This is a genomic window from Gordonia phthalatica, from assembly GCF_001305675.1.
Classification (GTDB): Bacteria; Actinomycetota; Actinomycetes; order Mycobacteriales; family Mycobacteriaceae; genus Gordonia; species Gordonia phthalatica.
In genome coordinates, this window is the sequence record NZ_CP011853.1 from 2,629,906 (window position 1) to 2,745,248 (window position 115,343).

104 protein-coding genes and 1 riboswitch (2 of these 105 only partly in view) are annotated in these 115,343 nt (G+C 68.8%); of the genes, 38 read left to right on the plus strand and 66 right to left on the minus strand.

Going from position 1 to position 115,343, the window contains the following annotated elements; all coding sequences use genetic code 11:
- The 10 genes from ACH46_RS12340 to lspA all read right to left on the minus strand — a co-directional run.
- Window positions 1-866, minus strand: the 5' portion of a protein-coding gene (locus ACH46_RS12340) for an MCE family protein (protein ID WP_062395360.1). 127 nt of this gene lie to the left of the window's left edge; the window shows 866 of its 993 coding nt (coding positions 1-866); the start codon lies at window positions 864-866; the stop codon falls past the left edge of the window.
- Complete coding sequence (locus ACH46_RS12345; protein WP_062393193.1) at window positions 863-1,900, minus strand: MCE family protein; 1,038 nt, start codon at window positions 1,898-1,900, stop codon at window positions 863-865. The genes ACH46_RS12340 and ACH46_RS12345 overlap by 4 nt, the downstream gene beginning before the upstream one ends.
- Window positions 1,897-3,192, minus strand: coding sequence for an MlaD family protein (locus ACH46_RS12350; RefSeq protein WP_062393194.1), 1,296 nt, complete (start codon window positions 3,190-3,192; stop codon window positions 1,897-1,899). Before ACH46_RS12350 ends, ACH46_RS12345 begins: the two co-directional genes overlap by 4 nt.
- 3 nt (window positions 3,193-3,195) lie before the next feature.
- Entirely contained in the window at window positions 3,196-4,062 is an 867-nt protein-coding gene (locus ACH46_RS12355; RefSeq protein ID WP_062393195.1) for an ABC transporter permease, read from the minus strand.
- Between the two features lies 1 nt (window position 4,063).
- Entirely contained in the window at window positions 4,064-4,924 is an 861-nt protein-coding gene (locus ACH46_RS12360) for an MlaE family ABC transporter permease (RefSeq protein ID WP_082399645.1), read from the minus strand.
- A 410-nt stretch (window positions 4,925-5,334) separates the two neighbouring features.
- Window positions 5,335-6,717 (minus strand): threonine ammonia-lyase IlvA, encoded by a 1,383-nt coding sequence (ilvA, locus tag ACH46_RS12365; protein WP_062393196.1) that lies wholly within the window; start codon window positions 6,715-6,717, stop codon window positions 5,335-5,337.
- Window positions 6,674-6,916: a hypothetical protein gene (locus ACH46_RS12370; RefSeq protein ID WP_226995607.1), complete on the minus strand. Its 243-nt coding sequence runs from the start codon at window positions 6,914-6,916 to the stop codon at window positions 6,674-6,676. The genes ilvA and ACH46_RS12370 overlap by 44 nt, the downstream gene beginning before the upstream one ends.
- Before the next feature lie 198 nt (window positions 6,917-7,114).
- Window positions 7,115-10,654, minus strand: a complete 3,540-nt coding sequence (dnaE, locus tag ACH46_RS12375) for a DNA polymerase III subunit alpha (RefSeq protein WP_062393198.1) — start codon at window positions 10,652-10,654, stop codon at window positions 7,115-7,117.
- A 137-nt stretch (window positions 10,655-10,791) separates the two neighbouring features.
- Window positions 10,792-11,718, minus strand: coding sequence for an RluA family pseudouridine synthase (locus tag ACH46_RS12380; protein ID WP_062393199.1), 927 nt, complete (start codon window positions 11,716-11,718; stop codon window positions 10,792-10,794).
- Window positions 11,711-12,343, minus strand: coding sequence for a signal peptidase II (gene lspA / locus ACH46_RS12385; protein WP_062393200.1), 633 nt, complete (start codon window positions 12,341-12,343; stop codon window positions 11,711-11,713). The genes ACH46_RS12380 and lspA overlap by 8 nt, the downstream gene beginning before the upstream one ends.
- An 83-nt stretch (window positions 12,344-12,426) precedes the next feature.
- On the opposite strand from lspA, the gene ACH46_RS12390 reads away from it, so the two are divergent.
- On the plus strand, window positions 12,427-13,410 hold the full coding sequence (locus ACH46_RS12390; protein ID WP_062393201.1) for a hypothetical protein: 984 nt from the start codon (window positions 12,427-12,429) through the stop codon (window positions 13,408-13,410).
- Window positions 13,411-13,478: 68 nt separating this feature from the next.
- Here the strand turns inward: ACH46_RS12390 and ACH46_RS12395 are convergent, their stop codons facing one another.
- Window positions 13,479-14,057, minus strand: a complete 579-nt coding sequence (locus ACH46_RS12395; RefSeq protein WP_062393202.1) for a WKL family lipoprotein — start codon at window positions 14,055-14,057, stop codon at window positions 13,479-13,481.
- Between the two features lie 190 nt (window positions 14,058-14,247).
- Between ACH46_RS12395 and ACH46_RS12400 the strand changes: the two genes are divergently transcribed.
- Window positions 14,248-15,189 (plus strand): asparaginase, encoded by a 942-nt coding sequence (locus ACH46_RS12400; protein ID WP_062393203.1) that lies wholly within the window; start codon window positions 14,248-14,250, stop codon window positions 15,187-15,189.
- Between the two features lie 7 nt (window positions 15,190-15,196).
- On the opposite strand, the gene ACH46_RS12405 is transcribed toward ACH46_RS12400, so the two are convergent.
- Window positions 15,197-16,534, minus strand: coding sequence for a DNA polymerase IV (locus ACH46_RS12405; protein ID WP_236995135.1), 1,338 nt, complete (start codon window positions 16,532-16,534; stop codon window positions 15,197-15,199).
- Window positions 16,535-16,577: 43 nt separating this feature from the next.
- A complete protein-coding gene (locus ACH46_RS12410) occupies window positions 16,578-16,763 on the minus strand; it encodes a hypothetical protein (RefSeq protein ID WP_062393204.1) in 186 nt (61 codons plus the stop codon).
- A gap of 51 nt (window positions 16,764-16,814) precedes the next feature.
- Here ACH46_RS12410 and ACH46_RS12415 point away from each other — a divergent pair, with 51 nt between their 5' ends.
- Window positions 16,815-17,591, plus strand: coding sequence for an SGNH/GDSL hydrolase family protein (locus ACH46_RS12415; RefSeq protein WP_062393205.1), 777 nt, complete (start codon window positions 16,815-16,817; stop codon window positions 17,589-17,591).
- Window positions 17,592-17,674: 83 nt separating this feature from the next.
- On the opposite strand, the gene ileS is transcribed toward ACH46_RS12415, so the two are convergent.
- The 21 genes from ileS to ACH46_RS12520 form a co-directional block, all read right to left on the minus strand.
- Window positions 17,675-20,914 (minus strand): isoleucine--tRNA ligase, encoded by a 3,240-nt coding sequence (gene ileS, locus ACH46_RS12420; protein ID WP_062393206.1) that lies wholly within the window; start codon window positions 20,912-20,914, stop codon window positions 17,675-17,677.
- 255 nt (window positions 20,915-21,169) lie between these two features.
- A complete protein-coding gene (locus ACH46_RS12425) occupies window positions 21,170-22,108 on the minus strand; it encodes a hypothetical protein (protein WP_062393207.1) in 939 nt (312 codons plus the stop codon).
- A gap of 55 nt (window positions 22,109-22,163) precedes the next feature.
- Window positions 22,164-22,958 carry a DivIVA-like cell division protein Wag31 gene (gene wag31 / locus ACH46_RS12430; protein WP_062393208.1) on the minus strand — a complete coding sequence of 265 codons (795 nt, stop codon included), beginning with the start codon at window positions 22,956-22,958 and terminating at the stop codon, window positions 22,164-22,166.
- 333 nt (window positions 22,959-23,291) lie between these two features.
- Window positions 23,292-23,588 carry a YggT family protein gene (locus ACH46_RS12435; RefSeq protein ID WP_062393209.1) on the minus strand — a complete coding sequence of 99 codons (297 nt, stop codon included), beginning with the start codon at window positions 23,586-23,588 and terminating at the stop codon, window positions 23,292-23,294.
- 104 nt (window positions 23,589-23,692) lie between these two features.
- The gene (locus tag ACH46_RS12440) at window positions 23,693-24,457 is read right to left on the minus strand and encodes a cell division protein SepF (RefSeq protein ID WP_062393210.1); all 765 of its coding nucleotides are present in this window, start codon (window positions 24,455-24,457) and stop codon (window positions 23,693-23,695) included.
- A gap of 83 nt (window positions 24,458-24,540) precedes the next feature.
- On the minus strand, window positions 24,541-25,299 hold the full coding sequence (locus ACH46_RS12445; RefSeq protein WP_062393211.1) for a YggS family pyridoxal phosphate-dependent enzyme: 759 nt from the start codon (window positions 25,297-25,299) through the stop codon (window positions 24,541-24,543).
- Entirely contained in the window at window positions 25,296-26,024 is a 729-nt protein-coding gene (gene pgeF, locus ACH46_RS12450) for a peptidoglycan editing factor PgeF (RefSeq protein ID WP_062393212.1), read from the minus strand. Before pgeF ends, ACH46_RS12445 begins: the two co-directional genes overlap by 4 nt.
- Before the next feature lie 33 nt (window positions 26,025-26,057).
- Window positions 26,058-27,230, minus strand: a complete 1,173-nt coding sequence (ftsZ, locus tag ACH46_RS12455) for a cell division protein FtsZ (protein WP_062393213.1) — start codon at window positions 27,228-27,230, stop codon at window positions 26,058-26,060.
- A gap of 206 nt (window positions 27,231-27,436) precedes the next feature.
- Complete coding sequence (locus tag ACH46_RS12460) at window positions 27,437-28,156, minus strand: cell division protein FtsQ/DivIB (protein WP_062393214.1); 720 nt, start codon at window positions 28,154-28,156, stop codon at window positions 27,437-27,439.
- Window positions 28,153-29,625, minus strand: coding sequence for a UDP-N-acetylmuramate--L-alanine ligase (murC, locus tag ACH46_RS12465; protein ID WP_062393215.1), 1,473 nt, complete (start codon window positions 29,623-29,625; stop codon window positions 28,153-28,155). Before murC ends, ACH46_RS12460 begins: the two co-directional genes overlap by 4 nt.
- Window positions 29,622-30,791, minus strand: a complete 1,170-nt coding sequence (gene murG / locus ACH46_RS12470; RefSeq protein ID WP_062393216.1) for an undecaprenyldiphospho-muramoylpentapeptide beta-N-acetylglucosaminyltransferase — start codon at window positions 30,789-30,791, stop codon at window positions 29,622-29,624. Before murG ends, murC begins: the two co-directional genes overlap by 4 nt.
- Complete coding sequence (gene ftsW, locus ACH46_RS12475; RefSeq protein ID WP_082399646.1) at window positions 30,770-32,560, minus strand: putative lipid II flippase FtsW; 1,791 nt, start codon at window positions 32,558-32,560, stop codon at window positions 30,770-30,772. Before ftsW ends, murG begins: the two co-directional genes overlap by 22 nt.
- Entirely contained in the window at window positions 32,557-34,077 is a 1,521-nt protein-coding gene (gene murD / locus ACH46_RS12480; protein ID WP_062393217.1) for a UDP-N-acetylmuramoyl-L-alanine--D-glutamate ligase, read from the minus strand. The genes ftsW and murD overlap by 4 nt, the downstream gene beginning before the upstream one ends.
- A gap of 1 nt (window position 34,078) precedes the next feature.
- Complete coding sequence (gene mraY, locus ACH46_RS12485; protein WP_062393218.1) at window positions 34,079-35,170, minus strand: phospho-N-acetylmuramoyl-pentapeptide-transferase; 1,092 nt, start codon at window positions 35,168-35,170, stop codon at window positions 34,079-34,081.
- Between the two features lie 65 nt (window positions 35,171-35,235).
- The gene (locus tag ACH46_RS12490) at window positions 35,236-37,281 is read right to left on the minus strand and encodes a UDP-N-acetylmuramoyl-L-alanyl-D-glutamate--2,6-diaminopimelate ligase (RefSeq protein WP_417935301.1); all 2,046 of its coding nucleotides are present in this window, start codon (window positions 37,279-37,281) and stop codon (window positions 35,236-35,238) included.
- A gap of 154 nt (window positions 37,282-37,435) precedes the next feature.
- On the minus strand, window positions 37,436-39,352 hold the full coding sequence (locus ACH46_RS12495) for a peptidoglycan D,D-transpeptidase FtsI family protein (protein ID WP_157851049.1): 1,917 nt from the start codon (window positions 39,350-39,352) through the stop codon (window positions 37,436-37,438).
- Between the two features lie 21 nt (window positions 39,353-39,373).
- Window positions 39,374-40,168, minus strand: a complete 795-nt coding sequence (ftsL, locus tag ACH46_RS12500; RefSeq protein ID WP_226995899.1) for a cell division protein FtsL — start codon at window positions 40,166-40,168, stop codon at window positions 39,374-39,376.
- Window positions 40,169-40,179: 11 nt separating this feature from the next.
- Complete coding sequence (rsmH, locus tag ACH46_RS12505) at window positions 40,180-41,127, minus strand: 16S rRNA (cytosine(1402)-N(4))-methyltransferase RsmH (protein WP_120298727.1); 948 nt, start codon at window positions 41,125-41,127, stop codon at window positions 40,180-40,182.
- A 303-nt stretch (window positions 41,128-41,430) separates the two neighbouring features.
- Complete coding sequence (mraZ, locus tag ACH46_RS12510; RefSeq protein WP_062395371.1) at window positions 41,431-41,868, minus strand: division/cell wall cluster transcriptional repressor MraZ; 438 nt, start codon at window positions 41,866-41,868, stop codon at window positions 41,431-41,433.
- A 470-nt stretch (window positions 41,869-42,338) separates the two neighbouring features.
- Complete coding sequence (locus ACH46_RS12515; protein ID WP_062393221.1) at window positions 42,339-42,755, minus strand: DUF3040 domain-containing protein; 417 nt, start codon at window positions 42,753-42,755, stop codon at window positions 42,339-42,341.
- 109 nt (window positions 42,756-42,864) lie between these two features.
- Window positions 42,865-43,386 (minus strand): SAV_6107 family HEPN domain-containing protein, encoded by a 522-nt coding sequence (locus tag ACH46_RS12520; protein WP_062393222.1) that lies wholly within the window; start codon window positions 43,384-43,386, stop codon window positions 42,865-42,867.
- A 309-nt stretch (window positions 43,387-43,695) separates the two neighbouring features.
- Here ACH46_RS12520 and ACH46_RS12525 point away from each other — a divergent pair, with 309 nt between their 5' ends.
- The 3 genes from ACH46_RS12525 (at window position 43,696) to ACH46_RS12535 (ending at window position 46,934) form a co-directional block, all read left to right on the plus strand.
- Window positions 43,696-44,382, plus strand: a complete 687-nt coding sequence (locus ACH46_RS12525; RefSeq protein ID WP_062395373.1) for a GNAT family N-acetyltransferase — start codon at window positions 43,696-43,698, stop codon at window positions 44,380-44,382.
- A gap of 78 nt (window positions 44,383-44,460) precedes the next feature.
- The gene (locus ACH46_RS12530) at window positions 44,461-45,324 is read left to right on the plus strand and encodes an LppM family (lipo)protein (RefSeq protein ID WP_062393223.1); all 864 of its coding nucleotides are present in this window, start codon (window positions 44,461-44,463) and stop codon (window positions 45,322-45,324) included.
- A 374-nt stretch (window positions 45,325-45,698) separates the two neighbouring features.
- Window positions 45,699-46,934, plus strand: a complete 1,236-nt coding sequence (locus tag ACH46_RS12535) for an IS110 family RNA-guided transposase (protein ID WP_236995100.1) — start codon at window positions 45,699-45,701, stop codon at window positions 46,932-46,934.
- Window positions 46,935-46,976: 42 nt separating this feature from the next.
- Here the strand turns inward: ACH46_RS12535 and ACH46_RS12540 are convergent, their stop codons facing one another.
- Entirely contained in the window at window positions 46,977-47,951 is a 975-nt protein-coding gene (locus ACH46_RS12540; RefSeq protein WP_062393225.1) for a methylenetetrahydrofolate reductase, read from the minus strand.
- Window positions 47,952-47,994: 43 nt separating this feature from the next.
- Here ACH46_RS12540 and ACH46_RS12545 point away from each other — a divergent pair, with 43 nt between their 5' ends.
- From ACH46_RS12545 to ACH46_RS12560, 4 genes are read left to right on the plus strand one after another with little or no spacing between them, the layout of a single operon-like run.
- Window positions 47,995-49,077 carry a polyprenyl synthetase family protein gene (locus ACH46_RS12545; RefSeq protein WP_062393226.1) on the plus strand — a complete coding sequence of 361 codons (1,083 nt, stop codon included), beginning with the start codon at window positions 47,995-47,997 and terminating at the stop codon, window positions 49,075-49,077.
- Window positions 49,078-49,081: 4 nt separating this feature from the next.
- The gene (gene crtI / locus ACH46_RS12550; protein ID WP_062393227.1) at window positions 49,082-50,605 is read left to right on the plus strand and encodes a phytoene desaturase family protein; all 1,524 of its coding nucleotides are present in this window, start codon (window positions 49,082-49,084) and stop codon (window positions 50,603-50,605) included.
- Complete coding sequence (gene mptB / locus ACH46_RS12555; protein ID WP_062393228.1) at window positions 50,602-52,125, plus strand: polyprenol phosphomannose-dependent alpha 1,6 mannosyltransferase MptB; 1,524 nt, start codon at window positions 50,602-50,604, stop codon at window positions 52,123-52,125. The genes crtI and mptB overlap by 4 nt, the downstream gene beginning before the upstream one ends.
- Entirely contained in the window at window positions 52,118-53,026 is a 909-nt protein-coding gene (locus tag ACH46_RS12560) for a phytoene/squalene synthase family protein (RefSeq protein WP_062393229.1), read from the plus strand. The genes mptB and ACH46_RS12560 overlap by 8 nt, the downstream gene beginning before the upstream one ends.
- A gap of 12 nt (window positions 53,027-53,038) precedes the next feature.
- Here the strand turns inward: ACH46_RS12560 and ACH46_RS12565 are convergent, their stop codons facing one another.
- A complete protein-coding gene (locus ACH46_RS12565) occupies window positions 53,039-53,404 on the minus strand; it encodes an Rv2175c family DNA-binding protein (protein WP_062393230.1) in 366 nt (121 codons plus the stop codon).
- Window positions 53,405-53,475: 71 nt separating this feature from the next.
- Between ACH46_RS12565 and ACH46_RS12570 the strand changes: the two genes are divergently transcribed.
- On the plus strand, window positions 53,476-54,687 hold the full coding sequence (locus ACH46_RS12570) for a protein kinase domain-containing protein (protein ID WP_062393231.1): 1,212 nt from the start codon (window positions 53,476-53,478) through the stop codon (window positions 54,685-54,687).
- 101 nt (window positions 54,688-54,788) lie between these two features.
- Here ACH46_RS12570 and ACH46_RS12575 read toward each other — a convergent pair whose 3' ends face one another.
- Entirely contained in the window at window positions 54,789-56,183 is a 1,395-nt protein-coding gene (locus ACH46_RS12575; RefSeq protein ID WP_062393232.1) for a class II 3-deoxy-7-phosphoheptulonate synthase, read from the minus strand.
- Between the two features lie 76 nt (window positions 56,184-56,259).
- Window positions 56,260-56,748: a polyadenylate-specific 3'-exoribonuclease AS gene (locus tag ACH46_RS12580; RefSeq protein WP_062393233.1), complete on the minus strand. Its 489-nt coding sequence runs from the start codon at window positions 56,746-56,748 to the stop codon at window positions 56,260-56,262.
- Between the two features lie 67 nt (window positions 56,749-56,815).
- On the opposite strand from ACH46_RS12580, the gene ACH46_RS12585 reads away from it, so the two are divergent.
- A complete protein-coding gene (locus ACH46_RS12585) occupies window positions 56,816-58,129 on the plus strand; it encodes a glycosyltransferase 87 family protein (RefSeq protein WP_062393234.1) in 1,314 nt (437 codons plus the stop codon).
- 3 nt (window positions 58,130-58,132) lie between these two features.
- Here ACH46_RS12585 and ACH46_RS12590 read toward each other — a convergent pair whose 3' ends face one another.
- From ACH46_RS12590 to ACH46_RS12615, 6 genes are all read right to left on the minus strand, one after another.
- Entirely contained in the window at window positions 58,133-58,858 is a 726-nt protein-coding gene (locus tag ACH46_RS12590; protein WP_062393235.1) for a lysophospholipid acyltransferase family protein, read from the minus strand.
- A gap of 75 nt (window positions 58,859-58,933) precedes the next feature.
- On the minus strand, window positions 58,934-59,920 hold the full coding sequence (locus ACH46_RS12595) for an ROK family protein (protein ID WP_062393236.1): 987 nt from the start codon (window positions 59,918-59,920) through the stop codon (window positions 58,934-58,936).
- A 1-nt stretch (window position 59,921) separates the two neighbouring features.
- The gene (locus ACH46_RS12600) at window positions 59,922-60,257 is read right to left on the minus strand and encodes a hypothetical protein (protein ID WP_062393237.1); all 336 of its coding nucleotides are present in this window, start codon (window positions 60,255-60,257) and stop codon (window positions 59,922-59,924) included.
- A gap of 163 nt (window positions 60,258-60,420) precedes the next feature.
- A complete protein-coding gene (locus ACH46_RS12605; RefSeq protein WP_062393238.1) occupies window positions 60,421-61,617 on the minus strand; it encodes an ArsA family ATPase in 1,197 nt (398 codons plus the stop codon).
- A 20-nt stretch (window positions 61,618-61,637) separates the two neighbouring features.
- On the minus strand, window positions 61,638-62,075 hold the full coding sequence (locus ACH46_RS12610) for an SRPBCC family protein (protein ID WP_062393239.1): 438 nt from the start codon (window positions 62,073-62,075) through the stop codon (window positions 61,638-61,640).
- A 3-nt stretch (window positions 62,076-62,078) separates the two neighbouring features.
- Entirely contained in the window at window positions 62,079-62,486 is a 408-nt protein-coding gene (locus ACH46_RS12615) for a hypothetical protein (protein WP_062395374.1), read from the minus strand.
- 128 nt (window positions 62,487-62,614) lie between these two features.
- Here ACH46_RS12615 and ACH46_RS12620 point away from each other — a divergent pair, with 128 nt between their 5' ends.
- The gene (locus ACH46_RS12620) at window positions 62,615-64,417 is read left to right on the plus strand and encodes an AMP-dependent synthetase/ligase (protein ID WP_062393240.1); all 1,803 of its coding nucleotides are present in this window, start codon (window positions 62,615-62,617) and stop codon (window positions 64,415-64,417) included.
- Window positions 64,418-64,454: 37 nt separating this feature from the next.
- On the opposite strand, the gene ACH46_RS12625 is transcribed toward ACH46_RS12620, so the two are convergent.
- The 5 genes from ACH46_RS12625 to ACH46_RS12645 form a co-directional block, all read right to left on the minus strand.
- The gene (locus ACH46_RS12625; RefSeq protein WP_062395376.1) at window positions 64,455-65,573 is read right to left on the minus strand and encodes a glycosyltransferase family 4 protein; all 1,119 of its coding nucleotides are present in this window, start codon (window positions 65,571-65,573) and stop codon (window positions 64,455-64,457) included.
- Complete coding sequence (locus ACH46_RS12630; RefSeq protein ID WP_062393241.1) at window positions 65,570-67,117, minus strand: peptidase MA family metallohydrolase; 1,548 nt, start codon at window positions 67,115-67,117, stop codon at window positions 65,570-65,572. Before ACH46_RS12630 ends, ACH46_RS12625 begins: the two co-directional genes overlap by 4 nt.
- Window positions 67,118-68,122, minus strand: coding sequence for a C40 family peptidase (locus tag ACH46_RS12635; protein WP_062395378.1), 1,005 nt, complete (start codon window positions 68,120-68,122; stop codon window positions 67,118-67,120).
- Window positions 68,123-68,250: 128 nt separating this feature from the next.
- Complete coding sequence (locus ACH46_RS12640; protein ID WP_062393242.1) at window positions 68,251-68,826, minus strand: C40 family peptidase; 576 nt, start codon at window positions 68,824-68,826, stop codon at window positions 68,251-68,253.
- A 16-nt stretch (window positions 68,827-68,842) separates the two neighbouring features.
- A riboswitch (cyclic di-AMP (ydaO/yuaA leader) is annotated at window positions 68,843-69,046 on the minus strand.
- Window positions 69,047-69,157: 111 nt separating this feature from the next.
- Window positions 69,158-69,367 (minus strand): hypothetical protein, encoded by a 210-nt coding sequence (locus ACH46_RS12645; protein ID WP_226995611.1) that lies wholly within the window; start codon window positions 69,365-69,367, stop codon window positions 69,158-69,160.
- A 225-nt stretch (window positions 69,368-69,592) separates the two neighbouring features.
- Between ACH46_RS12645 and ACH46_RS12650 the strand changes: the two genes are divergently transcribed.
- Both ACH46_RS12650 and ACH46_RS12655 read left to right on the plus strand, forming a co-directional pair.
- Entirely contained in the window at window positions 69,593-71,356 is a 1,764-nt protein-coding gene (locus ACH46_RS12650; RefSeq protein WP_062393244.1) for a DEDD exonuclease domain-containing protein, read from the plus strand.
- A gap of 10 nt (window positions 71,357-71,366) precedes the next feature.
- Window positions 71,367-71,645, plus strand: coding sequence for an Lrp/AsnC family transcriptional regulator (locus ACH46_RS12655; protein WP_062393245.1), 279 nt, complete (start codon window positions 71,367-71,369; stop codon window positions 71,643-71,645).
- Window positions 71,646-71,726: 81 nt separating this feature from the next.
- Here ACH46_RS12655 and trpD read toward each other — a convergent pair whose 3' ends face one another.
- Both trpD and ACH46_RS12665 read right to left on the minus strand, forming a co-directional pair.
- Window positions 71,727-72,812, minus strand: a complete 1,086-nt coding sequence (gene trpD, locus ACH46_RS12660) for an anthranilate phosphoribosyltransferase (protein WP_062393246.1) — start codon at window positions 72,810-72,812, stop codon at window positions 71,727-71,729.
- 16 nt (window positions 72,813-72,828) lie between these two features.
- Window positions 72,829-73,266, minus strand: coding sequence for a hypothetical protein (locus ACH46_RS12665; RefSeq protein WP_062393247.1), 438 nt, complete (start codon window positions 73,264-73,266; stop codon window positions 72,829-72,831).
- 170 nt (window positions 73,267-73,436) lie between these two features.
- Between ACH46_RS12665 and ctaE the strand changes: the two genes are divergently transcribed.
- From ctaE to qcrB, 4 genes are all read left to right on the plus strand, one after another.
- Window positions 73,437-74,048 carry an aa3-type cytochrome oxidase subunit III gene (ctaE, locus tag ACH46_RS12670; protein WP_082399648.1) on the plus strand — a complete coding sequence of 204 codons (612 nt, stop codon included), beginning with the start codon at window positions 73,437-73,439 and terminating at the stop codon, window positions 74,046-74,048.
- Between the two features lie 75 nt (window positions 74,049-74,123).
- A complete protein-coding gene (gene qcrC, locus ACH46_RS12675) occupies window positions 74,124-75,026 on the plus strand; it encodes a cytochrome bc1 complex diheme cytochrome c subunit (protein WP_062393249.1) in 903 nt (300 codons plus the stop codon).
- Window positions 75,023-76,189 carry a cytochrome bc1 complex Rieske iron-sulfur subunit gene (gene qcrA / locus ACH46_RS12680; RefSeq protein ID WP_062393250.1) on the plus strand — a complete coding sequence of 389 codons (1,167 nt, stop codon included), beginning with the start codon at window positions 75,023-75,025 and terminating at the stop codon, window positions 76,187-76,189. The genes qcrC and qcrA overlap by 4 nt, the downstream gene beginning before the upstream one ends.
- Window positions 76,186-77,805 carry a cytochrome bc1 complex cytochrome b subunit gene (gene qcrB, locus ACH46_RS12685; protein WP_062393251.1) on the plus strand — a complete coding sequence of 540 codons (1,620 nt, stop codon included), beginning with the start codon at window positions 76,186-76,188 and terminating at the stop codon, window positions 77,803-77,805. The genes qcrA and qcrB overlap by 4 nt, the downstream gene beginning before the upstream one ends.
- A gap of 614 nt (window positions 77,806-78,419) precedes the next feature.
- On the opposite strand, the gene ACH46_RS12690 is transcribed toward qcrB, so the two are convergent.
- From ACH46_RS12690 to ctaC, 3 genes are read right to left on the minus strand one after another with little or no spacing between them, the layout of a single operon-like run.
- A complete protein-coding gene (locus tag ACH46_RS12690) occupies window positions 78,420-78,968 on the minus strand; it encodes a GNAT family N-acetyltransferase (protein ID WP_062393252.1) in 549 nt (182 codons plus the stop codon).
- A 40-nt stretch (window positions 78,969-79,008) separates the two neighbouring features.
- Window positions 79,009-79,425 (minus strand): cytochrome c oxidase subunit 4, encoded by a 417-nt coding sequence (locus ACH46_RS12695; protein WP_062393253.1) that lies wholly within the window; start codon window positions 79,423-79,425, stop codon window positions 79,009-79,011.
- A gap of 6 nt (window positions 79,426-79,431) precedes the next feature.
- Entirely contained in the window at window positions 79,432-80,517 is a 1,086-nt protein-coding gene (gene ctaC / locus ACH46_RS12700; RefSeq protein ID WP_062393254.1) for an aa3-type cytochrome oxidase subunit II, read from the minus strand.
- Window positions 80,518-80,886: 369 nt separating this feature from the next.
- Between ctaC and asnB the strand changes: the two genes are divergently transcribed.
- Entirely contained in the window at window positions 80,887-82,812 is a 1,926-nt protein-coding gene (gene asnB / locus ACH46_RS12705) for an asparagine synthase (glutamine-hydrolyzing) (protein ID WP_062393255.1), read from the plus strand.
- Between the two features lie 67 nt (window positions 82,813-82,879).
- Here the strand turns inward: asnB and ACH46_RS12710 are convergent, their stop codons facing one another.
- The 3 genes from ACH46_RS12710 to ACH46_RS12720 form a co-directional block, all read right to left on the minus strand.
- Window positions 82,880-83,851 (minus strand): carbohydrate kinase family protein, encoded by a 972-nt coding sequence (locus ACH46_RS12710; RefSeq protein ID WP_062393256.1) that lies wholly within the window; start codon window positions 83,849-83,851, stop codon window positions 82,880-82,882.
- A 103-nt stretch (window positions 83,852-83,954) separates the two neighbouring features.
- Window positions 83,955-84,302 (minus strand): HesB/IscA family protein, encoded by a 348-nt coding sequence (locus ACH46_RS12715; protein ID WP_062393257.1) that lies wholly within the window; start codon window positions 84,300-84,302, stop codon window positions 83,955-83,957.
- A gap of 124 nt (window positions 84,303-84,426) precedes the next feature.
- Window positions 84,427-85,530 (minus strand): glycerate kinase family protein, encoded by a 1,104-nt coding sequence (locus ACH46_RS12720; RefSeq protein WP_062393258.1) that lies wholly within the window; start codon window positions 85,528-85,530, stop codon window positions 84,427-84,429.
- Window positions 85,531-85,601: 71 nt separating this feature from the next.
- Here ACH46_RS12720 and ACH46_RS12725 point away from each other — a divergent pair, with 71 nt between their 5' ends.
- Genes ACH46_RS12725 through ACH46_RS12735 form a run of 3 tightly spaced genes read left to right on the plus strand, consistent with a single transcriptional unit; the run spans window position 85,602 to window position 88,746 of the window.
- Window positions 85,602-86,267, plus strand: coding sequence for a DUF3043 domain-containing protein (locus tag ACH46_RS12725; protein ID WP_062393259.1), 666 nt, complete (start codon window positions 85,602-85,604; stop codon window positions 86,265-86,267).
- Between the two features lie 3 nt (window positions 86,268-86,270).
- Window positions 86,271-87,974, plus strand: a complete 1,704-nt coding sequence (gene cobT, locus ACH46_RS12730) for a nicotinate-nucleotide--dimethylbenzimidazole phosphoribosyltransferase (RefSeq protein ID WP_062393260.1) — start codon at window positions 86,271-86,273, stop codon at window positions 87,972-87,974.
- Window positions 87,975-87,981: 7 nt separating this feature from the next.
- Window positions 87,982-88,746 (plus strand): adenosylcobinamide-GDP ribazoletransferase, encoded by a 765-nt coding sequence (locus ACH46_RS12735; RefSeq protein ID WP_062393261.1) that lies wholly within the window; start codon window positions 87,982-87,984, stop codon window positions 88,744-88,746.
- A gap of 82 nt (window positions 88,747-88,828) precedes the next feature.
- On the opposite strand, the gene ACH46_RS12740 is transcribed toward ACH46_RS12735, so the two are convergent.
- Window positions 88,829-89,935, minus strand: coding sequence for a branched-chain amino acid aminotransferase (locus tag ACH46_RS12740; protein ID WP_062393262.1), 1,107 nt, complete (start codon window positions 89,933-89,935; stop codon window positions 88,829-88,831).
- Window positions 89,936-89,991: 56 nt separating this feature from the next.
- Window positions 89,992-91,101 carry a glycine cleavage system aminomethyltransferase GcvT gene (gene gcvT / locus ACH46_RS12745; RefSeq protein WP_062393263.1) on the minus strand — a complete coding sequence of 370 codons (1,110 nt, stop codon included), beginning with the start codon at window positions 91,099-91,101 and terminating at the stop codon, window positions 89,992-89,994.
- 106 nt (window positions 91,102-91,207) lie between these two features.
- On the opposite strand from gcvT, the gene ACH46_RS12750 reads away from it, so the two are divergent.
- From ACH46_RS12750 to ACH46_RS12790, 9 genes are all read left to right on the plus strand, one after another.
- Window positions 91,208-92,731, plus strand: coding sequence for a leucyl aminopeptidase (locus tag ACH46_RS12750; RefSeq protein WP_062395380.1), 1,524 nt, complete (start codon window positions 91,208-91,210; stop codon window positions 92,729-92,731).
- A 223-nt stretch (window positions 92,732-92,954) separates the two neighbouring features.
- Window positions 92,955-94,733: a 2-oxoglutarate dehydrogenase, E2 component, dihydrolipoamide succinyltransferase gene (sucB, locus tag ACH46_RS12755; protein ID WP_062393264.1), complete on the plus strand. Its 1,779-nt coding sequence runs from the start codon at window positions 92,955-92,957 to the stop codon at window positions 94,731-94,733.
- Between the two features lie 10 nt (window positions 94,734-94,743).
- Window positions 94,744-95,628 carry a TIGR01777 family oxidoreductase gene (locus ACH46_RS12760; RefSeq protein ID WP_062393265.1) on the plus strand — a complete coding sequence of 295 codons (885 nt, stop codon included), beginning with the start codon at window positions 94,744-94,746 and terminating at the stop codon, window positions 95,626-95,628.
- Window positions 95,621-96,358, plus strand: coding sequence for a lipoyl(octanoyl) transferase LipB (gene lipB, locus ACH46_RS12765; RefSeq protein ID WP_062393266.1), 738 nt, complete (start codon window positions 95,621-95,623; stop codon window positions 96,356-96,358). The genes ACH46_RS12760 and lipB overlap by 8 nt, the downstream gene beginning before the upstream one ends.
- Entirely contained in the window at window positions 96,355-97,413 is a 1,059-nt protein-coding gene (lipA, locus tag ACH46_RS12770) for a lipoyl synthase (protein WP_062393267.1), read from the plus strand. The genes lipB and lipA overlap by 4 nt, the downstream gene beginning before the upstream one ends.
- A 351-nt stretch (window positions 97,414-97,764) precedes the next feature.
- Window positions 97,765-98,526, plus strand: coding sequence for a DUF4191 domain-containing protein (locus ACH46_RS12775; RefSeq protein ID WP_062393268.1), 762 nt, complete (start codon window positions 97,765-97,767; stop codon window positions 98,524-98,526).
- 176 nt (window positions 98,527-98,702) lie between these two features.
- Entirely contained in the window at window positions 98,703-99,497 is a 795-nt protein-coding gene (locus ACH46_RS12780) for an SDR family NAD(P)-dependent oxidoreductase (RefSeq protein ID WP_062393269.1), read from the plus strand.
- Window positions 99,497-100,384 carry an LLM class F420-dependent oxidoreductase gene (locus ACH46_RS12785; RefSeq protein WP_062393270.1) on the plus strand — a complete coding sequence of 296 codons (888 nt, stop codon included), beginning with the start codon at window positions 99,497-99,499 and terminating at the stop codon, window positions 100,382-100,384. Before ACH46_RS12780 ends, ACH46_RS12785 begins: the two co-directional genes overlap by 1 nt.
- On the plus strand, window positions 100,381-100,884 hold the full coding sequence (locus ACH46_RS12790; RefSeq protein ID WP_226995612.1) for a nuclear transport factor 2 family protein: 504 nt from the start codon (window positions 100,381-100,383) through the stop codon (window positions 100,882-100,884). The genes ACH46_RS12785 and ACH46_RS12790 overlap by 4 nt, the downstream gene beginning before the upstream one ends.
- On the opposite strand, the gene ACH46_RS12795 is transcribed toward ACH46_RS12790, so the two are convergent.
- From ACH46_RS12795 to ACH46_RS12805, 3 genes are read right to left on the minus strand one after another with little or no spacing between them, the layout of a single operon-like run.
- Window positions 100,855-102,378: a flavin-containing monooxygenase gene (locus tag ACH46_RS12795; RefSeq protein ID WP_062395383.1), complete on the minus strand. Its 1,524-nt coding sequence runs from the start codon at window positions 102,376-102,378 to the stop codon at window positions 100,855-100,857. The genes ACH46_RS12790 and ACH46_RS12795 overlap by 30 nt on opposite strands.
- 11 nt (window positions 102,379-102,389) lie before the next feature.
- Complete coding sequence (locus ACH46_RS12800; protein ID WP_062393271.1) at window positions 102,390-103,316, minus strand: patatin-like phospholipase family protein; 927 nt, start codon at window positions 103,314-103,316, stop codon at window positions 102,390-102,392.
- Window positions 103,309-104,220 (minus strand): SDR family oxidoreductase, encoded by a 912-nt coding sequence (locus ACH46_RS12805; RefSeq protein ID WP_082399911.1) that lies wholly within the window; start codon window positions 104,218-104,220, stop codon window positions 103,309-103,311. Before ACH46_RS12805 ends, ACH46_RS12800 begins: the two co-directional genes overlap by 8 nt.
- Window positions 104,221-104,343: 123 nt before the next feature.
- Here ACH46_RS12805 and ACH46_RS12810 point away from each other — a divergent pair, with 123 nt between their 5' ends.
- The gene (locus ACH46_RS12810; RefSeq protein WP_062395387.1) at window positions 104,344-105,003 is read left to right on the plus strand and encodes a TetR/AcrR family transcriptional regulator; all 660 of its coding nucleotides are present in this window, start codon (window positions 104,344-104,346) and stop codon (window positions 105,001-105,003) included.
- Here ACH46_RS12810 and ACH46_RS12815 read toward each other — a convergent pair.
- Window positions 104,987-105,520 carry an RDD family protein gene (locus ACH46_RS12815; RefSeq protein ID WP_062393272.1) on the minus strand — a complete coding sequence of 178 codons (534 nt, stop codon included), beginning with the start codon at window positions 105,518-105,520 and terminating at the stop codon, window positions 104,987-104,989. The two genes, ACH46_RS12810 and ACH46_RS12815, sit on opposite strands and share 17 nt — an antisense overlap.
- A 276-nt stretch (window positions 105,521-105,796) precedes the next feature.
- On the opposite strand from ACH46_RS12815, the gene glnA (ACH46_RS12820) reads away from it, so the two are divergent.
- The 4 genes from glnA (ACH46_RS12820) to ACH46_RS12835 all read left to right on the plus strand — a co-directional run bounded on the left by glnA (ACH46_RS12820) (window position 105,797) and on the right by ACH46_RS12835 (window position 109,481).
- The gene (gene glnA / locus ACH46_RS12820; RefSeq protein ID WP_062393273.1) at window positions 105,797-107,230 is read left to right on the plus strand and encodes a type I glutamate--ammonia ligase; all 1,434 of its coding nucleotides are present in this window, start codon (window positions 105,797-105,799) and stop codon (window positions 107,228-107,230) included.
- Between the two features lie 164 nt (window positions 107,231-107,394).
- Window positions 107,395-108,264, plus strand: a complete 870-nt coding sequence (locus ACH46_RS12825; protein ID WP_062393274.1) for a serine hydrolase — start codon at window positions 107,395-107,397, stop codon at window positions 108,262-108,264.
- 9 nt (window positions 108,265-108,273) lie between these two features.
- Window positions 108,274-108,888 (plus strand): FKBP-type peptidyl-prolyl cis-trans isomerase, encoded by a 615-nt coding sequence (locus ACH46_RS12830; protein WP_226995613.1) that lies wholly within the window; start codon window positions 108,274-108,276, stop codon window positions 108,886-108,888.
- An 11-nt stretch (window positions 108,889-108,899) separates the two neighbouring features.
- Window positions 108,900-109,481: an FKBP-type peptidyl-prolyl cis-trans isomerase gene (locus tag ACH46_RS12835; RefSeq protein ID WP_226995614.1), complete on the plus strand. Its 582-nt coding sequence runs from the start codon at window positions 108,900-108,902 to the stop codon at window positions 109,479-109,481.
- A gap of 45 nt (window positions 109,482-109,526) precedes the next feature.
- Here ACH46_RS12835 and ACH46_RS12840 read toward each other — a convergent pair whose 3' ends face one another.
- The 3 genes from ACH46_RS12840 to glnA (ACH46_RS12850) are packed head-to-tail and all read right to left on the minus strand — an operon-like array spanning window position 109,527 to window position 115,034.
- Window positions 109,527-110,630 (minus strand): esterase/lipase family protein, encoded by a 1,104-nt coding sequence (locus tag ACH46_RS12840; protein WP_062393275.1) that lies wholly within the window; start codon window positions 110,628-110,630, stop codon window positions 109,527-109,529.
- A 31-nt stretch (window positions 110,631-110,661) separates the two neighbouring features.
- Window positions 110,662-113,688, minus strand: coding sequence for a bifunctional [glutamine synthetase] adenylyltransferase/[glutamine synthetase]-adenylyl-L-tyrosine phosphorylase (locus ACH46_RS12845; protein WP_062393276.1), 3,027 nt, complete (start codon window positions 113,686-113,688; stop codon window positions 110,662-110,664).
- 8 nt (window positions 113,689-113,696) lie between these two features.
- Window positions 113,697-115,034 (minus strand): type I glutamate--ammonia ligase, encoded by a 1,338-nt coding sequence (gene glnA / locus ACH46_RS12850; RefSeq protein ID WP_062393277.1) that lies wholly within the window; start codon window positions 115,032-115,034, stop codon window positions 113,697-113,699.
- Window positions 115,035-115,281: 247 nt separating this feature from the next.
- Here glnA (ACH46_RS12850) and panB point away from each other — a divergent pair, with 247 nt between their 5' ends.
- On the plus strand, window positions 115,282-115,343 hold the 5' end (the start) of the coding sequence (gene panB, locus ACH46_RS12855) for a 3-methyl-2-oxobutanoate hydroxymethyltransferase (protein ID WP_062393278.1). Its footprint extends 787 nt past the window's final position; only the first 62 of its 849 coding nucleotides appear in the window; the start codon lies at window positions 115,282-115,284; its stop codon lies off the right edge, out of view.

The window sequence follows — 115,343 nt, forward strand, 5'->3', positions numbered from 1 at the left end:
ACCTCGAGGAGCTTGCGGAGGTTCTCGCGGTTCTTCTCCAGACCGTTGGAGATGGTGTTCAAGTTCGCCATGACCGGCGCGAACTGGCCCTGGTTCTCAGCGGCGACGGCCCGCGCCTGGTCGGTGAGGGCCGCGACTCCGTCGAGCATGCGCGTGACGAGTTGCTGGCGGGCAACGATCTTGTTGGCGAGCTGTGCGCCCTGGCCGACGATGATCGAGAGCTGGAACTTGCTGTCGAGCACCTGGTCGGTCACCGCGTTCGTGTCCTTGAGCAGCTGATTGATCTGGTCGTGCCGGTTGTTCAGGACGTCGGACATCCGCGTCAGGGACTCCAGGGCCGGGCCCATGACGGCCGGCGCTCCGGCCAGCTGCCGGTTGAGACTGCGGATGCTGTTGGTCAGTTCGTCCGGTTCGACGCCCGCGAGGATCGGGGTGCCCTTCGCGAGGGTCTGCTGCAGGTCGTACGGCACGTACGTCTGCTTGATCCGATCGCCGGGGGCGTCCTTGCTGCTCTGGCCGAGGACGATGTCGACGTAACGCTGCCCGAGGAGGGTCGACATCTTGATCTCGGCCGAGCCGTCCTCCTTGACCTGGACGTCGTTGTTGACCTTCATCTTCACCGTGACGTGGTCGCCGGCGAGTTCCGTGCTCGACACCTTGCCGACATCGATGCCCGCGACGCGGACCTTGTCGCCGGGGCGGATGCCGCCGGCCTGGGCGAAGTCGGCGGTGTACGTCCGCTGCCCGATGCCCGCCGTGCTCAGCCCCACCACCGCCACGATGATGACGACGAGACCGACGGATCCGAAGATGCCGTACCAGAGGCGGCGGTTGCCGTTGAAGGCCCGCCCGAAGCGCTTCTTCATCGGCACACCACCGAATGCTGGGTGCCGCCGATCTTGTTGATCAGGCCGGGCGGGAACAGGACGTCGCCGATGGCGATGTCGAGGTCGCAGACATAGATGTTCAAGTACGTACCCTGCATCATCACGTTGGGGAAGTGACCGAGAAAGACCGGGAGATCACGCGCGAGTTGGTCGAGCTTGGCACCGCTGGCGATCAGCGTGTTGGTGGCCTGCCGTGCCGCGGTGCCCGCGGACTGCAGACTCGACCGGTTGCGGGCGAAGACGTCGGCGAATCCCTGTGCGGTGCGCCCGATCTGGTCGAGCGACTTGCCGAACGCGGCGGAGTTCCCGTTGAGGCCTTCGACGAGCTTGCCCGCACTGTCGATCAGTGTCTCGACCTGCTTGCCCTGCGAGGCCAGTTCTCGCATCACGGTGCCGACGTTGGTGATGATGGCGCCGAGGACCTGATCTCGGTTGGCCATGTCGTCGGCGACCTGCCCGATCTCGGCGATCGTGCGGGTCAGCGACACCGTGTTGCCTTGGAAGGTCTGGATCAGGCTCTCCGACAGCGAGTTCACCTGCTCGGGGGTCAGGGTGTCGAAGACCGGCTGGAAGCCTGCGAGGAGCTTGGTGACGTCGAAGGAGTCCTCGCCGGGCAGGTGCAGTCGGGCACCCTCGTCGAGTCGCTTGCCGGGCGTCTCGCCGTCGATCGACAGCGCGAGATAGCGCTGGCCGATGAGGTTCTGGTAGCGGATGGCGGCGCGGGTGTTCGCATACACGCTCTGGTCGTCCTGGACCTTGAAGCTCACCAGGGCGTGGCCCTCGTCGAGTTCGATCTTCTCGACGCGGCCGACGCGGACGCCCGCCATGCGGACGTCGTCGCCCTCGGCGAGCCCGGACACGTCGTTGAAGGTGGTGCTGAAGTCGGTGGTGGAGCCGCTCACCGAACGTTCGAGGGTCGACCAGATCAGGTAGGTCATGAGCAGCGCGAGGATCGCGAAGAGGCTGAACCCGATCAGCGGTTTGCGAATGCTGGATTTCGCGTTGCGAGTCACTTGTCTCCTCCCTTGGGTGTCACGCCTGCGACCAGCGGGCCGAGCATCAGGGTGTCGGCCGCGGTCGGCTTCCGGCCGAGGGCCTTCTTCAACGTCGTACCGTCCTTGGCCGTCGTGACACCGCTGACGCGCTTCTTGACGGTGCGACGCTGCATGGACGGCGGGTAGATGCTGAGCGGTCCGGACATCGTGGGCCCGGTCCCGGTGCCGGGGCCCACGCAGCCGGGGCCGCGCAGCTGACCGTACGGTCCGCCGTCGTACACCGGGCAGTTCTGCCGGGAGTACTGCTGGTAGGCACTGAAGTTGATGCCGAGGTTCAGTTGGACGTGGCCGTTGGTGCCGGTGAACACGCCGAGCACTCGGCCGGCGAGAACGTAGATCTCGTGGAGCGCCTGCGGCATCGCGTCGGGATCGAGCATCACGGCGCCGAGCATCGTGTTCAGGTCGCGCACGATGCGCTTACCGCCGTCGCCGTTCTTCGCGAAGAGCGTCTGCGTCTGGTCGAGCATCCCCTGCCCCGCCGACAGGAGCGCGGTGAGCTGTTCGGAGTTCTGCGCGACGGTCATCGCGGGCACCACGGACTTCCCGAGTGCGTCCAGGAGGTCGGGCGTGGACTGCGCCAGTCCTCGGACGGCCCGGTTGAAGTTGTCGAAGCCCGACGGCGCTCCGGGCGGGAACTGCGCGTTGATGGTCTTCCAGTACGTGTCGAGCACGCCGACGAACGTCGAGAACGTGGCGCCGCCGCCCTGGAGGGCGTCGGCGATGGTCCCGAGGACCATGCCGAGGTCCTCGGGCGGAACGCTGCGGAGGAGGGTGCGGAGTTCGTTCTGCGCATCCTGCAGGCGGATGGTCGGCTCCGAGGTGTCGGCGGGCACCACGTCGCCCGAGGCCAACCGATCCGACGACGGATTGCCGGGAGCGATCAGCTCGACGGCGTTGACGCCGAACAGGTTCGACGGGACGGTGCGCGCAGTGGTGTTGGCGGGGATGCCCTCGGCCTGCGTCTTGTCGAGCACCAGTTCCACGGACTTGGTCGGGTTGTCGCCCGATCCGGTGAGGTCGATGCTCCCGACGGATCCGACGATGAAGCCGTTGAACCGGACGTCGGCGCCGGAGACGAGACCGTCGCCGATGTCGGTGAGGTCGGCGGTGACCTCGGTGCGGCTGTCGAACTTGCCCTCGTAGCGGGCGATGAGCAGCGCGAAGACGACGGCGGCCACCGCGAGGAAGATCACGCCTCGGATGAAGTAGGCCTTGAGTGACGGGTCGCGCCCACCAGTATCGATTCTCATCTGCTATCCCGATATCTTGATGCCGGCGGAGGTGCCCCAGAAGACCAGGGTCAGGATCAGGTTCGCGAAGACGATCGTGATGATCGACAGTCGGATCGCGTGCCCGGCCGCGACGCCCACGCCCTCCGGACCGCCCGACGCGAAGTATCCGTAGTAGCACTGGATGAACGTCGTCAGCAGGACGAAGACGATCACCTTCAGGAACGAGAAGACCACGTCCCGCGACAGCATGAACTGGTCGAAGTAGTGCAGGTAGGTGCCCGCGCCCTCCCCCGACTGGACCTGGAACATGAGCTGGCAGGCGACGTAGTTGGCGGCGAGCGAGACCGCGTACAGCGGAATGATCGACAGGACCGCGGCCGCCATGCGGGTGGTCACCAGGTACGGCAGCGGGCGGATGGCGATCGACTCCAGGGCGTCGATCTCCTCGCTGATGCGCATGGAGCCGAGCTGGGCGGTGAATCGGCATCCGGACTGTGCGGTGAACGCGGTCGCCGCCAACAGCGGCGCGATCTCGCGCGTGGTCGCGAACGCCGACAAGCCGCCGGTCAGCGGTGACATGCCGAGCAGGTTCAGCGCCGTGTAGCCCTCGATGCCGACGGTCGCACCGCCCATGACGCCGAGGATGATCATGACGCCGACGGTGCCGCCGCCGACGACGATGGCGCCGTTGCCCCACGCGACGTCGGACAGCAGCCGCCACACCTCCTTGCGGTAGTGCGTGAACGTGATCGGCGCCAAGCCGATGGACTTCACCAGGAAGGTGATCAGGTGACCCATCGCGACGATCGCGTCGCGCGGACCCTCCCACAGCTTCTTGAGCCACTCGAGGGGCTTCAGAGCTGTCGGGACATACCGGGATGCGGTCATCTCACACCACCTTCGCCGGGATCACGAGCGCGAACACCTGCGTGAGCACCACGTTTACGGTGAACAGGAGGATCACCGAGTTGACGACGGCCGCGTTCACCGAGTTGGCCACACCGGCCGGGCCGCCGCTGGTCGACAGTCCTCGGTCGCACGCCACGATCGCCACGATGGCACCGAAGATCACCGCCTTCACCAGAGCGAAGACCAGGTCTGGCACGCCCGCGAAGGAGGCGAACGTGCCCGTGTAACTGCCCGGCGTACCGCCTTGGAAGTAGACGTTGAACAGGTAGCCGGTGATGAAGCCGACGAAGCAGACGAAGCCGCAGAGGAAGAAGGAGACGACCATCGTCGCGAGCAGGCGCGGCGAGATCAGTCGCTGGATGGGGTTGACGCCCATGACGCGCATCGCGTCGATCTCTTCGCGGATGGTGCGGGAGCCGAGGTCGGCGGCGATGGCCGACCCGACGGCGCCGGCCAGGAGCAGCGAGGTGACCAGCGGTGCACCCTGGCGGATCACACCGAGGCCGGTCGCCGCGCCGGAGAACGACGTCGCACCGATCTGTCCGGCGATGTTCGAGACCTGGATCGAGACGATGACGCCGATCGGAATGGCGACGAGGAGGGTCGGAAACACCGACGTCGACGACATGAATGCGCACTGGCGGACGAACTCACCGAAGGGAAAGCGACGCTTGACGATGTCTTCGACGAGCACCTTGAACACCTCGACGAACATCGCGAGCTGGCGTCCGAAGGTCTCGAAGGACTTCTTGATGTGTTCGTCGAACCACTTGCCGAAACCACTGTCGGACCAGCGACGTCGACCGGCACTCGGTGCCGCGTCCACCGTGTCTGTGCTCATCCCCTGCCTTCGCTTCGAGTTTCGTCACGGAGCAGCGGAGGCAGACGATCAACTCCAGTCCCCCACGCATTCGCGACGAATCAAGTCGTTCGGTCGTAATATACACAGCATTCTCTTATGGGTGTGCTCAGGGCCACACATAACTTCGCCTATGTAGCAATCGTGCTGGCAGTGGGATCGTGGGAGCCGAAAGACCCGAAAAACTCCGCTGTCACAGGGATTTTCGAGCCGTGATGCGCCGGGCGGATGTCGCCGACAGACGCAGATGCACCAATTTCCGCCAGCCGCGTCTCCCGCCGACACTTGCGTCGTCCGGGACGACGCAAGTGTCGGCGGGAGACGCACCTTATGTCGGCGAGAGACGCATCTACGACCGGACTCAGAAAACTGGGCCGCGGCGGCGGGGCGACTCAGGTCAGGTAGCGGTACGCGGGCGTGTCGGGCTCGAGGCGTTCCACGTCGAGGCGCGACCGCAGCATCCGGTCCTGGAGCCCGTCGAGTGCAGACGGATCGCCGAGTTCGATGCCGACGAGCGCCGCGCCCGTCTCGCGGTTGTTGCGCTTGACGTACTCGAACAGCGTGATGTCGTCGTCCGGGCCGAGCACCTCGTCGAGGAATCGGCGGAGCGCACCCGGCTCCTGGGGGAAGTTCACCAGGAAGTAGTGCTTGAGACCGCGATGGACCAGCGATCGTTCGACGATCTCCCCGTAGCGCGAGACGTCGTTGTTGCCGCCGGACACCAGCGCGACGACCGTCGCGTTCTCCGGCAGCCGCAGCTCCTGCACCGCGGTGACGGCCAGCGCACCCGCGGGCTCGGCGATGATGCCCTCGTTCTGGTAGAGCTCCAGCATCGTTGAGCAGATGGCGCCCTCGCTGACGTAGGTGATCGTCACACTGCCGGGCGCGAAGTCGATCTCCGACTTGTCGATCACCGGGACGGCGGGCGTGTCGGTGATGACGTCGAGCGCGGGGTGACGAACGACGCGGGCGCCCGCGGCGGCCATCACGTCGTGGCCGAGGCTGCCGACCCGTTTCACGGCGGCGCCGTCGACGAAGGAGTCGACGGTCGGCAGCGTGTACGGCTCACCGTTGATCAGGGCCGCCGCAAGCGAGACGGCTCCGCGCGGTTCCACGCCGACGATCGCGGCGTTGGGGCAGACCTCGCGGAGGTAGGTCACGATGCCCGCCATGCAGCCTGCGCCGCCGACGGGGAGGATCACGATGTCGGGGTCGGTCCCGAGCTGGTCGACGATCTCCTTGCCGATGGTCCCCTGCCCCGAGGCGGTGCGCGGGTCGTCGAACGCGTGGATCCAGGTGGCGCCGGTCCGCAGGACGTCGGCCTGCGCGGCGGAGGCGGCGGCGTCGTAGGTGTCACCGACGGCGAGCAGTTCGACGAATCCCTTTCCGTGCCACAGGATCCGGTCGCGCTTCTGCTTGGGGGTGGTGGTCGGCACGTAGATCCGGCCGGTGACCTTCATGGTGGCGCAGGCGAAGGCGACGCCCTGCGCGTGGTTGCCCGCGCTCGCGGCGACGACGCCGGCCGCGAGTTCTTCGTCGGTCAGCTGCGCCATCACGTTGTAGGCGCCGCGGATCTTGTAGGAGCGCACGCCCTGGAGATCCTCCCGCTTGAGGTGGATCCGAGCGCCGGTCTCCTCGCTCAGGCGGGGACACTTCTCGAGCGGAGTGTGTCGCACGACGCCGTCCAGACGCCGCGCCGCATCGATGATGCTCGCCGGGCTGAGTGCTAGATCAGTGGCGGGTGCGATTTTCGGCGTAGAAGTCACGCTCTCCATCGTCCCACCGCTGGTGAGCGACTCGGTAGCCACCCCACCAGATCGTGAGCAGAACGCCGCCGCTGGCCCACATGGCCGCGACACCGGAGGCGGTGAAGGTGAAGACCATCGCGGCGACGATCACGGCCCCGACCACCGCGGCGAGCTTGTACAGCGGCCACAGGACACCGAAGACCGGGACGTGAACTCCACCGCTCACCGTTGCGGTCCGAGGAACTACGTTCGTCAGCGAGGTCATATCCAGAGTGTAGCGCATCCGTGAACAAAAGATTCGGCCCACCGAAACCTACCGAGGGGTATCCGACATCCGCGTGTGACGGCGGAGTCCGCGCAGTTCTGAACTGCGCGGACTCCGGCGGTCACTCGGATGTGCGTCCGGGACGCGAACGTCGCTCCCCTACGCGAGGCACCCCGGTCCCAGCAGCGCCTTCAGATCGCCCATCAGCGCCGACGTCGGGGCGACGCGCAGGGCGTCGGTCAACCGCAGTTGGGTCTGCTTGTTGCGCTCGCTGACCAGGGTGACCGTCACGTCGGACGTGCCGGGGTGACGCACCAGGATCTGCTTCAGCGCACTCACACGGTCCGGCGTGCACACACGCGCCGACAGGGTCAGGTTGAGCGGCTTGGTGGTGCCCACCGCGGACAGGTCGGGAACGGCGAGGTCGTTGGCGCTGATCATCGTCGAGTCGTCGCGCTTGTTGACGCGGGCTCGCACCAGGACGATGTTGTCGGCCACCAGGTCCATGCCGTACGCGACGTACGCGCGGGGGAAGAAGTACACCTCGACGCCACCGACCATGTCTTCGATGGTGACCGCGGCCCAGGGCTCACCCTTCTTGTTCACCCGGCGGGTGACCGACGAGATGATGCCGCCGATGGTGATCTGCGCGCCGTCGCGCACCTCGCCTTCGAGCAGCGAGTGGATCGACGTGTCGGTCTGCGCCGCGATCGCGTGCTCGAGTCCGGCCAACGGGTGCCCGGACACGTACAGGCCGAGCATGTCGCGTTCCAAGGCGAGCTTGTGCTTGGTGTCCCACTCGTCCTCGGGGACCTTGACCGCGAAGACGTCGTCCACCGCGTCGTCGCCCGCTCCGGCGCCGCCGAAGAGGTCGAACTGACCGATGGCCTCGGCCTTCTTCGTCGACAGCACCGCGTCGATCGCGTCGGCGTGCACCAGGAACAGCCCCTTGCGGTCGTGTCCCATCGAGTCGAAGCCGCCGGCCTTGATCAGGGACTCCGTGACCTTCTTGCTGCAGGCGTGGACGTCGATCTTCCCGAGGTAGTCGGAGAAGTTGGCGAACGCCCCCTTCTCCTCGCGGGCCGAGATGATCGAGGAGACGACGCCGGTGCCGACGTTGCGGATCGCGGCGAGGCCGAAACGGATGTCCTCACCGACGGCGGCGAAGTCGGCGCGCGAAGCGTTGACGTCGGGCGGCAGCACGGTGATGCCCATCTTGCGGCAGTCGGCCAGGTAGATGGCGGCCTTGTCCTTGTCGTCGCCGACGGACGTCAGCAGACCGGCCATGTACTCGGCCGGGTAATTGGCCTTCAGGTACGCGGTCCAGAAGGAGACCAGGCCGTAGCCCGCGGCGTGCGACTTGTTGAACGCGTAGCCGGCGAACGGAAGGACGGTGTCCCACAGGGCGGTGATGGCGTCCTGCGAGAAACCGTTGGTCCTCATGCCCTCGGCGAAGCCGTCATAGGCCTCGTCCAGGATGGCCTTCTTCTTCTTACCCATGGCGCGACGCAGCAGGTCGGCCTGACCGAGGGAGTAGCCCGCCACCTTCTGAGCGATCTGCATGATCTGCTCCTGGTAGACGATCAGACCGTACGTCTCGGCGAGGATCTCCTTCAGCGGTTCCTCGAGTTCCGGGTGGATCGGCTTGATGTCCTGCAGGCCGTTCTTGCGCTTGGCGTAGTCGGTGTGCGCGTTGACACCCATCGGACCCGGTCGGTACAGCGCGAGAACGGCGACGATGTCCTCGAAGCCGGTGGGCTGCATCATCTTCAGCAGTTCGCGCATGGCCGCGCCGTCGAGCTGGAAGACGCCGAGGGTGTCGCCGCGGGCCAGCAGCTCGTAGGTCTTCTCGTCCTCGAGCGGCAGCGTGTTGAGGTCGAGGTCGATGCCGCGGTTGGTCTTGATGTTCTCGATCGCGTCGCCGATGACCGTCAGGTTGCGCAGGCCCAGGAAGTCCATCTTCAGCAGGCCGATGGCCTCGCAGGACGGGTAGTCCCACCCGGTGATGATGGCACCGTCCTGGGCGCGCTTCCACACCGGGATCGCGTCGGTGAGCGGTTCGCACGACATGATCACCGCGCAGGCGTGGACGCCGGCGTTACGGACCAGGCCCTCGAGGCCGAGTGCGGTGTCGTAGATCTTCTTGACGTCGGGATCGGTCTCGATCAGCGTGCGGACCTCGGCCGCCTCGGAGTACCGCTCGTGCTCCGGGTCGGTGATGCCCCACACCGGGATGTCCTTGGCCATGATGGGCGGCGGCAGCGCCTTGGTGATGCGGTCGGCGATCGCGTAGCCGGGCTGACCGAACTGGACGCGCGCCGAGTCCTTGATCGCGGCCTTCGTCTTAATGGTGCCGAAGGTGATGACCTGTGCCACCTTGTCGTGGCCCCACTTGTTGGACGCGTAGGTGATCATCTCGCTGCGCCGACGGTCGTCGAAGTCGATGTCGATATCGGGCATCGACACGCGCTCGGGGTTCAGGAACCGCTCGAACAGCAGACCGTGCGGAATGGGGTCGATGTTGGTGATGCCCATCGCGTAGGCGACCAGCGACCCGGCGGCCGAACCACGACCGGGCCCGACGCGGATCCCGACCTCCAGAGCGTGCGAGATGAGGTCGCCGACCACCAGGAAGTAGGCCGGGAAGCCCATCTGGTTGATGACGCCCATCTCGTACTCGGCCCGCTTGATGTACTCGGCGGGCGGATTGCCGTTGAACCGACGGTCCAGACCGGCCATCACCTCGTGCGCCAGCCACGACTCCTGCGTGTACCCGTCGGGCACCGGGAAGATCGGCATCCGGTCGTGATGCTGCCACACCTCGTCGTACGACTGGACGCGCTCCCCGATCTCCAGGGTCGAGTCGCAGCCGCCCGGGACGACGTCGTCCCACAACTGGCGCATCTCCTCGGCCGACTTCAGGTAGTAGCCGTCGCCGTCGAACTTGAATCGCGTCGGATCCGACAGGGTCTTGCCGGTCTGCAGGCACAGGAGCGCCTCGTGGGCCGTCGACCGCTCCTGCGTCACGTAGTGGCAGTCGTTGGTGACCAGCGGCTTGATGCCGAGCTTGCGACCGATGTCGAGCAGCCCCGAGCGCACCCGCTGCTCGATCTCCAGGCCGTGCTCCATCAGCTCCAGGTAGAAGTTCTCCTTGCCGAAGATCTCCTGCCACTTGGCGGCGGCTTCCAGTGCCTCCCGGTCGTGGCCGAGGCGCAGTCGAGTCTGGACTTCACCCGACGGGCAGCCGGTGGTCGCGATGATGCCGTTCGCGTGCTCGGCGATGATCTCGGCGTCCATGCGAGCCCACTTGCCGAGCTGACCCTCGATGGACGCGAGCGACGACAGCTTGAAGAGGTTCCGCAGTCCGGTCGCGTTCTCGGCGACCATCGTCATGTGCGTGTACGCGCCCGAGCCGGACACGTCGTCGCCCTTCTGGTCGCGGGTGCCCCACAGGACTCGCTTGGTGTTGAACCGCGACTCCGGGGCGATGTACGCCTCGATGCCGATGATCGGTTTGATGTCGTGCTTCTTGGCGGTGTTGTAGAACTCGCTGGCGCCGAACATGTTTCCGTGGTCGGTCATGCCGATCGCGGTCATCCCCAGCCGATCTGCTTCGGCGAACAGCGGCGACATCTTCGCGGCACCGTCGAGCATCGAGTACTCGGTGTGATTGTGAAGATGAACGAACGACCCCGACACGCGGCAGCTCCTTTAAGGCGATCCGACTGGCTTGCGACGACTCCACTGTAGAGACTTCCTCCGACACACGGCTTCCGGCTCGCTGACCTGTGACAGATGAGGCGACCGGGCCCGGGAGTGCTCCGAGTACGGGCGTGTCAGGGCTCCCGCAGCACATCGATCGCGTGCTGCAGATCAGCCGGGTATTCGGCGGTGAACTCGACGCGGCGACCGTCGGCCGGATGCGCGAAGGCCAGCATCCTGGCGTGCAGCCACTGGCGGTCCAGGCCGAGTCGCGCGGCGAGCTTCGGATCGGCGCCGTACGTCGGATCACCGCAGCACGGATGGTGCAGCGCCGAGAAGTGCACGCGGATCTGATGCGTCCGACCGGTCTCCAGGTGGACGTCGAGCAGGGACGCGGAGGCGAACATCTCGACGGTGTCGTAGTGCGTCACCGACGCACGACCGTTCGCCGTGACCGCGAACCGCCAGTCCCCGCCCGGGTGCCTGCCGATCGGGGCGTCGATGGTGCCCGACGACGGATCGAGATGCCCCTGGACCAGGGCGTGGTACCGCTTGTCGACCGTCCGCTGTTTGAAGGCGCGCTTGAGGAGGGTGTAAGCCCGCTCGGACGCCGCGACGGCCATGACCCCCGAGGTGCCCGCGTCGAGGCGATGCACGATGCCCTGCCGTTCCTGCGCGCCCGAGGTGGAGATCCGGAACCCCGCGGCGGCCAGCGCGCCGACGACGGTGGGACCGGTCCAGCCGAGCGACGGATGCGCCGCCACCCCGGCGGGCTTGTCGACGACGATGATGTCGGAGTCGTGGTAGATCACCTCGAGGTCCTCGACGGGCGTCGGCTCGATCGTCAGCGGCTGTTCCGGCTCCGGGAGGGTGACGTCGAGCCAGGTGCCCGCGACCAGCTTGTGCGACTTCCCGACGGCGACGCCGTCGACGGTGATGTCGCCCGCGTCGGCCAGTCCCGCGACCACGTTCCGCGACAGTCCGAGCATGCGGGACACCCCGGCGTCGATCCGCATGCCGTGCAGCCCGTCCGGCACCGGCATCGCCCGTGAATCACGCATCCCTGTCCTCCTTGTCCGTGTCCCCCTTGTCTCCGGAGGCCTGCTCCTCGCCGTCCTCGGTCGCGTCGCCGTCCGGCAGGTTCCGCGCAGCCCATCCGGTGCGCGACCCGTCGTAGTCGTAGCCGAGCAGAGTCAGCAGCACCAGCAGGACCGCGCCGCAGACGACCGCCGAGTCGGCCATGTTGAACGTCGGCCACCAACTGCCGACTTGAATGAAGTCGACCACGTGCCCGCGGAACGGTCCCGGCGAGCGGAACATGCGATCGGTCAGGTTGCCGAGGGCGCCGCCCAGTACCAGCCCGAGGCCGATCACCCAGCCGAGGGATCCGAGCCGCTTGGCGTAGCGCACGATGCCCAGCACCACGATGAGCGCCACGAATGTCAGCAACCAGGTGTATCCGGTCGCCATCGAGAACGCGGCACCGCTGTTGCGCGCCAGCTGGAAGGTCAAGAAGTCGCCGATCACCGAGACCGGCTCGCCGTACTCCATCGTCGCGACCACCGCGACCTTGCTCAGCACGTCGATCAGGTACGCGACCACCGCGACCGTCACGAGGACGGGGATCAGTGCGACTCCGCGACGGCGCGACGGGACTCCGGCGCCCTGCGCCGCGGATGAGTTCATGACTCCAATTGTCCACACTCGGCTCGCCCGCATTGCACCCTGCCTCGTCGGCTGTCCGAATCGGAGCCGTTAAGCTCGCCAGGGTGACCGTCTCGCCTCCGCTCTCGAATCGTCCCGCACTGCGCCGTCGCGCGGTGAGCACGGCCGCCGCGGCCCTCGTCGTCGCCGCAGGCCTCACCGCCTGCTCGTCCGAAGAGCCGGTCGACGACGGCCCCTGCGCGGCCACCGCCGCCAGCAAGACGAACGGTGCGCGATCGATCAATCTTCCGGACACCCAGGTGAGCGTCGTCTCCCCCGGCCAGGGCGAGGCGAAACCGCTGACGGTGTCGCCCGACGCAGGCACGCGTCAGGAGGTCACGCTGGAGACCTCCTCGACGGAGGCCAGCATCGCGCCGACCGCGAAGGGCAGCGACAAGAACGAGGTCCAGAAGACCCAGCAGCAGCTGGTCACGCCGCTCACCGCGCGGATCGTGTGCGACGACCCGACGAGCCTGGAGCTCGGTATCGGCGCGCCGACCAGCAAGGACACCGATCTCGCGCCGCTGTTGACCGACCTCGACGGCTCGACCGCCGGACTGTCGTTCGCTGCGGGCATGTCGCCGACCCGCCTGCGGTTGAAGCCGAACGACTCCGCGCAGTCCCCCGCGCGCAGTTCCCTGGAGCAGTCGCTGATCGGAGCGCTCGACTACGCGGTGCCGCTCCCGACGACGCCGGTCGCACCGGGCGCCACCTGGCGGGCGGTCCGGACCGTCAGCGCCGCCGCGACCGTGACGCAGACGATGACCGTCACCCTGGTCTCCCGCAAGGGCGACGTCCTGGATCTGGACGTGACGGTCAGCGAGGAGCCGGTGAACTCCGTCTTCGCGATCCCCGGATCGGATGCCAAGCTGCACATCAGCCGCTATTCGATGAGCGGCACGGGCTCGTTCGTCGTCGACCTGCGCCGCCTCCTGCCGACGACGGGCACGTTGACGATGAAGGGTGGTCGGGAACTGGTCGGCGACGACCCCAACCGACCGATCCTCCAACAGAACGAATTCACCCTCGCCTGGAAGAAGTCGAAGTGACTTCGTCCCGACGAGGGTGAACGGTCGGCTGCGAGCCCGGTCGGCTCAAGCCTGATCGGTGTTCCCGATCAGTCCGCCTTCTTGCTGGTGCTGGGCTTCTTGGCCTTGCTGCTCGACGAGTCGGCGCACAGCGGCGACTTGACGTCGGTCTGGCTCAGGAGCGGGCACACGGTCTGCTTCGACAGCTTCCAGCGGCCGTTGTCGAACACGATCGACGCGTCGATCTTGGTCGGCGGGTTGTCGGGGAGCTTGATCTCCACCTTGACCTTGGCGCGCTTCGGGCCGTCCTTCAGGATCGGCTTCTTGATCTTGTAGGTGACGTCGGGGTTGTCCTTCTTCGCCTTCACCAGCTCCTTGAACAGAGCCGGATCCACCTCGGAGCCCTCGACGAGTTCAACCTTGTCCGCGGGCTTGATCGACGGATCGAGCGCCTTCTGGAGCATTTCGTTGAGTGCTTCGACACTCGGAACCTTGTTCGGGTTCGTCATCTCCGACTCGGACCCGGTGGCCGCCGTGGTGGTCGCGGTCTCGGATGCGGCTGCTGTCGGAACCGGCGGCAGGTTCGAGTCGTCGCCGCCACCGCAGGCCGCCGTGGTGGCGAGGACTCCCGCGATCACGATGCCGCTGGCCAATTTACGAATGTTCACCGAAGTCGTCCTAACGTTGTCGGTTTCCTAGACCCTCCCGGGGCCGAACTCAAACCACTATGCCAAAGACCCACCGGTATTCGCACTCACCCGTCCCGCGTTGACCGTTCTCTCAGCTTCGTCTCATCTGTCTCGTCAGCCCCAGTCGACCTGCACACATATTCGGGTCCGGGATGCGAGAATCGATGCCATGAGCATTCGTCAGGTCGTGATGATCACCACTGGTGGCACCGCCGCCTCCCGCAGCACCGAGGATGGAACGGTCCCCGTCCTGCACGCCGCGGACCTGGTACCGGAGACCGCCGCCGGCATCTCGGTCCGCCCGGTCGAACTGATGACGAAGGACTCGTCGGCGCTGACCGTCCGCGATCAGTTCGCGATCGTCGCGGCCGTCGCGGAGGCCTTCACCGACCCGGAGGTGGCGGGCGTCGTCGTCACGCACGGCACCGACACGCTCGAGGAGACGGCCTACCTAGCCGACGTCTTCGCCGCCGATCCGCGACCGGTGGTCTTCACCGGCGCGCAGTACGCCACCGATCACCCGCTGTCCGACGGGCCTGCGAACATCGCCGCCTCGGTGACGCTGGCCGCCGACCCCGATTCCCGCGGTCGCGGCGTCCTCATCTCCCTCGGCGGCCGTGTCCTCGGCGCGCGCGGCGCCTTCAAGATCTCCACCACCGACGTTGTCGCGTTCGACACCGTGCACCCGAACATGCCGCGTCCGCTGGTCGCCGAGACCCTGCCGGAGGGACGTCCGGCGCGCGTCGATCTGCTGGCGCTGTACCCGGGCGTCTCCCCCGGCACCATCGCCTCCGGCGTCGCCCAGAACGCGGCCGGCATCGTCCTGTCCGCCACCGGTTCCGGCAACACGCACCCGGACATCACCGCCGAGGTCCACCAGGCGGTGCAGAAGAACGTCGCGGTGGTCGTGTCGACGCGGGTGCCCTACGGCCGCGTGGAGCCGACCTACGGCGGCGGCGGTGGCGGCGTCGACCTGGTGCGGGCGGGCGCCATCTTCTCCCCGTGGCTGCGGGCTCCGCAGGCACGCATGGCGTTGATCGCGCTGCTGTCGACCGGCGCGGACGCCGCGGCGATCGCGGAGTTCTTCCGCGCGTCGTCGCCGACGGCCTGATGGGCACTCAGCCCAGACCGTCGAGATCCCAGGCGAGGCTGTCGAGCGGGTCGGCGCGCTGCAGTGCCGGTTCCGGCAGTCGGAAGGTCTGAGCGCGACCGGGACCGGTGGCGCGCGTCTCGAAGCGCACGGTGACGAAGCCGTGTCCGCCGCCCTGCACCCAGCCGTGGCCGTGCTCGGGGTGGGTCACGTCGACCCCCGTCGGCCACTCCCTGATCACCGCGGTTCCCGTCGAATCCTCTTCGGTCACCATCGATTCCGGTTCGTGGTCGACGACGTCCGTGTCGTCGAGGTCGTCCAGACCCGCCCCCAGTCCGGGGAACAGCGACTCCTGCTGGGTCTCCGACAACCCGGAGTAACTGACGCCGACGAGCCGGATGGGACCGACCTGCAGCGGGTCCAGCATCACCCGAAGCGCCGCCGCGGTCAGGACGTCGAGGTCGGTGGTGGCCGCAGGCAGGGTGATGGACCGGGTCAGGATCGACATGTCCGACCGCTTCAGTTTGACGACCACGGTGCGCGCGCCGCGCCCGTCGCCGGCGAGGCGCCGGTGCGCATCCGCCGCCGCCCCCGTCACCGCGGCGCGCAGCGTGGCGGCGTCGACGATGTCGACCGCGAAGGTCGACTCCGCACTGATCTGCTTCGACTCGGCCCGTTCGGCGACGGGGCGGTCGTCGATCCCCTGCGCCAACCGGTGCAGCGCCGGACCGACGGTCGCGCCGAGCACCGAGATCACCTCCGGCTCCGAGAGCGCGGCGAGGTGCCCGATGGTCTCCACCCCGAGACGCGCGAGTCGATCACCGGTCACCGGCCCCACGCCCCACAGTTTGCGAACCGGCAGGCTGTGCAGGAAAGCGAGCTCCGTCGACGGCGGAATCACCTTCACGCCATCGGGTTTCGCCATTCCGGAGGCGATCTTGGCGATCTGCTTCCCCGACCCGAAGCCGACCGACGCCGGCAGCCCGGTCTCGGCGCGGATCGCGCCGCGCAGCCGTTCGGCGAACGCCGCGACGTCGTCGACCGTCGCCCCGGCCAGGTGCTCGGGTTCTCCGAAGGCCTCGTCGAACGACAGGGTCTCGATGACCGGGATGAAGGTCCGGACCAAGGCGAAGACCCGCCGACTGACCACCGAATACACCGACCCGCGCGGCGGCACCACGACCGCCGCACCGCCGACGAGGCGCCGGGCCTGATGCATCGGCATCGCCGAGTGCGCACCGTAGACGCGCGACTCGTAGCTGGCACCTGCGACCACGCCGCGTCCGCCGAGGCCGCCGACCAGCACCGGACGGCCCGCGAGGGTGGGGCGGGTGAGTTGTTCGACGGACGCGAAGAACGCGTCCATGTCGATGTGCAGCACCCAGCGCTGGCTGGGCTCGGAACCGTGGTCAGTCACGATGCTCGCGGCACCGCTCCAGCACTCGCGGATCGGAGGTCGTGAACCGCTCGACCTCCTCCCCCGCGTCGCAGCGCAGCAGCGAGATGGTCGCCGAGTTCGGACGCAGCGAGACGACCTGCCACTGCGCTCCGTTGTCTTCCCACCGCTGGAGTCGTTCCAGGTCGTCGCTGCTCATGGGCTCATTCTATCGCCACCGGACTCGGTCGACGCCGCGCCGCGACGTACCATGCATCGGGTGACTTTCACTCGCTATGTCGCCCTCGGCGACTCGTTCACCGAAGGCGTCGGAGACATCGACGCGGATCTGCCGAACGGTGTCCGCGGTTGGGCCGACCGCGTCGCCGCCGAACTGTCCCGGCTGAATCCGGAGCTGTCGTACGCCAATCTCGCGATCCGCGGCCGGAAACTGAAGCCGATCGTCGACGAGCAGGTCGACGTCGCTCTCGCCATGTCTCCGGATCTGATCACGATCCACGCCGGCGGCAACGACATCCTGCGGCCGACCGTCGACCTCGACGATCTCCTCGGGTACTACGACGACGCCGTCGCCCGACTGGGCGCCGACGGTGCCACCGTCGCGCTGTTCACTCCGCACGATCCGGGCGCCACCCCGCTGTTCGGCTCGCTGCGCGGTCGGTTCGCGATCCTCGCCGAGGGCATGCGGCAGATCTCCGACGCGCACGGCACCGCGCTGGTCGACTACTGGCGGATCCGAGACTACGACGATCACCGCCTGTGGTCCTTCGACCGCCTGCACATGTCGCCCGCCGGGCACCAGCGGATGGCGATCGCGGTGCTCGACGCGCTCGGCGTCGACCACGCGCTGCAACCGGCCGAGCCGTCGGACACGGGGCCGTCGGTCGCGCAGCGGGGTCGTCGTGCCGACCTCGACTGGACGCGCGGTTTCCTCGCGCCCTGGCTCGGTCGCCGCCTCCGCGGCGTGTCGTCCGGCGACACCCTCTCGCCGCGTTACCCGGAGATGCGTCGCTACCGCGACGCGTAGCGAGCAAGATCCGCGTAGTCCGCCGTCAGAAGCCGGGTTGTGAACCCCGCTTCTGACGGCGACTTACGCGGATTCGACCGAGACTACGCCTTCGCGATGTCCACGCTGACGCCGTGGCTGAGCTCGATGGCGGCGGGCTCACCGGTGACGACGTCGAAGGAGGTCGCGAGGACCTCGCCGGAGATCAGGTCGGCGTGCGCGGTCGCGGTCGCGACGTGGTCCTCGGGGACCACCAGGCGGACCGAGATGCGGTCGGAGATGTCCAGGCCCAGGTTGCGGCGCGCGTCCTGCAGTTCGCGGACACGGTCCTTGGCCCAGCCCTCGGCCTCCAGTTCGGGCGTGACGGCGGTGTCGAGCACCACCAGGCCTGCGCCGCTCGGCATCTCGGCTGTCGACTCGGGCGCCACCGCCACCAGCTTGCGGGTGAACTCCTCACCGCGCAGCTCGATGCCGTCGGCGACGACGACGTCCTCACCGGTCTCGGCGTCGGTGCGCAGCTCCCAGTTCCCGGACTTCACGGCCTTGATGGCGCGCTGCACGTCCTTGCCGATGCGCGGTCCGGCGGCGCGGGCGTTCACCGCCACCTCCACGCGCCCCACGGCGTCGACGTCGGTCGTGAGGACCACGTTCTTGACGTTCATCTCCTCGGCGATCAGATCGACGTAGGGGGCGAGCCGGTCGGCGGTCGGCGACGCGATCGTCAGCTCCGGCAGCGGCAGGCGCACGCGCAGCTTGTTGGCCTTGCGGACGCTGGACGCGACCGAGCAGACCGTCTGAACGCGGTCCATGGCGTCGACGAGGTCGGCGTCGGCGTGCAGCTCGTCGGCGGTCGGCCAGTCGGTGAGGTGCACCGACCGCTCGCCGGTGAGACCGCGCCACATGGCCTCGGTCGCGAGCGGCAGCAGCGGCGCCGCCAGACGGCCGGCCACCTCGAGCACCGTGTACAGGGTGTCGAAGGCGTCGGCGTCCTCGTCCTGACCGGCCCAGAATCGGGCACGCGAACGGCGGACGTACCAGTTGGTCAGCGACTCGCAGAACTCGCGGAAGCTCTCGCATGCGCCGGCGATGTCGTAGACGTCGAGCGACGAGGTCATCTCGTCGCGCGTCGCCGACAGCTTGGCCAGGATGTAGCGGTCCAGGATGTGCTGGGAATCGGTGCGCCACGTCGCCGGGCGGTCCGCGTACAGCTGCAGGAAGCTGTAGGCGTTCCACATCGGCAGCAGCGCCTGGCGCACGCCCTCGCGGATGCCGCGCTCGGTGACGACCAGGTTGCCGCCACGCAGGATCGGCGACGCCATCAGGAACCAGCGCATCGCGTCGGAGCCGTCGCGGTCGAAGACCTCGTTGACGTCCGGGTAGTTGCGCTTGGACTTGCTCATCTTCTGACCGTCGTCGCCGAGGACGATGCCGTGCGCGGCGACCGTCTTGAACGCCGGGCGGTCGAAGAGGGCGGTGGCCAGGACGTGCAGGTTGTAGAACCATCCGCGGGTCTGGCCGTTGTACTCGACGATGAAATCGCCCGGGTTGTGGGCGATCTCGTTCGCCGAGCCGTCGAACCACTCGGTGTTCTCGAACGGGTAGTGGACCTGCGCGTACGGCATGGAGCCCGACTCGAACCAGCAGTCCAGGACCTCCGGCACGCGCCGCATGGTGGAGCGGCCGGTCGGGTCGTCCGGGTTCGGGCGGGTGAGCTCGTCGATGTACGGGCGGTGGAGGTTGTCCGGGCGGACGCCGAAATCGGCCTCCATCTGGTCCAGGCTGCCGTAGACGTCGACGCGCGGGTACGCGGGGTCGTCGGAGATCCACACCGGGATCGGGGCGCCCCAGTAGCGGTTGCGGCTGATGTTCCAGTCGCGCGCGCCCTCGAGCCACTTGCCGAACTGGCCGTCGCGGATGTGGGCGGGAGACCAGGTGATCTCCTGATTCAGCTCCAGCATGCGGTCCTTGACCTTGGTGACGGCCACGAACCACGACGGGACCGCCATGTAGATCAACGGCTGTCCCGAGCGCCACGAGTGCGGGTAGGAGTGCTCGATCGTCTCGTGCCGCAGGATGCGACCCGACGTCTTGAGGTCCTTGATGATGTTCGGGTTGGCGTCGAAGACCATCTGCCCGACGTACGGCGGGACGAGGTCGGTGAACCGGCCGCCCGGATCGAGGGGCTGAACCACCTCGATGCCGTTGGCGGTCGCGACGTCCATGTCCTCCTCACCGAAGGCCGGAGCCAGGTGGACGACGCCGGTGCCGCTGTCGGTGGTCACGTAGTCGGCGAGCAGGACACGATGTCGACGGTCGGCCTGTTCTTGATCCGCCCCGCTCGCTTCGCTCCCGGCGGCGACAAAGAAGTCGAACGGCGGCCGGTAACGCAGACCCGCCAGCTGCTCGCCGACGTAGGTGCCGACGGTCTCGGGTTCGCCCAGCTCCTTCTTGTAGGCGCCGACGAGCGCAGTCGCCATCAGGTACTCGCCGCCGTCCTCGGTGCGGATGTGCGAGTACTCGGTCTCCGGGTGCACGGCGATCGCGAGGTTCGACGGCAGCGTCCACGGCGTGGTGGTCCAGATGAGAGCGTTGACGCCGTTCAGCTCGGCGAGCGGCTCACCGTCGGCGACGACGAACGGCATCGTCACGGTGACCGCGGGATCCTGCCGCATCCGGTAGGCGTCGTCGAGCTTGGACTCCTGATTGCTGAGCGGCGTCTGCTCGTACCAGGAGTACGGCAGCACGCGGTAGCCCTGGTACACCAGGCCCTTGTCGTGCAGGCTCTTGAACGCCCACATCACCGACTCCATGAAGTCGAGGTCGAGCGTCTTGTAGTCGTTGTCGAAGTCGACCCACCGCGCCTGGCGGGTCACGTAGTCGCGCCATTCACCGGTGTACCGGAGCACCGAATCGCGGCAGTAGGCATTGAACTTGTCGACGCCCATCGTCTCGATCTCGGACTTGTCCTTGATCCCCAGCTGGCGTTCGGCTTCGAGCTCGGCGGGCAGTCCGTGCGTGTCCCAACCGAAGCGGCGGTCGACCTTCTTGCCGCGCATCGTCTGGTAGCGCGGGATGACGTCCTTGACGTAGCCGGTCAGGAGGTGGCCGTAGTGCGGGAGTCCGTTGGCGAAGGGCGGGCCGTCGTAGAAGATGAACTCCGGCGCGTCGGCACGGTTCGCGATGGACGCCTTGAACGTGTCGTCGGCGTCCCAGTAGGCCAGCACGGACTCCTCGACCGCCGGGAACGACGGTGCGCCGCGGCCGGTGCCGTCGGTGAGGTCGACGATCGGATAGGCATGCGTGCGGACGTCCTGCTGGTCGGAATCGGTGGTCTGATCGCTCACGCGCTGCTCCTCGTGCCCGGTGACGGCCGACGGTCGTCGGCCCTGACGGCACGGGGACGCCTCGCCGCGGGCTCGTGAGCCTCGGGCTGCGCGCGGTACCACCCCGCTTGCGCATCCGGTTCGGATGCGCCTCTCATCGTTGCGGCGGTGTCGGGCCGCGCCCGCCCGGTTCTACTGGGGCCGCCTGGGCCTGTTCTTCCGGGAGCTCACCGGTGATTGCCGGATCATCGCTGTCGAGAAACGAGTGTACTGCACTCAGTTCGGTGCGTCGCCCTTCGGCTGTGCGTCCGGATCGTCCCACACGAACTGCATGGCCGGAAGGTCCGGACTGGCCGACCGGACGACGATGTTGTCGGTCGGATCGCCGGCCAGGCGACGACGCCCCACATACGGCTCGGGCTGCTCCCGAGTCGGCGCGGGATCGGTCGGAGCCTCCGGCTCGACGTCGCTCACGGGAACCTCGTCCGCGGCGGGAACCGCTTCCTCGACCCCGGCCTCGGGGATCCGATTCTCGACGACAGCCGACTCGGAGGCACTCTCCTCCGGACCCACGGGCTCCGGAATCACTGCCTCGGGGACCGCTGTCTCGGGGACCGCCGTCTCCGAAACCGCGGGGGTCGACGGCTCCGCCATCTGAGCGGGGAACGACCCCGTCGACCGGAGGTAGTCGTTGACGTCACCGCCGCGAGCGTCACCGCGCTCGTGTGCCGCGGCTTCGAAACCGCCTGACAGCGGCGCGAAACCACCCGATCCGGATTCCGGCGCAGTGTCCGAGACGTGCTCCGAGGCGGGCGCGACGAGCGAACCGAGGCCGCTGGACGAATCGCTTCCGCCGGAGGTCTGACCACCGTGGAGCGACCACGTGGACGCCGTCTGATCGCCGTACGCGGCGGTCGTCGCGGCGTCGGAGTCCGCGTTGTCCGACGGGACCGCCGGAGCGGGCACGCCGTCGTCCTGTTCGTCTTCGAGCGGCTCTTCGCGTGCCGCGGACTCGCGCCCGCGGATGGTGAAGAGCGGTTCGTCGTCGTCGCTGCGGCCACGCTTGTTGGCCCGCAGGGTGTCGACGATGAGCAGGATCAGGCCCACCACGCAGACCACCACGCAGGCGATGGCGAGCGGAAGGTTCGCCATCATCAGGGCGAACACGAGCAGACCGAAACCGACGAGGGTCGCGGCCAGTGCGAGACTCAGCATTGCGCCCCCGTCGGTTCGGAGAAGATTCGCGTATTCACGGCGATGTCAGATCCGATCAGCCCTGCTGGTATCCGCCCTCGGGGGCGTAACCGGCCTGCTGACCGCCCTCGACCGGAGCAGCACTGCCGCGCTGCTGCAGCTCCTCGAGCTGCGACTCGAGGTAGGTCTTGAGGCGGGTGCGGTATTCGCGCTCGAAGGTCTTGAGCTGCTCGATGCGACCCTCCAGCACGGTGCGCTGCTGGTTGATGGTCGTCATGATCTCGGTGTGCTTCTGCTCGGCGTCGCGCTGCAGGAAGTCGGCACGCTCCTGCGCCTGACGGACCTGGGTCTCGGCGCGGGTCTGCGCCTCTGCCAGCAGGGTCTCGCTTCGCTGACGCGCGTCGCTGAGCGTGGCGTCCGCAGTGCTCTGCGCCTCGTTCACCATGGCGTCCGAGCGCTGGCGGGCATCCGCCAAGAGGCCCTCTGCCTCGCTGCGGGCGCTGCCGGTGACCCGGTCCGCCGTGTCCTGCGCCAGGGCGAGGACGCGAGCGGCACGCATGCTGGCGTCTTCGTCGGCGACGGGGGCCGCTGCGGCGGGCGCTGCCACCGGTGCCGGTGCCGGCGTCGCCGCGGGTTCGGGAACGGCGGCGAAGGCCTGGGTGCGCTCGGGCGCTCCCGAACGGGCTTCGTCGAGTTCGGTCTCGAGTTCGCCGACGCGCTGCTTCAGGTCTGCGTTCTCGTCGATCAGACGCGCGAGTTCAGCTTCGACGAAGTCGAGGAACTGATCGACCTCGTCTTCGTTGTAACCGCGCTTGCCGATCGGCGGTTTGCTGAACGCGACGTTATGCACATCAGCTGGTGTGAGCCGCATTTCGCCTCTCCCCTTGGTCAAAGTTTGGTGCGTGCCGGTTGGTACACGTCATCTTCTGGGCGTGATCAATCGAGTCCGACGGTCTCAGACACGAGAACCGACCGATCCGAACTTGATCGCATTTCTATTAATACCAGTACCACTGTGTAACTAGCGTGTCATCTCGTCACTCCAGGACCAAGGCGTGTTGCCTCCCCGCGTCCTGTTCGCAACCAAAACTAGGCCGAATCGAACCCCGCGCCGGACCTGCGGAAAGTCGTCACATCGACGCGATCGACCGCTGCCGAGCGGACTCACCTGCGAGGATCGGATGAACCACAATCATGTGATTTCTCAAGCGGTTGCGGCGAGTCGGAACACGACCTGCATTGCGATGGACAACACAATCAACACGATCAACAAAGACAAATCCAGTCGCACCGGCCCCAGCGGCAACGGAGGAATGAGCCTTCTGAGCAGTTTCACCGGAGGATCGGTGACGGTGAAGACGATCTCGATGACGACGACGGCGGGTCCGGACGGGCGCCAGCGGTGCGCGAACGACTGCACCATCTCGACGACGAACCGGCCGAGCAGCAGGATGAGGTACAAGAACAACGCGAAGTACAGGATCCATAGGAATACGCTCACCCCTCAAGGGTGCCTGATACCGCTGAGAAACGTCGCGCCGCCCCGGAGTTTCTCCGGGGCGGCGCGACGTCGTCAGTGGCGAGTCTCTCGTTCAGATGCGGGCCTCAGGCCTGGTGGAAGAAGCCGCTCTCAGCGATCCGACGACGCTCCTCGGGGGTCACGTCGACGCCCGCGGGCGACAGCAGGAAGACCTTGGTGGCCACCTTGTCGAACGAACCGCGCATCGCGAACACCAGGCCGGCGGCGAAGTCGACGAGTCGCTTGGCCTCCTCGTTGCTCATGTCGGCGAGGTCCATGATGACGGGGCTGCCGTCGCGGAAGCGCTCACCGATGGTGCGGGCCTCCGAGTAGTCGCTCGGGCGCAGCGTGGAAATCTTCTTCATGGCATTCTCCGACTGCGGGTCGACGTCGATCTGCGTATCGAGCGCCATCGCGTTGGCGCCGCGCACGGTGACATTGGACGAGCGGCTCAGCGGTTCCAGACGACGCACCGGCTCGGACTCCGCGCGACGAGAACCGACGTATGGGCGATCGGATTCCATGCGCGGCACGAAGCGATCGTCGGCCGGGCGACTCATCTCTGCCTCGCGGTACGCGGGTTCGCGGTATCGCGGTGCGGGCTCACGCAGGCGCGGCTCCGGCTCACCGTAGGGCTCACGATAGTCCGCATCGCGGTAGTCGCGCTCGCGGAACGGCTCGTCGCCGTAGAACTCATCTTCGCGCGTGCCGTTGCTGCGGTACTTGTCCATGTACGCGCGCTCGCGTGCCGACATGCCCTGGGGCGCGTCGGGCTCAGCCAGGTAGTCGTCCTCGAAGTCGCTCGGAGGCACCATGCCGAAATATGCCTTGAACTTCTGCATCGTCGTCATTACGTGCCTTCCTGAACGGTGAGGTTGTTGCTGTGATTGAGAGCTACTACTGATCATCAGTGGTTCTGCTGTGACCAATGTGACTAAGGCGAGAGTATCGGCCGGGGTCCGAGAATCGCGGTACCGACACGCACGCATGTCGATCCGTGTGCGATTGCCTCGTCCATGTCTCCGGACATGCCCGCCGACAGCTCGACGGCCCCCGGATACCGTTCCATGAACCCCGCGCGGATGTCAGCGATCCGCGCCATCGCGTCGTCGGCGGCCAGGCCGAGCGGAGCGATCAGCATCAGCCCGTCCAGGGTCAACGAATCCTCCGCCGCCAGAACATGATCCGCGGCCTCCTCCAGGTCTGCGGCGACCAGTCCCCCGCGCTTCGGGTCGCCGTCCAGGCTCACCTGCAGCAGGACGCCGAGCCGTTCGTCACGGTGGCCCGCCTCCAGGGCTCGGGCGGCGGCGCCGTCGAAGGCGTCGATCAGAGCGAGCGAGTCGACCGAGTGCACCCGACGCGCCCACCGGGCGATGCCGCCGGCCTTCTTCCGCTGCACGCTGCCGATCATGTCGGCCGCGAACGGGACGTCGACCTCGCCGCGCACGCGTGCGATCTTCCGGCCGGCCTCGGGTTCGCGGGACTCGCCGAACTCCCGCTCCCCCAGTGCCAGCAGGCGTGCGAGGTCCTCCGCCGGATGGAACTTGGTGACGACGAGCAGTGCGATGTCCTCCGGCGCACGACCGGCCGATTCGGCGGCCGCCACGAGTCGACGCCGCGTGGCCGCGAGGGCGGCGGCGAGCTCCTGCGTGCGCGCGTCGGGTCCGGCCGTCTCGTCCGGACCGGCGTTCACTCGTCGGCTCCGGCGCCGTCCATCCAGATCACGGAGGCCAGTCGACCGGTGGGAGCACCGCGACGGTGGCTGAACAGCGTCGTGTCGCCGATGGTGCACCGCGGGTCGACGGCCACCGCGGACACGCCCGCCTCCAGGAGCTGCCTCCGGATGCCCGCGCGCAGGTCGAGGCCCGGGGTGCCCTTGGTGGTGCGGCAGGCGCTGCCGGGCAGATGCTTCTCGACATCGGCCTGCATGGCCGCGGGCACCTCGTACCGCTCGCCGCTGGCGGCGGGTCCGAGGAAGGCTCCGATGCGGTCGGGGCGGGCGCCGAGGTCGATCATCACGCGGAGCGCCTCCGGGATGATGCCGACGCGGGCGCCGACGCGGCCCGCGTGCACGGCCGCCACGACGCCGGCCTCGTCGTCGCTGAGGAGCACGGGGACACAGTCGGCGGTGAGCACCGCGAGCACGAGGTCGCGCTGAGTCGTCACGATGCCGTCGGTCGCCGGGATCGGTTCCGCGACGGGACCGTCGACCACGGTGACGGTGCGCGTGTGCAGCTGCTCCATCCAGACCACCCGATCGGGTGCGACGCCGAGGTCGCGCGCCAGGCGCGCCCGGTTGGCCGCGACGGCGGCCGGGTCGTCGCCGACGTGATCGCCGAGGTTGAACGAATCGAACGGTGCGGTGGAAACGCCTCCGGCGCGCGTGGTGACCGCGCGCCGGACGTTGAAGTCAGACAAGTCTTCCTGCTCTTCTGGTTTCGTGCTGCCCGGTCACTTCATGAAATCGGGCACGTCGACGTCGTCGTCGTCGAACCGCAGCGAGTTGCGGCGGGCGCCCTGGTCGCCGAACGGGCTGGCCGCCGACTCCCGCTTGGACGGGAACAGCGGATCGTCGGCGGGCGGCCGGGCGGTCTGCCCCGCCGACGCGCTGGCGACGCCCGCCGCCCCGGTCGCGGGGGCCTGCGCTGCGTGCTGCGAGCGCTTGGCCTGCTGCGCACCGGTGCTGTCGAAGCCGGCCGCGATGACGGTGACGCGGACCTCGTCGCCGAGATTGTCGTCGATCACGGTGCCGAAGATGATGTTGGCGTCCTCGTGCGCGGCCTCCTGGACCTGCGACGCGGCGTCGTTGATCTCGAACAGGCCGAGGTCGCTGCCGCCGGCGATCGAGAGGAGCACGCCCCGCGCACCCTCCATCGACGCCTCGAGGAGCGGCGAGTTGATGGCGGCTTCGGCGGCCTTGCGCGCACGGTCCTCGCCGCGCGACGCGCCGATGCCCATCAGCGCGCTGCCCGCATCGCTCATGACGCCCTTGACGTCGGCGAAGTCGACGTTGATCAGACCCGGGGTGGTGATGAGGTCGGTGATGCCCTGAACACCGTTGAGGAGCACCTCGTCCGCACTGCGGAAGGCGTCCATCAGGCTCACCTGGGCATCGCCCAGGTGGAGCAGGCGGTCGTTCGGGATCACGATCAGGGTGTCGCACGATTCGCGCAGCGCGGAGATGCCGTTCTCCGCCTGGTTGCCGCGCCGCTTGCCCTCGAACGAGAACGGGCGCGTCACGACGCCGACGGTCAGCGCGCCCAGCTTGCGGGCGATCGACGCCACGACCGGCGCGCCGCCGGTGCCGGTGCCGCCGCCCTCGCCCGCGGTGACGAAGACCATGTCGGCGCCCTTGAGGAGCTCCTCGATCTCATCCTTGGCGTCCTCGGCCGCCATGCGACCGACGTCGGGGTTGGCGCCTGCGCCGAGACCGCGGGTGGACTCCCGGCCGATGTCGAGCTTGACGTCGGCGTCCGAGATCAGCAGTGCCTGCGCGTCGGTGTTGATGGCGATGAACTCAACACCCTTCAGCCCCTGCTCGATCATGCGGTTGACAGCGTTGACGCCGCCGCCGCCGATGCCGACGACTTTGATGACGGCCAGGTAATTGTGGGGTGGCGTCATGATGCCTTCCTACTCCGAAACAGAAACCCTAAAGCTCAACCAAAGGGTTATAGTTATGTCAAGTACTGGTGTTGAAAACGACGGTATTGACTGCGGCGACGCAGTGCCAGCAGGCACGCGGGCGTGTCGCGAAATCAGTGGGGCAATTCATGCTCGCCCCCCGCCTCAGTCGGTCTCTCCGACCGCGCTCCGCGCGGTGATGACGGTCAGCGGACGGACGCGAACTCCGGGCTCGACACGTTGTACTCGGTCCCCTTCACCGTCAACAGGTGTCGGAGCGCCTCCGCCTTGTCGTCCGTGCGCTCGGCGTCGCCCCAGACCGCGGTCCGGCCGCTCTTCAGGGTCAGGCTGATCCCGGAGGGCGACTCCGCGGTCACGGCGGTGACATTGGCCCGCAGCCAGTCCGGCAGGTCCTCGATGACGGTCAGCGCGGCCTTGGTCGTCGGATTCGAGGCGGCCGGGTTCTCCATCTTCAGGGTGGGCAGTGCCCGCAAGTCCTTCGGGAGCGCTTTGGCGTCGTCGAAGGTCAGGTACACCATGCCGAGCCGGTCCATCACGCCGATCTTGCCGTCGCGCGGCACGGTCACGAGCGGAGTCCGCTCGACCACCGCGACGGTCACCGTCGACGGATAGCCGACGCTGACGTTCACCGATTCGACCGCGGGCAGCGACGAGACCCGCTGAGCAATGGCCGCGGTGTCCACGCGCAGGAGCGGGCGCCCCTCGGGAACCTGTGCGACCCGGAGCACCTCGTTCGTGTCCACGGTTCGCGTTCCGGTCACGTCGACAGACCGCACCGACATCAGCGGCGTGAAGTAGGCGACGGCCGTCAGTCCGCCGAGCACCACGAGAACTGCGATGATCGCGGTGATCGGCCTCCACCGACGCGAGCGCGGGGCGGTCGAGACATCGCTGCCGCGGGTCATCGATCTCCGAGGGTTTCCAGGGAGGCGAGGATGGCGGGCGCCTGCATGGTGATGTCGCCCGCGCCGATCGTGAGGACGAGGTCGCCGCGGCGGGCGCGCGCGGCGACGGCCTCCGCGATCGCCGAGGCGTCCGGCACGAAGGCGACCGGTGCCGTCACGGCGTCGGCGATCAACCGCCCGGTGACGCCCGGCTGCGGCTGCTCGCGCGCACCGTAGACGTCCGCGACGATCACGTCGTCGGCCAGGTCGAGCGCCGCCGCGAACTCGGTCGCGAACTCCGCGGTGCGCGAGTACAGGTGCGGTTGGAAGACCGCGATGACCCGGCCCGAGCCGGCCGCGACCACTCCGCGCGCGGCCTGCAGGACGGCGCGGACCTCGGTCGGGTGATGCGCGTAGTCGTCGTAGACGTCGACATCGCTGACCCGGCCGCGTAGTTCGAACCGGCGGTGCACGCCGCCGAAGCTCTCGATGCCCTCGGCCACCGTGTCGACGTCGTGGCCGACGCGGGTGCACGCGATCAGCGCGCCGAGCGCGTTGAGCGCCATGTGTCGACCGGGCAGCCGCACTTCGAGTGGGCGCGTGCGATCCTCCGGAACGAGCGGTGCGCTCAGCAGAACGGTCGCCGAACTGCCCGCGCCGTGCGGCCGGTCCTCGAGGAGTTGCGCGACGACGGGGACGCCCGAGACCTCGATTCGCTGGTCGCTGCCGTAGCCCAGCACCGCGACGCCACGGTCCGCGAGTGCGTCTCGGTGCCGCTCCCCGAGCGCCGCAGCGCCCGGGTCGTCGAGGCACAGGACCAGCGTGCCGCCGGGCCGGATGAGGTCGACGAAGTCGTCGAAGACCTTGACGTAGGCCTCTTCGCTGCCGAAGAAGTCGAGGTGATCGGCCTCGATGTTGGTGATGACGACGATGTCCGGGGTGTACAGCAGCAGCGAGCCGTCGCTCTCGTCGGCCTCGGCGACGAAGCTCTCGCCGCTGCCGTGATGCGCGTTGGTGCCGGACTCGTTGAGTTCCCCGCCGATCGCGAAGGACGGGTCGGCACCGCAGTGCTGCAGCGCCACCACCGACATCGACGTGGTGGAGGTCTTGCCGTGCGTGCCGGAGATCAGGACCGTCCGGTGTCCCTCCATCAGAAGGGCGAGCACCTCGGGGCGGTACACGATCGGGATGCCTCGTCGTCGTGCCTCGACGAGCTCGGGATTGTCGTCCGGGACGGCTGCGCGCGTCGTCACGACCACCGTCGGCCCACCGTCGAGCAGGTCCAGGGCGTCGGGTGCGTGCCCGACCCGCACCTGCGCACCGCGGGTCCGGAGGGCCAGCACGCCGCGCGAGTCACGGGCGTCCGATCCGGACACCTGTCCCCCGCGGGCGAGGAGGATGCGGGCGAGTCCGGACATCCCGGCGCCGCCGATGCCGACCATGTGGACGCGGGTGAGCTGCGCGGGCAGCGTTGCGTCGACCGCGGTCATCGTCGTCCACCCTTCCGTGCGGCGGCCAGTTCCAGTGCGGCCGTGGCGACTTCGGCGGCCGCGTCACGGTGACCGAGACCCGAGGCCGCGGCGCTCATCGACGCCAGCCGCTCGGTGTCGGTCAGCAGGTCGGGAATGGTCCGCGTGACCCACTCCGCCGTCACGACGTCGTCGTCGACGATGATCGCGGCACCGGCCGTCTCGGCGGGCAGGGCGTTGAGCCGCTGCTCTCCGTTGCCGTGCGGCAGCGGGACGTAGATCGCGGGCAGTCCCGTTGCCGAGATCTCGGCGACGGTCATGGCGCCGGATCGGCACATCACGAGGTCGGCGGCCGCATAGGCCAGATCCATGCGGTTGAGGTAGCTGACGCCGACATACGGCGGCGCGTCCGGTCCGGAGACCGGCTCGATGCTGTTCTTGGGACCGTAGGCGTGCAGCACGCCGATGCCCGCGGCACCCAGGGCGGTCGCGGCGGGCGCGACGGCCTCGTTGAGTCGCTGGGCGCCCTGCGAGCCGCCGAAGACGAGCAGGGTCGGCGCCTTCTGATCCAGGCCGAAGAAGGTCCGCGCGTCTGCGCGGTGCGCTGCCCGGTCGAGGTCGGTGATGGCGCCGCGCACGGGGATGCCGACGATCTGCGCGTCGGCCAGTCCCGAGCCGGGCACCGCCGCCATGACGCGCTCGGCGAGTTTGGCGCCGACCTTGTTGGCGATGCCGGCGCGGGCGTTGGCCTCGTGCAGGACCACCGGGATGCGGCGGCCGCCGCGGACGTAGCTGCGGGCGGCGAGATACGCGGGCAACGCCACGTACCCGCCGAATCCGATGACGACGTCGGCCTGCACGTCGGCGAAGACCTTGCGGGTGGCCGACACCGACCGCGCGACGCGCCACGGCGTCTTCGCGAGTTCCATGCCGGGCTTCCGCGGAAGCGGCACCGGCGGGATCAGCCGGAGGTCGTACCCGCGCGCGGGAACGATCTTGTTCTCCAGGCCGCGGTGGGTGCCGAGCGCCGTGATCCGCGCCGTCGGATCCAGTTCGCGAACCGCGTCGGCGACGGCCATCGCCGGCTCGATGTGTCCCGCGGTGCCGCCGCCTGCGACGACCACCGAAAGGCCGGATCCTTCTGTCTGCGTCCGACTGCGCGTGCTCACCGGCGACCGCTCTCCCATTCGCCTCGGCCGCTCCGCCGTGAACGCTCACGCGGGGCCGACGACCTCGATTCCTGCCACGACCGGCTCGGTCGCGCACCCCTTGAACGATAGTGGATCTCTCCGGAGCTCGACTCGCCCGTCCGGCGTGCCCCGCGCGCGGGGCTGTTCGTCGCGGCACGACCGCGGCCGTCCCAGGCGCGCGGCGGCGCGGGACGGCGGCTCGGCGCGACGGGTGCCGGTGCCGGGCGACGACGGGCCGCGCGCTGCGACGGCGCACGGTAGGCCACGGGCTTCGGCAGCCGCAGGAGTCCCGCCAGTCCCTTCGGCGCGGGACCCGACAGTGCGATGACGGCCTCGGGTTCGTGTCGGGCGGCGTTCGCGAGCATGCCCAGCATGGCGAGCATCATCAGCGCGGACGAACCGCCGTAGGACAGGATCGGGAGCTGGATGCCGGTGACCGGCAGCAATCCGACAACGTAGCCGATGTTGATGAAGGCCTGCATCAGGAAGAGCACGGTGATGGTGGCCGACATCAGCCGCAGGAACGGATCCACGGAACGCCGCGCGATCCGCAGGCCCGCGTAGCCGAGCAGGACGTACAGGCCGAGGACCGACAGCCCGCCGACCAGTCCGAACTCCTCGCCGATGACGGCGAAGATGAAGTCGTTGTGCGCGTTCGGCAGATAGTTCCACTTCGCGGTGCCCATGCCGAGGCCCTTGCCGAGCAGCCCGCCGTCGGCGAGCGCGTACTTGGCCTGGTTGGACTGGTAGCCGGAGCCGAGGATGTCCTTGTTGCCGTTCAAGAAGCTGAACACGCGAGCCGCGCGATAGGCCCACATCATCGCCAGGACCGCGCCGATCGCGATGAACGCGGCGATGAACGCAGCGAAGTAGCGGGCACGCATGCCGCCGAACCACAGCAGCGTCGCGACGATCATGCCGAGGATCATCGTGGTGGACTGATTCCGCTCGGCCAGGACGAGCAGGGCGATGGCGACGAACACCGGCATCAGCGGGAGCATCAGCGACCGCACCGACGCCGTCTTCGGATCGCGCGTCGAGAGGACCGCGGCACCCCACACGCACAGGGCCAGCTTCGCCATCTCCGACGGCTGGAAGGTGAGGCCGGCGATCGACACCCAGCGTTGCGCACCGCCACCGGACACGCCGATGCCGGGGACCAGCACCGCGATCAGCAGGCCGATCGAGACGAGCAGGATCGGTACGGAGAGCTTCTGCAGCGTCCGCACGGAGATCCGCGCCGACAGATAGAACAGGACCAGGCCGAGGGCGACGAACATCACCTGAGTGGTGAACATGCCGTAGGCCGAGCCGTCCTTGGCGTAGCCCTCGACCGCCGACGCGGACAGGACCATCATCAGGCCGAGGCCGACCAGGACCACCGTGATCGACACGATCAGGTGGAACGACGTCAGCGGCCGCGCCAGCAGGTTGCGGACGCCGGAGCCGAGGAAGGAGCCCGCCGCACGGAGGTCGGAGGCCCGAACCACCCGCAGTCGTCGCAGCGGCTGGGCCGTCGGGGACGGTCGTGCGGTCGTCGTGGCCGTCCGGCGACGGCGGCGTCGCGCGGTGCGCTCGCCGTCCTCGTCGTCGGCGTCGGTGAGGGCGCCCTCCGCATCGGTGCCCCCGGATTCGGGGCGACCGGCGTCTGTCGCCGCCGTGTCGTCCACCCCCGAGCCGGTGCTCCCGGCTGCGGCGGACGTCGAGTCAGAGCGGTCGGCAGCGCTGTCGTCGGCGCCGTCGAACTCGGTGCCGTCGGAGGTCATCGAATCGCTGCACTGTCGGCGAGGGCGACGGCCGCGGCCGCGAAGGCGTCACCACGCTGCGTGTACGCGGCGAACATGTCGAGCGATGCGGCGGCCGGTGCCAGCAGCACCGCATCCACGCCGACGGTGTCGGCCTGCGCCAACTGCCAGGCCGCGTCGACCGCCCGACCCATCACCACCTGTCCCGTCGCGCAGTCGGCCGTCCCGGCCGGGGCGACGGATCGAGCCGTTTCGCCAGTCCGCTGAGTCATCACAGAGCCATCGTCTCTTGTGAATACTGTGACTGCTGGGACTTCTGGGGCGTGTCGCGCAAATGCGTCGAGAATGATCTGCCGATCCGTCCCGATCGCGACGACTCCGGCGAGGCGCGGTGCCACCGCGACGACGAGGTCGTCGACCGGCGCGCCCTTGAGCAGTCCCCCGGCGATCAGCACGGCGCGCTCGTGGGCGACCACGGCAGCCTGGGCGGCGTGCGGGTTGGTGGCTTTGGAGTCGTCGACGAAGACGACGTCGCCGATCGTCGCGACCACCTGACCGCGGTGTGCGGCGGGCTGGTAGTCGCGCAGACCGCGGGCGACCGCCTCGGGAGCGATGTCGATGGCTCGGGCGAGCGCCGCGGCAGCCAGGGCGTCGGAGAGCCCCGACGGTCCGCCCGGCCGCACCTCCGCCGCCGGGATCAGTGTGCGGCCGACGGTCGACGGTTCGGCGAACGCGCGGTCCACCAAGTCACCGTCGACGATGCCGAGTTGCCCCGCCGTCGGGACCGACAGCGTGAACTCGGTACGGCGCGTCCCGTCGCCGACGGGCAGTCGTGCCGCGCCCGCGTCGTCGACGCCGACCACCGCCACGTCGCCGAGCAGGGCCTGAGCCTTCGCCGCCGCGTAGGCCTCGAGCGAGCCGTGCCAGTCCAGGTGATCGTCGGCCACGTTGAGGACGACGCCGGCGCGCGGACGCACCGACGGCGCCCAGTGCAGTTGGAACGAGGACATCTCGACGCACAGCACATCGGCGCGCGGTTCGGCGCGGAGCGCGTCGGCCACGGTGAGGCCGATGTTGCCGCAGGCCAGGCCCGAGAGCCCCGCCGCGGAGACGATCGACTCGATCATCCCGGTGGTCGTGGTCTTGCCGTTGGTCCCGGTGACGACGAGCCAGGTGCGGGGCGCCCCGAACAGTCCGTCGCGGTCCGCGCGCCAGGCCAGCTCCACGTCGCCCCACACCGGGACGCCGGCGTCGGCGGCTGCGACCAGCAGCGGCGTGTCCGGACGGAAACCGGGCGAGACGACGATCAGGTCGATCCCGTCGGGCGCTCGGACCGCACCGTCGTCCCCGACGAAGTCGTCGGCGGTGTGCAGCGGGATCCCGCGACCGCGGAAGTCCGCGCCCGCGGCCGGATCGCTGAACGTCTGGTCCATCACCTCGGGGCGCGCACCGAGCTCCAGGAGGAGCTCCACCACCGCGACGCCCGTGGCCCGGCCCCCGGCGACGAGGACGCGACGGCCCGCCAGTTCCAGTGCCATGTCAGGCGGTGTGCGAGATGAACTCGCCGTAGAAGAGCGTCAGGCCCAGGGCGCACGAGATGGCCGTCAACAACCAGAATCTGATGATGACCGTCGTCTCGGCCCACCCGCCGAGTTCGAAGTGGTGATGGAACGGCGCCATGCGGAAGACTCGCTTGCCCGTGGTCCGGAAGAAGATGATCTGCACGACCACCGAGATCATCTCGGCGACGAACAGGGCGCCGATGACGACCATCAGCAGTTCGGTGCGCGTCGTCAGCGACAGGCCCGCGACCAGGCCGCCCAGTGCCAGCGAGCCGGTGTCGCCCATGAAGATCTTGGCCGGTGCGGCGTTCCACCACAGGAATCCGAGGCACGCACCGCCGGCCGCGACGGCGATGATCGCCAGGTCGAGCGGGTCGCGCACGTCGTAGCAGGCGCTCGCGTTCTCGGCGTTCGCAGGAAGCGGGGCGCACGGATTGCGGTACTGCCAGAACGTGATCAGGACGTACGCGCCCATCACCAGCGCGGCCGAGCCCGCGGCGAGACCGTCGAGGCCGTCGGTGAAGTTGACCGCGTTGGACCACGCCGCGACCACCAGCCAGCAGAACAGCACGAAGCCGACGGCACCGAGCGAGATGACGTTGATGTCGCGGGTGTAGGAGAGGTACTCGCTCGCCGGGGTCTGCCCCTCGGCGTTCGGGAACTGCAGCAGCAGGATGCCGAAGATCACGGCGGCGACCATCTGCCCCACCGACTTGGCGGTCTTGTTCAGGCCGAGGTTGCGCGACTTGTAGATCTTGATGAAGTCGTCGAGGAATCCGACGGCGGCCAGTGCGGTCGCCAGGCCCAGGACCAGCAGGCCCGACGCCGACGGCCCGGTGCCGTCGTCGATGAAGCCGACCAGGTGCGCACCGAGGTATCCGAGCCACAGCGCTGCGACGATCGCGACACCGCCCATCGACGGGGTGCCCCGCTTGGCCTGGTGGCTCTTCGGCCCGTCGATCCGGATCTCCTGACCGAATCCCTGGCGCGAGAACACCTTGATCAGCACTGGTGTCAGTAGAATCGACACTGCCAGCGAGATCGCGCCCGCGATCAGTATCTGGGTCACTGCATGGTCCTTACTCGTCGGTATCCGTGTACTGAGAATCTATCGCGCGAGGTGCTTCGGGCCCGTCATCGGGTGAGCACCTCGACCTCGATTCCGGCTTCGTCGCGCCAGTACGCGAGGAGCGCGTCGGCGAGCTCGCCGCCCGCGACGAGCACGATGTCGCCCGGGGCGGGTGTGTCGGCGTCGGCGTCCCGCAGATGTGCGACGGTGCCTGCGACATCGGTGAGCAGTTCGGACTCCTCACCCCACGAGCCCTCCATCACCGCGCCCTGGTGCAGCGCACGCACCGCGCGGATCGACTCGCCGACGGCGAACACCTTGTCGATCGCGAGTCGGACGATCTGCCTGCCGAGGCCGTCGTGTTCGAGGCAGCGCACGTTCTCGTCGTGACCGTCGGTGTCGAGGAACTCGTCGAAGATCACCCAGGTGCGGTGGGTCGAGTCGGCGCCGGGTGGGCGGTGCGCGCTCCCGACGCCGCTGTCGGCCGCCAGCGTCACCAGCTCGCGGACCATGCGGCGGGCTTCGGGGATGCCACCGGAGCGGTCGCTGATGAGGACGCGCAGCGTGCCTGCCGAGGCCGGTGCCTCGGCGGCGCCGCGGGCGTCCAGCAGTTCGCCGAGGACCACGCGGTCGTCGAAGGGATGCTTCACGCCGTCGATCTCCTGACCGGTCTCGTGCCCCTTGCCCGCGACCAGGACGACGTCACCGGCCCGCGCCCAGTCGACGGCCGCGGCGATCGCCTCCCGGCGACCTCCGACTTCGCGGATCTCGGCGTCACCGACCACCTCCCGCGCACCGGCGACGACGGCGGCACGAATGGCGGAGGGCTCCTCGCTGCGCGGATTGTCGTCGGTGATCACCACCAGGTCGGCGCCGCGCGCGGCGGCCGCACCCATCAGCGGTCGCTTCTCGGTGTCGCGGTCGCCGCCCGCGCCGAGGACCACGGCGATCCGACCGGAGCCACCCGACTTCTCGGTCTGGGCGCGGAGCGTCGCGAGGACCGCCTCGACGGCGGCGGGCTTGTGGGCGTAGTCGACGACCGCCAGGAAGTCCTGACCGCGGTCCACCTTCTCGAGGCGCCCGGGGACGGCGACCGCCGTGAGGCCCGAGATCGCGGTCTCGGTGTCGATGCCCGCCGCGGTCACCATGCCGATCGCCAGGAGTGCGTTGGCGACGTTGTAGGCGCCGGGCAGCGGGACCGTCATCTCCAGTTCGCTGCCTTGCGGAGTGCCGACCAGCACGGTCTGGGAACCGGGATCCGACCGCACCGTCCGCACCACGGACCAGTCGCCGGTCCCGGTGGTCGAGACGGTCCACGCGGACTCGCCTGCGTCGGCGACCACCTGCGCCATCCGGACGCCCCACTCGTCGTCGACGCAGACCACGGCCTGCTGAGCCTGGGTCGGCGAGCCCGACTGGAACAGTCGCGCCTTCGCCGCGAAGTACTCGTCCATCGTGTGGTGGTAGTCCAGATGATCCTGGGAGAGGTTCGTGAACCCGCCGACCGCGAAGTGGCAGCCGTCGACGCGCCCCAGCGACAGTGCGTGGCTGGAGACCTCCATGACGACAGTGTCGACGCCGCGCTCGAGCATGACGGCGAACAGCCGCTGCAGGTCGGGCGCCTCCGGGGTGGTCAGGGAGGTGGGGACGGCGACCCCGTCGACGCGGACCTCGACGGTCCCGACGAGGCCCACCACTCGGCCCGCCGCACGGAGCGCCGCCTCGGCGAGGTACGACGTCGTGGTCTTCCCGGAGGTTCCGGTCACGCCGATCAGCGTCAGCTGCGACGACGGATCGCCGTAGATGCGCGACGACACGACGCCGAGGACGGACCGCGGTTCCGGATGCACCAGGACCGGCATCGACGACAGTCGCCGGTCGGCGCGGACCAGTTCCAGGCCCGCCGGGTCGGTGAGGATCGCGGCCGCGCCGGCGTCGAGTGCCTGGGACGCGTACTTGGCGCCGTGCGTCTTGTCGCCGGGCAGTGCCGCGAACAGGTAGCCGTCACCGGCGTCCTGCGCGCGCAGGGTGACACCGGAGACCTCGGCGTCGGCACCGTCGAGCGTGAGGCCGGACCGCTGCTGCAGCACGCTCAACGCCACGGGCGTGATGTTCGTCGGTCGAATCACACCGCTGCCGTGCTCACCGGATCGTGACTGCACCACTACTGAAGACCTCCGCGTCGACCTGTCTCAACCGCCCGTGTCCACGACCTCGCCGAGGGCACGGCACAACGCATCGAATCTACCGTGGAACGGGCGTCGATCACGCCATCAAACGCAGCCGCGGCGTCGGACGTGACGAGAACGGCACCTGATCGTGGCGCAACAGCCACGAGCCGATGGTCCCGAACAGCGGTGCCGCGGACTGGCCGCCGCTGCCGTCGGAGCTGCGGACGGGGTTGTCCATCATGATGCCGACCACGAACCGCGGATCGTCGGCGGGCGCGATGCCCGCGAACGTGATGTTGTAGCTGGCGTTCGAGTAGCAGTTGCACGAGGGGTCGACCTGCTGCGCGGTACCCGTCTTGCCGGACGTCTGGTACCCGGGGATCGCGCCCTTGGCGCCGGTGCCGCTCTGGACGCCGGTCGGATCGTCCTGCATCACCGCCCGGAACATGTCGCGCACCGTCTTGGCGGTCTGCGGGCTGACGACCCGCACCGACTCCGGCGCGGACACGCCCGCGGCCTCGGCGTCCTCCGGCGCGATGATCCGCGGCTGGATGCGGACGCCGTCGTTGGCGATGGCCTGGTACATCGACGTCATCTGCAGCAGGGTGGTCGACAGGCCCTGGCCGATCGGCAGGTTGGCGAACGAGCCGCCCGACCACTGGCTCAGCGCGGGGACCGCGCCGGGGCTCTCGCCGGGGAGACCGATGCCGGTGCGCTGACCGAGCCCGAACTTCGCGACCATGTCGGCGAAGCGCTGCTCCCCCACCTTCTGCGCGAGCATCAGGGTGCCGACGTTCGACGACTTCCCGAAGATGCCGGTGGTGGTGAAGGGCTCCGTCCCGTGGACCCACGCGTCGTTCACGGTGATGCCCGACATCCGGATGGAGCCGGGGACCTGATGGACGGCGTCGGGAGTGGTGACGCCGTATTCGAGGGCGGCCGCAGCGGTCACGATCTTGTTGACCGATCCCGGCTCGAAGGGCGAGGTGACCGACCGGTTGCCGAGATCGGCCTTCGGCTGCTCCGACAGCGGCCGCGAGGCGTCGAAGGTCCCGTCGTTCGCCATCGCCAGCACCTGGCCGGTCTTGACGTCGAGGACCACCGCGGACACGTTGTGGGCGCCGGACTTGGTCTTGGCGAGATTCACCTGGCTCTGGACGAACCACTGCAGGTCCGAATCGATGGTCAGGCGGATGTTCTGGCCGTCGACCGCGGGATGCACGTTGCGCTTGCTGCCGGGAATGATCCCGCCGCCGCGACCCTGGTCATAGGTCTCGGTGCCGTTGGTGCCCGCGAGGACCGAGTCCAGCGACGACTCCAGGCCGATCGCACCGTTGCCGTCGAAGTTCACGTCGCCGACGATGTTCGCAGCCAGCGACTGTCCCGGGTAGAGGCGATTGCTCTGTCGTTCGGCGCCGACCTCCGGGTACTCGTCCTGGATCTTCTTGGTCGTCTCGATCGACACCAGCCGCGCCAGGTAGACGAAGTCCTTGTCGGACTTCAACTGTGCGAGCAGGTCGTCGGAGGAGATGCTGCCGCCGAGGGCCGACGAGACACCGTCGGCGATCTGCTTGAGCCGCGTGTCGACGTCGGGAACGCTCGGATCCTTGATGTGCGCATCGGCGATCTGCTTGCGCACGGCCTTGGGCTGGAAGGTCAGGGCGCGGGCATCGTCGGAGTGCGCCAGCAGGCGCCCGTTGCGGTCGACGATGCTGCCGCGGATGGCGGGCAGGGTGTTGGTGATGGACCGCTGCTGCGCCGCCTGCGCCGAGATGGAGTCGGCGGCGATGATGTGCACGAACACCATGCGCCCGCTGATGGCGAGGCAGATCGCGGTGATCAGCACCCACAGGATGCGTTGACGGCCGATGAACTTGGCGGACCAGGCGTCGGACGTGATCGGCGGACGCGGCTTCGCGGGCGGCGGGGTGCTGCCCGCCCTGCTCGTCGCGCCAGTACCCCGACCGCCCGACCTCGGCTCAGTTGAGCTCGCGGATCGGGTTCGGGTCATGATCACCGATTCTCTCCTGCATCAGCGCCGGGGCGCGGTATTGGGACGCGGCGTGGCGTCAGACGGCACCACATTCGTGGTCTGGCCGACCCGGTTTCGGACATTCGGCGTCGGATTCGTGCTGGGTGCCGGATTGGCGGTCGGGCGGGGGTTGGGTGCGGGGGCGTCGGCCGACGGCGCGGGGGCCGCGCTCGTGGGTGCGGGCGTCTGCGTCGGCGTGGGCTGCGGTGCCGACGGAGTGGGGTCGGCCTGGGTTCCGCCGAGGCCGACCGAGTCGTCAACCTTCCGCGCGTCGATCTTCTCGACCGGGTCCGGTGCCGGGTTCAGGTCGGGAAGCGGAGCGCCGGTCGCCGGGGAGAGCGTGCCCTTCAAGCGCGCCTTGCCGTCCGGGCCGATGATCAGCTCGGCCGAGTCGGTCGCCGGGCGCATTCCCTGGCGGGCAGCGGCCTTCGCGAGGGCGGGCGCCGAGTCGCCGGCATCCACCTGCTGCTTGAGCGCGTCGGCACCGGCCTGCAGCTCCTGGTTCTGCTTCCGGAGGGCGTCGATCGAGTAGGAGTCCTGCGCGGACTTCGTGGTGAGGACCAGGGTCAGCGCGAGCGCGCCCAGGACCAGCACGAGGATCGGCACCACCAGCGGTACGCCGGCGATCCGTCGACCGGTGATCGGCAGACCTCCCCCGGAACGCTCACGTCGTCCGCGACGGTCCAATGCCCGCTGCGCGGCCTTCGACCGGGACGGACGCTCTGTCGCGGTGACCGAGCCACCGCTCCCCCGTCGAAGCGAACTCTCGCGCTTCCCGGCGGTGCGAGTGTCCATGAGCGTCACTGTTATCCCCTTCCGTCTGCGGCAATGCGTTCGATGGCCCGGATCCGGACCGGCGCCGAACGCGGATTCAGTTCGCGCTCAGCGGCTTTGGCTTGTTCTGCACCCCTGGTGATCAGCGTGAACCGCGGCGCGGTCCCGGGCAGATCCACGGGCAGGCCCGCGGGGGTGGTGTTGGCGACGGCGGTGGCGAAGTCGCGCTTGACGATTCGGTCCTCCAGCGACTGGTAGCTCATCACGGCGAGTCGACCGCCCACCGCGAGCACTTTCAGCGACGCCGGGATGACCCCGCGGAGCGAGTCCAGCTCGTGGTTCACCTCGATCCGCAGCGCTTGAAAGGTGCGCTTGGCCGGGTGCCCGCCGGTGCGACGGGTGGCGGCCGGAATGGTCGCGTACAGCAGTTCGACGAGGCGGCCGCTCGTGGTGAACGGCTCCTTGGCCCGCTCGCGGAGCACCGCCGACGCGATCTTGCCCGCGAATCGCTCTTCGCCGTACTCGCTGAGGACTCGGGCCAGTGCGCCGTGGTCGTAGGTGTTCAGAACGTCGGCGGCGGTCAGGTCGTCATCGGCGTTCATCCGCATGTCGAGCGGCGCGTCGACCGAGTAGGCGAAGCCTCGTTCGGCCTGATCGAGCTGCATCGAGGAGACGCCGAGGTCCAGCAGGACGCCGTCGACGGCGGAGCGCCCGGTGGCGGCGACGACGTCGGCGATCTCGTCGTAGCGGTTGTGATGGAACTCGATGCGGTCGGCGAAGCGGGCGAGCCGCTCGGACGCGATCTCAATGGCGGACGTGTCACGGTCGATGGCGACCACGTGGAGTCCGGCCAGTCGCTCCAGGAAGTACTCGGTGTGGCCGCCCGCGCCCAGCGTTCCGTCCACCAGGACCGCGCCGGCCCCGTCGTCGTGCTCACGGGTCAGGGCGGGTTCGAGCAGTGCGAACATGCGCTCGGCCATGACCGGGATGTGCCCGTGTTCGCCTTGTCGCGGTGCGTTCACCCGCACTCCCTCCCTGTGTGTGGTGTGGACTCTCTCCCGTTGCCGTGAGGCAGCGAGTCGATGCTGTCGCGTGCTCTGCCGCCCCCTGCGGCCCGACGATCCGGATGCCCCGCATCCGTCGTCTGAGCGAAACTGCGGTGAGGCGGGGTCCCCGCCCGAGCGCACCTGGCGTTGGGGAAGTACGTCAGGGTCGATCGGGCCGAGGCCTCATCTCACCGCAGCGGTCGTCTCCGGTGTTCACTCCGTGTGGTGCGGTCCCCGTCAGAGGATCGCGTCGAGGGCCGCCGAGCCGGCGTTCGAGAACGCCTCCTCATGAGCCGCCTGGTAGTCGCGCCACTTCTGCGCGTCCCAGATCTCGAGGTGGTCGTACATGCCGATCACCACGCACTCCTTGGTGAGGGATGCGTACTCGCGGTGTTCGGCCGACAAGTTGACCCGCCCCTGGGCGTCGAGTCGCCCTTCGTCGGCACCCGCGAAGTAGTACCGAACAAAGGCTCGAGCCTCCGGATCGTTGCTCGACGCCTGTACCGCCTTATCGGCGATGACATCGAACTCGTCGACCCGGTACACCGACAGGCTGCGGTCCTGGCTACGTGTGACCATGACCCCTCCCGCCAATGAATCTCGGAACTTCGCAGGCAACGTGAGTCGCCCCTTGTCGTCGAGCTTCGGGGTGTACGTGCCGACGAAACGAGCCACGCCGACACCTCCCTTGCCCTCCCGAGTGGTGCGGTTTCCGGACCCGCTCACCCAGTGCGCCCCACACTACCCCACTTTGCTCCACTTTCAGCCCACCACTCCCCACCGATCCACCCCAATGACCCATTAGTGCAGGTCAGAGGAATTCCATCCGAGAGATTCTCAGGAAACTCAGCCCGCGTCGGCGTGGCGAACGACGGGGCTGTAGTGATCAGAACGATCCAAAGTGACTGGTGGGAGCCCAAGAATCGGCAGTGTGGGGCGAAGTGGGGACCGGCGTGGGGCGAAGTGGGGATCGCCGTGGATCAAGTGGGAGGACCGGTGGGGCACGGTGGGGATCAGGGGCCTGATCGACGCCGTCACGCCCGGCCGAGGCACGGCCCGGTGTTGGACGGACACGAAAAGCGGGGCCGCACCCCAGTGGGAGTGCGACCCCGCTCGTGCGAAATCGTCAGCGCGTCGAGTTCGACCTAGAGGTCACGCTCGTCGCGCTCGAACCGTTTGTTGAATCGGTCCTCCATGCGTCGGCTGATCGACTCACCGCTCGCGCCGGAGGCTTTACCGTTCTTCTTCTTGGACGCCGAACCCGCACCGGATCCGGACGCCTCGCCGCGGCCGCCCATGAGGCCGTAGACTGCGGCGCCGAACATCACGAGGAATCCGATGAAGCTCAACACCTTGAGCCCACCGATCTCCACGTCGACCATCAGCCCGCCGACCAACAGGGCGAGTCCAGCCAGGAAGCCGAGCGCCACCACGAGCCGACGACGCGCATTCGGCAAGCCGACCTTGTGACGGGTCACGCTCGACACGAACTTCGGGTCTTCGGCGTAGAGAGCGCTCTCTATTTCATCGAGCATGCGCTGCTCGTGCTCGGAAAGCGGCACCGCTCCTCCCTTACTGACTCGTGGGCAAGTTGTCGGAGTCTCGCCCCTATGTCTCCATACTACGAGCACCGGCCCCCGACGACCACCATTGTCCCCTGTTGGATTCAGTTCAGGCCACCGTACCCCGCGCCGCGGCCCGCTTGGGCGACAACTTCCCCTGCTCGTACGCCAGCAGCGTGGCATCCGCGACATCGAGGAACTCGACGGCCCGGCGCTCGACACGTGCACAGAAGGTGGAATCGACCGACTTGACCAACCCCGCCTCGACGCGCGACCGCATGTTCGACAGACCGCCGAAGTAGTCGGCGAGTTCAGCACATTCGGGCGCACGGGCCTTGATCCGGCTCCACGCGTCCATCGCGCCGCGGCGTCGTCGGACTTTCCCCGCGGGCTCGTAGATCTCGAGGACCGCCCCGGCCGCCCGAATCGCCGCCAGGTAGAACAGTCGAAAGCGCTCGGCGCCGTCATCCTCCACCGATGCGGCCTGGTCGAAGAGCACCTCCGCACGGTCCAGGAGGTCACGGCTGCGGTGGACCACGCGGGGATCGACCGCGCTCGCTCCGGCCGGCGCGGCGACCGCGAGACGCAACCGAGTCGACCGACGACCGGCGTTCCCTGGTGTACTCGACATGTCTTCATTCCTCCGTGTCTGCCCCGGCTCTCCCGGGCTGATGGCATCACCATCGCAGAGGGGTCTGACAATTCCGTTCCGGCGCCGTTGACGCCGAGACGGAAGAGCCTTCCCAAGAGGTACAACACCAATGGCCCGGCAGTGTCTTCCCCACCGCCGAGCCACCGGGTCCATCGCACCGATGCGAACACCAGTTCGATACCGGAAGCCTATCCGGTAATCGGGTCCGGTGGCAAGCGCACCCGGCGCACCGCACTAGTCTCGAACCCGGCCTCCAACCGGATGCCGCCGACGGAGGAAGGAGGAGCGATGCCGTCTCGCCTGGAGTCCGCTTCCATCCGGATCGCACCGCTGCCCGCCGGTCAGGCCCACCTCTGGCTCGATCCCGCCGTCCACACCTACATCACCGCGATGAACTATCCGCGCGGAAGCGAGTCCCATCGGCTCCCGCTCTGGCGGGATCACATCGTGCGTCCCGGCTGGGCCGCGTACGGAGCGTTCGCGACCCTGTCGAGGCTCGACTCGCTGCGCCCCACCTATTCGCGGCTCCGGGTCCGGACGCCGCTCGCCCTGTCCGACTGCGAAGCCCTCGTCGGCGTCGCCTACGGATACAGCGGTGCCGGAGACCAGTGGTGGCATCGTCAGCTCTATTCGGGGCTCCTGCGGGAGGGACACCGCCCCGACGACGCTCGGGCGTTCCTCCGCGACTACTTCGAACTCACCGAACTCCACGTCCATCCCGCCGCGCAGGGTCGCGGGATCGGCGAGCACCTCCTGTCGGCCCTGCTCGCCGACCGCTCCGAGACCAAGGTCCTCCTCTCGACGCCCGAGGTCCCCGACGAGGGAAACCGCGCCTGGGGCCTGTACCGCCGCCTCGGATTCACCGACGTCCTGCGCCATTTCACCTTCGTCGGTGACGCGCGCCCCTTCGCCTTCCTCGGTCGTCCCCTGCCGTTGACCGAACCCGCCGACCCGGCCCGGCGTTGCGTGAAATAGGACGCCTCCACCCCCTTCCTTCGACGCACCGACCCCTCCTTCCCCAGGTCCGAGCACCTCTTCTGGCACGATGAGGCGGTGACTTCGATCCGCCGCTCCTCCGTGCTCGCCCTCGCCGGACTCCTGGCGATGATCCCGATCCTGAGCGGATGCCTGACGAAATCGACGACCGTCGGCGATCAGTTCTCCGGCTCGGTCATCATCGCGACATCGCCGGACAAGCACCCGCAGAAGCCGACCTTCGACATCCCCGCCTCCCTGAGCGGGCAGGTCTGGACCACGGACTACCCGGAACAGACCGAAGGCGCCACCTCCGCGGCCCCCGCACCGACGAGCACCCCGCCGAGCGGTGAGGCACAGCCCTCGCCCGACGGAAAGACCGGCTCCGAGCTCTCGTTCGACCGCCTGTCGGCCGGCCAGTTCGGACAGCTCGGCGACATCATCGCGGCAGCACTCCCCGATTCGTCGGCCACCGTCGATCTGCGCTCCACGCGCAGCGGAGACATCGTGCGATTCCGCGGGTCGGCGTCGCTGGTCGACATGGAGAACGACTCGGTCTACCTCTCGATCTCCATCACCTTCGGCGGCGACGTGGTCGCGACCAACGGCAGGCGGATCGGCGACAGCACCGTGGTGTGGACGCCGCGCGCGGCTCAGAACGTCGAGATGCAGGCCGACGCCGAATACGCCGACCCGGCCACCGCCGCCGTCCCGAGCTGGTCGTGGTTCATGGTGGTGCTGTGCGCGATCATCGTCGCGATGGTCGCCTACGTGGCCTACCAGAATCGGGACCGGTCACCCCGTCCCGGATGGGAGCCCACCGAGCCGCTGTTCCGTCGCAAGTCGAAGGACGACGAGGACGCCGACGGGAGCGACTCCGACAAGGATGCCGACGACGCCGACGCGAAGAGCGAGAAGGACGCCGGGTCGACGAACGACTGACCGGGGTTTCGACTCGCTGCGCTCGCTAATGGAGTCAGCTGAGGATGTCTTTGATCGGTGACACACTCAGTTGTAGGTAGCCAGTCTTCGAGTGAGCACTCTTGCTCGCTGGGCCGTCGTTCAGGCGAGCTCTAGGTTGAGATCGTGCCTTCGGAGATTGCGCCTGCGAGCACAGATTGCTGCTGGGATGATGTGCCGACCCGACCCCGGGTCATCCGGGGCGTGTGGTGTGAGTACTGACCCATTAGCCCGCAACCCGCCCGCCGGCCCGGCTGCCGGTTCCTCGGACGAACATCCGAGGTCATGCAGCCGGGAAGGAGACCGGACCGATGTTTTTCGTAGGAGACGATTGGGCATCTGATCATCACGACCTCGTGGTGATCGACGACGCCGAGAAGGTTTTGGCCAGGGCACGCGTTCTGGTGGGCCCCGACGGCATCACCCAGTTCGCCGAAACCCTCGCCCGCGCCGCGGTGAAGGCCGCCGGCCGACAGCACCGCCGCGGTAGCCGATCAGTCGAGGAGCAGGTCGCTGACCTGGATCCGGATCAGGTGATGGTGTGCATCGAGGTCGATCACGGCCCCTGGGTGCAGGCCTTGGCCGCGACCGGCTATCACGTGTTCGGTGTTGACCCGTTGCAGGCCAAACGATTCCGGGAATCCTTCGGCAGCTCTGGAGCCAAGAGTGATCCGGGCGATGCACTGGCGTTGGCAGAGATGGTCCGGTCTCGGCATCACACCCTGACCGAGGTCGGCGGTGACACCGCCCAGGTGACCGCGATCAAGATCCTGGCCCGCGCTCATCAACGGGCGGTGTGGGACCGGACCCGGTACGCCAACCGGCTCAGGGCCGCGTTGCGGGAGTACTTCCCGATGATCTTGCTGATCTGCTCCGAGTTCAACTGGTCCTTGCACGACCGGACGGTCATCGGCATCTTGATGAAGGCGCCGACGCCTGACCAGGCAGCGAAACTGACAGTGCGGCAACTGCTTCCGCTGCTGAAGCGGCGTCAGAACAAGGACGCTAAAGCAGCCCGCATCCAGCAGATCCTGCGATCTTCGCAGTTGGAGGTCGCCCCCGAGATCGTGCAGGCATACGCGATCAACGTGGCCGCGACAGTCCGGACCATTGTTCGGGTCAATGATCAGATCACCGAGCTCGAAGAGCAGGTCGGTGCCCATTTTTCCGAGCACCCCGACGCTGAGATCTACCTCAGTCAGCCGGGGGTCGGGCTGGTCGTGGGGGCACGACTATGCGGTGAATACGGCGATGACCGGACCCGCTTCCGTTCAGCGAAGGCCCGCCGGAACTTCTCCCAGACCAGCCCGATCACCATCCAGTCAGGGAAATCGAAGATCGTCTGCGCCCGCGCCGCCGGCAATGACTGGCTGCTCGATGCCACGTTCAGACAAGCCAACGCAGCCATTCTCAACGACCCCTACTGTTACGCCTACTACCGCAAGCAACGTGATCGCGGTGCCGAGCACAACGCCGCTCTGCGGCAGCTGGCGAACAAGCTCGTCGGAATCCTTCACGGCTGCCTAGCTCGGCACCAGCAATACAACCCCGCCATTGCCTGGGCGCACGCCTCGATTTCAGTTGCTGCTTGACAACTTCCCACCTAGGGATGTCTCAACCAGCGGAAACGGCCTTCAGAGCGCGGCGAGCGCCCCGCGGGTGTCGATGCCGATCCGGTCCAGGACCTCGCTGGTGGCCTTCACGAAGTTGAGGCTGCAGAAGTGCAGGCAGGGCACGCCCTCGGCGATCAGTCGCTCCGACATCTCGGTGCAGAGATCGATGCCGACCGCGCGTACGTCCGCGCGGTTCTCCTCGGGGCCGTCGCCCGCGGCCTTCGCCAGCCGCTCCTCCACCTGCGGCGGGATCTTGCTGCCGGACAGCTGGGTCATCCGGCGCGCGGTGGCGAGCGACGTGATCGGCATCAGCCCGGGGATCAGCGGCTTGGCGCCCTGCTCCGGGTCCGCGGCGACCAGCCGGTCGCGCAGCCGGAGGTAGTCCTCGACGTCGAAGAAGACCTGGGTCACCGAGAATTCGGCACCGGCGCGCAGCTTCCGCACCAGGTTGCCGGTGTCGGCGGCCAGGTTCGGCGACCGGTGATGTCCCTCGGGGAACGACGCGACGCCGGTGTGGAAGTCACCGAGGTCGTCGATCAGCCGCACCAACTCCTCGGCGTACTCGACACCCTTGCGGTGCTTGACCCACTCGCCTAGCGGGTCGCCGGGCGGGTCGCCGCGCAGCGCGAGCAGGTTGGTGATCCCCTTGTCGGCATAGGCGCCGACCAGGCCGCGGATCTCGTCGATGCTGTGGTTGACCGCCGTCAGGTGTGCCACGGTCAGGAGCGTGGTCTCGGTCGCCAGTTCGCCTGCGATCCGCACGGTCCGATCTCGCGTGGTGCCGCCCGCGCCGTAGGTCATCGACACGAAGGCCGGGTTCATCCGCTCGAAGGTGCGCGCCGTCCGCCACAGGCGGGCCTCCGCCTCCGCGTCACGGGGCGGGAAGAACTCCACCGAGAACGGAATCGGTCCGGGGTACGGGTCGGCCAGGCGCTCGACGACGGACTGGCCCGCGCGGGCCAGGACATCGGAGCTGGGGTGGGTCGAGTCGGTCACGTGCCCATCATACGGATCACCCGGATCGGTAACCTTGCCTGTCGTGGTCACCATTGCGCACGTACCCGCCGCTGTCGACGCGGTGCTGGCGGAGTACTTCGACGCCAACCGCCCGACGCTCGACGCGATCTACCCCGCCGTCGCCGAGGCCGGCGACGTCCTCGCCGACTTCGTCCTCGGCGGCGGTAAGCGGGTCCGGCCCACGTTCGTCTTCGCCGGCTGGCAGTGCGGCGCCCCGACGGCCGACGCGGCCGACGAGACCCTCGCGTTGCGTGTCGGCGCGGCGATCGAACTGATCCAGGCGTGCGCACTGATCCACGACGACATCCTGGACCGTTCCGACACGCGGCGCGGCAGGCCGACGGCCCACCGTCGCTTCGAGACGGTCCACGTCGAGCGCGCGTTCGTCGGCGATCCGGCGCACTTCGGCGTCAGCGCCGCGATCCTCCTCGGCGACCTCGCCCTGGCGTGGGCCGACGACCTGGTCCACGGGATCGCACCCGGCCGATGGACCGATCCCCGCCCCCTGCCCCGACCGGTCGGCGAGTTGTGGGCGCGGATGCGCACCGAGGTCCTCGGCGGACAGCTGCTCGACATCACCAACGAGTCGGCCGCCGACGAGTCCATCACGGCCGCCTACCGGGTGATGGAGTACAAGACCGCCGCCTACACCGTGGCCCGTCCCCTCCAGTTTGGGGCGGCGCTCGCGGGCGCCGATGACGCACTGTCGGAGTCGTTGCACCGCATCGGCATCGACCTCGGGATCGCGTTCCAGCTCCGCGACGACGTCCTCGGCGTGTTCGGCGATCCCGCCGAGACCGGGAAGCCCTCGGGCGACGACCTCGTCGAGGGCAAACGCACGGCGCTCCTCGCAGAGGGACTGCAGCGCGCCTCCGGCCCCGATGCGGAACTGCTGCGCGCGAACATCGGCAGGCCCCTGTCCGACGACGACGTGGCGGCCGCCCGCTCCGTGCTCACCGACTCGGGCGCACTCGCCGCGGTCGAACAGCAGATCGAAGACCGGCTGGACGCCGCGCTCGACGGCATCGACCGCCTGCCGGTCCCCGCCTCCGCCCGAGACGACCTCACGTGGATCGCCCGCCGCATCACGCATCGGCAGCGGTGAGCCGATGACTGCTCCCCATGTCGTGGTCGTCGGCGCCGGCCTGGCCGGGCTCACGGCCGCCGCCCACCTGCGCGGCGCGGGCCACGAGGTCACCGTGCTGGAGGCCGGTGCCGAGCCCGGCGGGCTGGTGCGCACCGAGACCGTCGACGGCCACCGCTTCGACACCGGCGCCACCGTCCTCACCATGCCGACCTTGATCACCGATGCGCTCGGGGTCCTCGGGATCGGCGAGCAGGAGTCCCTCGACCGCCTCGCGCTGGTTCCGGTGGATCCGAGCTACGTGATGAACTACGCCGACGGCTCCACCCTCGCGCTCCCGCGCCGGGCCGCCGACATCCCCGCCGCCGTCGAGCGTGCGTTCGGCGCCGAGGCCGCGGCCGGCGCCCACGACCTGCTGGGCTGGCTGCGTCGGGTGTACGACGCGGAGTTCGACGTCTTCATCGACCGCAACTACGGCGGCCTCGCCGACCTGACCGGTGCGCCGACCCGGCGCGCCGCCGTCGAACTGACCCGACTGCGCACCCTCGGCGGGCTCACCGGCGCCGTCTCCCGGTTCGTCTCGGATCCCCGCGTGCAGCGCGCCTTCACCTTCCAAGCCCTGTACGCGGGCGTTCCACCGCATCGTGCGCGGGCGATCTACGCGATCATCGCCGACATGGACATCGGCCGTGGCCTCACGGCGCCCGCGGGCGGCATGGGCCGCATCGGACGGGTCCTCGCCGATGCGCTCGTGGACGCGGGTGTGCGGATCGAGTACGGCGCCCGCGCGGATCGGATCCTCCGGCGCGGCGACGGCACCGCATCCGGTGTGACGGTCGGCGGGCGGTCCATCCCGGCGGACGCCGTCGTCGCGACCCTTGAGCGCGACGCCGTCGCGGACCTGCTGCGCGAGCCGCGCCCGCGGCGTCGTCTGCGGTATTCACCGAGCGCCGTCGTGGTGCACGGGGTGCTTCCGGTCGGCGTCACGGACTCCTGGCGGTCCGGGCACCACACCCTCGACTTCGGCGAGGCCTGGACCCGGACGTTCGCGGAGATCACCGGCCGCCCCGGGCGGCTGATGTCTGACGGCTCGTTCCTCATCACCCGCTCAGCGGTCTCGGACCCGGCGACCTTCGTCGCAGACGGGCTGGAATCGGTGTCGGTGCTGGCTCCCACCCCCAATCTGGTGTCGGCGGATCTGCCCTGGGACACGCTCGCCGAGCCGTACGCGGCCGAGTTCCTCGGCGTCCTGGAGGGACGGGGGTACGCGGGCATGTCGTCGATGAAGGTGCTGCGCATCGATCATCCGCGCACCTGGCTGCGCGCCGGTCTCCCCGCGGGCACACCGTTCTCCGCAGCCCACACCCTGACGCAGACCGGTCCGCTCCGCACCCCGAACGTGTGGCGCGGTGTCCCCAACCTGGCGATCGGCGGGAGCGCGACGGTGCCCGGTGTCGGCATCCCGCCCGTCGTCATCTCGGGGAAGCTGGCCGCGGCACGGATCGACGACCACCTCCGGTCGGCGCGAGCGAGAGGCGGACGTCGATGACGACCACGGTCACGAAGAGCAGCCCGACGGGCAACCCGCTGCGACGCTACCCCGACGCCTGCCTCGGATTCCTGGGTGCCCTGCTGGTCACCGCGGGCAGTTACGGCCTCTCCGACGTCCCTCGCCTGGACGCCACCCTCCCCGACCTCGGCCTGGCGCCGATGACCTACGGGCACGGGAAGACACTGTCGGGCTTCGCCTTCTGGACGGGTGTCGCCCTGATGGTGATCGCCTGGGTGCGGATCGGTCGCGACCACGAGCGGATGAGCCTGCGGGCGACGATGGGCACGATCGTCGCCTGGACCGCACCGCTGATGGTGGCGATCCCCACCTTCAGCCGCGACGTGTACGCCTACCTCGGGCAGGCGTCGGTGTTCATGCACGGATTCGATCCGTACACGGACGGCCCCGCGCACGCCCCCGGGCCGATCGTCGACTCGATGGCGCAGATCTGGGCGCCGACCACGTCGCCGTACAGTCCGGGTTTCATGCTGTTGCTGCGCGGCATCGTGGAGGTGACCGGCGACAACGTCTTCGCCGGCGTGTTCCTGATCCGCGTCGCCCTGCTGCCCGGCCTGGTGCTGACCATGTGGGCCGTCCCGCGGATCGCCGCGCACTTCGGTGCCAGCCGACGGTTGGGCCTGTGGCTGGTCCTGGTGAACCCGATGCTCCTGATCCATCTCGTCGGCGGCCCCCACCTGGAGCTGCTGATGATGGGCTTCCTCGCCGCAGGCGTCGCCCTGGCCCTCGCCGGCAGGCATGTCGTGGGGCTGGTGGTGCTGGGTCTCGCGATCTCGGTGAAGATCACCGCGGGCATCGCCATCCCGTTCGTCCTGTGGATCTGGATCGATCACGTGCGCAAGCGGCGGGCCGCCGAACGCGGCGTCGACATCGCCGACCCCGCTCTGATCTCCTGGCGCGACCGGGTCGGTCTGTTCGCGGCGACCGCGGCGATCCCGAGCGCGGTGTTCGGCGTGTTCACCCTGATCCTGGGGCTCGGTGTGGGCTGGATGAACGGCCTCGCGTACGCGTCGCGGATCATCAACCCGTTCACCATTCCGATCATGATCGGCCACATCGTCACCTATGCCGCCGCGCCCTTCGCGACGCTGAACCTGCAGGAGGTGCTGCCGGTGACCCGCGGGATCGGCAGCGTGGCCCTGGCGTTGATCCTCGTGTACCTGTGGTGGCGGTACCGGACCGACGAACGATCAGCGATGGCCGGGATGTCGTGGGCGATGCTGGCGCTGCTGCTGCTGGAGCCCTCCACCCTGCCCTGGTATTACACGTGGGTCGCCTGCGTGGTGGTGGCGTTCACGCTCCCGATGTGGGTGCGGCAGGTGGTGGTCGGTGTCAGCACGTTCTACCTGATCGTGTTCCAGCCGGACGACTCGATCCTGTTCTACAAGCCGCTCGAGTCCCTGATGGCGCTCGCCTTCGCCGTCCTCGCCGCGGTCTCGCTGCGTCGACGCGACCCGCTCCGACTCCGGCGGTTCGGCTCGCTGCTGACCCATGGCTGACGTCGAACGCGGCTATGCGCTCGCCGAGGGCATCACCCGCGGTACCGGACGGACCTACTATCTCGCGGCGCGCCTGCTGCCGATCGCCGGTCGGCGGGCCGTCTTCGCTCTGTACGCCTACGCGCGGCTGGTCGACGACGTCGTCGACGAGCCGGGACGCCCCGACGCGCAGGCCGCGCGGCTGGACGCACTGGAGTCGGGACTGTTCGCCGCCATCGCAGGCTCCCCCGCCGTCGACGTCTCGGACGACGACGCCGATGTCTTGGCCGCGCTCGCCGACTCGGTGCGCCGCCTGGGCATCCCGGCGACCACCTTCGACGCGTTCGGCCGCTCGATGCGCATGGACCTGCCCGGGCACCCGCTGTTCCGGAACCGGTACGCCGATCTCGACGAGCTCGCCGAGTACACCTACGGTTCGGCCGCCGTGATCGGCCTGCAACTGCTGCCGGTGCTGGGCGCCGATCCCACCGATCCGGAGACCGCGGCCGGCGCCGCGCTGCTGGGCGACGCCTTCCAGCTCACCAACTTCCTCCGCGACGTCGGCGAGGACGCCGCCCGCGACCGCATCTACCTGCCGCTGGACCACCTCACCGCGTTCGGCGTCGACGAGGCGACGCTGTTCGACGACGCGGCGGCCGGAACGGCGAGTCCACCGATGCGGCGCGCGATCGCCCACCTGATCGCCGTCAACCGCGACCAATACCGTCGAACGGGTGCGGCGATCACCGCCCTACCTCCGCGGACCCGGCCGGCGATCTGCGCGGCGGCGCGCTCCTACAGTGCGATCCTGGCCGAGATCGAGGCACAGGATCACGATGTCTTCGCGGGTCGCGCAGTGGTGCCGGTCCGACGGCGCATCGGCCACGCGATCGTCTCGCTGAGCGGTCGCGCCCGGTTCTGAGAGCCGGCGTTCCTACAGGGCTTCGGCCTGCGCCCGGCGGATCACTTCGCGCGCCGAGTGCGTGTGCAACGCGTCGGCGGGACGCAATCCCAGGTCCTCCTGCTCGGTGAACAGCCACCGCATCGCCTCGTCGCGGCTGAACCCGCCGTCGAGCAGCACGGAGACCAGTCCCTCGAAGTGCTTCGTGAGGCCGTCGGGCCCGAAGAAGACCTCGGGGATCACCGGGACGCCGCCGCGCGATGCGGCCAGCAGATTGTGCTCCCGGATCAGCGTGCGCAGCCGGTTGCCGGAGACCCGGAGGCGGCGCGCCGCATCGTCCAGATCCAGGACCGGGACGTCGTCGGGAAGGATGTCTATCGAAAGCGGAAGGGAACCCACGGTTACAAAGCGTACCGGGACCGTGCGTGCCGACCGCGGGTTGTCGGGGCAAACGGGTAGATTCGTTCATCGTGACCACCCCCGACGATCCCCTCCTGGGCCGAGTCCTGGAGCGGCGCTACCGGATCGACGTGCCGATCGCGCGCGGCGGCATGTCCGCGGTGTACGTCGGCACCGACCTGCGGCTCCACCGGCGGGTGGCCGTCAAGGTGATGGACTCGCGGTACGTGGGCGACCCGTTGTTCCTGCGCCGCTTCGAGTTCGAGGCCCGTGCGGTCGCCGGTCTGAGCCATCCCGGGCTGGTGGCCGTCTACGACCAGAACATCGACGGAGACATCGCCTTCCTGGTGATGGAGCTGGTCCGCGGCGGCAGTCTGCGCGAGCTGCTCCGCGAACGCGGTCCCATGCCTCCCCACGCGGTGGCGTCGGTGGCGATCCCGATGCTCGGCGGCCTCGGCACCGCCCATCGCGCAGGACTGGTCCACCGTGATGTGAAGCCCGAGAACGTGCTCGTCTCGGAGACGGGCGACATCAAGGTCGCCGACTTCGGTCTGGTCCGCGCCGTCGCCGAAGCGGGCGTCACCTCCGCGAGCGTCATCCTCGGCACCGCAGCCTACCTGTCGCCGGAGCAGGTCGAGTCCACCGAGATCGACGCGCGCAGCGACGTCTACTCCGCGGGCATCCTGCTGTTCGAGCTCCTCACCGGACGCCAGCCGTTCAGCGGATCCACGCCCCTCGCTCTGGCCTACCAGCGGCTGACCTACGACGTCCCTGCACCCGGGGACCTCATCGAGGGCGTGCCGCCGCAGTTCGACGAGATCGTCCTGCGCGCCACCGAACGGCGCCCCGGCGACCGGTTCCGCGACGGCTTCGCCATGCAGCACGCCATCCTCGACGCTGCCGACGAACTGGATCTCCCCGCGTTCACCGTCCCGGCCCCGGCGCAGGCGTCCGCCCGCGTGACGTCCGCGATCGCTCGCCCGGTCCGGATGTCCGATCCGCCTCCGCCGCCCGCGCATCACGTCGCCGCGCCGACGCCGCACCCCGCGTACGGGGCCGCTCCCGACGACGCGTACGACGAGTACGACGAACCGTGGGACGACGAGCGCTGGGACGACGACTGGCATCCGGACGACGAGCGCGACGACGACGTCGTTCAAGCCGGCGATCCGGCCGCCACCTCGGGCGGCCGGCTGCTCGCCCTGATCTGGACCGTCATCGTCATCGCCGTCGCCGCTGGACTCGGCGCCGTCGGCTGGGCCGTCGGCGGCTCGCTGGTCTGACGGACTCATCGACAGAGAACTCGGCCCCCGAACCGATCCGTGAGATCTGTTCGGGGGCCGAGCTCTGTTGTCCGTCACTGCGGGACTCGAGCGAGTCCGGGTCAGCCGCGCAGCATCTCCGCGACGAGGAACGCCAGCTCCAGCGACTGCTGGGTGTTCAGGCGGGGGTCGCACGCCGTCTCGTAGCGGCCCTCGAGATCGAGGTCGGAGATGTCCTGAGCACCGCCCAGGCACTCGGTGACGTCTTCGCCGGTCAGCTCGATGTGGACGCCGCCCGGGTGGGTGCCGAGTGCGCGATGCACCTCGAAGAAACCCTGCACCTCGTCGACCACGCGGTCGAAGTGGCGGGTCTTGAAGCCGGTCGACGCGGTGTGGGTGTTGCCGTGCATGGGATCGCACTGCCAGATCACCTTGTGGCCGGTGTCCTCGACGGCCCGGACGATCGCGGGCAGGACCTCCCGAACCTTGCCGTTGCCCATGCGCGAGACCAGGGTCAGGCGGCCGGGACGGTTCTCCGGGTCCAAGGCCTCGACGTATTCGACGGCCATCTCGGGCGTGGTGGTCGGACCGATCTTCACGCCGATCGGGTTGCTGATCATCTTGGCGAACGCGATGTGTGCGCCGTCGAGCTGACGGGTGCGCTCACCGATCCACAGGTAGTGCGCGGAGAGGTCGTAGAGCGTCTTGTCGTCGCCGCCGCGCGGGTTGTTCGCCAAGCGCAGCATGGCGCGCTCGTAGTCCATGACGAGCGCCTCGTGCGAGGCGTAGATGGATGCGGACTCCAGGCTGGAGTCGGTGACGCCGCAGGCGTCCATGAACCGCAGGCCGCGATCGATCTCGGCGGCCAGCGCCTCGTACCGGGCACCGGCGGGCGACGTGCGGACGAACTCGCGGTTCCAGTTGTGCACGTGGGCCAGGCGGGCCTCGGAACCGGTCAGCGCGCGCACCAGGTTCATCGCGGCCGCGGCATTCGCGTAGGCGCGCACCAGGCGCGACGGGTCGTGGACGCGGGCGGCGTCGGACGCCTCCAGCCCATTGACCATGTCGCCGCGGTACGAGAGGAGTCCGAGCGCATCGGTGTCGGCCGAACGCGGCTTGGCGTACTGGCCTGCGATGCGCGCGACCTTCACCACGGGCAGGCTGGCACCGTAAGTCAGGACGACGGCCATCTGCAGCAGGGTGCGGATGTTGCCCTTGATGTGCGGCTCGGTGTTGGCGGCGAAGGTCTCGGCGCAGTCGCCGCCCTGCAGCATGAACGCACGGCCGTGCGCCACTTCGGCGAGCTGATCGGCCAGTGCCTCCACCTCGGACGGCATGCAGATCGGCGGCACGCTCTCCAGGACGGTGCGCATCTTGTGCGCCTCTTCCTTGGGCCAGCTCGGCTGCTGCAGCGCCGGGCGGGCCAGCATGTCGTCGAACTCCTCGGCCAGATGTCCGGGCAGCGGAGGGAGTTCGGGCAGTTCGTCGATCGGCACGTCTACGGTCCAGTTCACCACTCGACCAGCCTAGCCTGACGAACCAGACCACGCCGACGAAGCCTCCGACCCACTGGGAGACCAGTCGGCCGCAGCGCTAGTGCGCCGACCGCGCCTCCTCGATCGCCCGCCACTTCACGAGGTTGTGTCGAGCGTCGGCGAGGGCGTCGTGCGCGTTCTTCGGGGCCGGCGGGATCTCGGGGTGCCCGGCCGACTCCCAGTGCTGCCGCAGTTCCCGGGTGTAGCGCGGCATCTCCCGCGGGAGCTGCGTCATGTCGCCCCACAGCTGGCACAGCACCACGTGGTCGTAGGCGCCGACCCACGCCCACAGCTCCACCCGATCACCGGGGGCCGTGAGGAACTCGAACAGGCTCTCGCGGATCGCGCGACGACTCCGCCACGCCTTGTCCGCGGGAGACGGCAGCTTGTCCAGGACATTGGTGCGAACCCAGTCGCCCGCGCGGTTGGGGTCGAACTCCGTCGACACCGCGTAATACTCGCGGCCGTCCTCCGCGACCACCCCGATCGACACCAGCTCGATGGTCGTTCCGTCTTCGATGAACTCGGTGTCGTAGAAGTAGCGCACGGGGTCTGATTATCCACGCCCGGTGTCGCTCGCCGAAAAGACCGGGTGGCAAGGAATACTGGCAGTCATGTCCTTCGCACCCGGCCAGGAGCCGGCAGGCCCCGCCCTGCGGCTGCGCTCGTGGCGACCCGGCACCGCCGTGAAGGTCGGCATCGTCGTCGCCTTCGCGTTGTCGGCGATGCTCCAGATCTTCGGAGTCCCCTTCACCTCGAGTTTCGGCACCCGCACCCGGTTCGACATGGACGTCTACCGGATCGGCGGCCAGATCTGGCACCAGGGTCTGAGCCTGTACGCGGACGGGTCGATGCCGTTCACCACCGACGGCATCTGGCTGCCGTTCACCTATCCGCCGTTCGCCGCGCTCCTGTTCACGCCGCTCGGCGCGATCCCCCTGTCGGTGGCGAGCATCGGGATCTCGCTCGTCACCGCGGCGCTGCTGATCTATGTCACGAAACTGTCGCTCGCGCTCCTGGACATCGGCTCGCGCGACAACCGCTGGTGGCTGGCGACCGGCCTGTCGGTCGCCACGATCTGGTTCAACCCGTTCTGGATGACCCTCGGATTCGGTCAGATCAACGTGGTCCTGATGGCCATGATCATGATCGACGTCTTCGTCCTGCACCGCCGTGCCACCGACGGCGGCGGCTCGTCCGCCGGCTGGGGTCGCGGCGTCCTCATCGGCGTCGCCTCCGCCATCAAGCTCACCCCGCTGGTCTTCCTGGGGGTGTTCTTCATCGCCGGACGGTTCCGCGCGGTGGTCACCGGTCTGGTCACCTTCGCGGTGGCCGCGGGCATCGGATGGCTGTGGATGCCCGACGACTCGCGCACCTACTGGACCGACACCCTGTTCCACACGGCCCGGATCGGGCAGCCCGAGGGACGCATCAACCAGAATCTGAACGCCGCGGGGCTGCGGATCTTCGGCGACGGCAGCGCGTCGTCGTACTGGTGGATCGGGACGAGCCTCGCGGTCACCGTCCTCGCCCTGCTGGCGGCGCGGTCGTGGCATCCGGTCGACGCCTTCGCGCCCGGTCCGATGACCGGTCGCGTGGCGGCGCTCGCGGTGACCTGCATCGTGGCCGTGTGGGGTCTGCTCGTGTCACCGACCACCTGGGCGCACCACTGGGTGTGGTGCATTCCGGCGATCCTGCTGTGCCTGACCCTGGCGTACCGCATCGGCACGCGTGCGGCCCGCATCACGTACTACGGGCTCGCCGGCGTCGGAACGGTGATCTTCGCGATCGGCCCGTTCCAGCTGCTGCCGCCGATCGAGGACGGCTGGTCGTTCTGGCAGCACATCGTCGGGAACTCGTTCAGCCTGTGGGGCATCGCGTTCCTGGCCGCGCTGTGGCTGCTCCCCCGGCGTCAGCCGACCGCGTGACGGTCAGGCCGCCGACTCGGGCTTGACGCCCGGGGTCGACGGCGGCACGTCGTTCGTCTTGTTCTTCAGGCTCGCGGCGTACACGTCGACGTACTGCTGGCCGCCGAGCTGCATCAGCGCATACATGATCTCGTCGGTGACGGCACGCTCGATGAACCGGTTGCCCGCCATGCCCTCGTAACGGGAGAAGTCCAGCGGCTTGCCGACGCGGACCGTGATGCGGGTGGGGCGAGGAAGGATGGTGCCGGGAGGGTTGATGCGGTCGGTGCCGACCATCGCGATCGGGATCACCGGCACACCGGTCTCCAGCGCCATGCGAGCCAGGCCGGTCTTGCCCTTGTACAGGCGGCCGTCGGGCGAGCGGGTGCCCTCCGGGTACAGGCACAGCAGGCGACCGTCCTCCTGGAGGACGCGCTTGCCCGCCGACAGGGCGCCGGCAGCGGCGCTCGCGCCGGAACGGTCGATCGGGATCTGCCCCGAGGCGCTGAAGAACCACTTCTTGAAGCGGCCCTTGATGCCCTTCTCGGTGAAGTACTCGCTCTTGGCGAGGAAGAAGATGCGGCGCGGGCACATCAGCGGAAGGTAGAAGCTGTCGACGACGGCCAGGTGGTTCGACGCGATGAGCGCGGGACCGTGCTCAGGGATGTTCTCGACGCCCTCGACGCGCGGCCGGCCCATCAAGCGCAGACCGGGGCCCATGAAGATGTATTTGAAAAGGTAGTACCACATGGATGCTCCTGCCCCACTTCGTTGAATCCGAGTGCATGACATCACTCCCGGCGCGCGGACGCGTCGGGAGCAACTTTACTGACCGCCCGCAGCCTGCGCCGCAAGGCCCTGCCGCGCGACCTCGGCGGCTCCGATCGTTCCCGCCGCGTCGCCGAGTTGAGTGCCGCGGATCCGCGCCAGTCGGCGGTGCCCGCTACCCGTGATGGCCGCGGCGTAATGCTCACGCGCGTCGTCGAGGAACAGGCTCGACGCGGCGCCGACACCGCCGGCGAGGACGATGAGGTCGGGATCGAACACGTCCGCGATCATCCCGAGCCCGTAGCCGAGCCAGCGTGCCAGGTCCTGGTAGGCGGCGATGGCGACCGGATCGCCGTCGGCGGCGGCCGCGGCGACCCGTCGCCCGGTCAGCGATCCGGGGTCGGCCTCCGATTCGGCGGCCAGCACACTGCGCGGGTTGTCCTGGGCGGCGAGGAGTTCGAGCACCGTGTCGACCAGTGCGGTGCCGCTGCAGTACCGCTCCCAGCAGCCGCGCTTGCCGCAACTGCAGGGCCGACCGTTCGGGACCACGGTGAGGTGCCCGAACTCAGGTGCGACGCCGAAGCTTCCGCGGTAGATCCGTCCGTCCTGGATCATGCCCGCACCGATGCCCGTGCCGATCGACAGGACGAGGGTGTTGTGCCCGCCCGCCGCGGCACCGAACTGCAGCTCGGCCAGGGCGGCCGAGTTGGCGTCGTGCTCGGCGAAGACCGGCAGCCCGATCAGCTCGGTCATGATCTCGGGGACCCGCGCCTCCCGCCAGGCCAGATGCGGAGCGAACCGCACGGTCTGCCGGTCCGGGGTCAGGAATCCGGCGATCGCGAGGCCGACGGCGGCCACCGCCCATCGGTCGCGGAGTTCGGCGACGAGCCGCTGCAGGCAGTGCTCCAGGGATTCGGCGGTGGGCGGCGTCGCTGTACGCAGCGTGTCGAGTCGTCGACCCTGCGCGTCGACGACCGACGCGCGGACGCTGGTCCCGCCGATGTCGATGCCGACGGTCAGGACGTCACTGGCACGACCGGCCATCTCAGTTGCTCGCCCGGTTGATGTTGACGATGATCGGCTCGAAGTGCGGGGTGGCCGCCGTCTCCCCGGGCCCGTCGGACCGGAGCGTCTCGGCGACCGCCTCGAGGACGGCGATCAACGCGGCGATGATGCGCGCGAGGAGGTCGCCGAACTCCTTGACGAGCGTTCCGAGCTCCCCCATCAACTCCGGGACGGGCGAGCCGCCCATCGCCGTGCCGCCGGCACCGGCGATCAATCCGGCGAGCTGGTCGATCTGATTCGCGAATCCGAGCAGCAGTGCCTGCACCGGATCGCCGTCGGCGGAGCCGGCACCCGTGGTGCTGCTGGCATCGGTCATGGTCGAAGGTTCCTCAACTCTGCTTCTGACGACATCGGGATCGGACGGTATGGACAATCGACGCTACCGGTCCGCGCCCCGGATCCGTACCCCCGGGCCGCGCTCTGGTGAGCGACCGCACACCCATGATGCGCGGTGATCCGCGTCGCCGTGCGCGAGATGATCAACTCACCCGCATCGGCCGCTGCGGCCAGACCCGAGGGTCGGGCCGGAACTGCAGGACCAGCCGTCCGTCCGTCCAGTCGGCTCCGGCGACGACGCAGCGGCGCAGGACCGACGGGAGCCGCACGGGGAACCGGAATCCGGAGATCGTGATCAACAGATCGTCACCCGATCGGCCCAGTTCCAGGCGGTCGGGATCGGGCAGACCTTGTCGCCACGCCAGTTCGAAGAGGCTTTCGAGATCCTCTCCCGACACATGGGTCACGGTCAGCGCTCCCGATCCGCGCGGGCGGCCCGTCGGGTCCGGCAGGTCGATGTCGATGCGCCGGAGCCGCGACAGCCGGTCGAGCGGGTCCGCGGCGGCGTCGACGACGCTCACGGTCACGTCGGGGTCGTCGGCCAGCAGGCCGCGCGCGACGTCCTCGGTGGCGCCGCCCGGACCGCCTGCCCCGTTGTTGACCAGCACCGACCGCAGGGGAAGTCCCATCAGGTCGCTGATCGCGACGTGGTCGGCGAGCGCTCTGGCGCCGCGGTCGCCGCCGTCGACCACCAGGTGCGCGGACACTCCGTGCGGGTCGACGAGCAGCTCGATCAGGTCTTGGCAGTCGCGGTCGATGCCCTCCACCGCCGCCGACAACTGCGCCAGCGCCGGCTTCTCCGACGCCTCGGCCAGTCGCGCGTGACGGGGCCACAGTCGTTCCAGCGCGGCGGACAGGACGGTCGGGGCGCGCAGCAGCGCCAAGGGGTCGCTGCAGCCCGAGAGGTCGACGACGATGCGCTGCCAGCGACCCGCGGTGGCGGCGTCACGGACCTGACGGAGCAGCAGGAACTCCTGTGCCCCCGGCAGGGTCGAGAGCTCACCGGGATCGACGGACGCGAGGGTGCCGACCAGCGGCAGCAGCGTCGACACGCCGGCGACGGCGGCGAGCGCCGCGGTGAAGTCCGACCACGCGTTCTCGACGACTCGCAGCGGATCCACCTGCAGGAGGTCGACGTCGGCGGTCACCGGCACCGGTTCCCCGGGCACGCGCAGCACGCCGAGCCGCTCCGGCAGGTACGACCGTCCGTCGAGGGAGACGAGGAGCGTTCCGCGCTCGCTGCCCACGCGGAGGCCGGACCGCGGGTGCGTCGAGCGGTCGCCCAGCGCCGCCGCAGCGGAGAGCACGGACACGCCCGAGCCACCGGGCCCGAACACCAGATGGATGGGAGCTAAGTCGATCAGCCTTCGACCCTCTTCTTGAGTTCGCCGAGCGCCGTCTCGGTGATGGCCTTCTCCGCCCGCCGTTTCAGCTGGCTGATCATCGGGATCCGCAGGTCCACCATCAGGGTGTAGGTGACCTTGGTCGATCCCGGCACCTGCTGCACCAGGCGGTAGCTGCCCTCCTGGGCGCGCTGCAAGTCGCTGGACAGGAGTGTCCAGGACACCCCGGCGCCGTCGTCGTCCCAGACGTAGCGGAGTTCGTAGGTGTCGGCGAGCACGCCCGCGTCGAGGACGAAGGTGACGTGCACGCCCCGCCCCTGAGCGTCACGCTCGACGACGTTCACCTCGCGGGCCGCGGTGACCCACTCCGGGTACGCGTCGAAGTCCGCGATCACCGCCAGGATGTCGGCGACGTCGGCGTTCATGACGATCGACTGCTCAGTGTGGTCGGCCAACGCTCACTCCTCGGCAGCCGCGACGGCGGGCGCTCCGACCTCGCGGTCGCCCTCCAGCAGCCATTTGACGTGAAAAGACATCTCTTTCCCCGTGATCCGCCGCAGTCGGTTCATCTCGGCGAGTGCGTCCATGCACTCGCGAGGATCGGTCGGCAGCGGGCCGACGGGCTCTGCATGCAGATAATAGTGGAGCACGAATCCGTCCATGCACTCCTCACACCAGATCTCCATGGTTCCGGCGATGGGGCCCTCGACGGTCCAGCGCACGCCCTGGTGTCCGCGGTCTTCGACAACTGTCAACGCCAGATCCGGCCACCACTGACGCCACCGCGCCCGGTCGCCCACGACGGGGCCGGCCAGGGTGGGGGCCGCGGCGATGAAGACCTCGTCGGCAACCTGAATGCTCGTCACCGTCCTAGCTTCACACACGCGCTCCCGCGGGAGAAACCCACTCGTGCTGAACCCCACGAGCCGTGGGTCTAAGATCACTCTCAGATTCAGCTCGTTCTAAGAATTTTCGGTTCCGGAAGGTGTATTACATGGCCGAATGCCGCGTGCCCGCGAAGTTTGAGATCCCGGAGGAGCGGAATGCGTCCGACGTGCTCTTCGACCTCGTCGAGAAGAACGGCAGCAAGACCGTGTTCCGCAAGCAGCAGGGGACGCAGTGGCTCCCCGTCACCGCTGCCGAGGCGGGAGCGCAGGTCGTCGCCCTGGCCAAAGGCCTGATCGCGTCCGGCATCGAGCCCGGCGACCGCGTCGCCCTGGTGTCCTCCACGCGCCTCGAATGGACGTTGCTGGACTTCGCGATCTGGTCGGCCGGTGCCGTCACCATCCCGATCTACGACTCGTCGTCGGGTCCGCAGATCGACTGGATCATGCGTGACTCGGGTGCCAAGACGATCATCGTCGAGACCGACGGCCACCGCACGGTCGCCGAGTCGGCCGACGCCGTCGACGACTCGGTGACGGTCTTCCAGATCGACGTCGCCGACGGACAGGGCATCGTCGATCTGCTCACCGAGCGCGGCAAGGACGTCGCCGACGACGAGGTGACCGCCCGCCGGCGCACGTTGAAGGCGTCGAGCCCCGCCACCCTGATCTACACCTCGGGCACGACGGGTCGCCCGAAGGGCTGCATGCTGACGCACTCGAACCTCCTGGGCGAGATCGAGGGCGTCATGCAGACGTCGCTGAACACGTTGCTGGGCGACGGCAAGCGCCTGCTGCTGTTCCTGCCGCTGGCTCACGTCCTGGCCCGCGCCATCAACCTGGTCGCGATGGAGGCCGGCGTCGAGATCGGCTACACCTCCGACATCCCGAACCTCATCCCGACGTTCGCGGTCTTCAAGCCGTCGCTGATCCTGTCGGTGCCCCGCGTCTTCGAGAAGGTCTACAACTCGGCGCGCCAGGGCGCGCACGACGGCGGCAAGGGCAAGATCTTCGACCTGGCGGCCGACACCGCCGTCGAGTACTCCACCGCCAAGCAGAACGGCGACGTGAACCTGCTGCTCCGCGCCAAGCACGCGCTGTTCGACAAGCTGGTCTACGCCAAGCTCCGCACGGCCCTCGGCGGCCAGTGCGAGCTCGCCATCTCCGGCGGCGCTCCCCTCGGTTCGCGCCTCGGACACTTCTTCAGCGGCGTCGGCATCCCGGTCTACGAGGGCTACGGCCTCACCGAGACCACCGCCGCGATCGCGGTGAACACGCCGGGCGTGGTGAAGGTCGGCACCGTGGGCCGCCCGATCCCCGGCAACACGGTCCGCATCGCCGACGACGGCGAGATCCTGCTGTCCGGCGAGGTGGTCTTCGCCGGCTACTGGAAGAACGAGAAGGCCACCGCGGAGGCCATCACCGACGGCTGGTTCCACACCGGCGACCTCGGTGCCCTGGACGCGGACGGTTTCCTCCGGATCACCGGCCGCAAGAAGGAGATCATCGTCACCGCCGGAGGCAAGAACGTCTCCCCGGCGCCGATGGAGGACATCATCCGGGCCAGCGCCCTCGTGTCGCAGGCCGTGGTCGTCGGTGACCAGAAGCCGTTCATCGGCGGTCTGGTGACCATCGACCCGGAGGCCTTCCCCGCGTGGAAGGAGCGCAACGGCAAGTCCGCCGACGCCACCGTCGCCGACCTGGTCGACGACCCCGACCTGCGCGCCGAGGTCCAGAAGGCGGTCGACGCCGCGAACGAAACCGTCTCGCACGCCGAGACGATCAAGAAGTTCCGCGTGCTGCCGTCCGACTTCACCGAGGACTCGGGCGAACTGACGCCGACCATGAAGGTGAAGCGCAACGTGGTCGCCGAGAAGTGGGCCGACGAGATCGCCGCGATCTACACCAAGTAGCGAACACGCAGACCCCGGGCCGCGCGTCGGGTGTGACTCAGAGCAGTCGCATCAGGCGCGCGGCCTGCATCTTCCATTGCCAGTTCTCAGTGGTCCACGCGCGACCGTTCTCCCCCATCGCCGCGGCCAGTTTCGGGGCGGTGAGGATCTCGATGATCGCCTCGGCGATGTCGGCGAGGTTCCGGCCGTCGACGACGGTGCCGGTCAGGCTCTCGCGAACGGTCTCGGGTGCGCCGCCGGAGTCGCCTGCCACCACGGGAACACCGCTGGCGGAGGCCTCCAGGAAGACGATGCCGAGGCCTTCGACGTCCAGGCCGCGACCGCGGGTGCGGGTCGGCATCGCGAAGACATCGGCCATGGCGTGGTGCATGGGCAGGTCGGCGGCCGGAACGCCGCCGGTGAAGGTCACCGAGTCCTGGACGCCCATGTCGGCGGCCAGCCGGTGCAGTTTCTCGGCGTACGGTCCGCCGCCGACGATCATCAGGTGCGCGTCCGGGACGGCGTCCCGAATGGTCGGCCAGCACCGCAGCAGCATGTCCTGCCCCTTGCGCGGCACCAGCCGCGACAGGCAGAGGACCACCGGTGCGTCGCCGACCCCGTATCGTTCGCGAAGCATCGCCCGCGCCTCCGGGTCGGGGGCGAATCGGTCGACGTCGACGCCGCACGACACGTACTCGAGGGCCGCGTCGGGACCGAACGCGGCGGCGAAGCGGCCGCGAGTGTAGCGGCTGACATAGGTGATGACGTCGCTGTGGTCGCCGATGTACCGCAGCACCTGCCGCGAGCCCGGCAGCATCGACCAGCCCACCTCGTGCCCGTGGGTACTGGCGACGATGCGACGTGCTCCGGCGGACCGCAGCGACGGGCCGAGCACCGCGAGCGGTGCGGCCGCGCCGAACCAGACGGTGTGGATGTCGTTGTCGCGCACCAGTTTCGCGGCGCGACGCCGTACGGCCGGGGTCGGCAGCATCAGGCTGGTGGGATGCCGGACGATCCGATAGGGCGCGGCGGCGTCGTACTCCTCGCAGCCCCTCCACTTCGGCGCGTAGACGATCAGGTCGTCTGCGGGGAGGAAGGACGCCATGTTCTCCAGGTAGGACTGGATGCCGCCGGGACGAGGCGGGAAGTCGTTGGTGAGCAGCAGGGTCCGGTTCACCGCCGGACCTGCTTTCGCAGCCACGACTGCCAGTCGGCGATCACCCTGGCCTTGTCGACGCCGAGCGCATCCTTGATCGCGGCGTCCTGCGTCGCCGTGTCGCCGCCCTTGGCGACCTTCAGGTACATGTCCTTGAGCTTCTCGTCGCCGAACTTCTCCCCGACGAACGCCGCGAACGACCACGCGCTCTGGTACGCGATCCGCGCGGCGTCGCTGGAGACGGAGAAGGAGCCGTCCGACGGCAGCGCCTTCGGCACGTCCTTCGCGGCGACGGCCGCCGCCAACTCCGGTGCGGCGTCGACGAAGTCACGGTAGGTGCCCTTGCGGCCCACGTACTCGGGAACCCCTTCGGTCAACCAGAGCGGAGCCCCGTCGGCGGTCACGAGGCGGGCGGCGACGTGCACCAGTTCGTGACGGACGACGACGGCGAGCGCGGGCGCCGACAGCGAGCGGGCTGCGGGGGTCAGGACGATCCGCTGCCCGATGACCTGTTTGTTCTGCTTGTCGATCATCGTGAAGACGGTCGCCGCAGCGGCCGCCGACGTGTCTCCGGGCGCCGTCTTGGTGAGGCCGGCGAACTGGTCCGGGGTGGACGTCGAGATCATGCCGACCCGGCGCACCCAGTCGTCGCCCCAGAAGTGGGACACCTCGTCGACCGCTCCGGACAGGATGGTGGCCGCCGTGGCGGCGGTCTTCTCCGCCCCCTTGTAGAACAGGACGGTGGACGTGCCGCCCGCGGTCTTCACATCGGTGGCGGCCAGACCCGGGAAGTCCCACGGACCCAGTTCGGGCGCCTTCGGATTCTCGTCGGACTGCGCGGTGGCGTCGGGGGCCGATCCCCCGTCGCCGACGATCTTCCAGTCGTCGCCGTACCGGGCGAAGGTGTAGCTGCGGTGCAGGGTGACCGTCGGCTCGTTCAGGCCGGGCGCAGACGTCCCGCCGAGCGCGTACTCGATGTCGACAGGGGTCACCCAGGTGTCGGTGGCGCCCTGCGCCTCCAGTCGCGCGGAGAACGCGGGGTCCAACAGCTGCTCCGCACCGGTCTGCGGCGCCACCCGGAAGCGGAACTCCTTGAGCTTCAACGGCCCGGCGTTCACGGTGCGGGCCGTCGGCGCTGGAGCGGTCCGAGTCGACGTGGGCGGCTTGGGCTTCGTCGACGTCGGAGCCGACCGGCCGGGCGACGTCGTCTCGCTCGACGGCGCAGGCGACGGCTCGGGTGTGCGAGACCCGGTGATCTTCTGCGCGGTGCCGACGAAGTCGCCGGCGACCGCCTCGAGATGACGGCGGAACTCCGGCGTCGCGGCGTCGTCGATCAGTTCCGCCAGCCCGGCGCGGTCGCCGCCGCGGAGGGTCGCAGTCAGCTGGTCCAGGAGCGCGGTGACACCGTCGTAGCGCTGCTGTTCATACGGATTGAGCGGGGTGGTGGAGACCGTCGAGGACGTGGCCGATGCCGACTCGTCCGAGGAACCACAGGCCGTCAGCGGAGCGGCCAGCAGCGCGACGACGAGGACCGGGACCGCGACTGCGGTTCTACGCGTCCGCACTCAGTACCGTCGCGCGGAGTTGTACGGACCGGCCTTGTCGATCGGCACCACGGCCACCGGGACGCCGAAGGTCGATGCGTGGATCACGTAGCCGTCGCCGACGTACATGCCGACGTGGTGCGCATCCGGATAGTAGATGATCAGGTCTCCGGGCTTCAGATCAGCGCGGTCGACGGGCTTGCCTCCGCCGAGCTGTGCCTCGCTGGTCCGCGGAATGGTGCGTCCGGCCTGCTTGTACGCCCACAGCATCAGCCCGGAGCAGTCGAACTGGTCGGGTCCCACCGCACCCCACACGTAGGGGTCGCCGATCCGCGAGATGGCCGCCTGGACTGCGACGAGCTCGGGCGAGGTGCCCTTCGGGACGGCCTTGGCGTCGAACTTGTACTTGGGGCCGCGCAGCGCGGCGAGCTGCCGACCGGTCATCGACTGGTAGATCGCGCGGATCTGGACGGCCTGCAGTTGCAGATCCGCCTGTTTCGCCTGCAGTTCACCGCGGGTCTTCTCCGACGCGGCGATCGCGCGGGTCGCTGCGTCCGCGGTCCGCTCCGCATCCGCCTTCGCCGCCTTGGCCTCGCGCGCCACCTTCACGACGCTGCGCAGGTCGGCGGCCGACTGCCGTGACATCACCTCGAGTCCGGACATGGTGTCGAGGAGGTTCTGGGGCGAGTCGCTCACCAGCATGGCGTACAGCCGATTGATGCGCGCGCCGCGGTAGCTCGCGCGGGCGATCGCGTCGACTCGCTTCTGCGCGACGGCCATCCGGTCGTTCATCGTCTCGACCTTCGCGGCCGCGGCTTTGGCCTTGCCGCGCTCCACGCGGACGATCGTGCGCTGCGACTCGTACTCGACCTGCACGGCCTTCATGGCCTCGGCGGTCTTCTCGGCGTCGACCGACAGGCCCCGATACTTGGCGAGCAGTTGGTCGGCGCTGCGGGCGGGCGTCGGTTCGGCCGAGACCGGGGCGCCACCGATCAGCATCGATGCCGTGATCGCGGCAACTCCCATGACCGCGGCGCACTTGCGCGTCCGCGGTCCCGCCTTGTTCAACACACTCGCACCTGATTCCGGGATAGCAGTGAGGGCGGGGCGGCACCATGCCGTCCCGCCCTGCACTTAGATCGAACTGTGGTCGCTCAGTAGCGACGGATGGTGGTGAGGTTCCATGCCTTGACACGGTCGCGCTTCACCGGCACGCCCTCGGTCGACGAGTGCACGAACATGCCGTTGCCCGCGTAGATGCCGGCGTGGCTGCCACCGTTGAAGATCAGGATGTCGCCGGGACGGGCCGCTGCCAGCGACGCGACGGGGGTGCCGCCGCCCATCTGGCCGTAGCTGTCGCGCGGGATGATCTTGCCTGCCTGCTTGTAGGCCCACGAGGTGAGGCCCGAGCAGTCGAAAGCGTTGGGGCCGGCGGCGCCGTACACGTAGGGCGAGCCGATCTTGGACTCAGCGGCGCGCAGTGCCTTCTTGGCGCGGACCTGCTGCTTGGTGCCCATGTCGAACTGCGGAACGCTCGGTGCCTTCGGCACCGCGTTCGGCGGCAGACCCGGAATGTCGAAGGTGCCGACGTTCGGAATGGTCACCGGGGCGGCGTCAGCCGGAGCGGCGGCGAATGCCAGCGATCCGCCGATGGCGATCGAGCCGGCGATGAGCGCGGACTTGGCTGCCTTCTGACCGACGGCAGGCTGCTCCAAACGATGTTTGGCCACGGAAACACGTACTCCTTGTTGTTCTCCCTATCGCCGACCGGGTTAGCTGTCGGGTTCGGGCCGGAAGAGATGGCCCTACGCACGCCAGAAGTAAAGCCTTATCGGCTTCGACCGCTGTGCGATTCACCCCGATCCGCGCGGCAGGCGTTGGCACTGCGCGCGGAGGAAGTGGTTCCCCGGTTCGCCCCCGTTGGTAAGGGCGATTAGGCGACGACCCTCCGGGCACTCCGGATCACTCCGGGAGAACCCTGACTGGAAGGTCTCAGAAAGATTACGAAACCCTGACTGCGATGTCCACTGAACGCACGCGTTCGTGCCGTGGCCCCCGCGATCACACCGCGCGGAGACCTCTGGGCCACTTTTCGGCAAAATTGCCTTCACCTGCAGTGACACGCCGTCGTGCCTCATCGGCGTCGTCCAATGAGACCAATTCTGTGTCGACGAACACATCGATCGCATCCACCAGATCCGCATCGTGCGCCACGAGCGCCCCGTGAACCCCATACTCGCTGGTAGCCGGGCTGAAGAAGACCTGCATCATGCAGTCGTCACAGGCACGGGCTCGGGCCGGGCATCGCGCACAATCGATTTTCATGTGATCTCCCTCTCAATGAGGGTGCCGTGACACCGAACCGGGCATCTCGCAGGATGTGACTCGACCGTCGGGCACCGACTTTCAACCTGTGGTGGAGAGTACGAACGACCTCTGACAATTCCGGGGCGCCGTCGCGAGGAATTGTCGGAGGCCGGTCGTAGCGTGCGGGGCATGGCAGTCGAACAGTTGTCGTTCTCCGATCTCCCCGAGTCCGAGGAGTTCGCCGCCTCCGCGCTGCGCGAGACGACCTTCGTCGTCGTCGACCTCGAGACGACGGGCGGCAGCGCCGACACCGACCGCATCACCGAGATCGGCGCGGTCAAGATCCGCGGCGGCGAGGTCCTTGGCGAGTTCGCCACGCTCGTCGATCCCGGACGCACCATTCCCCCGCAGATCGTGGCGCTGACCGGCATCACGACCGCCATGGTCTACGACGCACCCCGCATCGAAGAGGTGCTGCCGTCGTTCGTCGAGTTCGCCCGCGGCAGCATCCTGGTGGCCCACAACGCCCGATTCGACATGGGCTTCCTTCGCAAGAGCGCCGCGCGCATGAAGCTGCCGTGGACCTTCACCGCCTCGCTGTGCACCGTCGTCATGGCCCGCCGCGTCCTCAGCAGACAGGAGGCGCCGACGGTCAAACTGTCCGCCCTGGCCGACCTGTTCGACGTGTCGGTCCGTCCGACCCACCGGGCGCTGGACGACGCCCGCGCCACCGTCGACGTCTTCCACCACCTCCTGGAGCGCGTCGGCAACCAGGGCGTCCAGACGGTCGGCGACCTCACCTCCTACCTCCCGCGCGCGACGCCCGCCATGCGTGCCAAGCGCGGGATGGCGGCAGCGCTGCCGCACCGGCCCGGCGTCTATCTGTTCCGCGGGCCCGGCGACGAAGTCCTTTACATAGGGACCGCCGTCGATCTGCACCGGCGGGTGTCCGGTTACTTCAACGGCAGCGACCCCCGCAGCCGGATGGCCGAGATGGTCGGCCTCGCCGTCCGCGTCGACCACGTCGAATGCGCCCACGCACTGGAGGCAGCCGTCGCCGAGCTGCGACTGCTCGGCGTGCACAAGCCCTCCTACAATCGTCGCTCCCGCAATCCGCAGCGCGGCTGGTGGATCACGGTCACCGAGGAACGGTTTCCCCGGTTGAAGGTGTCCCGCACGCCCGGTCCCGAATCGCTGGGGCCGATCCCCGGGCGCGCGCAGGCCGCCGACGTCGCCGACGTGATCTCCGGGCTCGCAGGCCTTCGGACGTGTACCGCCGAACTGAAGAAGGCCTCGCATCACTGGTGTGAGGGCCCTTCCGACGCCGCCGCCCTGCCCGATCCCCTCGTCGCCGCTCTACCCGGTGTCTGCCGGGCCGCCAGCGACCGCCCGCAGACTCTGCCGGACTACCTGGGCCGGGTGGAGGCCGCTCGCGATCTGCTGTCCGGGCGGTCCGACTCGCTCCTGACCGCACTCGAGGGACGGATCGAGATGCTCGCCGCCGAGCATCGGTTCGAGTCGGCGGCCCGCGCCCGCGACCGCCTGTCGGCGACGATCGAGGCGCTCTCCCGCGGTCAACGCCTGGCCGCCGTCGCGCAGCGCGCGGAGGTGGTCGCCGCACGCCCTGACGGCGACGGAGGGTGGGACCTGTCGGTGGTTCGTTACGGCAGGCTCGCGGCCGCGGCCCGCGCGGTCCGCGGGGTGTCGCCGATGCCGGTGATCGATCGACTGCGGGCCTCGGCCACGACGGTCCTCCCACCGGCGCCGGAGTCCGGTCCGCTCGGCGGTGCGCCCGCCGAGGAGACCGCCCTCATCGAACGATGGCTGTACGAGCCGGGAACCCGCCTGGTGGACGTCACCGACCAGTTGTCGCTGCCGATCGGGGCCGCCGCCCGATGGCATCACTTCGCTCGTACCGCGCGCGCCGCACGCGAAGCCGTCTCCGGCTACTAGAGTTACGGCCATGATCACCGCCATCGTCCTCATCGGAGCCGACATCAACCAGATCCCCGAGACCGCGCAGGCCGTCGCCGACATTCCGGGCGTCACCGAGGTCTACTCGTGCGCCGGCGACGTCGATCTGATCGCCAAGGTCCGCGTCCGCAATCACGAGGAGATCGCCACCGTGGTCACCGGAGCCATCAATCGGATTCCCGGGGTCCGCAGCAGTGCCACGCACATCGCCTTCCGCAGTTACGCGAGTTCCGAAGTGGAGGGCGGCTTCTCCATCGGCGAGGAGTGACGCCGCCGCCCCCGGAGAGACGACGACGCCCCACCGCGAGACTTCGCGGCGGGGCGTCTCCCGTTCTGGGACGTCCGATTCCTACTGTGCGGCCGCCAGCCGCTGCGTCGTCGCCGCCCACCGGTCCAGCAGGTCGGCGGCCCTACCGGAGTCCAGGACGTCGCCGACGCGTGCCAGCGCCTCGCGCATCGCGGCGTCGAACTGGTCCTGCGTCAGCAGTTCCTGCTGATCGTGGGCCACGAGGGCCGCGGCGGCGTTCAGGCTCACCGCGTCGCGCACCGGTCCCGTCCGGCCCGCGAACAGGTCGCGCGCGATCTGCGCGTTGACCGTCGCGTCGCCGCCTTGCAGCGCGGACAGTTCCACCAGTTCGATGCCCAGCGCCGTCGGGTCCACCGTCAGGCGTCCCACCTGACCGTTCACCACCTGCCAGACACTCGAGGTGGTGGTTGTCGTCAGTTCGTCGAGGCCGTCGTCTCCGCGCACCAGGAGCACGCGGTTGCCGCGTTCGGCGAAGGCCGCGGCCAGGACCGGTGCCAGGTCGCTGAACGCGCACCCGATCAGTCCGGCCTCGGGTGCGGCCGGATTGGTCAGCGGACCGAGCACGTTGAACACGGTCGGGATGCCGATCTGGCTGCGCGGGGGCCCGGTGAACCGGAACGCCGGGTGGAACACCGGGGCGAAGCAGAACCCGATGCCGGTCTCCGCCACCGAGGCCTCGACCGATGCCGGATTCAGGCTGATGGCCACACCCAGTGCCTCGAGCACATCGGCGCCGCCGCTCTTCGACGACGCCGCCCGGTTGCCGTGCTTCACGACCGGCACACCGGCCGCCGCCACGACCACCGAGGTCATCGTCGAGATGTTCACCGTGTGCGAGCGGTCTCCGCCGGTGCCGACGATGTCGATCGCGTCACCGTTCACCGTCAGCCGGTTGGCCAGCGAGAGCATCGCCTCGGAGAGTCCGCGGAGTTCGGCGGGCGACGGACCCTTCATCTTCACACCGACGCCGAAGGCCGCGATCTGGGCGCCGGTCGCGGCGTCGGACATGATCTCGCGCATCGCCCACGCCGCCTCGTCGACGGTCAGGTCGATCCGATCGGTCACCTTGCCGAGCACGTACGGCCAGGTGTAGGCGGTGGGGGATCCGGTTGCGTCCTGTGCACTCACGGCACCAAGACTAACGTCAGCCCTCCGACGCCGTCACCGGAGTATCACCGCGACGGAGGACGGCCCAGCCCTCCACCCGGCCGCCGGCCCGAGAGGCCACGCTGGCCATCCGGGACCGGGTGCGGGACAGGGAGACGGCGTCGACCACCGCGACGCGGGCCACCGCGAGCAGGACCAGACCGTCGTCCGCGTCCGACGACGGCACGCTCTGATCCACCTCGTACCCGTCGACGACACACCGACGGGTCACGTCTTCGCGCTGCGACGCGGGGATCCGCAGCAGGTGACGTTCGACCACCGGGCCGTCGTCGTCGAACCCGGCCGCGCCGAACGCGACCGATGTCGCGACCGCCTCGTCGTCGCCCGCGACGGCGATCACGAGCGTCGGATCGCCGACCTCGGGCGGCTGTGGTTTCACCTGCCCCTTGCGCCACGGCCACTTCCACGTCACCACCGAGTCACCCCGCCTCGCGTCTCCATGAGGGCCACCGTAGCCCTCATCGTCTTCTCAGGACACGCCGGTAACCTCGGAAACCGGGTCTGCCACCTGCGGAAAGCGGGCCTCTTCGACCAATTTTCCGACCCGGGTGGTCAAGGGTTACTACGAACCGTCATACTTCTCTTGTGACTAGCGCTGTGGGTAACTCAGAAACCGCCATCACCTCACGCGTGCACTCGCTGAACCGTCCGAATATGGTCAGCGTCGGCACCATCGTGTGGCTGTCGAGCGAATTGATGTTCTTCGCCGGCCTGTTCGCGATGTATTTCGTCGCGCGGGCCAATGCCTCGGACGGCTGGCCTCAGCCGCCGACGCACCTCAACCTCTGGCTGGCCGTGCCGGTGACCACGGTGCTGATTCTCAGCTCCTTCACCTGCCAGGCCGGCGTCTTCGCTGCTGAGCGAGGTGATGTCTACGGTCTGCGTCGGTGGTACACCATCACGTTGGCCATGGGCACCTTCTTCGTCTGCGGTCAGGCCTTCGAGTACTTCTCGATGGTCAGCGAGGGCACCACGCTCTCCTCGAGCGCGTACGGCTCGGTGTTCTACATGGCGACCGGCTTCCACGGCATGCACGTCATCGGCGGTCTTCTCGCCTTCGTGTTCCTGCTGGTTCGTACCCGCCTCTCGAAGTTCACGCCCGCTCAGGCAACCGCCGCGATCGTCGTGTCGTACTACTGGCACTTCGTCGACGTCGTGTGGATCGCCCTGTTCGTCGTCATTTACTTCATTCGGTAACCACGGCCGGAAACCGGCCGCGTCGCGGCACGGTTCGCATACATTCAGTCCAAACCGCTTAGTAGAGAGTCACAGATGAGATCATCTCCACCGAGTTCGCCGGAAGGCCGAGACCCGTCCGACGACCAGAATGCAGGGGCACGCGCCAAGCGTCGCCGTAAGTTGCGTCGTCGCGCGAGCGGCTCGATCTTCCTGCTCCTCGGCCTCGTTGCCGCGGGCTTGATCGCAGCCCTGCTGTCGCCGAGCCCCCAGGTCGCCACCGCTGACGACCACTCGATCGCTTCCGTCGCCCCGGGCAAGCAGCTGTACGAGACCTCGTGCATCACCTGTCACGGCGCCAACCTCGAAGGCGTTGCGGACCGCGGTCCGTCGCTGATCGGCGTCGGCGATGCTGCGGTGTACTTCCAGGTGTCGTCCGGCCGAATGCCTGCCGCACGCAACGAGGCACAGGCACAGCGCAAGCCCACCAAGTTCACCGAAGCCGACATCGACAAGCTCGGCGCGTACATCCAGGCCATGGGTGGCGGCCCGTCGGTCATGTACGAGAAGAACGAAGACGGCAGCCTCAAGATGAAGGACGGTTTCCCCGTCCTCGCCATGGACTCGCTGCGCGGTGACGACATCGGTCGCGGTTCGGAGCTCTTCCGACTGAACTGCGCGTCGTGCCACAACTTCACCGGTCGCGGTGGCGCCCTGTCGGGCGGCAAGTTCGCTCCCCCGCTGACCGACGTCAACCCCCAGCAGCTCTACACCGCCATGCTGACCGGCCCGCAGAACATGCCTAAGTTCTCGAACCGTCAGCTCTCGGTGGACGAGAAGAAGAACATCATCGGTTACATCCGGTATGTCGACACGGCCAACCCCAGCGGCGGCTTCGGACTCGGCGGCTTCGGTCCCGCGTCTGAGGGCATCGTGATGTGGGTGGTCGGCGTTTCGGCGGTCGTGGCCGGCGCGATGTGGATTGGATCACGAAATTGAGCGATACGAGTAAGGACGTCCCGTCCGACGACGAACTCGCCGCAATGTCTCGCGAGGAGAAGGTCCGTCTCGGCACCAACCTCGACGGGGTGGAGATCATCCACCGCGCCGAGCGGTTCCCCGAGCCCGGCACCAAGGCTGAGAAGCGCGCCGAGTTCGCTGTCGCGATCTGGTTCATTCTCTCCGGCGTCTTCGCCGTTGCAGCCTTCATCCTCTTCATCTGGAACGACTGGCAGTTCAAGATGCCGGACGAAGCAGGCTACTGGGCGTACACCTTCTACACCCCGCTGCTCGGCGTCACCTTCGGTGGGTCGATCCTGGCCTTCGGTTGCGGTGTCATCCAGCTGACCAAGCGCTTCATCCCGGCTGAGATCTCGGTCCAGGACCGCCACGACGGCGGTTCCACCGAGGTGGACAAGCAGACGATCGTCGCCGAGTTCGACGACGCGCTGCAGACCTCCACCCTCCCCCGCCGCAAGATGATCATCGGTTCGGCCGTCTTCGGTCTCGGTGCTCTCTCGCTCGCCGGCGGTGTGGCTGCGATCGGCGGCTTCATCAAGAACCCGTGGGCCGAGGGCGACGATTCGCCGCTGTGGACCAGCGGCTGGGCCCCGAGCCGCAATGCGGTCAAGGGTGAGACCGTCTTCCTGCGTCGCGACACCGGCAACCCGTACCAGGTCGCCCTGGTCCGCCCGGAGGATCTCGACGCCGGCGCCATGGAGACCGTCTTCCCGTGGCGCGTCTCTGACGGCTACGGCGAGAACGAGGAGTCGCGTCACAAGCTGCTGGAGGGCCTTCGCGCCGTCAGCAACCCGGTGATGCTCATCCGTCTTCGTCCCGAGGACGGCGAGAAGGTCATCAAGCGCCGCGGCCAGGAGAGCTTCAACTACGGCGACTACTACGCGTACACGAAGGTCTGCAGCCACCTCGGTTGCCCGACCTCGCTGTACGAGCAGCAGACGAACCGTATTCTCTGCCCGTGCCACCAGTCGCAGTTCAACGCCCTCGAGTACGGCAAGGCAGTCTTCGGACCCGCCGCCCGCGCTCTGGCGCAGCTGCCCATCACCGTCAACAACCAGGGCTACATGGTCGCCAACCCGCAGCAAAACGGCGGTAACTTCCTTGAGCCCGTCGGACCGGCATTCTGGGAGCGTAAGTCATGACGATCGCTGACCGCCTCGCCACACAGGCAGAAGGTGTGGACTCGAGGTACCACCTCGCATCCGGCATGCGCCGACAGATCAACAAGGTCTTCCCGACGCACTGGTCGTTCATGCTCGGTGAGGTCGCTCTGTACAGCTTCATCATCCTGTTGCTGTCGGGCACCTACCTGACCCTGTTCTTCGATCCGTCGATGGCGCACGTCGTCTACGACGGCGCATACCAGCCGCTCAACGGTGTGACCATGAGTCGCGCCTACGAGACCACCCTGAACCTCTCGTTCGAGGTCCGCGGCGGCCTCTTCGTGCGCCAGATCCACCACTGGGCAGCTCTGCTGTTCGCTGCGTCGATCATCGTGCACATGATGCGCATCTTCTTCACCGGTGCGTTCCGCCGCCCGCGTGAGGCGAACTGGGTCATCGGCTGCTTCCTGCTGCTGCTGGCCATGTTCGAGGGCTTCTTCGGCTACTCGCTTCCGGACGACCTCCTGTCGGGCACCGGCGTCCGCGCCGCCATGTCGGGCATCGTCCTGGGCATTCCGCTCGTCGGCACCTGGGTTCAGTGGGCCCTGTTCGGCGGTGAGTTCCCGGGCGACATCATCATTCCGCGCCTTTACGTGCTGCACATCCTGATCTTCCCGGCAATCATCCTGGGTCTGATCGGTGCTCACCTCGCGCTGGTCTGGTACCAGAAGCACACGCAGTTCCCCGGCCCCGGCCGCACCGAGAAGAACGTCGTCGGCGTTCGCATCCTCCCGGTGTTCGCCGCGAAGGGCGGTGCGTTCTTCGCGATCATCACCGGCCTCCTGGCCCTGATGGCCGGCGTCTTCCAGATCAACGCCGTGTGGAACATCGGCCCGTACAACGCCGCGCAGGTCTCGGCGGGTTCGCAGCCTGACATCTACATGATGTGGACGGACGGTTTCGCTCGACTGATGCCGCCGTGGGAGCTGTACCTGGGCAACTACACGATCCCCGCGATCTTCTGGGTCGTCGTCGTGATCGGTGTCGTGTTCACCGTGCTGTTCGCCTACCCGTGGATCGAGAAGGCCCTCACCGGCGACGATGCTCACCACAACCTGCTGCAGCGTCCGCGTGACACCCCGGTCCGCACCGCGATCGGCGCCATGGCGCTGACGTTCTACATCATCCTCACGGTGAGCTGTATGAACGACATCATCGCGCTGAAGTTCCACATCTCGCTGAACGCGACGACGTGGATGGGCCGCATCGGCCTGCTGGTGCTGCCGCCGCTGGTGTACTTCATCACCTACCGCTGGGCCCTCGCACTGCAGCGCAGTGACCGCGAGGTGCTCGAGCACGGCATCGAGACCGGCATCATCCGCCGCGAGCCGCAGGGTGCGTACATCGAGATCCACCAGCCGCTCGGCCCGGTGGACGAGCACGGCCACCCGATCCCGCTCCCCTACGAGGGGGCGGCGCTCCCGAAGCGGATGAACAAGCTCGGTTCCGCCGGCTCGCCCGGTACCGGAACCCTGCTGGTCCCGGACTCCGCGGAGGAGCAGGCGCTCAACGAGCGGATCGCTCACGAGCAGCATCTCGAGGAGAAGCAGGCTCTGATCGCTCTGCAGGAGAAGGGCGGAAACCCGCTCGACTGATCTCCTTCAGTCACAGCCACCGAGGCCGTCTCGCATCACGCGAGACGGCCTCGGTCGTTTCTGCATCTCGGCGTCTGCCGACGCATCCCCTCCCCCACTCACCGTCGCCCCGCGTCGGTCTTCGCTCACGATTCGATGCTGCCCAGCGCGGCCCTCGGCCCCGAGACGCCACACCTGCGTCCCCCACCGACGTTTGCGTCGTCCCGGACGACGCAGATGTCGGTGAGAGACGCGGATGGTGTTCTCGACAGACGCGGCTGTCGACCAGAGACGCAGTTGTCGCCGAACGACGCGAGCAGGCTCCGAACGCCCCACCACAGACGCGACCGTCGCCGAGCGCGAGCAAGCAGGCTCCGACCGCCACACCTGCGTCCCCCGCCGACGTTTGCGTCGTCCGGGACGACGCAGATGTCGGTGAGAGACGCGGATGGTGTCCTCGACAGACGCGGCTGTCCGCCAGAGACGCAGTTGCCGCCGAACAACGCGAACGGCCCTGTCCGCCACACCTGCGTCCCCCACCGACACTTGCGTCGTCCCGGACGACGCAGATGTCGGCGACAGACGCAGATGGTGTCCCCGACAGACGCACATGCGCCCCGACACGCCCCGCAGGACTACCAGACGGCTCCGGGGCGCCAATCGCAGTAGAGGGGCGCTGACAGCTCGATAGGCGACGTCGTCGACGGCACACGGACGAGGACGCTGCCGTCCTCGTCCGGAGTGAGTCTGGGACCGGTGGGGCTCAGGACGCCGAGAGGGCCCGTCCAGAAGGACCAGTCGTGACGGAGGTAGAGGGGCTTGCCCGCCTCGGAAGCCGCCAGTGCACCGACGTCGAACGACCGGTCGACGATCCGGTCGACGGACCTCATCAACGAGTCTCCGATCCCCCGCCGGCGGGCACGCGCCGCGACGGCGACGGCCTCGACGTAACCGGCCCGCAGCACACGCGAATGCGGCGTGGGATCACCCAGCACGACGCGCCGTTGCACGACCGCCGCGTGGCCGAGCAGGCCGCCTGAGGCATCCACCGCGAGGACGTGGACGCCGCCGAGCGCGTGGTCGAAGTCGTCGGCGTCGAAGTCGCCTGCGAAGGCCTCGGACAGAAAGCCGACGAGCTGCCCGCGGAACTCCGCAGACAGCTCGTGGGTATGACGAAGCCGCACCCGGAATCCGGGTGCGGCTTCGTCGAGGTGCTTCGTCAGATCAGTGCTTCTCGGGTCCCACGTGGTACTCGAACACCAGGCCTGCGACGGTGGCGATGATGATCGGGAGCAGCCCCAGCGCGAACCACCAGTTCGCGGACGCGAAACCGATGGCGAACAGCGCGGCGGCACCAGCGATCATGATGGGCCAGTAGCTGTGCGGCGAGAAGAAGCCGAGCTCACCCGCACCGTCCTCGACCTCCGCGTCTTCGAAGTCCTCCGGGCGGATCTCGACGCGTCGCGCGACGAACCGGAAGTACGTGCCTGCGATCAGCGCCAGGCCGCCCGAGAAGAACATCGCGGTGGCGCCTGCCCACTCCACACCGGTGCGGTAGTAGAACGTGCCGACGGCGTAGACGATGCCCACGACGAAGAAGAAGCTCGCGATGGCCTCAAAGATCCGTGCTTCGACCTTCATAGCTGTTTAGACCTCCGGCTTGCAGTTGGCGATCGTGGTGTTGCTGGCGTCACCGAGGTGCTTCGGCGTCGTTCCGTTGGAGACACGGCGAGTGTCGAACGGAACGGTCGTGACCGACTCGGGCGTCTGGCAGACGGCCTGCAGAGCCTGAGCGTTGGTCGCCTCCGGGTGCGCCTTGCGGTAGTTGATGTAGCTCGTGAACGTCTGCGGGCTGACCGCGCGGATCTCGAAGTTCATCATCGCGTGGAAGGTGCCGCACATCTCTGCACAGCGACCGACGAAGGCGCCCTCACGGTCGATCTCAGAGATCTGGAACGACGGATCCTGGTGGTTCTGCTCCGGGAACGGCATGACGTCGCGCTTGAACAGGAACTCCGGAACCCAGAAGGAGTGGACGACGTCCGCGGCAGCGAGGTCGAACTGAATGCGGGTCTTGGTCGGCAGGACCAGGATCGGGATCTCAGACGAGGTGCCGATGGTCTCGATCTTGTCGTACGACAGGTAGTCGCGGATCTCAGCGGAACGACCGCCGGCAGCACCCAGGACCTTCTCCTGCTTGCCGTCTTCCTCGCGGTACTTCTCGATCTGCCCCTCGAAGGGTGTGCCCTTCTTGGAGTCGGTCTTCGGGTCGACCAGCTTCTGACCGTTGATGGTCGCCGAGTTGTAGCCGAACTTCCAGTTCCACTGGAAGGCCGTCACGTTGACGACGACGTCGGGGTTCTCGACCTTGGTCTCCACCTTGTTCTGCACGATGACGGTGAAGTAGAACATCACGGCGATCAGCACGAACGGAATCGCGGTGTACGCGAGTTCCAGAGGCACGTTGTAACCGGTCTGGCGAGGGATCTCGTCCTCCGGCTTGGTGTCCTTCTTGCGGCGGTGGAACGTGATGGTCCAGAAGATCAGACCCCACACGATGACGCCCATGGCCAGGGCTGCGATGACAGCCCAGGTCCAGAACTCACGCATTGCCTGACCTTCGGGCGTGATGCCCTCCGGCCAACCGAAGCGCAGTGCCTCTTCAGCACTGCAGCCCGATGTCATCAGCACACCAACGCCGAGGACCGCGAGGCCACTCAGTCTCTTGATCATGCGCGACGACGATCCCCTTCGTCGCGCAGACGGCCGTACACCGTTCGTCAATTTCACGCCTTCCTGCTGGCAGGGAGCTGTTCTTCAAGGCCTGCGCCGAGGCGACCAGACACTCCTCGACGCAATTCTTGCACCTAGTACTACGCAGCGTAGACCAACCCGGCGAACTGTTCGTGATTGGGGGCCGCAGTTACCGGAATCATTTTCCACGACCTGCGGAAAGACGTCTATAGCGACACGACAGACAGTCCGTCACGGCGCGGCGCAGTCGCGGAATCAGGAGGTTCTACGGCATAGTGGAACCGCTTGCGCGCATGATCGCGCGCGCCTTGGTTCCTTCTTCAACCAGCGAAATGAGGCCCTGTCACAGTGTGCGGCTTGCTCGGAATGCTGACCAGCGACGGTTCCGCGTCGACGACGACCCAACTCGTCGCATCGGCGGCCACGTGCATGCGGCACCGCGGCCCCGACGACCTCGGCACCTGGAACGACGACGACCTGATCTTCGGATTCAACCGGCTGTCGATCATCGACATCGAGCACTCGCATCAGCCGCTGCGCTGGGGTCCCCCGGAGGATCCGGAACGGTACGCGCTCGTCTTCAACGGGGAGATCTACAACTACATCGAGATCCGCGACGAGCTCAAGCGCGAGTTCGACGCCCCCTTCCGCACCGAGGGCGACGGCGAGCCGATCGTCGCGGGCTTCCACTACTGGGGTCCCGACGTGCTCACGAAGCTGCGCGGCATGTTCGGCTTCGCCATCTGGGACACGCAGACCAAGGAACTGTTCCTGGCCCGCGACCAGTTCGGCATCAAGCCGCTGTTCCTCGCGACCAGCGATCACGGCACCGCGTTCGGCAGCGAGAAGAAGAGCGTCCTGGAACTGCTCGACCGCCTCGGGCTCGACCGCGAGCTCGACGACCGCGCCATCGAGCACTACACGGTCCTCCAGTACGTTCCGGAGCCGGAGACGCTCCACAAGAACATCACCCGCCTCGAATCCGGCTGCTACGCCACGGTGAAGCCCGGTGTCGCCCCGACGGTGACCCGCTACTTCAAGCCCCGCTTCCCCGTCGTTCCGTTCGCCACCGACAGCGACCAGAAGCGGTACGACGAGATCGCCGACGTCCTGCGCGACTCCGTCGCCAAGCACATGCGCGCCGATGTGACCGTCGGGTCGTTCCTGTCCGGCGGCATCGACTCCACCGCCATCGCGGCGCTCGCCATCCAGCACAACCCCGACCTCATCACCTTCACGACCGGTTTCGAGCGTGACGGGTACTCGGAGGTCGACGTCGCCGCAGAGTCCGCCGCGGCGATCGGCGCGCGCCACGTGGTCAAGGTGGTGTCGCCCCGCGAGTTCATCGAGTCCCTCCCCCAGATCATCTGGTACCTCGACGACCCGGTCGCCGACCCGGCCCTGGTTCCCCTCTTCTTCGTCGCCGCCGAAGCGCGCAAGCACGTGAAGGTGGTCCTGTCGGGTGAGGGTGCCGACGAGCTGTTCGGCGGCTACACCATTTACAAGGAGCCGCTGTCGCTGGCGCCGTTCGACAAGCTGCCCGGCGGCCTCCGCCGCCTCGCAGGCAAGGTCTCCGACCGGATTCCCGAGGGCACCCGCGGGAAGAGCCTCCTGCACCGCGGCTCGCTGACGCTCGAGGACCGCTACTACGGCAACGCGCGCAGCTTCGACGACGCCCGCCTGCGCGCCGTCCTGCGGACCTTCCGCGAGGACTGGATGCACCAGGACGTCACCGCGCCCGTCTACGACATGAGCAAGGGCCTGGATCCGGTGACCCGGATGCAGCATCTGGACCTGTTCACCTGGCTGCGCGGCGACATCCTCGTGAAGGCCGACAAGATCAACATGGCGCACTCCCTGGAGCTGCGCGTGCCGTTCCTCGACAAGGAGGTCTTCGCGGTCGCCGAACGACTCCCCTTCGATCAGAAGATCAGCCACGGCACCACCAAGTACGCGCTCCGTAAGGCGCTCGAGCAGATCGTGCCGCCGCACGTGCTGCACCGCCGCAAGCTCGGCTTCCCGGTCCCGCTGCGCCATTGGCTCGCCGGCACCGAGATGTACGACTGGGCGCGCGAGCTGATCGCGACATCCGACACCGACCACATCTTCGACAAGCAGTTCGTCATGCAGATGCTGGAGGAGCACCGCCGCGGTGAGGTCGACAACAGCCGCCGCATCTGGACGGTGATCTGCTTCATGCTCTGGTACGGCATCTTCGTCGACGGCACCGTGAAGCCGCAGATCGAGGACCGCGACTACCCCGTCCGACTGTAGGACGGCAGCAAGCGACAGAACGCCCCGCTCATCGAGCGGGGCGTTCTGCTGTTTTGCGAGTCTCAGTTCAGAGGATCGACTTGATCTCCGCGGCGGCGTCGGCGCCGTAGGCACCGGTCAGTCGCGTGACGACGGTCTCGACGTCCCACGACCATCCCTGGGTCGACTCCGACTCCAGGACCAGCGCGGCGACCATCGAGCCGAGCTGGGCGGCGCGCTCGAAGCCGAGGCCCCGCGAGACACCGGTGAGGAAGCCGGCGCGGAAGCCGTCGCCGACGCCGGTGGGATCGACCTGGTTCTCGACGGCGACGACGTCGACGTGCGTGACGGTGCCGTCACGTTCGATGACGTCCGCTCCCCCGGCGCCGAGTGTCGTGATGCGGGTGCCGACCATCTGCGCCACCTCTGCGGCGTCGAGGCCGGTCTTCTGCAGCAGCAGACCCCACTCGTACTCGTTGGTGAACAGGTACTCGGCGCCGTCGATCAGCTCGCGCGCGGCGTCGCCGTCGATGCGGGCCAGCTGCTGGGAGGGGTCGGCGGCGAACGGGATGCCCTCCGCGCGGCAGGCTCGGGTGTGGCCGACCATCGCCTCGGGATCGTCGGCGCCGATCAGGACCAGGTCGGGGCGACCGGTGGTCGCGAACAGCGCCGGGAGGTCGATGTCCCGGGCCTCGCTCATCGCGCCGGCGTAGAAGCTGGCGAGCTGCGCCATCGACTCGTCGGTGGTGCACATGAAGCGGGCCGTGTGCTGTGTCTGGGAGCGGGACACGCCGCGGCAGTCGACGCCGTTGCCGGTGAGCCACTTCTCGTAGTCGTCGAAGTCGCTGCCCGCGGCACCGATCAGCAGCGGCTTCTCGCCGAGCACGCCGATGGCGTAGGCGATGTTGCCGCCGACCCCGCCGCGATGCACGACGAGGTCCTCGACGAGGAAGCTGAGGGAGATGTGCTCCAGTTGGTCGGCGACCAACTGCTCGGAGAACTTACCGGCGAACTTCATGAGATGGTCGGTCGCGACGGACCCGCAGACGGCGATGAACATCTGTCCAACGGTACTGAAGCGGAAAACGACGACGGCCGCGACCCCGCCGACCGAAGTCGTTGAGGTCGCGGCCGCCGCGAACAGATGCCGGCGTGCGCCGAGATCAGTTGAACGAGTCGCCGCAGGCGCAGCTGCCGGTCGCGTTCGGGTTGTCGATGGTGAAGCCCTGCTTCTCGATGCTGTCGACGAAGTCGATGGTGGCGCCCTGAACGTAGGGGGCGCTCATGCGGTCGACGGCCAGCTTCACGCCGCCGAAGTCCGACACGACGTCGCCGTCGAGGCTGCGGTCGTCGAAGAACAGCTGGTAGCGCAGACCGGCGCAACCACCGGGCTGAACGGCGATGCGCAGAGCCAGGTCGTCGCGGCCCTCCTGATCGAGCAGAGCCTTCGCTTTGGCGGCGGCGGCGTCACTCAGCAGGACACCGGTATCGGTTTCGTTCTGAACGGTCATGTGCACTCCTCGTGTCGCCGGCCGCATCGGTTGAAGGGCGACCAGATACGTTGTCGATGGCTCGCTGAACGGACTCGCGTTCCGTTTATCGCGGCCAACAGGCTTAACCGTACTCGTAGTCGGCTTATTCCCGCATCCCGCCCTCGCCTTTTCCGCGCGTCGGTTCCCACGTTCGGGCGACGTGCTCGGCCACATCCGCCGCGACGGCCGCGGGCTGCGCCACGGACCGTTCGACGGAACCCGCGTGCCTGGCCATCGAGTACACGTCCCGAACCCCGTCGACAGTCGCACCGTCGACCACCTGACCTGCGATGACGACGACCGGTACCGCCGCGCTCGCGGCGTCGGCGGCGACCGCCGCGATCACCTTTCCGTACGCGGTCTGCCGGTCGAACCTCCCCTCACCGGTGATCACCAGATCGGCGGCGGCGATCCGCGCGGCGCGATCTGTGACATCCGCGACCACGGACGCTCCGGCCCCCCGATGCGCGCCGAGCGCCAGGAGAAACGCTCCGAGTCCGCCTGCGGCTCCGGAGCCGGGGAGGTCGCGGACCCGCCGGCCGCCGTGTTCGAGGACGTCGACCCACGCCGCGAGGCGTTCCTCGAGACGAGCGAGCGTCGCGGCGTCGGCGCCCTTCTGCGGACCGAAGACGGCGGCCGCACCGGTCGGGCCGAGCAGCGGATTGGTGACGTCGGTGGCGGCGACCAGTTCCACGTCGGACAGCAGTGCCCTGGCCGCGTCCCACCCGCCGAGGTTCTCGCAGGCGCCGCGGCCGCCGTCGGTGGTCGCACTGCCGCCGAGCCCGACGACGATCCGGCGCGCACCCGCGTCGACCGCCGCGGTGAGCAGCATTCCCAGCCCGGCGGTGTCCGCCGCCCAGGCCGAGCGCGGGCTCGGGCCGTCCTCGCCGAGCAGGTGCAGGCCGCAGACCTGCGCCGACTCCAGGTAGGCGGAGGTGTCGTCGAGCAGCAGGTGTGCGACGACGGGCTCTCCGAGCGGTCCGACGGCGGGCACCTCCACGGTCCGTCCGACGCCGGCCGCGGTCAGCACGTCCACGAATCCGGGGCCGCCGTCGGACTGCGGGAGCAGGTCGAGGCGGTCGTCCGGTCGGGCGCGCCGCCATCCCGCCGCGATCGCCGCGGCCGCGGCCTGCGCCGTCAGCGTGCCGCCGAATTCGTCGGGCGCGATCACCACCCGCGCACGCCGCGTCTGTCCGCTTCGACTCATCACCGCCCGAGGATATCGAGCGGGCCTCGCCCGATGCCGAGTCCGGCGGACACATCGAATACTGTTGAGGTGTGAAGTTGCCGTGGAAATCCGACGCCGACAAGGGTGCTGACGACGCACCGGACGAGACGACTGCCGCCGAGGCCGAGCAGACCCCGCCCACCTCCGGGGCCACGACTCCGGGCAAGGGCCGCCCCACGCCGAAGCGGCGCGACGCCGAGCGACGCCGTGCGCCGATGACCGCCCCGCCCGCCACTCGCGCCGAAGCCCGCGCTCGCAAGAAGTCGCTGCGCGCGTCGATGACGAAGACCGAGCGCAAGGAAGTCGCAGCCGAACGACGCCGGGTGCGGCTCGAGCAGCGCGAGAAGATGATGGACGGCGACGAGAAGTACATGGTCGCCCGTGACCGCGGCCCGGTCCGCGCGATGGCGCGCGACATCGTCGACTCCCGCCGCAACTTCGCCGGGCTGTTCCTGCCGTTCGCGATCTTCCTGCTGGTGGTACTGATGGTGCCGAACCTCGCCGTCATCGGAAACCTGGTGCTCCTGGTCTTCGTGCTCCTGACGATCATCGACTCGATCTACCTGGGTCGCATGGTGAACCGCCGCGTCCGCGAGCGTTTCCCCGACACCACCGACACCGGATTCCGGCTCGGCTGGTACGCCTTCACCCGCGCCATGCAGTTGCGGATGATGCGTGCCCCGCGCCCTCGGCACAAGCCCGGCGACAAGGTCTAGCCCGTGCGCGCACTGGTCCTCGGCGGAATCCGCTCGGGCAAGTCGGCGCACGCCGAGGAGCTGCTCTCCGGAGCCCCCGCGGTCCGGTACATCGCCACCGGCGACCCCGACGGCGATCAGGCGTGGCGGGATCGGATCGACGAGCACCGTCGTCGGCGCGGCGACCGGTACCGGACCGTCGAGTCCCGGAATCTGGCCGGGCTGCTGCGCGCGGCGCCCGCCGACGCGACCCTGATCGACGACCTCGGCACCTGGCTCACCGCCCGCCTCGACGCGACCGGCGCCTGGGACGACCCGACCGTCGATCTGTCCGCGGAGATCGACGACCTCTGCGCGGCGATCGCCGATGTCACCGGTGACCTGGTCATCGTCAGTCCCGAGGTCGGTCTGGCCGTGGTCCCGGCGACCGCCTCCGGACGACGCTTCGCCGACGACCTGGGCCGCCTCAACGCGGCTGTCGCCGCCGTCTGCGACACGGCGACCCTGGTGGTCGCGGGCCGCACGCTGGACCTGCAGGCGACCGCCGCCCCTGACGCACCGGCCGCCGTCGCCGCTGCGGTGCAGCTGGAGCCGGTGCAGTTGGAGCCGGTGCAGCCGGCCGCTCCCCGACCGGCCCCGAGCATGCCCACGGCAGATCTCCCGACCGTCGACCTGGACGCCGTCGACGCCGAGGTCTTCCCCGCCGTCGAACTGCCGGACCATCGGATCGTCGACGAGGCGCGCGCCCGCCAGCTGCAGCTGACGAAGCCGCCGCTCGCCCTCGGTCGACTCGAGGAGCTCGGCAACTGGATGAGCGCCTGCCAGGGCGTGTGCCCGCCCCGCCCGCTGACGGCGCCCGCCGTGGTCGTGTTCGCGGGCGACCACGCCGTCGCCACCGACGGGGTCTCCGCGTATCCGCCCGAGGTGACCGCGCAGATGGTCGCGAACATCGCGTCGGGCGGCGCCGCGATCAACGTCCTCTCCCGCCGGGCCGGTGTCGCCGTCCACGTGCTCGACATGGCCGTCGCCGCCGACACCGATCCCCGCGTCTCCCGCTACAAGGTGCGCTCCGGCAGCGGTGACCTGCGGCGCGGCGAATCGTTGACGATCGCCGAAGCCCGCCGCGCCGTGGCCGCCGGTCGCACGATGGCCGACCAGCTCGTCGACTCCGGCGCCGACCTGCTGATCGCCGGTGACATGGGAATCGGCAACACCACGCCGGCGTCGGTGCTGATCGGCACGTTGACCGATCGCGAGCCGGTGGTCGTGGTGGGCCGCGGCACCGGGATCGACGACGCCACATGGATCCGCAAGACCGCCGCGATCCGTGACGGCATGCGATACGCCCGCCGCTATCGCAACGAACCGCTCGCGCTGCTCGCCGCTGTGGCCGGTGCCGACATCGCCGCGATGGCGGGTTTCCTGGCGCAGGCCGCCGTCCGCAGGACTCCGGCTCTGGTCGACGGTGTCATCACCGCAGCCGCGGCCCTGGTGGCGCATCGGATGGCGCCGGGTGCAGCGTCGTGGTGGCAGGCCGGGCACCTGTCCACCGAGCCCGCGCACCGGTTCGCGCTCGACGACCTCGGCCTCGCACCGATCCTCGACCTGTCGATGCGCCTCGGCGAGGGCACCGGTGCGGTGGCGGCCGTGCCGTTGATCGCGTCGTCGATCGACATCCTGACCGACATGGCGACCTTCGGCGAGGCCGGCGTCAGCGGCGGCGAGTAGTCCCGTCGTGCGGGCGCTGCGCGGTGTGCACGACGCGTTCACCTGGTTGACGGTGCTGCCGCTGCCGCAACCCCGCGGCGACTTCGACCGACGGCGCGGCGGCACCGCGATCTCGGCGGTCCCCCTGGTCGGCGTGGTCCTCGGCACGCTCGGCGCACTGATCGCCCTCGGGCTGTCGCACACCGCGCTGCCGACGACGCTCACCGGCGTCATCGTGGTCGTCTTCCTCGCCCTCGCCACGCGCGGCATGCACCTGGACGGACTCGCGGACACCGCCGACGGGCTCGGCAGCTACGGCGATCCCGACCGCGTCCGCACCATCATGCGCAGCGGCGACGTCGGCCCGTTCGGCGCGGCCACCCTGATCCTGGTGATTCTGGGCCAGTCGCTCGCCTTCGGCGCGTTGGCCGACGACGGCCGGTGGTGGGCCGTCGCGACCGTCGTCTTCGTCGGTCGCGCCACCGTCCCCGTGGTCTGCCGTCGGGCACTGTCCGCTGCGAACGCCGACGGCTTCGGCGCGCTGGTGGCGGGCACGCAGCGCTGGTCGGTCGCGGTGTGGTCGGCGATCGCGATCGCTGCGGCGGTCCTGGTCGGGCTGCTCGACTCCCCTACCGCAGCCGTGCGCGCCGGGGTCACCGTCGTCGTCGCACTGGGCTTCGCGTGGGCGTTCAGCCGTCATGTCTCCCGCCGCGCAGGTGGCGTGACCGGCGACGTGATCGGGGCGACGATCGAACTCGTCACCGCACTCACCGCCGTCGGTCTGCTGCTGTAGCACCGCCCCCGGAAGACGCTTCTGCCGTTGATCGGGCCCCGCTGCTGGGCCCGATCAACGGCAGAAGGTCAGCTGAGTCGACTCACTGCGCGGGCAGCAGCGTCGTCATCCACCCGTGCTTGTCTTCGACGGTGCCGCGCTGGATGCCGGTGAGGGTGTCGCGCAGCTTCTGCGTCACCTCACCGGTTTCGCCGCCGGCGATCGTGTAGTCGTGGGTGTCGCTCTGGACGCGGCCGACCGGGGTGATCACGGCGGCGGTGCCGCAGGCGAAGACCTCGGTGATGTCGCCGTTGGCGACGCCCTCGCGCAGCTCCTCGACGGAGATGCGCCGCTCGTCGACCTTGTAACCGGCGTCGGCCGCCAGGGTCAGCAGCGAGTTGCGGGTGATGCCCGGGAGCAGCGAGCCGGTGAGCTCCGGAGTCACGAGAGTCGCGTCAGCGCCCGAACCGAACACGAAGAACAGGTTCATGCCGCCCATCTCCTCGATGTAGCGGTGCTCCAGGGCGTCGAGCCAGACCACCTGGTCGGCGCCCTTCTCCGCGGCCTGCGCCTGCGCGAGGAGCGAGGCGGCGTAGTTGCCGCCGAACTTGGCGTCACCGGTGCCGCCCGGGGTCGCGCGAACGTACTGCGTGCACAGGTAGACGCTGACCGGCTTCAGTCCGCCCGCGAAGTAGGCGCCCGCGGGCGACGCGATCAGCGAGTACAGGTACTTGTTCGCGGGCCGGACACCGAGGCTGGCCTCCGACGCGAACATGAAGGGACGCAGGTACAGCGACTCCTCGCCGCCGGCCGCGGGCACCCACGCGTGGTCGGCCGCGAGCAGTGCGCGCAGCGAACCGAGGAAGTCCTCTTCGGGGAGCTCGGGCATCGCCAGACGGCGGGCCGAGTTGTTGAAGCGCGCCGCGTTGGCCTCGGGGCGGAAGGCCGCGATGGAGCCGTCGGGCTGGCGGTAGGCCTTGAGGCCTTCGAAGATCTCCTGCGCGTAGTGCAGGACCATGGCGGCGGGATCGAGAGCGATCGGGCCGTAGGGAGTCACGACGGGACGATTCCATCCGTGCTCGCGGTCGAAGTCTACGGTCACCATGTAGTCGGTGAAGTAGTTGCCGAAGCCCGGCGCGGCGAGGATCTCGGCGCGACGGGTCTCCGAAACCGGATGCGGATGCTCGGTACGGGTGAACTCCAAGGTCATGCGGTCATGTTACCGCCGGAGCGCAACAGGATTTCGCGCCCCGGCGCACATTCCGGTCAGACGTGCGTCTGAACGAAGGGCGGCAGCACGACGGTGCAGGTCAGCGCCCGACCGCGGACGTCGACCACCACCTCGTCGCCCTTCTTGATCCCGGACGCCACGTCGATGAAGGCGAGGGCGATGCCCTGCTTCAGGGTCGGCGAGAAGGTGCCGGAGGTGCAGACGCCGATCGACGGCCCGCCCGCCTCGGCATGCACGGTGCAGTCGGCGCGCGGAACGCCGCGGCCGGTGGCGAGGAGGCCGTAGAGGCGGCGCGACGGCCCGGCCTCCCTTTCGGCCACGAGCGCGTCACGACCGAAGAACTCGGGCTTGTCCCAGCCGACGGCCCACGACGTGCGCGCCTGCACGGGCGTGATGTCGACGCTCAGCTCGTGGCCGTGCAGGGCGTAGCCCATCTCGGTGCGCAGCGTGTCGCGGGCGCCGAGACCGGCGGGCTGTCCGCCGCGCGCCGCGACCTCCGCGAGGAGGGCGTCGAAGACCGCGCCGGCGTCGTCCCAGCGGGGCAGCACCTCGTAGCCGTGCTCGCCGGTGTAACCGGTGCGGCACACGCGTAGCGCGACGTCGCGACCGTCGATCGTGATGGTCGCGTCGGCGAACGCCATGTACTCCATCTCGGTCGGCAGACCGAGCGCGGTGAGGACGTCGGTCGACTTCGGGCCCTGCACGGCGAAGACCGCGTACTCGCGGTGCAGGTCGGTGATGGTGATGTCGTCGGGCGCCACGGCCTGCAGCGCCGCGATCACGGCGGGGGTGTTGGCCGCGTTCGGGATCAGGAACACCTCGTCGTCGCTCACCAGGTAGGTGATGAGGTCGTCGATGACGCCACCGGTCTCGGTGCAGCAGAGCGTGTACTGGGCCTTGCCCGCCTCGATCTTGCCGAGGTCGTTGGTGAGGGTGCGGTTGATGAAGGCGGCCGCACCGGGACCGGCGACGAGCGCCTTGCCGAGGTGGCTGACGTCGAAGATGCCGACGGCCTCGCGGACCGCGGTGTGCTCGGCGACGGTGCCGGCGTACGAGACGGGCATGTTCCATCCGCCGAACTCGGCGAAGGAGGCGCCCAGGGCGGTGTGACGATCGGCGATCGGGCCGGCGAGCAGTTCAGTCATGCCCGCTACGGTATCGCCTCGCGTCGCGTCGACGCTCCCCCACCCGGTCCGCATGCGCGCGAGTTCGCCGGTCGCCCGCGGCGAGCCTGTGGCAGAGTTGAAAGGCGTGAGCGCCAACGACTTCTCCGACCGCATCCGCGGCCCCCGCATCGACCTGACCACCGCACTCTCGAACGACGACGACGCCCTGATCGTGGGGTTGATCGCCGCAGGCGAGGGCGACGACGGTCCGTCCCTCCTCCTGGTCGACGATCTGCTCGACGACGAGGCCGCCGAGCAGATCACGGCGAGCCTCACCGCGCTCGGCGCGAAGGGCTCCGCGGGCGAGGTCACCAAGGTCCCGGCCCCGGCCGCCCTGCCTGTCGGAATCGTGCTGGCCGTCGGCCTCGGCGGCGTCGCCCACCTCGACGATGCCGAGAAGGTCCGCCAGGCCGCCGGTGCCGCGATGCGCGCACTCGACGGCTCGGCCCGAGTCGTGAGCACCCTGTCGGCCGCGAACCTCCGCGCCGCCGCCGAGGGCGCCTACCTCGGCGCGTACCGCTTCGACGAGGTGCGCAGCGCCAAGTCGGCGCCGACCGAGCTGCCGCCGAGCACCGTGCTGCTCGCGGTGGACGCCAAGACCAAGCAGGCCAAGGCCGACCTCGATCACGCGGTGATCGTCGCCGACTCGGTGGCCATCGCCCGCGACTTCGTGAACACCCCGCCCAACATCCTGTTCCCCGCCGAGTTCGCCGAACGCACCCGCGTCCTGGCGAGCAAGGCCGGCCTGAAGGTCGAGATCCTCGACGACGTCGAGCTGGCCAAGAGCGGCTACGGCGGCATCATCGGCGTCGGTCAGGGCAGCTCCCGCAAACCGCGTCTGGTGCGCCTGACCCACGAGGCGAAGGGCGCCGAGCGCACCGTCGCCCTTGTCGGCAAGGGCATCACCTTCGACACCGGCGGCATCTCCATCAAGCCGGCCGCGGGCATGGACCACATGACCTCCGACATGGGCGGCGCCGCCGCAGTGATCGCCTCGACGATCGCCGCCGCCCGCCTCGATGTCCCGGTCACCGTGATCGCGACGGTCCCGATGGCCGAGAACATGCCGTCGGCCACCGCGCAGCGTCCGGGCGACGTCCTCACCCAGTACGGCGGCACCACCGTCGAGGTCCTCAACACCGACGCCGAGGGCCGACTGATCCTGGCCGACGCCATCGTCCGCGCCTGCGAGGACGAGCCGGACTTCCTCATTGACACCGCCACGCTCACCGGCGCGCAGATGGTGGCGCTCGGCACGCGCACGCCGGGCGTCCTCGGCACCGAGGACTTCCGCGACCGCGTCGCCACCATCTCCCAGTCGGTCGGCGAGAACGGCTGGCCGATGCCGCTGCCCGACGAGCTCCGCAGCGACCTCGACTCCCGCGTGGCCGACCTCGCCAACGTCACCAACCACCGCTGGGGCGGCATGCTGTCGGCCGCCATGTTCCTGCGCGAGTTCGTCGCCGACGGCCTCGACTGGGCGCACATCGACGTCGCCGGTCCCGCCTTCAACACCGGCGGACCGTGGGGCTACACCGGCAAGGGCGGAACGGGCGTCCCGGTCCGCACCATCGTCGCCGTCATCGAGGACATCGCCGGCGCGAAATAGCCCGGTGAAATCCGGCTGAACGGGAGTGATCTTCACCGCATTCCGCGGTTCGCCGGACTGCCACTGACGTCCTCGGCTTTGGGAGTAGGCTAACTCACGGGCGTCGGCTGACCCGGCCGAAATCACGGGCGCCGGCACACGCAGGCCGGGGCGCGAAACCACACTGCACCAACTGATCGACCGAACCGCACAGTTCACGAATTTGTTAGGGAGTCACATACAAATGGCCTTCTCTGTCGAGATGCCCGCACTGGGCGAGAGCGTCACCGAGGGAACCGTCACACAATGGCTGAAGCAGGAGGGCGACACCGTTGCTGTCGACGAACCCCTGCTCGAGGTCTCCACAGACAAGGTCGACACCGAGATTCCGTCGCCCGTCGCGGGTGTGCTGGTCAAGATCGTCGCCGCTGAGGACGACATCGTCGAGGTCGGCGGTCAGCTCGCGCTGATCGGCGAGGCGGGCGAAGCCGCACCGGCCGCCGAGGCTCCCGCAGCCGCACCGGCACCCGAGCCCGAGCCGGAACCGGCCCCCGAGCCCGCCGCCGCCGAGGCACCGGCCCCTGCGGCCCCCGCGGCTCCCTCCGCCGCTCCCGCGGCCGCTGCTTCCGGCGTCGACGTGCTGATGCCCGAGCTGGGCGAGTCGGTCACCGAGGGCACCGTCACCAATTGGCTCAAGGAGATCGGTGACACCGTCGCCGTCGACGAGCCGCTGGTCGAGGTCTCCACCGACAAGGTCGACACCGAGATCCCGTCCCCCGCCGCAGGCGTGCTGCTGGAGATCGTCGCGGCCACCGACGACATCGTCGAGGTCGGCGGCCGTCTGGCCGTCATCGGCGACCCGAGTGCCGCCGCTGCTGCACCGGCCGCACCGGCACCGGCACCTGCCGCTCCGGCACCCGAGCCCACCCCGGCACCGGCTCCGGCCGCAGCGGCTCCCGCCGCACCGGCACCGACGCCTGCGCCGGCGGCTCCCGCCGCACCTGCTGCTCCCGCCCCGGCACCTGCTGCTCCCGCAGCACCCGCCGCACCGGCCGCCGCAGAACTGCAGTCCACCCCGTACGTGACCCCGCTGGTCCGCAAGCTCGCCGCCGAGAACGGCATCGACCTGTCGACCGTCAAGGGCACCGGCGTCGGCGGCCGCATCCGCAAGCAGGATGTCCTGGCCGCAGCCGAGGCCAAGTCCGCACCGGCGGCCGCCCCTGCCGCTGCCGCCCCCGCGGCCGCTGCTCCGGCACCCGCGAAGTCCGCTGCCTCGGCAGCGAGCCCCGAGCTGGACGCGCTGCGCGGCACCACGCAGAAGATCAACCGCATCCGTCAGATCACGGCCGCCAAGACCCGCGAGTCGCTGCAGACCAGCGCTCAGCTCACGCAGGTCCACGAGGTCGACATGACCCGCATCGCGCAGCTGCGCACCGCGGCCAAGGCATCGTTCAAGGCCGCCGAGGGCGTCAACCTCACGTTCCTTCCGTTCTTCGCGAAGGCCGTCGTCGAGGCGCTCAAGGTCCACCCGAACATCAACGCCTCGATCAACGAGCAGGCCAAGGAGATCACCTACCACGCGGACGTACACCTCGGCATCGCCGTCGACACCCCGCAGGGTCTCCTCTCGCCGGTGATCCACAACGCCGACAACCTCTCGTTGGCCGGCCTGGCCCGCGCGATCGCCGACATCGCCGACCGCGCCCGCAGCGGCAACCTGAAGCCCGACGAGCTCGCCGGCGGCACGTTCACCATCACGAACATCGGCAGCAACGGTGCGCTGTTCGACACCCCGATCCTGGTTCCGCCGCAGGCGGCCATGCTCGGCACCGGCGCCATCGTCAAGCGCCCGGTGGTGCTCACCGCCGAGGACGGCACCGAGTCGATCGCCGCGCGTTCGATGGCCTTCCTGCCGCTGACCTACGACCACCGCCTGATCGACGGCGCCGATGCCGGCCGTTTCATGACGACGGTCCGTCATCGCCTGGAGAACGCCGAGTTCGCCGCCGACCTGGGGCTGTAAGCACCCGGTCATGCGAATAGCGGTTGCGGGCAGCCACGGGCTGATCGGTTCGGCCCTGGTCCCCGCACTGGTGCAGGCGGGGCACGACGTCCACACTCTGGTACGTCGTGCCCCGACCGCCGCACGGGAGATCTCGTGGTCGCCGGATGAGTCCGGCCTCGATCCGCGGCTGCTCCACGGCTTCGACGCCGTGATCGGCTTGGGCGGAGAGAACATCGGCGCCCACCGGTGGAGCGGTCAGGTGAAGCAACGCCTCCGCAACTCCCGCATCATCCCGACGAGCGTGCTCGCCGAGGCCGTCGCCGCCGCGGGCGTCGGCACCTTCATCAGTGCCAGCGCCACCGGCTTCTACGGTGACACCGGTGAGAGCGCGGCCGACGAGACCACGCCGAACGGCACCGGCTTCCTCGCCGACCTCACCCTCGACTGGGAGGACGCGACACGGGCCGCCGCCGACACCGCGCGCGTGGTGACCCTTCGCACCGGCCCGGTCCTGTCCCCTCGCGGCGGCCTGCTCGGCAGGCTCCGCCCGCTCTATCGGCTCGGCCTCGGCGCCCGTCTGGGCGACGGACGGCAGTGGTTCTCCTGGATCACCCTTCCCGATGAGGTCGCCGCCATCTCCCACGTGCTCGACGACCCGACGCTGTCCGGCCCGGTGAACCTCACCGCCCCGGAACCCGTCCGGTTCGCCGACTTCTCCGCCGCCCTGGCCCGGACCGTGCACCGCCCCGCGGTGATGCGGATCCCCGCCGCACTGGCCCGCCGCGCAGGCGGCGAGATGGTCGAGGAGATGGTCCTCGCGTCCTCACGCGTGGTCCCGTCGCGCCTCGTCGAACACGGATTCACCCACATCCACCCGAACATCGAATCAGCACTGGAGTACAGCTGTGCGTAACGCATCGTCGCGCGCCGACGGCGCACCGATCGAGGTCCGTCGACTCGGCACCGTCGACTACACCGAAGCCTATGAACTGCAGCACCGCCTCGCCGAGCAGCGCGCCACCGGCGAGCTCGACCACGACGTGATGCTGTTGCTCGAGCACCCGTCCACCTACACGGCAGGCAAACGGACCGAGGACTCGGACCGCCCCGTCAACGGAGCGCCGGTCATCGACGTCGACCGCGGCGGCCGGATCACCTGGCACGGTCCCGGCCAACTCGTCGGGTACCCGATCATCAAGCTCTCCGAGCCGCTCGACGTCGTCGACTACGTCCGGCGTCTCGAGGAGGCTCTCATCCGGGTCTGCGCACGAAAGGGCGTCTCGACCGGTCGCGTCGACGGCCGTTCCGGGGTGTGGCTCCGCGACGCCACCGGCGAACGCAAGCTCGGTCAGATCGGGATCCGCGTCGCCAAGGGAGTCACCCTTCACGGTTTCGCCCTCAACGTGGATCCCGACATGACGGTGTTCGACGCGATCGTGCCGTGCGGCATCGCCGACGCGGGCGTCACGTCCATCGCCAAGGAGATCGGTTCGCCGGTCGCCGTCGACGACGTCATCGACGACGTCATCGAGCTCGTTCAGCAGTGCCTGGACGACCCTGCGGGACCCTCGGTGGGCTCCGCCGACGCCCTGGCCTCGACCGACGAGGCCGCCGAAACCACCAGCGTAGGATCTGTGCAGTGACCACCTCGCCCGTTCGCCCCACCGTCGACCCCGCCCCCACGAGCCCCGCCGATGCGCCGGCAGGCAAGAAGCTGCTGCGTCTGGAAGTGCGGAACTCGCAGACTCCGATCGAGCGCAAACCGAAGTGGATCAAAACGCGCGCGACGATGGGTCCGGAGTACACCGAACTCAAGGGTCTCGTCCGCAGCGAGGGCCTGCACACCGTGTGCGAGGAGGCCGGCTGCCCCAACATCTACGAGTGCTGGGAGGACCGCGAGGCCACCTTCCTCATCGGTGGCAGCCAGTGCACGCGTCGCTGCGACTTCTGCCAGATCGACACCGGTAAGCCCGACGCCCTGGATCGCGACGAGCCGCGCCGCGTCGCCGAGTCCGTCCAGTCGATGGGTCTGCGCTACTCGACCATCACCGGCGTCGCTCGCGACGACCTGCCCGACGAGGGCGCCTGGCTGTACGCCGAGACCGTCCGCAAGATCCACGAGCTCAACCCCGGCACCGGCGTCGAGAACCTGATCCCCGACTTCCACGCGAAGCCCGACCTGCTGGAGCAGGTCTTCGAGTCCCGTCCGGAGGTGCTCGCGCACAACGTCGAGACCGTTCCGCGCATCTTCAAGAGCATCCGCCCGGCGTTCCGCTACGAGAAGTCCCTCGAGGTCCTCACGCGGGCCCGCGACTTCGGGCTCGTCACCAAGTCGAACCTGATCCTCGGCATGGGCGAGACGCCCGACGAGGTCCAGTCGGCACTGCGCGACCTGCACGACGCCGGGTGCGACATCATCACCATCACCCAGTACCTTCGCCCGTCGGTCCGCCACCACCCGGTGGACCGCTGGGTGCGACCGGAAGAGTTCGTCGAGCACTCCAAGTACGCCGAATCGATCGGGTTCGCCGGTGTCATGGCCGGTCCGCTGGTGCGGTCGTCGTACCGCGCAGGTCGCCTGTACGCGCAGGCGATGGCCCGCCACGGCCGCGAGCTGCCCGCCGATCTGGCGCACCTCGCCCAGGCGGGATCCGCCTCGCAGGAGGCGTCCTCGGTGCTGGCTCGCATGGCTCGCTGACGCACTCCCCTGTACGGCCGATCGCCGTCGATCCTTCGGGATCGGCGGCGTTCTGCTGACCTCCGGCCTCGTCTCGACGGTCCTGGCCCGGTGCAAGATCCGCTGCGGTCGCCGTAAGATCGAGAGCGAAGTCCTCGTCGGACTCGTCATCGGCGCCACCGTCTCGGTCTCCGCGATCCTGCTCGGCTTCAACCGACCGCTGCTCATCTCGCTGACCGACGGTGTCGAAACGAGCGCGACTTCCCGGATTCGGCCCACCGCCGCGCAAAATCCCGAGCGTCGATCCGTCGACGTCGGACGCATGCCGCACACCGCGTCACGGCGCGAAACGTGCACCGTAGACTGGCAGCCATGGCGAAGGCGCAAGACAAGTCGAGTAAAGAGGCGAAGGCCGCGGCGAAGGCCGCCCGCAAGGTGGCGAGCAGGGAACGCAGGCAGCAGATCTGGCAGGCGTTCCAGATGCAGCGGAAGGAGGACAAGCTCCTCATCCCGCTGATCGTCGGCATCATCGTCGTGTCGTTGGCGGTCTTCCTGCTGCTCGGCGAATTCGTCTTCGGCAGCATCTGGCTCGGCCTTCCGCTGGGTCTGATCTTCGGCGTCATGCTCTCGTTCCTCCTGTTCGGCCGTCGCGTCCAGAAGAGCGTCTACAAGAAGGCCGAGGGCCAGCCCGGTGCCGCAGGCTGGGCGCTGAGCAACATCCGCGGCCAGTGGCGCGTCCAGCAGGCCATCACCGGCACCTCGCACCTCGACGCCGTGCACCGCGTCATCGGCAAGCCCGGCGTGATCCTCGTCGGCGAGGGCTCCCCCAGCCGCGTCCGTCCCCTGGTCGCACAGGAGAAGAAGAAGGCGGCCCGGGTCGTCGGCGACACCCCGATCTACGACATCATCGTCGGCGACGGCGACGGCGAGATCCCGCTGTCGAAGCTGGAACGACACATCCGCAAGCTGCCGAGCAACATCGACAAGAAGCGCATGGATGCCCTCGAAGGCCGCCTGTCGGCGCTGAAGGCCAAGGGCGGCTCCGGTCCGGCGATGCCGAAGGGCCCGATGCCGCAGGGTGCCAAGATGCGCAACGTCGCGCGCACCACCCGCCGCAAGGGCGGCGGCGCATAGCCCGTGACAACGGGTGGGCTCAGCACTCACCGCTCCTGTGCCGCATCGCGTGACCGAGTTCGGGTCGCGCGGTGCGGCACAGTTCATTTCGCCTCCCACCCACCGGAACCGCGGCTACCCTGACTGCCGAGAGGGTGCGACGGTTCAGGAGACAGTCCCCGAACGAGGAGCGATGAATGACCGACCTTGACCGCTACGGCCCCTGGGCACTGATCGTCGGAGGCTCCGAGGGGGTGGGCGCGGCATTCGCCCGCAGCCTGGCCGCCGACGGCTTCGGCGTCGTGCTCGTCGCCCGCAACGCCGAGCGGCTGGAAGCGGCCGCCGAGGAGGTCCGGGCCGCCGGCGCCGAGGTGCGGACCGTTCCGCTCGACCTCCTGGCCGACGACGCCGTCGACCGGTTGATCGCCGCGACCGCAGACCTCGAGATCGGCCTGCTGATCCTCAACGCGGGCGCCAACACGTACGGCAACGAGTTCATCGGCGGCGACCTCGCCAAGCACACCGAGGTCCTCGACCTCAACGTGACCCGCCAGCTGCCGCTCGTCAGCCATTTCGGTGACGCCATGGTGCAGCGCGGGCGCGGCGGCATCATCCTCGTCGGCTCGATCTCCGGGTACGCCGGTTCGGCCCGCGAGGGCATCTACGCGGCGTCGAAGGCCTTCCTCCGGGTCTTCGCGGAAGGCCTGTGGGTGGAGTCGAAGCCGCGCGGCGTCGACGTCCTGCATCTGGTCCTCGGGCTGACCCGCACTCCGGCGATGCAGCGCAAGGGTCTCAACTTCGACGCCCCCGGCGTGCCGGTCTCCGATCCGGACGACGTCGCCGCCGAAGGCCTCGACCACCTGGCCGACGGCCCCGTCTGGGTCACCTCGATCAACCAGGAGACGGCCGTCGAACGCTCGGTGGCGCTCGACCGCGGCGCCGTGATCCTGAAGTCCATCGAGGACATCAAGAAGATCGTCGGAAACCTCTGATGTTCGTCGGGCTCGGGCTTCCGGTCGTCACCGCGTATCCGCCGACCACGCAGGCGTGGGAGGCCGACGCGGGCATCGCCGAACTGGCGACGGTCGCCCGAGCCGCCGACGAGCTCGGCTATCACCACGTCACGTGCAGCGAGCACGTGGCTGTTCCGGTCGATGTCGCCGCCGTCCGCGGCGGCGTCTACTGGGATCCCCTGGCCACTTTCGGCTATCTCGCCGCCGTCACCCGGCAGATCCGGTTCGCGACCAGCGTTCTGGTCCTCGGCTACCACCATCCGCTGGAAGTCGCGAAGCGATACGGCACGCTCGACCAGGTCTCCGGCGGTCGACTGGTCCTCGGCGTCGGGGTGGGCAGCCTGCAGGAGGAGTTCGACCTCCTGGACGCCCCGTTCGACGGTCGCGGTGCCCGCGCCGACGACGCCCTCGCCGCCATCCGGTCCGCGTTCGGCACCGGCACACCGACCCACCACGGCCCGTTCTACTCCTACGACGGCCTGATGGTGGAGCCGCACGCCGTGCAGGACCGGGTCCCGGTGTGGGTCGGCGGCCGCACCCGCCGCGCTCTGCGGCGCGCCGTCGCACTCGGCGACGGCTTCAGCCCGTTCGCGCTGTCCGACGACGAGATCCGCGCGATGCTCGCGACCGTCGACCTGCCCGACGGCTTCGACGTCGTCCTCACCAGCGGCCTGCTGGATCCGCTCGGCGATCCGGACGGCACGCGTCGTCGGCTCGACGGCCTCCGCGAGGCCGGCGCGACCGTCACCACCGCTTCGCTGACCGCGTCGAGCGTCGCGCACTACGTCGATCAGCTCGCCGAACTCCAGTCCCTGGCGGCCACGGTCGGCGCACACTTCACCCCCGCACCGAAGGACCTCCCGTGAGCCCCGATCCCGTGACCGTCGACGACCGCCTCGCCGCCCTCGAAGCACGCTTGAACCTGGTCGAGGACCGCCTGGCCATCACCGACCTCATCTACCGGTACGGACCGGCCATCGACACCGGTTCGGTCGACGACGTCCTCGCACTGTTCACCGCCGACGGCGTCTACGACGTCGACACCGGCCTGCTCTCCGGCGCGGACGAGATCGCGGCGATGATCGGCGGCGACATGCACCAGGGGTTCATCCGCCAGGGATGCAGCCACCTCATGAGCGCACCGCAGATCAACATCGACGGCGACGCCGCCAGCGTGGTCAGCTATTCGCAGCTGGTGCTGCGCGAGCCCGACGGCGACGGCTTCACCGTCTTCCGCACCACTGTCAACCACTGGCGGCTGGTGCGGACCGACGACGGCTGGCGGGTGGCGCACCGGACCGCCCGGAAGGTCGACGGCTCCGACGAGGTGCGCGCGCTACTCGGCTCCCACTCCGGGACGCACTGAGCGAAGCTGCTCGGTCCGCGTCACGCGGTAGTGCGCCGGTTCGGGCTCGGCGAGCATCGCGTCGAGCGTCGCGCGGTCGAAGGGCCACAGGTCCACCACCCCGGATTCGGTGAAATACCAGGAGTTGCATCCGCCGGTATTCCAGATCGTCGGCTCCAGCGCCTCTCGGACCTGGGCGTTGAACTCGGCGGTCGCCTCCTCGGTCACCTCGATGCGGTCGGCGTCGCCGCGACGGAAGGCGTCGAACCACGACACCAGGTACCGTGCGGTCTTCTCCGCGGTGTGCTGCAGCGAGATGGAGCCGGTCGGCGAGTTGGGGCCGAGGACCGTGAACAGGTTCGGGAAGCCCGGGATCGCGGTCATCCGGTAGGCGCGCGGGCCTTCGGCCCACGCCTCGTCGATGGTGAGTCCGTCACGTCCGACCACCGTCATCGGCCGCATGTAGTCATGCGCGCGGAATCCGGTGGCGAGGACGATGACGTCCACGTCGTGGCGGGTGCCGTCCGCGGTCACGATGCCGTCGGGTGTCACCTCGACGATCGCATCGGTGATCAGCTCGGCGTTGTCGGCGCGGATCGCACGGTAGTACGTTCCCGAAACCACCTGACGTTTGCACAGCGGCTGGTAGTCGGGTGTCAGATCCTCGCGCAGCGCATCGTCGGAGATCTGGGCGCGCAGAGACAGTCGTGCATACTTCTGGACCGCGTGGCGACGCCAAGTGTCGTTGCGGACGATGTCGGCCAGGATGCCCGAGCCCCACAGCAGTCCCCGGTACAGGGCGTCGTGCGCGGCCGGGAAAGCCTTCAGCACAGTGCCCGCGAGCGGTACCTGAGGCAGGCTCATGGGCGCCCACAGGATCCACTGCGGAGTCCGGGTGAAGTGGGTGATCGTCGCGGCGCGCGGCTGCAGCGCCGACACCACCTGCACGCCGGTGGAGCCGGTGCCGATCACCGCGATCCGCTTGCCGTCGGTGGCGAGGTCGTCGTCCCAGCGCGCGGTGTGGACCACCGGCCCGGCGAAGGTGTCGAGTCCGGGGATGTCGGGGATCGACGGGTTCTGCAGGACGCCGGTCGCGCAGACCACGAAGTCGGCGGTCAGCTCCTCGCCGGGCCTCTCGTCGTCACCGGCCAGGGTGACCGTCCAGGTGCCGGCCGCGTCGTCGAACACCGCGCCGGCGACCTCGGTGTTCAACCGGATCCGGTCCATCAGCCCGAAGCGTTCGGCGACGTCGCGGTGGTAGCGCTGGATCTCCGGTCCGCTGGACCAGATCTTCGACCAGTCCGGTTTCGGGGCGAACCCGAACTGATAGATCTGCGACGGGACGTCGCAGGTGAGTCCCGGATAGTGGTTCCAGTGCCAGACGCCGCCGACGTCGGAGCCCTTCTCCAGGACGGTGAAGTCGGTGAATCCGGCCTTCTGCAGGACGTACGCGGTGGTGATGCCCGCGACCCCCGCTCCGATCACGATGATGCGCGGTTCGCGCACGGCCTCCATCTTCGCCGCGGTCATCGTGTCTCCTCCAGTGCCTGTGACACGGTCGCCACGACCGTCCGTCGAGCGGAGTCGAACGCCTGCTCGCGGCGGTTCCGATTCATGAAATTGCTGCCCAGCGCCGCCATGTCGTCGCGGCTCGGGGCGATGTGGACGACGCGGGTGCCGCGCCGACGGACCGTCTCGATCTCGGCGTCGAGAACCGCAGACATCGGTCGCCGCAGAACGGCGTGCTCCAGCCGTCCGCCGAGGCCCGGAGCACGGACCGACGGGGCCGAGGCCATCGGGGTGATGAGGTAGATCAGGTCGGCCTCGTCGGGGCCGACCAGATCCACGGAGGCAGTCGACGCGGCTCCGCCGTCCACATAGGTGCGACCGTCGATCGTCACCGGCGGCATCCACGCGGGGATCGCCCACGAGGCGCGCAGCGCTTCACCGGCCGTCGCAGGAGGCGCACCCGGTGCGCCGAAGGCGATGCGTTCGCCGTCGTCGACGCGACACGCGACCATGCGGGTTCCGGGATGCTCCACCCAGTCGCCGTCGGCGGTGACCGCGTCGGCGAGCCGCTGGAGCCAAGATGCGTCGCCGCGGCCGCGGGGCGCGATCCCGACCAGTTTGGCGTGCCCTCCCCCGCGGGTCCACAGCGATGACGGGGTCAACGTCTGCGGGCCGGGGATCCGCGGGAGGCTCGGCGGGGTGTCGGCGAGGTGCCGTTCCAGGATGGAGCTGGTCGGTCTGCCCGCCTGCATGTCGACGAGGTCGGATGGGGTGAAGCCGCCGCCGAGCATCGTCACCATCTCCGCACCGGCGGAGGTGCCCTGCAGGACCGCGGCATCGGCGGGGTCCCAGCCGGTCTGCCTGGTCAATTCGTCGAGTGCCGCGATGGCCCAGGCACCGCCGATGGTGCCGCCGCAGCCGATCACGAGGGCCGTGTCAGACATCGGCGTTCTCCTTCGCATGCTCGCGCGTCTGCCGTCCGAGGCGAGTGAGGTATGCGGCTCGGCCGACCGGATCCAATGCCAGGGCCTGCCCGTGGTTCACGAGTTCGCGGGCCACCCGCTCCACCGATTCCGGCACGAACTGGTCCGCCAGCAGCCAGCCGGGCAGCGTCCAGCCCGGGACGGACGACCGCGCTGCGCGCGTCCGGACGGTCCGCAGGATCGCGCGCACCACGTCCTCCGGGTCGACGGTCGGGAGTGCGCCGCCGAGGTCGGCGCCCGACGCGAGTTCGGTGCGGACCGCGGACGGCAGGATGGCGGACACGGTGACCCCGGTGCCGTCGTACTCGCGCCGCGCCGCGAGGGACGCGCCGTAGGCGGCGTACTTGCTGGCGTTGTACGTGACCATGCCGGGCAGCGGCAGCACCCCTGCCATCGAGGCGATGTTGACGATGTGCCCGCGGCCCGCGGCGACCATGCTCGGCAGGACCGCGTGCATGCCGTTCAACACGCCCTTCACGTTCACGTCGAGGATCAGGTCCGTCGTGGCGGCAGCCTCGTCGACGAACGGCCCGGTCGGCATCACGCCGGCGTTGTTCACCAGGAAGTCGATCCGGCCCTCCGCGGCGAGGACCTCGTCCACGCCTGCGCGCCATGCGTCGCGGTCGGTCACATCGAGGCGGAGGGATCGCCCACCGATCGACGCGGCGACCTGCTCGGCGACATCGGCGTCTACGTCGGTGACCCACACCCGCGCTCCCCGCTCGGCGAACGCCCGCGCGGCGGTCGCTCCGATGCCGCGGCCCGCACCGGTGATGACGACGACCGCCTCGTCCAGCTCGATGCGCGGGTTCGCTCGGGCGTACGAGCCCGGGACCAGTGCACTCAGCATGTCGGCGAACTGCATGCTTCCCACCTCTCCTCAACGATGACATTCACCGTTGGCATCGATCATCACGTGAATACCGAGAGTATGTCAATACTTGGAGTATGCGGATACTCGGAGTTCATCGAATGTATGATCCGCCGCATGACCAGGATCAGTCGCGCCGAACAACGGGAGCAGACCCGCGCCGCCCTGCTGGCGACGGCCCGCGAGCAGTTCCTGACCTCCGGCTACGCCGCGACGAGCCTCGACGCGATCGCCGAGGGCGCGGGATTCTCCAAGGGGGCCGTCTACTCGAACTTCAAGGACAAGCCGACCCTGTGCATGGCGGTGCTCGAGGACATCCACCGCGAGAAGCTCGGCGAGATCCGCAGCATCGTCGAGCGCGGGGACGACCTCGCGGCGATGCTCGACGCCTTCGCCGACTGGGTACGCGCCACGATCGGCGACGTCGACTGGACGATGCTCGAGTTGGAGTTCGTCGCCCTCTCCCGCCGCAGCCCCGATCAGCTGGCGATGATCGTCGCACTGCGCGAAGGCGCCCGCGACAGCCTGGCCGAGCTGCTCGCCTCGGTCCTCGGCGACGCCGTCGAACTCCTCGATCGTGCTGCCGAGGAGACGCCCGGCCTCCCCGACCGTCGCGAGGTGGCCGATCTGCTGTTGAGCACCGGGATCGGGCTCGGGATTCAGCGCGCTCTGGATCCTGCCGTATCCGTGGAACCGGCGATCGCCGTCATCAACGCGGCGTTCGCGGCCTTCACCGAGACCGCGACCGAGGCCATGACCGTCATCGAGTCTGAATGATCGCCGTTCCCGTGGCACGGTCGTGCATGGCACGACCGTTGTAGTCGTTGATCAGCGCGGGAACCACGAACAGCAGGATCACCTGCCGACCGAGGGCCCGGACGACGCCGACCGCGGCGGGCCGCTCCTGCCCCGAGGCCTCCGCCTCCGCGCGTTCGGAGCCGAGGTCGACGCGCGCGACACGGGTTCCGACGATGAACTGACCGGGCGTGAATCCGAACAGCGACACCGCGAGAACGCCGATCACCCACCAGATGATCAATTGCGGTGTCCCGGCCTCCCGCACCGTCATCTCCAGGCTCGACGCCATCTCGTGGGCGGGCTGCACGCCGACGATCGCGATGGCGATGCCGCCGGCGATCAGCCAGTCGAGAAGCAGCCCCAGGACGCGATGCCAGCCACCGGCCAGTGCACCCGGCCCCGATGCCGGCAGCCCCAGGTCCTGGCCGCGGTACTCGTTGTCGTCGGCTCCCGGAAACTGCGGGCCCGACAGCCAGGTACCCGTCGCGCGTGCCACTATCTGCCTCCTCGGGAAACGGTCATGCAGCCAATCCTAACGAGCGTGGGCCTGTCACCTAATCACGTGACTCCGGCCACACGAATTCCTGGAAAATGCTGCTTTTCGTTACCTGACGGGTGTCTCTGTAACAAAGGAGAAACATTGGATCAACGCACGAGCAACGTCGTCTCCGTAATCTGTTCAACGAGATCGCCGCACGACCAGCCGAGTCTGCGGCGTCGCGGTCAGACACACTTCTGGCCACGTCTTCATCAAGAAGGAGTCAGGCGAACCGTGTACAACACGAACGAGGAACTGCTCGAGGGAATCAAGGCAGAAGGTGTCGAGTACGTCGACATCCGCTTCTGCGACCTGCCGGGAACCATGCAGCACCTGTCCATCCCGGCCCACGCATTCACCGAGGACGTCTTCGAAGACGGTCTGGCGTTCGACGGCTCGTCGATCCGCGGCTTCCAGTCCATCGACGAGTCCGACATGATGCTGCTCCCCGACCCGGCGACTGCGCGCATCGATCCGTTCCGCAAGGCCAAGACGATGAACATCAACTTCTTCGTCCACGACCCGTTCACCCGTGAGGCCTACAGCCGCGACCCGCGCAACGTGGCCCGCAAGGCACAGGACTACCTGGCCTCCACCGGCATCGCCGACACCTGCTTCTTCGGCGCCGAAGCCGAGTTCTACATCTTCGACTCGGTGTCGTTCAGCTCCGACATCAACGGCACCCACTACGAGGTCGAGTCCGAGTCCGGCTGGTGGAACGCCAAGAACCAGACCAACCCCGACGGCACCCCGAACCGCGGCTACAAGGTCCGCCAGAAGGGCGGCTACTTCCCGGTGGCCCCGTACGACCACTACGTGGACCTGCGCGACGAGATGTCGTCCGCGCTGACCGACTCCGGCTTCGAGTTGGAGCGCGCGCACCACGAGGTCGGCACCGGCGGTCAGACCGAGATCAACTACAAGTTCAACACGCTGCTGCACGCCGCCGACGACGTCCAGCTGTTCAAGTACGTCACCAAGAACGTCGCGTGGCAGAACGGCAAGAGCGTCACCTTCATGCCGAAGCCGCTGTTCGGCGACAACGGTTCGGGCATGCACGCTCACCAGTCGCTGTGGAAGGACGGCAAGCCGCTGTTCCACGACGAGTCCGGATACGCCGGCCTGTCGGACATGGCCCGCTATTACATCGGCGGCATCCTGCACCACGCACCGAGCCTGCTCGCCTTCACCAACCCGACCATCAACTCGTACAAGCGCCTGGTCAAGGGCTACGAGGCGCCGATCAACCTGGTGTACAGCCAGCGCAACCGCAGCGCCTGCGTCCGCATCCCGGTCACCGGCAACAACCCGAAGGCCAAGCGCATCGAGTTCCGCTGCCCCGACAGCTCCGGCAACCCGTACCTGGCGTTCGCCGCGATGATGATGGCCGGCCTGGACGGCATCAAGAACCGCATCGAGCCGCACGAGCCCGTCGACAAGGACCTCTACGAGCTTCCGCCGGAGGAGGCCAAGGGCATCCCGCAGGCCCCGACGTCGCTGTCGGAGGTCATCGACAACCTGGAGCGCGACCACGACTACCTGACTCAGGGCGGCGTGTTCACCGAGGACCTGATCGAGACGTGGATCGCCCTGAAGCGTGAGAACGAGATCGAGCCGATCCAGATCCGTCCGCACCCCTACGAATTCGATCTGTACTACGACTGCTGATCCGAGCACTTCGGATCACTCACCGCCGATGGGGCGCGAGGGCACTTCCCTCGCGCCCCATCGGCGTTCCTGGATTCGCGGCGGGTCGCCGCCCGCTGATAGCGTCCGAATCCACAGGAAGCAGCCACACACGGGGCAGCCACACACGGAGAGGACGGCCTTCGATGGGACGCCACGGCACACGCCGCCGCGAACCGCGCGGTGCGCTGCCTCGTCGACGCGGACTGATCGCCGCCGTCACCGCGGCCGCCGTGGTCGCCGCCGCGGTCACCGCCGTCGTGCTGCTGCGCGACGACACCGAGCAGTCCCCCGCGTCGCCACCCGTCCTGTCCGAGCAGGAACTCCGCACCTCGTTCGACGCCTTGAAGCTGCCCGCGGGCACCGGCTTGGCGCTGGTGCCGGTCGGGGCGTCGACGCCGATCCTCCTCGGCGAGACCGGCACCCAGAACGCGTGGTCGGTCATCAAGGTTCCGCTCGCGTTGGCCGCCGAGCGCAAGCACGGCATGTCGAAGCAGGAGATGACGGCCGTCGTCGACTCCGACAACGCCTCGGCGCGCATCCTGACCAAGTCGCTCGGGTCGCCGGCCGACGCCACCGCTGCCCTCTCGTCGGTCCTGCGCGAGGGTCGCGACACGACCACCGTGCTGCCCACCGCGCCGCCGGGCGTCCACCCCCACTTCGGCGAGACCCGCTGGGCACCCGCCGACGCCGCCGTGTGGACCGCCCAGTTGCCGTGCATGCTCGGCAGCGAGCACGTGCTCAGCCTGATGACCGGGGTCGCGCCGAACCAGCGGTGGGGCCTGATGCGCGTCCCCGGACAGGTGTCGGCGAAGGGCGGCTGGGGCATCGAGTCCGACGGCGGCTACCTGGTGCGGCAGATCGGCGTCATCACCCGTCCTGACGGCGCTCGGGTGGCCGCCTCCATCAGCGCCCACCGTCCCCGGATGGCGTTCCGGCAGGGCACCGCGACGCTCGACCGCGTCGGCGACTGGTTGACCCGACACGTCGGATCGTTGCCGGGCGGCGACTGCTAACCTCGCGCCATGATGCGCAAGTCCTCGATTCTGCTGTCCGTCGCCGCCGCGTCCACCCTGCTGGTGACCGGCTGCTCGTCCGACAGCACCGATGCCGCGCCCACCAGTCTGGAGATCACCCGTCCCTCGCCGATCATGGACGGCGGTGTCTGCCCCGAGAACGATCCGCCCGCAGGCACCCAGCCCCAGTGGCAGCTCGACGGCGCCACCGGCAGCCTGGCCGTCGCCGGGTCCACCGCCGACGCGGGCCCGCTGATCAAGGTGACCACGCCGCTGACGGTGAACGAGACCCAGGTCAAGACCCTCACCCCGGGCACCGGCCAGGAGGTGACCGACGACTCCGCCGTCAACGTCTGCTACGAGGGCGTCAACGGCCGCGACGGCGAGGCCTTCGACAGCTCGTACCAGAAGGGGACGCCGACACGATTGCGGCCTGATTCCGTCATCCCTGGTATGCGGCAAGCACTCCTCGGGCAGCGCGTCGGGGCGAATGTCGCGGTCGTGATGACGCCCGCCGACTGCTACCCGACCGGGACCCCCGACGGCACCATCCGCGCGGGCGACTCCATCGTCTTCGTCCTCAAGATCATGGCCGCGGAACGCGACAGCGCCGACGGAAGCTAGGCTGACGGACCATGAAGCTCAAGGCAATGAAGCTCAAGGCTGCGGTCCTGGTTCCGCTCGCTGCGGGGGCCCTGGTCCTGACCGGATGCTCCACCGATTCGACTGCAACCGAGACTGCAGTCAACACGTCCTCATGCGCGCCGACTCCTGAGAAGGTCGACGGCGCACCCGATTGGACAGTCAACGGCACCGAGGGCAAGGCGCTATTCACCGTCACTGACGACAAGACAAACGCCGCACCGAAGATTCAGCTAACGACGCCCTTCAAAGTCGACAAGACCCAGGTGAAAACCCTGATCGCAGGAAGTGGCGAGCTGGTGACCGAATCGTCCACCGCGATCGTCTGCTACGAAGGCGTCAACGGCCGTGACGGCAAGGTCTTCGACAGCGCCTATCAGAGCCGCACACCGGCCCCGCTCCCCGCGTCGCGTCTCGTCCCTGGCTTCACGCAGGCCCTCGTCGGCCAGAAGGTCGGCTCCACCGTCGCCGTGGTAATCACATCCGCAGACGGTTACGCCGAGGGTAATCCCGATGCGGGAATCGAACCCGGCGACACCATCGTCTTCGGCCTGAAGATCCTGGCCGCGCAGTAGCGCACCACGCATCCCTCGTCGCGGATCAGCGGAGTCTCGTCGGGCTCAGCTGATCCGCGACGGCGTCAGCGACCGGATGAACTCCGGTGCGCCGCCCGTGCGACGCAGCACGGGCGAGCCGAAGAACGGCGACACCAGCCGGCACGGCACCACCCGCACGTCCTCGCCTTCGAGCGCGTTGATGACCATCGCGGCGGCTCGCGGTGAACCGCAGATCCCGAGATGGTCGGAGAAGTCGCGCGGGCAGCCGTCCTGCAGCACGATGTTGACGACGTCGTCGTCGGGCCCGCCCGGCACCTGCCCCGACGTGTACGGGCGCACCAGTTCGTCGTGCACCGTCGAGATGTTGGTGTACTGAATGCCCGGCACGTAGGGCCCGCCGCCCGAGTTGAGCTCCTCGATGAAGTGCGATCCCTCCATCATCTGCGGCAGCGCCTGGCATGGGATGACGGCACCGACGTCGATGCCGAAGCGCTCCTGCAGTTCGGCCGCGACCGGGCGTGCCCGCGCCAGCGCGCTGGTGCCCTGCCACAGCGGAGCGAGGGACACATAGCGGCGGATCGTGCCCTGCCCGCCGAGGAACTTGGCCCAGTAGTTCGGGACGATGGTGCCCTGCGAGTGCCCGACCACGTCGACCTGATCCGCACCGGTCGACGCCAGCACCCGCTTGACGAAGTCGCCGAACTCGGCGGCGCTGTCCTCGATGCGGGCCATGCCGCCCAGTGCGGAGATCGGCCACTTGGAGCCGGGCAGGGCTCCGTAGGTGAGGGTGAAGACCGAGAAGCCGGCGTCGGTCAGCAGCGGCACATAGGTTCCCCAGTTGGTCTGCGCGCCGCCCGCCGTCCCGTGCATCAGGATCACCGGCACCGGATGCTCGGGATCGCACGGTCGGCCCCACCGGTTGGCGCCGGGCAACGAGCCGCCCGGATCGGCCAACTCCGGGCCGATGCCCGAGAAGAAGTCGTAGACGATCCGATTGGACGCCTGTTGCTTCTCGTCGCCGATCTCCACCAGCCGCTCCAGCGGCAACCTGCTCATGGCGGCGCGCCCCAGCTTGAGAGCCGGTGCCGAGATCGCCTGTCCCACGCGTATTCCCGTGGTCACGGCATCGGAGACCGGGCGGCCCCATCGGCCCTGGAGGACGTTCATGCGTGCAGCGTACGTGATCCCGCGATTGCGGCTAACCGTCGAACACCTCGGTGACGACGGTCTTGGCCCGCCGAGTCACCCGCATGTAGTGCTCCAGGAATTCCTGCGCCTCGTCCTGCGACCAGCCCGCGGCGTAGGCCACCGACCGGAGTGCGCGGCCCGGCCCCGGCAGCTGGTCGACGGGCTTGCCGCGCACCAGCACCAGGGCGTTGCGCGCCTTGGTCGCTGTCAGCCAGGCATCCTTGAGCCTCTCGACCTGGTCCTCGGTGAGCAGCTCCAGTTCGCCGATCGCGTCCAGGGTCTCGAGCGTCGACGTGTTGTGCAGCTCCGGATGCTTGTGCGCATACCGCAGCTGAGTCAGCTGGACCGTCCACTCGACGTCGGCGAGACCGCCGCGTCCGAGTTTGGTGTGCGTCGCCGGATCGGCACCGCGCGGCAGCCGCTCGGAGTCGATGCGCGCCTTGATGCGCCGGATCTCCCGCACCGCGTCGGGCGAGACGCCGCCCTCCGGGTAGCGGGTCACATCGATCATGTGCAGGAATCTCAAGCCTAGGTCGGCGTCGCCGGCGACGGCGTTCGCACGCAGGAGTGCCTGGACCTCCCACGACTCGGCCCATTGCCGGTAGTACGCCTCGTAGGACGCGAAGGTCCGGACGATCGGCCCGTTCTTCCCCTCCGGCCGCAGACCCACGTCCACTTCGAGCGGCGGGTCGGCGCTGGGCGTGCCGAGCAGCTTGCGTACGCGGTCGGCCACCGACTGCGACCACTTGAGGGCCTCGGATTCTTCGACGCCGTCGCGCGGTTCGCAGACGAACAGCACATCGGCGTCGGATCCGTAGCCGAGTTCGCCGCCGCCGAGGCGGCCCATCCCGATCACCGCGATGGTGGCGGGTGCCTGCTGACCGTCGGTCAGGCTCCACGCGATCACCTTGTCGAGCGCGGCCCCGAGGACCGCTGCCCACACGGTGGACAGCGCACGGCAGACCTCCTGCACGCTCATCAGCCCGAGCAGGTCGGCCGATGCGATACGGGCCAGTTCGGCGCGCCGGTGCGACCGCGCGACGGCGATCGCCCGATCCAGGTCCGCGGCCCGCATCGTCGACGCGACGAGGCCCTTGACGACGTCCACCGAGTCCACCTCGACCAGCTTGGGTCCGGTGGCACCCGACGAGTACAGCTGGATGACGTCCGGCGAGCGCATGAGCAGGTCGGCGATGTACTCGCTGGTGCCGAGGACGTGCATCAGCCGTTCGGCGACGACGGCGTCGTCGCGCAGGAGCCGGAGGAACCAGGAGACGCCGACCACCTCGTCGCACAGCCGCCGGTAGTTCAGCAGGCCCGCGTCGGGGTCCGGGGTGGAGCTGATGTGCTCCAGCAGGCTCGGCAGGATCAGCATCTGGATCTGGCCGCTGCGCCCCGGTTCGGATCCGAGGACGCGGATGTGCGCCAACGCGCGGTCCGGGAAGGCCCAGCCGAGGACGCCGAGCTGTCGTTTCGCGGACTCGTCCGACAGTCGCAGCGCGCCCTTGTCGAGCCGCGCCACCGATTCCAGCAGCGGTCGGTAGAAGAGCTTCTCGTGCAGTTGCCGCACTCGGGTCCGCTGCTTGCGGAGTTCGCGGAGCAGGACCTCGACGACGTCCTTGTCCCGTTCGGGTCGCACGTGCGCGGCGCGCGCGAGCCATCGCACCGCCGGTTTGTCGTCGAGGTCCGGCAGGAGGTGCGTGCGCTGCAGTCGCTGCAGCTGCAGTCGGTGTTCCAGGAGGCGCAGGAACTGGTACGACGCCGAGAAGTTGGCGCCGTCGTCGCGGCCGATGTAGCCGCCGTCGGTCAGTGCGGCGAGGGCGTCGACCGTCGACTGCACGTGGAGGCTGGTGTCGACGCGGCCGTGCACCATCTGCAGCAACTGGACCGCGAACTCCACGTCGCGGAGGCCGCCCCGCCCGAGCTTGATGTTGCGGGTCTTCTCGTCGGCGGGCACCAGCGACTCCACGCGGCGGCGCATGGCCTGGGTCTCGACGACGAAGTCGTCCCGCTCGGACGCGTCCCACACCATCGACGACGTGGCCTCGATGTAGGCGGCGCCCAGTTTCATGGAACCGGTCATCGCTCGTGCCTTCAGCAGAGCTTGGAACTCCCACGTCTTGGCCCAGCGCCGGTAGTAGGCGACGTGCGACTCCAGGGTCCGAGTCAGCGCACCTCGCTTGCCCTCGGGGCGCAGCGCCGCGTCGACGTCGAAGAAGGCGACGGATCCGACCCGCATCATCTCGCCTGCGATGCGCGCCGACGCCGAGTCGGCCGGTTCGGCGACGAACACGACGTCCACGTCGCTGACGTAGTTCAGTTCGCGGGCACCGCATTTGCCCATCGCGATGACCGCCAGCTCGATCTCCAGTGGCTTCGCGGACTCGTCGCCCACCGGCCCGAGAACGGTCGCGATCCCCACCGCGAGTGCCGCGGTCAGGGCTGCGTCGGCGAGATCCGACAGGCGGCCGCCCACCTCGGGGAGGTACAGGACGGGTTCGTCCTCGACCGTCGAGGCTAGGTCGTGCGCCGCCAGGATGAGCAGCTGATCGCGGTAGGCGTGCTGCAGTGCCAGCACCGCGTCGGGTCCGACCAGACGTGAGCGGTACAGCAGGTCGCCGCGCTCGAGTGCTCCCGGCTCAGGCGCCGCCTCCACCGCCGTCAGCAGTGACTGCCGCACCGAGACCTCGTCGGGCAAGGTGTCGTCGAGCAGCAGGCGCCAGGTCCCGCGCTGCGCGATCAGATGGTCACCGAGCGCATCCGAGCCGCCGAGCACCGACAGCACCCGACCGCGGAAGCTCTTGTCGGACCGCAGCAGGCGGTCGAGTTCCGGCCACCCGTCGAGGTCCGCGTCGCGCAGCCGGATCAGCGCGCCGAGCGCCAGGTCCGCGTCGGGCGCACGCGAGAGCGACCACAGCAGGTTGATCGAGTCCTCGCCAGTCCATCCGAGCTGTGCGAGGAGTTCACGCGCCTCGGGCTGCAGGAGGCCGAGGCGGCCGGGGCTGGGAACCGCGGAACGACCGCGCGACACAGTCATGCCGGCCCCTACAGCGGAAGGTAGTTCTCGAGCTCGTACGGCGTCACGCGACCTCGGTAGTTGGCCCATTCCGCACGCTTGTTGCGCAGGAAGTAGTCGAAGACGTGCTCGCCGAGCGTCTCGGCGACGAGCTCGGACTTCTCCATCGCCACGAGCGCCTCCGACAACGACCCCGGAAGCTCCCGGTAGCCCATCGCCCGGCGTTCGGCCTCGGTGAGCGCCCACACGTTGTCCTCCGCTTCCTCGGGAAGCTCGTACTCCTCCTCGATGCCCTTGAGGCCTGCGGCCAACAGCACCGCGAACGTCAGGTACGGATTGCACGCCGAGTCGGGGGTGCGGATCTCGACGCGTCGCGACGACGACTTGTTCGGGGTGTACAGCGGAAGTCGGATCATCGCCGAGCGGTTGGCGCCGCCCCACGTCGCCGCGGTCGGTGCCTCGTCGCCGTAGATGAGTCGCTTGTAGCTGTTGACCCACTGGTTGGTGACGGCGCTGATCTCGTTGGCGTGCCGCAGGATTCCCGCGATGAACCGCTTGCCGGTGGTCGAGAGCTGCATCGGGTCGTCGGGATTGTGGAAGGCGTTGGTGTCACCCTCGAACAGGCTCATGTGCGTGTGCATCGCCGAACCCGGGTAGTCGCTGAACGGTTTGGGCATGAACGTCGCCCGCACGCCGTCGCTGAACGCGACTTGCTTCACCAGGTAGCGGAAGGTCATCACGTTGTCGGCCATCGACAGGGCGTCCGCATACCGCAGGTCGATCTCCTGCTGGCCGGGAGCACCTTCGTGATGGGAGAACTCGACGGAGATCCCCATCGCTTCAAGCGCGTCGATCGCGTGTCGGCGGAAGTTCGGCGCCAGCGCATGGAAGGCCTGGTCGAAGTAGCCGCCGCGGTCCGCCGGAACCGGGACCGAGCCGTCGATCGGCTTGTCCTCCAGGAGGAAGAACTCGATCTCCGGGTGCACGTAGCAGGTGAAGCCGAGATCGGCGGCTTTGTTCAGCTGCCTGCGCAGGACGTTGCGCGGGTCGGCCCATGACGGCGAGCCGTCGGGCATCGTGATGTCGCAGAAGATGCGCGCCGAATACAGCTCGCCCTCGTCCCGCCACGGGAGGATCTGGAAGGTCGACGGATCGGGCTTGGCGACCATGTCGGCTTCGGAGACGCGGGAGAAGCCTTCGATGGCCGAGCCGTCGAATCCGATGCCCTCTGCGAAGGCTCCTTCGAGTTCTGCAGGTGCGATGGCCACCGACTTCAGATATCCGAGGATGTCGGTGAACCACAGTCGGACGAAGCGGATGTCCCGCTCTTCGAGGGTGCGCAGCACGAATTCCTGTTGGCGGTCCATACCCGAACCTTAGAGGCCCGCGGTTACGCCCGTGTTAACCCCGCGCAGATCGCTCACCGTGTCACGGTGCCCCGTGCTCGACCCGGTCCCGGGTCCATCGTTCACGAGCGATGACCAACTCGACCGTCTGTGACCAATCCCACCGGTGCACGGGTTCTCCACCTGTGCGACCGGTGGGAGAATCGAGGGCGTCCACACCAACCCGGGTACCCGACCATCAGGGACTCGAGGCAGAAATGAGGCAGACATGTCGGATGCATCCGTTTACGGCGCCACCGCCCAGACCAGCTCGCAGGCCCCTCGCCGCGT

Excerpts from the sequence above, each read along its gene's own strand:
- ACH46_RS12425 (WP_062393207.1), bottom strand. The coding sequence starts at position 22,108 with ATGCTGAGTCTCGCACTGGCCGCGACCCTCGTCGGTTTCGGTCTGCTC.
- ftsL (WP_226995899.1), bottom strand. The coding sequence starts at position 40,168 with ATGGACACTCGCACCGCCGGGAAGCGCGAGAGTTCGCTTCGACGGGGG.
- ACH46_RS12355 (WP_062393195.1), bottom strand. The coding sequence starts at position 4,062 with ATGACCGCATCCCGGTATGTCCCGACAGCTCTGAAGCCCCTCGAGTGG.
- glnA (WP_062393277.1), bottom strand. The coding sequence starts at position 115,034 with ATGGACCGCCAACAGGAATTCGTGCTGCGCACCCTCGAAGAGCGGGAC.
- murC (WP_062393215.1), bottom strand. The coding sequence starts at position 29,625 with ATGACCGCGGTCGACGCAACGCTGCCCGCGCAGCTCACCCGCGTCCAC.
- ACH46_RS12560 (WP_062393229.1), top strand. The coding sequence starts at position 52,118 with ATGGCTGACGTCGAACGCGGCTATGCGCTCGCCGAGGGCATCACCCGC.
- qcrB (WP_062393251.1), top strand. The coding sequence starts at position 76,186 with ATGACGATCGCTGACCGCCTCGCCACACAGGCAGAAGGTGTGGACTCG.
- ACH46_RS12585 (WP_062393234.1), top strand. The coding sequence starts at position 56,816 with ATGTCCTTCGCACCCGGCCAGGAGCCGGCAGGCCCCGCCCTGCGGCTG.
- ACH46_RS12655 (WP_062393245.1), top strand. The coding sequence starts at position 71,367 with ATGATCACCGCCATCGTCCTCATCGGAGCCGACATCAACCAGATCCCC.
- ACH46_RS12350 (WP_062393194.1), bottom strand. The coding sequence starts at position 3,192 with ATGAGAATCGATACTGGTGGGCGCGACCCGTCACTCAAGGCCTACTTC.
- ACH46_RS12495 (WP_157851049.1), bottom strand. The coding sequence starts at position 39,352 with ATGACCCGAACCCGATCCGCGAGCTCAACTGAGCCGAGGTCGGGCGGT.
- ACH46_RS12410 (WP_062393204.1), bottom strand. The coding sequence starts at position 16,763 with ATGAGCAGCGACGACCTGGAACGACTCCAGCGGTGGGAAGACAACGGA.
- ACH46_RS12845 (WP_062393276.1), bottom strand. The coding sequence starts at position 113,688 with ATGACTGTGTCGCGCGGTCGTTCCGCGGTTCCCAGCCCCGGCCGCCTC.
- ACH46_RS12740 (WP_062393262.1), bottom strand. The coding sequence starts at position 89,935 with ATGACCTTGGAGTTCACCCGTACCGAGCATCCGCATCCGGTTTCGGAG.
- ACH46_RS12595 (WP_062393236.1), bottom strand. The coding sequence starts at position 59,920 with ATGGCCGGTCGTGCCAGTGACGTCCTGACCGTCGGCATCGACATCGGC.
- ACH46_RS12775 (WP_062393268.1), top strand. The coding sequence starts at position 97,765 with ATGGCGAAGGCGCAAGACAAGTCGAGTAAAGAGGCGAAGGCCGCGGCG.
- murD (WP_062393217.1), bottom strand. The coding sequence starts at position 34,077 with ATGGCACTGGAACTGGCGGGCCGTCGCGTCCTCGTCGCCGGGGGCCGG.
- ACH46_RS12715 (WP_062393257.1), bottom strand. The coding sequence starts at position 84,302 with ATGACCGTTCAGAACGAAACCGATACCGGTGTCCTGCTGAGTGACGCC.
- ACH46_RS12840 (WP_062393275.1), bottom strand. The coding sequence starts at position 110,630 with ATGAACGTCCTCCAGGGCCGATGGGGCCGCCCGGTCTCCGATGCCGTG.
- ACH46_RS12810 (WP_062395387.1), top strand. The coding sequence starts at position 104,344 with ATGACCAGGATCAGTCGCGCCGAACAACGGGAGCAGACCCGCGCCGCC.
- ACH46_RS12525 (WP_062395373.1), top strand. The coding sequence starts at position 43,696 with ATGCCGTCTCGCCTGGAGTCCGCTTCCATCCGGATCGCACCGCTGCCC.
- ACH46_RS12825 (WP_062393274.1), top strand. The coding sequence starts at position 107,395 with ATGGGACGCCACGGCACACGCCGCCGCGAACCGCGCGGTGCGCTGCCT.
- ACH46_RS12440 (WP_062393210.1), bottom strand. The coding sequence starts at position 24,457 with ATGACGACGATGCAGAAGTTCAAGGCATATTTCGGCATGGTGCCTCCG.
- ctaC (WP_062393254.1), bottom strand. The coding sequence starts at position 80,517 with ATGATCAAGAGACTGAGTGGCCTCGCGGTCCTCGGCGTTGGTGTGCTG.
- gcvT (WP_062393263.1), bottom strand. The coding sequence starts at position 91,101 with ATGACTGAACTGCTCGCCGGCCCGATCGCCGATCGTCACACCGCCCTG.
- ACH46_RS12590 (WP_062393235.1), bottom strand. The coding sequence starts at position 58,858 with ATGTGGTACTACCTTTTCAAATACATCTTCATGGGCCCCGGTCTGCGC.
- ACH46_RS12645 (WP_226995611.1), bottom strand. The coding sequence starts at position 69,367 with ATGATGCAGGTCTTCTTCAGCCCGGCTACCAGCGAGTATGGGGTTCAC.
- ACH46_RS12805 (WP_082399911.1), bottom strand. The coding sequence starts at position 104,220 with ATGCAGTTCGCCGACATGCTGAGTGCACTGGTCCCGGGCTCGTACGCC.
- ACH46_RS12785 (WP_062393270.1), top strand. The coding sequence starts at position 99,497 with ATGTTCGTCGGGCTCGGGCTTCCGGTCGTCACCGCGTATCCGCCGACC.
- ACH46_RS12415 (WP_062393205.1), top strand. The coding sequence starts at position 16,815 with ATGCATCGGGTGACTTTCACTCGCTATGTCGCCCTCGGCGACTCGTTC.
- ftsW (WP_082399646.1), bottom strand. The coding sequence starts at position 32,560 with ATGACCTCCGACGGCACCGAGTTCGACGGCGCCGACGACAGCGCTGCC.
- ACH46_RS12800 (WP_062393271.1), bottom strand. The coding sequence starts at position 103,316 with ATGTCTGACACGGCCCTCGTGATCGGCTGCGGCGGCACCATCGGCGGT.
- qcrC (WP_062393249.1), top strand. The coding sequence starts at position 74,124 with ATGAGATCATCTCCACCGAGTTCGCCGGAAGGCCGAGACCCGTCCGAC.
- ilvA (WP_062393196.1), bottom strand. The coding sequence starts at position 6,717 with ATGGAGAGCGTGACTTCTACGCCGAAAATCGCACCCGCCACTGATCTA.
- ACH46_RS12620 (WP_062393240.1), top strand. The coding sequence starts at position 62,615 with ATGGCCGAATGCCGCGTGCCCGCGAAGTTTGAGATCCCGGAGGAGCGG.
- ACH46_RS12780 (WP_062393269.1), top strand. The coding sequence starts at position 98,703 with ATGACCGACCTTGACCGCTACGGCCCCTGGGCACTGATCGTCGGAGGC.
- ACH46_RS12760 (WP_062393265.1), top strand. The coding sequence starts at position 94,744 with ATGCGAATAGCGGTTGCGGGCAGCCACGGGCTGATCGGTTCGGCCCTG.
- sucB (WP_062393264.1), top strand. The coding sequence starts at position 92,955 with ATGGCCTTCTCTGTCGAGATGCCCGCACTGGGCGAGAGCGTCACCGAG.
- ACH46_RS12830 (WP_226995613.1), top strand. The coding sequence starts at position 108,274 with ATGATGCGCAAGTCCTCGATTCTGCTGTCCGTCGCCGCCGCGTCCACC.
- wag31 (WP_062393208.1), bottom strand. The coding sequence starts at position 22,958 with ATGCGGCTCACACCAGCTGATGTGCATAACGTCGCGTTCAGCAAACCG.
- ACH46_RS12360 (WP_082399645.1), bottom strand. The coding sequence starts at position 4,924 with ATGAGCACAGACACGGTGGACGCGGCACCGAGTGCCGGTCGACGTCGC.
- ACH46_RS12635 (WP_062395378.1), bottom strand. The coding sequence starts at position 68,122 with ATGGGAGTTGCCGCGATCACGGCATCGATGCTGATCGGTGGCGCCCCG.
- ACH46_RS12720 (WP_062393258.1), bottom strand. The coding sequence starts at position 85,530 with ATGAGTCGAAGCGGACAGACGCGGCGTGCGCGGGTGGTGATCGCGCCC.
- ACH46_RS12835 (WP_226995614.1), top strand. The coding sequence starts at position 108,900 with ATGAAGCTCAAGGCAATGAAGCTCAAGGCTGCGGTCCTGGTTCCGCTC.
- crtI (WP_062393227.1), top strand. The coding sequence starts at position 49,082 with ATGACTGCTCCCCATGTCGTGGTCGTCGGCGCCGGCCTGGCCGGGCTC.
- ACH46_RS12400 (WP_062393203.1), top strand. The coding sequence starts at position 14,248 with ATGAGCATTCGTCAGGTCGTGATGATCACCACTGGTGGCACCGCCGCC.
- ACH46_RS12380 (WP_062393199.1), bottom strand. The coding sequence starts at position 11,718 with ATGCGTGATTCACGGGCGATGCCGGTGCCGGACGGGCTGCACGGCATG.
- lspA (WP_062393200.1), bottom strand. The coding sequence starts at position 12,343 with ATGAACTCATCCGCGGCGCAGGGCGCCGGAGTCCCGTCGCGCCGTCGC.
- ACH46_RS12520 (WP_062393222.1), bottom strand. The coding sequence starts at position 43,386 with ATGTCGAGTACACCAGGGAACGCCGGTCGTCGGTCGACTCGGTTGCGT.
- rsmH (WP_120298727.1), bottom strand. The coding sequence starts at position 41,127 with ATGGCCGAGCGCATGTTCGCACTGCTCGAACCCGCCCTGACCCGTGAG.
- ACH46_RS12600 (WP_062393237.1), bottom strand. The coding sequence starts at position 60,257 with ATGACCGATGCCAGCAGCACCACGGGTGCCGGCTCCGCCGACGGCGAT.
- ACH46_RS12695 (WP_062393253.1), bottom strand. The coding sequence starts at position 79,425 with ATGAAGGTCGAAGCACGGATCTTTGAGGCCATCGCGAGCTTCTTCTTC.
- ACH46_RS12710 (WP_062393256.1), bottom strand. The coding sequence starts at position 83,851 with ATGTTCATCGCCGTCTGCGGGTCCGTCGCGACCGACCATCTCATGAAG.
- murG (WP_062393216.1), bottom strand. The coding sequence starts at position 30,791 with ATGGGAGAGCGGTCGCCGGTGAGCACGCGCAGTCGGACGCAGACAGAA.
- ACH46_RS12795 (WP_062395383.1), bottom strand. The coding sequence starts at position 102,378 with ATGGAGGCCGTGCGCGAACCGCGCATCATCGTGATCGGAGCGGGGGTC.
- mptB (WP_062393228.1), top strand. The coding sequence starts at position 50,602 with ATGACGACCACGGTCACGAAGAGCAGCCCGACGGGCAACCCGCTGCGA.
- ftsZ (WP_062393213.1), bottom strand. The coding sequence starts at position 27,230 with ATGACGCCACCCCACAATTACCTGGCCGTCATCAAAGTCGTCGGCATC.
- ACH46_RS12650 (WP_062393244.1), top strand. The coding sequence starts at position 69,593 with ATGGCAGTCGAACAGTTGTCGTTCTCCGATCTCCCCGAGTCCGAGGAG.
- ACH46_RS12460 (WP_062393214.1), bottom strand. The coding sequence starts at position 28,156 with ATGACCCGCGGCAGCGATGTCTCGACCGCCCCGCGCTCGCGTCGGTGG.
- ACH46_RS12405 (WP_236995135.1), bottom strand. The coding sequence starts at position 16,534 with ATGGACGCGTTCTTCGCGTCCGTCGAACAACTCACCCGCCCCACCCTC.